The organism is Runella defluvii (genome assembly GCF_014195535.1).
Taxonomy (GTDB): domain Bacteria; phylum Bacteroidota; class Bacteroidia; order Cytophagales; family Spirosomataceae; genus Runella; species Runella defluvii.
This window is the reverse complement of sequence record NZ_JACIBY010000003.1, coordinates 491,782-607,124: the sequence shown is the minus strand read 5'-3', so window position 1 is coordinate 607,124 and position 115,343 is coordinate 491,782. Positions and strand designations below refer to the sequence as shown.

The 115,343-nt window shown below is 43.8% G+C and carries 99 protein-coding genes, 2 tRNA genes and 1 pseudogene (2 of these 102 only partly in view); 51 read left to right on the top strand and 51 right to left on the bottom strand.

From position 1 onward, the window contains the following. The 3 genes and pseudogenes from FHS57_RS32150 to FHS57_RS10030 form a co-directional block, all read left to right on the top strand. A pseudogene (locus FHS57_RS32150) lies at nt 1–250 on the top strand (antitoxin Xre/MbcA/ParS toxin-binding domain-containing protein) (its annotated part extends 2 nt beyond the left edge of the window); the annotation flags it as partial. Between the two features lie 78 nt (nt 251–328). Beyond that, entirely contained in the window at nt 329–1,540 is a 1,212-nt protein-coding gene (locus FHS57_RS10035; protein ID WP_229601301.1) for a M20/M25/M40 family metallo-hydrolase, read from the top strand. A 156-nt stretch (nt 1,541–1,696) separates the two neighbouring features. Beyond that, a complete protein-coding gene (locus FHS57_RS10030; protein ID WP_183973055.1) occupies nt 1,697–4,027 on the top strand; it encodes an efflux RND transporter permease subunit in 2,331 nt (776 codons plus the stop codon). A 46-nt stretch (nt 4,028–4,073) separates the two neighbouring features. On the opposite strand, the gene FHS57_RS10025 is transcribed toward FHS57_RS10030, so the two are convergent. Then, nucleotides 4,074–5,432, bottom strand: coding sequence for a M24 family metallopeptidase (locus FHS57_RS10025; RefSeq protein ID WP_183973053.1), 1,359 nt, complete (start codon nt 5,430–5,432; stop codon nt 4,074–4,076). A 111-nt stretch (nt 5,433–5,543) separates the two neighbouring features. Here FHS57_RS10025 and FHS57_RS10020 point away from each other — a divergent pair, with 111 nt between their 5' ends. Beyond that, the gene (locus tag FHS57_RS10020; protein WP_183973051.1) at nt 5,544–6,098 is read left to right on the top strand and encodes a GNAT family N-acetyltransferase; all 555 of its coding nucleotides are present in this window, start codon (nt 5,544–5,546) and stop codon (nt 6,096–6,098) included. Here the strand turns inward: FHS57_RS10020 and FHS57_RS10015 are convergent. After that, the gene (locus FHS57_RS10015) at nt 6,095–7,012 is read right to left on the bottom strand and encodes a sugar phosphate isomerase/epimerase family protein (protein ID WP_183973049.1); all 918 of its coding nucleotides are present in this window, start codon (nt 7,010–7,012) and stop codon (nt 6,095–6,097) included. The genes FHS57_RS10020 and FHS57_RS10015 overlap by 4 nt on opposite strands. A gap of 191 nt (nt 7,013–7,203) precedes the next feature. On the opposite strand from FHS57_RS10015, the gene FHS57_RS10010 reads away from it, so the two are divergent. Both FHS57_RS10010 and FHS57_RS10005 read left to right on the top strand, forming a co-directional pair. After that, the gene (locus tag FHS57_RS10010; RefSeq protein ID WP_183973047.1) at nt 7,204–10,035 is read left to right on the top strand and encodes a TonB-dependent receptor; all 2,832 of its coding nucleotides are present in this window, start codon (nt 7,204–7,206) and stop codon (nt 10,033–10,035) included. 85 nt (nt 10,036–10,120) lie between these two features. Next, entirely contained in the window at nt 10,121–11,017 is an 897-nt protein-coding gene (locus tag FHS57_RS10005; RefSeq protein ID WP_183973045.1) for an SDR family oxidoreductase, read from the top strand. Between the two features lie 284 nt (nt 11,018–11,301). Here the strand turns inward: FHS57_RS10005 and FHS57_RS10000 are convergent, their stop codons facing one another. The 5 genes from FHS57_RS10000 to FHS57_RS09980 all read right to left on the bottom strand — a co-directional run bounded on the left by FHS57_RS10000 (nt 11,302) and on the right by FHS57_RS09980 (nt 17,877). Further along, the gene (locus FHS57_RS10000; RefSeq protein ID WP_183973043.1) at nt 11,302–12,753 is read right to left on the bottom strand and encodes an MBOAT family O-acyltransferase; all 1,452 of its coding nucleotides are present in this window, start codon (nt 12,751–12,753) and stop codon (nt 11,302–11,304) included. 69 nt (nt 12,754–12,822) lie between these two features. Continuing rightward, nucleotides 12,823–13,815, bottom strand: a complete 993-nt coding sequence (locus tag FHS57_RS09995; RefSeq protein WP_229601300.1) for a glycosyltransferase family 2 protein — start codon at nt 13,813–13,815, stop codon at nt 12,823–12,825. Next, nucleotides 13,797–15,440, bottom strand: coding sequence for a hypothetical protein (locus FHS57_RS09990; RefSeq protein WP_183973041.1), 1,644 nt, complete (start codon nt 15,438–15,440; stop codon nt 13,797–13,799). Before FHS57_RS09990 ends, FHS57_RS09995 begins: the two co-directional genes overlap by 19 nt. Then, nucleotides 15,440–16,861, bottom strand: coding sequence for a DUF6056 family protein (locus tag FHS57_RS09985; protein WP_183973039.1), 1,422 nt, complete (start codon nt 16,859–16,861; stop codon nt 15,440–15,442). Before FHS57_RS09985 ends, FHS57_RS09990 begins: the two co-directional genes overlap by 1 nt. Nucleotides 16,862–16,896: 35 nt before the next feature. Further along, a complete protein-coding gene (locus tag FHS57_RS09980) occupies nt 16,897–17,877 on the bottom strand; it encodes a glycosyltransferase family 2 protein (RefSeq protein WP_229601299.1) in 981 nt (326 codons plus the stop codon). A 349-nt stretch (nt 17,878–18,226) separates the two neighbouring features. Here FHS57_RS09980 and FHS57_RS09975 point away from each other — a divergent pair, with 349 nt between their 5' ends. Then, complete coding sequence (locus tag FHS57_RS09975; RefSeq protein ID WP_122930388.1) at nt 18,227–19,171, top strand: 3-oxoacyl-ACP synthase III family protein; 945 nt, start codon at nt 18,227–18,229, stop codon at nt 19,169–19,171. A 94-nt stretch (nt 19,172–19,265) separates the two neighbouring features. On the opposite strand, the gene FHS57_RS09970 is transcribed toward FHS57_RS09975, so the two are convergent. The 4 genes from FHS57_RS09970 to FHS57_RS09955 form a co-directional block, all read right to left on the bottom strand. Then, entirely contained in the window at nt 19,266–20,126 is an 861-nt protein-coding gene (locus tag FHS57_RS09970; protein WP_183973037.1) for a 3-keto-disaccharide hydrolase, read from the bottom strand. 24 nt (nt 20,127–20,150) lie between these two features. After that, the gene (locus FHS57_RS09965) at nt 20,151–22,796 is read right to left on the bottom strand and encodes a DUF7133 domain-containing protein (RefSeq protein ID WP_183973035.1); all 2,646 of its coding nucleotides are present in this window, start codon (nt 22,794–22,796) and stop codon (nt 20,151–20,153) included. A 255-nt stretch (nt 22,797–23,051) separates the two neighbouring features. Next, nucleotides 23,052–25,577 (bottom strand): DUF5686 and carboxypeptidase-like regulatory domain-containing protein, encoded by a 2,526-nt coding sequence (locus FHS57_RS09960; protein ID WP_310586987.1) that lies wholly within the window; start codon nt 25,575–25,577, stop codon nt 23,052–23,054. Nucleotides 25,578–25,792: 215 nt separating this feature from the next. After that, the gene (locus FHS57_RS09955) at nt 25,793–26,230 is read right to left on the bottom strand and encodes a DUF2452 domain-containing protein (RefSeq protein ID WP_183973033.1); all 438 of its coding nucleotides are present in this window, start codon (nt 26,228–26,230) and stop codon (nt 25,793–25,795) included. A 332-nt stretch (nt 26,231–26,562) separates the two neighbouring features. Between FHS57_RS09955 and porW the strand changes: the two genes are divergently transcribed. The 7 genes from porW (at nt 26,563) to FHS57_RS09920 (ending at nt 36,166) form a co-directional block, all read left to right on the top strand. Further along, a complete protein-coding gene (gene porW, locus FHS57_RS09950) occupies nt 26,563–28,791 on the top strand; it encodes a type IX secretion system periplasmic lipoprotein PorW/SprE (protein ID WP_183973031.1) in 2,229 nt (742 codons plus the stop codon). An 81-nt stretch (nt 28,792–28,872) separates the two neighbouring features. After that, nucleotides 28,873–29,142, top strand: a complete 270-nt coding sequence (gene rpsO / locus FHS57_RS09945) for a 30S ribosomal protein S15 (RefSeq protein ID WP_122934319.1) — start codon at nt 28,873–28,875, stop codon at nt 29,140–29,142. Between the two features lie 160 nt (nt 29,143–29,302). Continuing rightward, nucleotides 29,303–31,525 carry a polyribonucleotide nucleotidyltransferase gene (gene pnp / locus FHS57_RS09940; protein WP_183973029.1) on the top strand — a complete coding sequence of 741 codons (2,223 nt, stop codon included), beginning with the start codon at nt 29,303–29,305 and terminating at the stop codon, nt 31,523–31,525. 102 nt (nt 31,526–31,627) lie between these two features. Next, nucleotides 31,628–32,491 carry a sigma-70 family RNA polymerase sigma factor gene (locus FHS57_RS09935; protein WP_013930257.1) on the top strand — a complete coding sequence of 288 codons (864 nt, stop codon included), beginning with the start codon at nt 31,628–31,630 and terminating at the stop codon, nt 32,489–32,491. A 105-nt stretch (nt 32,492–32,596) separates the two neighbouring features. Continuing rightward, a complete protein-coding gene (locus tag FHS57_RS09930) occupies nt 32,597–33,148 on the top strand; it encodes an META domain-containing protein (RefSeq protein WP_183973027.1) in 552 nt (183 codons plus the stop codon). Between the two features lie 155 nt (nt 33,149–33,303). Further along, nucleotides 33,304–35,043 (top strand): S8/S53 family peptidase, encoded by a 1,740-nt coding sequence (locus FHS57_RS09925; RefSeq protein WP_183973025.1) that lies wholly within the window; start codon nt 33,304–33,306, stop codon nt 35,041–35,043. Nucleotides 35,044–35,122: 79 nt separating this feature from the next. Then, nucleotides 35,123–36,166 carry a glycoside hydrolase family 113 gene (locus FHS57_RS09920; protein WP_229601298.1) on the top strand — a complete coding sequence of 348 codons (1,044 nt, stop codon included), beginning with the start codon at nt 35,123–35,125 and terminating at the stop codon, nt 36,164–36,166. Nucleotide 36,167: 1 nt separating this feature from the next. On the opposite strand, the gene FHS57_RS09915 is transcribed toward FHS57_RS09920, so the two are convergent. After that, nucleotides 36,168–36,527 carry a hypothetical protein gene (locus FHS57_RS09915; RefSeq protein WP_183973023.1) on the bottom strand — a complete coding sequence of 120 codons (360 nt, stop codon included), beginning with the start codon at nt 36,525–36,527 and terminating at the stop codon, nt 36,168–36,170. 189 nt (nt 36,528–36,716) lie between these two features. On the opposite strand from FHS57_RS09915, the gene FHS57_RS09910 reads away from it, so the two are divergent. Next, nucleotides 36,717–37,031: a single-stranded DNA-binding protein gene (locus FHS57_RS09910; RefSeq protein ID WP_183973021.1), complete on the top strand. Its 315-nt coding sequence runs from the start codon at nt 36,717–36,719 to the stop codon at nt 37,029–37,031. 88 nt (nt 37,032–37,119) lie between these two features. Here the strand turns inward: FHS57_RS09910 and gnd are convergent, their stop codons facing one another. From gnd to FHS57_RS09895, 3 genes are all read right to left on the bottom strand, one after another. Then, the gene (gene gnd, locus FHS57_RS09905) at nt 37,120–38,019 is read right to left on the bottom strand and encodes a phosphogluconate dehydrogenase (NAD(+)-dependent, decarboxylating) (protein ID WP_183973019.1); all 900 of its coding nucleotides are present in this window, start codon (nt 38,017–38,019) and stop codon (nt 37,120–37,122) included. Between the two features lie 89 nt (nt 38,020–38,108). After that, a complete protein-coding gene (locus tag FHS57_RS09900; protein WP_183973017.1) occupies nt 38,109–39,647 on the bottom strand; it encodes a SusD/RagB family nutrient-binding outer membrane lipoprotein in 1,539 nt (512 codons plus the stop codon). A gap of 64 nt (nt 39,648–39,711) precedes the next feature. Further along, nucleotides 39,712–42,873: a SusC/RagA family TonB-linked outer membrane protein gene (locus FHS57_RS09895; protein ID WP_183973014.1), complete on the bottom strand. Its 3,162-nt coding sequence runs from the start codon at nt 42,871–42,873 to the stop codon at nt 39,712–39,714. Between the two features lie 176 nt (nt 42,874–43,049). Between FHS57_RS09895 and FHS57_RS09890 the strand changes: the two genes are divergently transcribed. From FHS57_RS09890 to FHS57_RS09880, 3 genes are all read left to right on the top strand, one after another. Next, nucleotides 43,050–43,931: a helix-turn-helix domain-containing protein gene (locus tag FHS57_RS09890; protein WP_183973005.1), complete on the top strand. Its 882-nt coding sequence runs from the start codon at nt 43,050–43,052 to the stop codon at nt 43,929–43,931. Nucleotides 43,932–43,958: 27 nt separating this feature from the next. Further along, on the top strand, nt 43,959–45,473 hold the full coding sequence (locus FHS57_RS09885) for a gluconokinase (RefSeq protein ID WP_183973003.1): 1,515 nt from the start codon (nt 43,959–43,961) through the stop codon (nt 45,471–45,473). A 71-nt stretch (nt 45,474–45,544) separates the two neighbouring features. Then, the gene (locus FHS57_RS09880) at nt 45,545–46,105 is read left to right on the top strand and encodes a beta propeller repeat protein (protein ID WP_183973001.1); all 561 of its coding nucleotides are present in this window, start codon (nt 45,545–45,547) and stop codon (nt 46,103–46,105) included. Between the two features lie 4 nt (nt 46,106–46,109). Here FHS57_RS09880 and FHS57_RS09875 read toward each other — a convergent pair whose 3' ends face one another. After that, a complete protein-coding gene (locus FHS57_RS09875) occupies nt 46,110–47,246 on the bottom strand; it encodes an ABC transporter substrate-binding protein (protein ID WP_229601297.1) in 1,137 nt (378 codons plus the stop codon). 135 nt (nt 47,247–47,381) lie between these two features. On the opposite strand from FHS57_RS09875, the gene FHS57_RS09870 reads away from it, so the two are divergent. The 7 genes from FHS57_RS09870 to kdsA all read left to right on the top strand — a co-directional run bounded on the left by FHS57_RS09870 (nt 47,382) and on the right by kdsA (nt 53,084). Continuing rightward, the gene (locus FHS57_RS09870) at nt 47,382–48,620 is read left to right on the top strand and encodes a M16 family metallopeptidase (RefSeq protein WP_183972999.1); all 1,239 of its coding nucleotides are present in this window, start codon (nt 47,382–47,384) and stop codon (nt 48,618–48,620) included. An 8-nt stretch (nt 48,621–48,628) separates the two neighbouring features. Beyond that, nucleotides 48,629–49,105, top strand: a complete 477-nt coding sequence (gene ispF, locus FHS57_RS09865) for a 2-C-methyl-D-erythritol 2,4-cyclodiphosphate synthase (protein WP_122930471.1) — start codon at nt 48,629–48,631, stop codon at nt 49,103–49,105. Nucleotides 49,106–49,345: 240 nt separating this feature from the next. Further along, complete coding sequence (locus FHS57_RS09860) at nt 49,346–50,476, top strand: amidohydrolase family protein (RefSeq protein ID WP_183973178.1); 1,131 nt, start codon at nt 49,346–49,348, stop codon at nt 50,474–50,476. Between the two features lie 152 nt (nt 50,477–50,628). After that, nucleotides 50,629–51,546, top strand: a complete 918-nt coding sequence (locus FHS57_RS09855) for an AAA family ATPase (RefSeq protein ID WP_183972996.1) — start codon at nt 50,629–50,631, stop codon at nt 51,544–51,546. A gap of 55 nt (nt 51,547–51,601) precedes the next feature. Next, entirely contained in the window at nt 51,602–51,895 is a 294-nt protein-coding gene (locus FHS57_RS09850) for a nucleotidyltransferase family protein (protein WP_183972994.1), read from the top strand. Next, complete coding sequence (locus FHS57_RS09845; protein ID WP_183972991.1) at nt 51,885–52,229, top strand: HepT-like ribonuclease domain-containing protein; 345 nt, start codon at nt 51,885–51,887, stop codon at nt 52,227–52,229. Before FHS57_RS09850 ends, FHS57_RS09845 begins: the two co-directional genes overlap by 11 nt. 3 nt (nt 52,230–52,232) lie before the next feature. Continuing rightward, complete coding sequence (gene kdsA, locus FHS57_RS09840) at nt 52,233–53,084, top strand: 3-deoxy-8-phosphooctulonate synthase (RefSeq protein WP_028522881.1); 852 nt, start codon at nt 52,233–52,235, stop codon at nt 53,082–53,084. A 67-nt stretch (nt 53,085–53,151) separates the two neighbouring features. Here kdsA and FHS57_RS09835 read toward each other — a convergent pair whose 3' ends face one another. Then, entirely contained in the window at nt 53,152–54,054 is a 903-nt protein-coding gene (locus tag FHS57_RS09835; RefSeq protein ID WP_183972989.1) for a helix-turn-helix domain-containing protein, read from the bottom strand. A 104-nt stretch (nt 54,055–54,158) separates the two neighbouring features. On the opposite strand from FHS57_RS09835, the gene FHS57_RS09830 reads away from it, so the two are divergent. Further along, the gene (locus tag FHS57_RS09830) at nt 54,159–54,515 is read left to right on the top strand and encodes a DUF983 domain-containing protein (protein ID WP_183972987.1); all 357 of its coding nucleotides are present in this window, start codon (nt 54,159–54,161) and stop codon (nt 54,513–54,515) included. Between the two features lie 5 nt (nt 54,516–54,520). Here FHS57_RS09830 and FHS57_RS09825 read toward each other — a convergent pair whose 3' ends face one another. Then, nucleotides 54,521–55,552 carry an RluA family pseudouridine synthase gene (locus FHS57_RS09825; protein ID WP_183972985.1) on the bottom strand — a complete coding sequence of 344 codons (1,032 nt, stop codon included), beginning with the start codon at nt 55,550–55,552 and terminating at the stop codon, nt 54,521–54,523. An 83-nt stretch (nt 55,553–55,635) separates the two neighbouring features. Here FHS57_RS09825 and FHS57_RS09820 point away from each other — a divergent pair, with 83 nt between their 5' ends. The 3 genes from FHS57_RS09820 to FHS57_RS09810 all read left to right on the top strand — a co-directional run bounded on the left by FHS57_RS09820 (nt 55,636) and on the right by FHS57_RS09810 (nt 59,904). Continuing rightward, on the top strand, nt 55,636–56,598 hold the full coding sequence (locus tag FHS57_RS09820) for a DUF8428 domain-containing protein (RefSeq protein WP_183972984.1): 963 nt from the start codon (nt 55,636–55,638) through the stop codon (nt 56,596–56,598). A gap of 129 nt (nt 56,599–56,727) precedes the next feature. Next, nucleotides 56,728–57,282, top strand: a complete 555-nt coding sequence (gene infC / locus FHS57_RS09815) for a translation initiation factor IF-3 (protein ID WP_051397838.1) — start codon at nt 56,728–56,730, stop codon at nt 57,280–57,282. Nucleotides 57,283–57,354: 72 nt separating this feature from the next. Continuing rightward, the gene (locus FHS57_RS09810; RefSeq protein WP_183972981.1) at nt 57,355–59,904 is read left to right on the top strand and encodes a serine hydrolase; all 2,550 of its coding nucleotides are present in this window, start codon (nt 57,355–57,357) and stop codon (nt 59,902–59,904) included. A gap of 48 nt (nt 59,905–59,952) precedes the next feature. Here FHS57_RS09810 and rpe read toward each other — a convergent pair whose 3' ends face one another. The 4 genes from rpe to FHS57_RS09790 all read right to left on the bottom strand — a co-directional run bounded on the left by rpe (nt 59,953) and on the right by FHS57_RS09790 (nt 62,585). Further along, complete coding sequence (rpe, locus tag FHS57_RS09805) at nt 59,953–60,609, bottom strand: ribulose-phosphate 3-epimerase (RefSeq protein ID WP_183972979.1); 657 nt, start codon at nt 60,607–60,609, stop codon at nt 59,953–59,955. A 43-nt stretch (nt 60,610–60,652) separates the two neighbouring features. Further along, complete coding sequence (locus FHS57_RS09800; RefSeq protein ID WP_183972977.1) at nt 60,653–61,504, bottom strand: bifunctional transcriptional activator/DNA repair enzyme AdaA; 852 nt, start codon at nt 61,502–61,504, stop codon at nt 60,653–60,655. Between the two features lie 75 nt (nt 61,505–61,579). Further along, nucleotides 61,580–61,969, bottom strand: a complete 390-nt coding sequence (locus FHS57_RS09795) for a hypothetical protein (protein ID WP_183972975.1) — start codon at nt 61,967–61,969, stop codon at nt 61,580–61,582. Between the two features lie 64 nt (nt 61,970–62,033). Further along, nucleotides 62,034–62,585, bottom strand: a complete 552-nt coding sequence (locus tag FHS57_RS09790) for an NUDIX hydrolase (RefSeq protein ID WP_183972973.1) — start codon at nt 62,583–62,585, stop codon at nt 62,034–62,036. 114 nt (nt 62,586–62,699) lie between these two features. Between FHS57_RS09790 and FHS57_RS09785 the strand changes: the two genes are divergently transcribed. Beyond that, complete coding sequence (locus FHS57_RS09785; RefSeq protein WP_183972971.1) at nt 62,700–63,572, top strand: DUF2911 domain-containing protein; 873 nt, start codon at nt 62,700–62,702, stop codon at nt 63,570–63,572. Nucleotides 63,573–63,723: 151 nt separating this feature from the next. On the opposite strand, the gene FHS57_RS09780 is transcribed toward FHS57_RS09785, so the two are convergent. The 3 genes from FHS57_RS09780 to FHS57_RS09770 all read right to left on the bottom strand — a co-directional run bounded on the left by FHS57_RS09780 (nt 63,724) and on the right by FHS57_RS09770 (nt 66,339). Continuing rightward, nucleotides 63,724–64,314, bottom strand: coding sequence for a bifunctional nuclease family protein (locus FHS57_RS09780; RefSeq protein ID WP_183972969.1), 591 nt, complete (start codon nt 64,312–64,314; stop codon nt 63,724–63,726). A gap of 284 nt (nt 64,315–64,598) precedes the next feature. After that, nucleotides 64,599–65,564: an electron transfer flavoprotein subunit alpha/FixB family protein gene (locus FHS57_RS09775; RefSeq protein WP_183972967.1), complete on the bottom strand. Its 966-nt coding sequence runs from the start codon at nt 65,562–65,564 to the stop codon at nt 64,599–64,601. Nucleotides 65,565–65,601: 37 nt separating this feature from the next. Further along, the gene (locus FHS57_RS09770; protein WP_183972965.1) at nt 65,602–66,339 is read right to left on the bottom strand and encodes an electron transfer flavoprotein subunit beta/FixA family protein; all 738 of its coding nucleotides are present in this window, start codon (nt 66,337–66,339) and stop codon (nt 65,602–65,604) included. A gap of 108 nt (nt 66,340–66,447) precedes the next feature. On the opposite strand from FHS57_RS09770, the gene FHS57_RS09765 reads away from it, so the two are divergent. From FHS57_RS09765 to secG, 6 genes are all read left to right on the top strand, one after another. Beyond that, on the top strand, nt 66,448–66,777 hold the full coding sequence (locus tag FHS57_RS09765; RefSeq protein ID WP_183972963.1) for a tetratricopeptide repeat protein: 330 nt from the start codon (nt 66,448–66,450) through the stop codon (nt 66,775–66,777). Nucleotides 66,778–66,894: 117 nt separating this feature from the next. After that, nucleotides 66,895–68,343: a tRNA (N6-isopentenyl adenosine(37)-C2)-methylthiotransferase MiaB gene (miaB, locus tag FHS57_RS09760; protein WP_183972961.1), complete on the top strand. Its 1,449-nt coding sequence runs from the start codon at nt 66,895–66,897 to the stop codon at nt 68,341–68,343. 6 nt (nt 68,344–68,349) lie between these two features. Then, on the top strand, nt 68,350–69,696 hold the full coding sequence (locus tag FHS57_RS09755; protein ID WP_183972959.1) for a sigma-54 interaction domain-containing protein: 1,347 nt from the start codon (nt 68,350–68,352) through the stop codon (nt 69,694–69,696). Continuing rightward, the gene (lptE, locus tag FHS57_RS09750) at nt 69,683–70,327 is read left to right on the top strand and encodes an LPS assembly lipoprotein LptE (RefSeq protein WP_229601296.1); all 645 of its coding nucleotides are present in this window, start codon (nt 69,683–69,685) and stop codon (nt 70,325–70,327) included. Before FHS57_RS09755 ends, lptE begins: the two co-directional genes overlap by 14 nt. Before the next feature lie 24 nt (nt 70,328–70,351). Beyond that, nucleotides 70,352–71,170, top strand: coding sequence for a DUF8458 domain-containing protein (locus FHS57_RS09745; RefSeq protein ID WP_183972957.1), 819 nt, complete (start codon nt 70,352–70,354; stop codon nt 71,168–71,170). Between the two features lie 51 nt (nt 71,171–71,221). Further along, nucleotides 71,222–71,584, top strand: coding sequence for a preprotein translocase subunit SecG (secG, locus tag FHS57_RS09740; protein ID WP_183972954.1), 363 nt, complete (start codon nt 71,222–71,224; stop codon nt 71,582–71,584). Between the two features lie 129 nt (nt 71,585–71,713). Here secG and FHS57_RS09735 read toward each other — a convergent pair whose 3' ends face one another. From FHS57_RS09735 to FHS57_RS09715, 5 genes are read right to left on the bottom strand one after another with little or no spacing between them, the layout of a single operon-like run. After that, on the bottom strand, nt 71,714–72,346 hold the full coding sequence (locus tag FHS57_RS09735; protein WP_183972952.1) for a hypothetical protein: 633 nt from the start codon (nt 72,344–72,346) through the stop codon (nt 71,714–71,716). Further along, nucleotides 72,343–73,290: a PQQ-like beta-propeller repeat protein gene (locus FHS57_RS09730; protein WP_183972950.1), complete on the bottom strand. Its 948-nt coding sequence runs from the start codon at nt 73,288–73,290 to the stop codon at nt 72,343–72,345. The genes FHS57_RS09735 and FHS57_RS09730 overlap by 4 nt, the downstream gene beginning before the upstream one ends. A 13-nt stretch (nt 73,291–73,303) precedes the next feature. After that, nucleotides 73,304–74,134 carry a hypothetical protein gene (locus FHS57_RS09725; RefSeq protein ID WP_183972948.1) on the bottom strand — a complete coding sequence of 277 codons (831 nt, stop codon included), beginning with the start codon at nt 74,132–74,134 and terminating at the stop codon, nt 73,304–73,306. 5 nt (nt 74,135–74,139) lie between these two features. Then, on the bottom strand, nt 74,140–74,556 hold the full coding sequence (locus FHS57_RS09720) for a hypothetical protein (protein WP_183972946.1): 417 nt from the start codon (nt 74,554–74,556) through the stop codon (nt 74,140–74,142). Nucleotides 74,557–74,566: 10 nt separating this feature from the next. Beyond that, the gene (locus FHS57_RS09715) at nt 74,567–74,980 is read right to left on the bottom strand and encodes a LytTR family DNA-binding domain-containing protein (RefSeq protein WP_183972944.1); all 414 of its coding nucleotides are present in this window, start codon (nt 74,978–74,980) and stop codon (nt 74,567–74,569) included. A gap of 166 nt (nt 74,981–75,146) precedes the next feature. Between FHS57_RS09715 and FHS57_RS09710 the strand changes: the two genes are divergently transcribed. The 3 genes from FHS57_RS09710 to FHS57_RS09700 all read left to right on the top strand — a co-directional run bounded on the left by FHS57_RS09710 (nt 75,147) and on the right by FHS57_RS09700 (nt 80,230). Next, nucleotides 75,147–78,200, top strand: a complete 3,054-nt coding sequence (locus FHS57_RS09710) for a ligand-binding sensor domain-containing protein (protein ID WP_183972943.1) — start codon at nt 75,147–75,149, stop codon at nt 78,198–78,200. Continuing rightward, the gene (locus FHS57_RS09705) at nt 78,194–78,955 is read left to right on the top strand and encodes a LytR/AlgR family response regulator transcription factor (protein ID WP_183972941.1); all 762 of its coding nucleotides are present in this window, start codon (nt 78,194–78,196) and stop codon (nt 78,953–78,955) included. The genes FHS57_RS09710 and FHS57_RS09705 overlap by 7 nt, the downstream gene beginning before the upstream one ends. Before the next feature lie 66 nt (nt 78,956–79,021). After that, entirely contained in the window at nt 79,022–80,230 is a 1,209-nt protein-coding gene (locus tag FHS57_RS09700) for a mechanosensitive ion channel family protein (RefSeq protein WP_183972939.1), read from the top strand. Here the strand turns inward: FHS57_RS09700 and FHS57_RS09695 are convergent. Genes FHS57_RS09695 through FHS57_RS09685 form a run of 3 tightly spaced genes read right to left on the bottom strand, consistent with a single transcriptional unit; the run spans nt 80,160 to nt 82,613 of the window. Beyond that, nucleotides 80,160–81,098 carry a CPBP family intramembrane glutamic endopeptidase gene (locus tag FHS57_RS09695; protein ID WP_183972937.1) on the bottom strand — a complete coding sequence of 313 codons (939 nt, stop codon included), beginning with the start codon at nt 81,096–81,098 and terminating at the stop codon, nt 80,160–80,162. The genes FHS57_RS09700 and FHS57_RS09695 overlap by 71 nt on opposite strands. Further along, nucleotides 81,095–81,910, bottom strand: a complete 816-nt coding sequence (gene murQ / locus FHS57_RS09690) for an N-acetylmuramic acid 6-phosphate etherase (RefSeq protein ID WP_183972934.1) — start codon at nt 81,908–81,910, stop codon at nt 81,095–81,097. Before murQ ends, FHS57_RS09695 begins: the two co-directional genes overlap by 4 nt. A gap of 43 nt (nt 81,911–81,953) precedes the next feature. Next, nucleotides 81,954–82,613 carry a phosphatidylserine decarboxylase family protein gene (locus FHS57_RS09685; protein ID WP_028525475.1) on the bottom strand — a complete coding sequence of 220 codons (660 nt, stop codon included), beginning with the start codon at nt 82,611–82,613 and terminating at the stop codon, nt 81,954–81,956. A gap of 88 nt (nt 82,614–82,701) precedes the next feature. Here FHS57_RS09685 and FHS57_RS09680 point away from each other — a divergent pair, with 88 nt between their 5' ends. Continuing rightward, nucleotides 82,702–83,319 (top strand): Uma2 family endonuclease, encoded by a 618-nt coding sequence (locus FHS57_RS09680; RefSeq protein WP_183972932.1) that lies wholly within the window; start codon nt 82,702–82,704, stop codon nt 83,317–83,319. Between the two features lie 47 nt (nt 83,320–83,366). On the opposite strand, the gene FHS57_RS09675 is transcribed toward FHS57_RS09680, so the two are convergent. Further along, nucleotides 83,367–84,641 carry a Glu/Leu/Phe/Val family dehydrogenase gene (locus tag FHS57_RS09675; RefSeq protein WP_183972931.1) on the bottom strand — a complete coding sequence of 425 codons (1,275 nt, stop codon included), beginning with the start codon at nt 84,639–84,641 and terminating at the stop codon, nt 83,367–83,369. 375 nt (nt 84,642–85,016) lie between these two features. Between FHS57_RS09675 and FHS57_RS09670 the strand changes: the two genes are divergently transcribed. Continuing rightward, a complete protein-coding gene (locus tag FHS57_RS09670; RefSeq protein ID WP_028525477.1) occupies nt 85,017–85,400 on the top strand; it encodes a TraR/DksA family transcriptional regulator in 384 nt (127 codons plus the stop codon). An 87-nt stretch (nt 85,401–85,487) separates the two neighbouring features. Here the strand turns inward: FHS57_RS09670 and FHS57_RS09665 are convergent, their stop codons facing one another. Beyond that, a complete protein-coding gene (locus FHS57_RS09665; RefSeq protein ID WP_183972928.1) occupies nt 85,488–86,297 on the bottom strand; it encodes a crotonase/enoyl-CoA hydratase family protein in 810 nt (269 codons plus the stop codon). A gap of 132 nt (nt 86,298–86,429) precedes the next feature. On the opposite strand from FHS57_RS09665, the gene FHS57_RS09660 reads away from it, so the two are divergent. Together FHS57_RS09660 and FHS57_RS09655 are read left to right on the top strand one after the other, a co-directional pair. Next, on the top strand, nt 86,430–87,548 hold the full coding sequence (locus FHS57_RS09660; protein ID WP_183972926.1) for a trans-sulfuration enzyme family protein: 1,119 nt from the start codon (nt 86,430–86,432) through the stop codon (nt 87,546–87,548). A 142-nt stretch (nt 87,549–87,690) separates the two neighbouring features. Continuing rightward, a tRNA-Ser gene (locus tag FHS57_RS09655) sits at nt 87,691–87,775 on the top strand. A 171-nt stretch (nt 87,776–87,946) separates the two neighbouring features. Here the strand turns inward: FHS57_RS09655 and FHS57_RS09650 are convergent. The 3 genes from FHS57_RS09650 to FHS57_RS09640 all read right to left on the bottom strand — a co-directional run bounded on the left by FHS57_RS09650 (nt 87,947) and on the right by FHS57_RS09640 (nt 89,066). Next, nucleotides 87,947–88,111, bottom strand: a complete 165-nt coding sequence (locus FHS57_RS09650; RefSeq protein ID WP_183972924.1) for a hypothetical protein — start codon at nt 88,109–88,111, stop codon at nt 87,947–87,949. Beyond that, nucleotides 88,095–88,610: a hypothetical protein gene (locus FHS57_RS09645; protein ID WP_183972922.1), complete on the bottom strand. Its 516-nt coding sequence runs from the start codon at nt 88,608–88,610 to the stop codon at nt 88,095–88,097. Before FHS57_RS09645 ends, FHS57_RS09650 begins: the two co-directional genes overlap by 17 nt. 222 nt (nt 88,611–88,832) lie before the next feature. Continuing rightward, nucleotides 88,833–89,066: a hypothetical protein gene (locus FHS57_RS09640; RefSeq protein ID WP_183972920.1), complete on the bottom strand. Its 234-nt coding sequence runs from the start codon at nt 89,064–89,066 to the stop codon at nt 88,833–88,835. Nucleotides 89,067–89,411: 345 nt separating this feature from the next. On the opposite strand from FHS57_RS09640, the gene FHS57_RS09635 reads away from it, so the two are divergent. Beyond that, nucleotides 89,412–89,496: transfer RNA gene (locus FHS57_RS09635), tRNA-Ser, on the top strand. A 67-nt stretch (nt 89,497–89,563) separates the two neighbouring features. Here FHS57_RS09635 and FHS57_RS09630 read toward each other — a convergent pair. Then, a complete protein-coding gene (locus tag FHS57_RS09630) occupies nt 89,564–91,273 on the bottom strand; it encodes a right-handed parallel beta-helix repeat-containing protein (protein ID WP_183972918.1) in 1,710 nt (569 codons plus the stop codon). Nucleotides 91,274–91,476: 203 nt separating this feature from the next. Here FHS57_RS09630 and FHS57_RS09625 point away from each other — a divergent pair, with 203 nt between their 5' ends. Together FHS57_RS09625 and FHS57_RS09620 are read left to right on the top strand one after the other, a co-directional pair. Then, nucleotides 91,477–92,406, top strand: coding sequence for a bile acid:sodium symporter family protein (locus FHS57_RS09625; RefSeq protein ID WP_183972916.1), 930 nt, complete (start codon nt 91,477–91,479; stop codon nt 92,404–92,406). 12 nt (nt 92,407–92,418) lie between these two features. Further along, a complete protein-coding gene (locus FHS57_RS09620; protein WP_183972914.1) occupies nt 92,419–93,396 on the top strand; it encodes a 3-hydroxyacyl-CoA dehydrogenase family protein in 978 nt (325 codons plus the stop codon). A 43-nt stretch (nt 93,397–93,439) separates the two neighbouring features. Here FHS57_RS09620 and FHS57_RS09615 read toward each other — a convergent pair whose 3' ends face one another. The 6 genes from FHS57_RS09615 to dnaK form a co-directional block, all read right to left on the bottom strand. Next, nucleotides 93,440–95,152, bottom strand: a complete 1,713-nt coding sequence (locus FHS57_RS09615; RefSeq protein ID WP_183972912.1) for a GMC oxidoreductase — start codon at nt 95,150–95,152, stop codon at nt 93,440–93,442. A gap of 62 nt (nt 95,153–95,214) precedes the next feature. Then, complete coding sequence (locus FHS57_RS09610) at nt 95,215–95,745, bottom strand: gluconate 2-dehydrogenase subunit 3 family protein (protein WP_183972910.1); 531 nt, start codon at nt 95,743–95,745, stop codon at nt 95,215–95,217. Nucleotides 95,746–95,828: 83 nt separating this feature from the next. After that, nucleotides 95,829–96,728 carry a class A beta-lactamase, subclass A2 gene (gene bla / locus FHS57_RS09605; protein WP_183972908.1) on the bottom strand — a complete coding sequence of 300 codons (900 nt, stop codon included), beginning with the start codon at nt 96,726–96,728 and terminating at the stop codon, nt 95,829–95,831. A gap of 94 nt (nt 96,729–96,822) precedes the next feature. Further along, nucleotides 96,823–97,077 carry a hypothetical protein gene (locus tag FHS57_RS09600; protein ID WP_183972906.1) on the bottom strand — a complete coding sequence of 85 codons (255 nt, stop codon included), beginning with the start codon at nt 97,075–97,077 and terminating at the stop codon, nt 96,823–96,825. 261 nt (nt 97,078–97,338) lie between these two features. Further along, the gene (locus FHS57_RS09595) at nt 97,339–99,621 is read right to left on the bottom strand and encodes a hypothetical protein (RefSeq protein ID WP_183972904.1); all 2,283 of its coding nucleotides are present in this window, start codon (nt 99,619–99,621) and stop codon (nt 97,339–97,341) included. 311 nt (nt 99,622–99,932) lie between these two features. Beyond that, on the bottom strand, nt 99,933–101,843 hold the full coding sequence (gene dnaK, locus FHS57_RS09590; protein ID WP_028525504.1) for a molecular chaperone DnaK: 1,911 nt from the start codon (nt 101,841–101,843) through the stop codon (nt 99,933–99,935). Nucleotides 101,844–102,156: 313 nt separating this feature from the next. On the opposite strand from dnaK, the gene FHS57_RS09585 reads away from it, so the two are divergent. From FHS57_RS09585 to FHS57_RS09575, 3 genes are all read left to right on the top strand, one after another. Beyond that, on the top strand, nt 102,157–103,404 hold the full coding sequence (locus tag FHS57_RS09585) for a tetratricopeptide repeat protein (protein ID WP_221225584.1): 1,248 nt from the start codon (nt 102,157–102,159) through the stop codon (nt 103,402–103,404). A 131-nt stretch (nt 103,405–103,535) separates the two neighbouring features. Next, nucleotides 103,536–105,491, top strand: coding sequence for a threonine--tRNA ligase (gene thrS / locus FHS57_RS09580; RefSeq protein WP_183972900.1), 1,956 nt, complete (start codon nt 103,536–103,538; stop codon nt 105,489–105,491). Nucleotides 105,492–105,701: 210 nt separating this feature from the next. Then, nucleotides 105,702–106,307: a hypothetical protein gene (locus tag FHS57_RS09575; RefSeq protein WP_183972898.1), complete on the top strand. Its 606-nt coding sequence runs from the start codon at nt 105,702–105,704 to the stop codon at nt 106,305–106,307. On the opposite strand, the gene FHS57_RS09570 is transcribed toward FHS57_RS09575, so the two are convergent. Genes FHS57_RS09570 through FHS57_RS09555 form a run of 4 tightly spaced genes read right to left on the bottom strand, consistent with a single transcriptional unit; the run spans nt 106,255 to nt 109,424 of the window. Next, on the bottom strand, nt 106,255–107,208 hold the full coding sequence (locus FHS57_RS09570) for a ribonuclease Z (protein WP_183972896.1): 954 nt from the start codon (nt 107,206–107,208) through the stop codon (nt 106,255–106,257). The two genes, FHS57_RS09575 and FHS57_RS09570, sit on opposite strands and share 53 nt — an antisense overlap. Next, complete coding sequence (locus FHS57_RS09565; protein ID WP_183972894.1) at nt 107,208–107,636, bottom strand: STAS domain-containing protein; 429 nt, start codon at nt 107,634–107,636, stop codon at nt 107,208–107,210. Before FHS57_RS09565 ends, FHS57_RS09570 begins: the two co-directional genes overlap by 1 nt. 51 nt (nt 107,637–107,687) lie before the next feature. Then, nucleotides 107,688–108,629 (bottom strand): phosphoribosylaminoimidazolesuccinocarboxamide synthase, encoded by a 942-nt coding sequence (locus FHS57_RS09560; protein WP_183972892.1) that lies wholly within the window; start codon nt 108,627–108,629, stop codon nt 107,688–107,690. A 48-nt stretch (nt 108,630–108,677) separates the two neighbouring features. Beyond that, entirely contained in the window at nt 108,678–109,424 is a 747-nt protein-coding gene (locus FHS57_RS09555; RefSeq protein ID WP_183972890.1) for a tetratricopeptide repeat protein, read from the bottom strand. Between the two features lie 60 nt (nt 109,425–109,484). On the opposite strand from FHS57_RS09555, the gene FHS57_RS09550 reads away from it, so the two are divergent. Next, nucleotides 109,485–111,608 carry a tetratricopeptide repeat protein gene (locus FHS57_RS09550; RefSeq protein ID WP_183972888.1) on the top strand — a complete coding sequence of 708 codons (2,124 nt, stop codon included), beginning with the start codon at nt 109,485–109,487 and terminating at the stop codon, nt 111,606–111,608. A gap of 177 nt (nt 111,609–111,785) precedes the next feature. Then, nucleotides 111,786–114,185 carry an outer membrane beta-barrel protein gene (locus FHS57_RS09545; protein ID WP_183972886.1) on the top strand — a complete coding sequence of 800 codons (2,400 nt, stop codon included), beginning with the start codon at nt 111,786–111,788 and terminating at the stop codon, nt 114,183–114,185. 130 nt (nt 114,186–114,315) lie between these two features. On the opposite strand, the gene FHS57_RS09540 is transcribed toward FHS57_RS09545, so the two are convergent. Together FHS57_RS09540 and FHS57_RS09535 are read right to left on the bottom strand one after the other, a co-directional pair. After that, nucleotides 114,316–115,131, bottom strand: coding sequence for a purine-nucleoside phosphorylase (locus FHS57_RS09540; protein WP_183972884.1), 816 nt, complete (start codon nt 115,129–115,131; stop codon nt 114,316–114,318). Nucleotides 115,132–115,238: 107 nt separating this feature from the next. Further along, a protein-coding gene (locus FHS57_RS09535) for a lactonase family protein (protein WP_183972882.1) crosses the window boundary here: on the bottom strand, nt 115,239–115,343 show its 3' portion. The gene runs 1,158 nt beyond the window's last position; 105 of the gene's 1,263 nt are visible here — the last part of the coding sequence; its start codon lies off the right edge, out of view — the gene reads right to left on this strand; the stop codon is at nt 115,239–115,241.

The following is a 115,343-nucleotide window of genomic DNA, read 5'->3' as shown; positions in this document are numbered from 1 at the left end:
GCCATGTACGATGTTTGAGGTAAATAATTGGGGCGAACTTGAAATCATTTCTGTGCCAATAGGAAAAGATGTCGAGGAATATTCTCTTCAACTTGCGGTGTTATGTAAATGTGGGGAGGATGTTTTTGGAGAATTGCCGCAGTTTATTGGGTGGATGAATCACCCAAACCATATTTTAAGTGGTAAAAAAAACATAGAATTGCTTGAAACGCCTTATGGTTTTGAGTGGATTCATGACGAACTAACCCGTATTGCACACGGTATATTGGCCTTGACTAAACTTGTTGAAGATGCAAACTCTAAACTATTCACTCATCACATTCCTCTAATGAAAAAAATACTATTAGTAGCTTGCTTGGCAGCGGGTTCATTGTACGCCCAGAAATCAGACATTTCTGCCAAAAACGTCCAAAAACATATTTCTTACTTGGCATCCGACGAACTGAAAGGCCGTGGGACGGGGACGAAGGAAGAAAAAATGTCGGCGGATTATATTGCGAAGTATTTCAAAGAAATTGGGCTTCAACCCAAAGGCACCAATGGCTACGAACAGCCTTTTAAGGCGAATCTTGATACCGTACACGTGTTGGACGCCCGCAATGTGGTTGGTTTTTTGGATAACGGGGCCGACCGTACCATTGTCATCGGAGCGCACTATGACCACCTCGGCGAAGGGTATCAGCGTGGCTCGTTGATTCCTGACAGTAAAGGTAAAATTCATAATGGTGCCGACGACAACGCGTCGGGTGTGGCAGGTGTGTTGGAATTAGCGCGGCATTTTGCCAAAAACAAAGTCAAAGAAAAACATAACTTCCTCTTCATTTGCTTTTCGGCTGAGGAACTTGGATTGTTAGGCTCAAAATACTACGCCAACAACCCTACGATCGACTTATCAACGGTGAATTTAATGCTCAATTTTGACATGATTGGCCGTTTTGACCCTAATAAAGCAATTACTGTAGGTGGGTGGGGAACAAGTCCTAGCTGGGGGCAAGTGATTCCTCCCGTGTTGGAACGCGATAAAATGGCATTTAAAATTGACTCCGCAGGCGCAGGCGCTTCCGACCACACGTCGTTTTATGTAAAGAAAATCCCTGTTTTGTTCTTCTTTACGGGGGTTCACGGCGATTACCACAAGCCAAGCGACGACATTGAACTAATTAACTTTGAAGGAGAAGCTAAAATTCTCAATTCAGTGGTTGGGATTGTGAACGCCGTTGATAAACTTCCTAATCGTTTAGAATACCGCGAAACTGCCATGCCAATGGCCCGCAATATGAGTTTCAAAGTGACGATGGGGCTTTTGCTCGATTATTCTTTCAATGGGCCAGGTATCAAGGTGGATGGGGTCTCTAAAAATCGTCCTGGCGAAGCGGCGGGTATCAAAGGTGGTGATTTGATTTTACGTTTGGATAAATATACCCTCAATACCATTTACGATTATATGGGTGCGTTGGGAAAATTTGAAAAAGGCCAAACCGTAGAAGCAGAAGTGCAGCGAGGGGCTGATAAATTGACGTTGCCTGTTACTTTTAAATAATAAACGAGCTTGTAAATGCGAAATGCCTCGATGAAAATCGGGGCATTTTTATTTTCTATTGACCTTCATGATGGACAATAAACTTTACTTTTTTAGGCTGAATCACGGGAAGGCTGAGTATCTTTGCGACTTTCGTAAAACAAAGCACCATTGCGTATGTGGAATAATATTGCTCAAAATATCATCAAATATCGGTTTATTTGGCTGGCAGTCATACTGGTTTCAACGGTTTTTATGGGGTACGAAGGAAGTAAAATTGAGCTTTCGTACAAGTTTGCACGTATCCTGCCGTCTGACGACCCTACCGAAAAAGAATACCAATATTTTCGACAACTTTTTGGGGAAGATGGCGCGATAATGGTCATTGGTTGGCAGGATGAAAACTTATTTGAAGTCAATAAATTTCGCGATTGGGAGGCCCTTGCTCAAAAAATCAAATCGACTGAGGGGATAAAAAATGTGCTTTCGCTGGGAAGTGTTTATAAGGTGGTACGAAACGACAGTGCCAGCCGCTTCGATATTCTTCCCGCCATGAAACAGCTTCCAACGACCCAAGCGGAGGCGGATACTCTGAAAAAACAAATTCAAAATTTGCCGTTTTATGATGGGTTGGTGTGGAATTCAAAAACCAATTCGACCCTTATCTTAGTAACCTTCAACGAAGCTTCGCTAAACTCAAAGCGCCGATTGTCGATTGTAGAGGATGTTGCGAAGTTTTCAAACGAATTTGCCGTTAAGCACAATACTGAGCTTCATTTTTCGGGTATGCCCTTCATCCGAACAACGATGATGAAGAAGATTTCGAGCGAAATGACGTTGTTTATGATTTTGGCAGTGGTCGTGACGGCCTTTATTTTGTGGGTTTTCTTTCGCTCTTTCCGCCTTACCCTTCTTTCTATCGTCGTCGTGCTCATTGGGGTTGTGTTTTCGATTGGTACTTTGCAGCTCTTTGAGTATAAAATTACGGCCCTCACGGGGTTGATTCCGCCGTTGTTGATTGTGATTGGTGTGCCGAACTGTATTTTCTTAATCAATAAATACCAACAAGAACTCAAAACGCACGGCAATAAAGACGAGGCCATTGCCGAAATGGTGAAACAAATCGGGCTGTCGATTTTGCTGGCCAATGTCACCACGGCCATTGGTTTTGGGGTGTTTTATTTTACCAATAGTGCTTTGTTGGTGGAGTTTGGCGTGGTTGCGGCTATCTGTGTGATGGTCACGTATGTGCTTTGTTTGGTGTTGTTGCCCATCACGTTACACTACATGGATATTCCAAAAGCGCGTCATTTACGTCATTTGGACGGAAAATGGGCGGTGGGAATCCTGACAAAAGTAGATTATTTGGTACACAACAAACGCCGCGCTATTTACCTGGTGATGGTGGCTATGATTTTGATTTCTGCGTATGGAATAACCAAAATCAAGGCCATTGGGTATGTGGTGGATGACTTGCCCAAAAATGATAAAATCTACGTGGATTTGCGCTTTTTTGAGAAAAACTTCAATGGAGTTCTACCGTTTGAAGTAATGATTGATACCAAACAACCCAACGGTGTATTTGGAAATCAAGCTCGAACATTGTACAAAATTAAAGCACTCCAAAATGCACTTGCCGATTACCCAGAGTTTTCAAAACCTGTTTCGGCGGTGGAAGCATCGCGCTTTTTATACCAAGCCTATCGCGGGGGCGATGCCAAGTATTACGTACTTCCTGGGGCAATGGAGTTGTCGAAATTGTCAGATTTTGTGCAAGGGCAAGGCCAAAATGGAGCAGGAGCGAAGCAGTTGAATACGTTTTTGAACAAAGACCGCAGCATTACGCGGGTGAGTTTTCAAATGGCCGATGTGGGTTCAGAACGCATTAAAGAGTTGTTGAAAGAAATTCGTCCGAAAGTTGATTCTATTTTTAGTCCCAAAGACTACAATGTAAGCCTAACGGGACATAGTTTGGTGTTTCTGAAAAGCAACGATTACTTGTTGGGCAACTTATACGAAAGCTTGCTTATTGCCATTGTCCTGATTGCTTTGGTCGGGATGATTCTCTTCCGTTCGGTGCCCATTATTTTGTTGTCAAAACTTCCCTGTTTGATTCCTCTGGCGCTGACGGCGGGTATAATGGGCTTTTTTGATATTTACTTTAAGCCTACCACGATTCTGATTTTTAGCATCACGTTTGGGATTGCTTCCGACGGTACGGTGTATTTCTTGACGCGTTATCGTCAGGAAATTTACAAAAATGGCCATCCCCCAACGGTCGCGATTAGCAAAGCGATTTTTGGAACGGGCTTGAGCATGATTTACACGGCGGCGATTTTGTTCTGTGGATTTGCCATTTTTGCCGCGTCAAGTTTTGGCGGAACGGCGGCGATGGGGGTCATGGTTTCTATCACGCTTTTGGTAGCGATGTGTACCAACTTGATTCTGTTGCCTGCTTTGTTGTTGTCGATTACTAATCGGATGAAGAAAGGGGAAAAACCCTCCTAATTGCCAAAAATCAAAGAGGCTGCCATTGTTGGCAGCCTCTTTGATTTTATTTGACATTGGCCACTTTTCGTGGAATGGTAAACATTTCCTTTTGCCGACCGTCCAAATAACGGAAGCCGTTGGCGTCGTAGTAGCCGTCTTCTTCCAACATAATCCGAATCGTTTTCTTCCATTCAGGAATTTCAACGGCCGCATTTAGCTCAATGGAATAGGCGGTGTTTTGGAACAATGGATAATCGCCCGTGCCAGGTACTCCCTGTTGCTGATCCCACATCCCAATCGTAGGCCCCGCAGCGTGGCCGTGTACGCCAATTGGGTGAGAATAAATACTTCCCGTAATACCCTCTTTCTTGGCTTGTTCGAGCGATTCCAATAACATCTTGTTGCCCGTAGTTCCCACTTTAAAGCGGCTTGTAAGAATATCTTGCAAGCGATTTCCCTGCATAAATGCCTTTTTCAAGTACTCAGGAATGTCGGTTTCGCCTGACCGAAGGACATAAGCGTGTTGTTGCTGGTCGGTATTTAGGCGTAAATACGTAATCCCAAAATCGCAGTGTAGCAGGTCGCCTGGCATGATGACTTGCTTGGAGGGGCGCTTTGAAAACGTACGTAAATGGTCAAAACTTTCGGGGTCGAGGCGTTGAATGTCCACCGTCGGATGAAACCACGTTTCTAATCCCAAATCCGTCACTTTTTGGCGCATCCACCAAACTACATCGTCGGTGGTGGTGATGCCTGGATGAATAACTTTTTCCGAAAAAGCTTCTTCAATAATCTGGTGAGAAATACGGCAAATAATTGGATAAATGGCCGCTTCTTTTTCGCTACGCGTTTCGAGCCAAGCCACGGCAAGGCGGTCGGCTGAGACAATTTTTGCTTTTTGTTTTTCCGACAAAGCCGTCATAAACTCTTTGTGTTCGGTAAAAGTCAGTCCATCAGAATGGCCATACTCTTTGGAGAAATTTAAGGCAATTTTCTTCGGATTTCGGTCGTCAATCACCTTCGACAGGGCCAGCCATTGGTTTGGTTGTACATTGATGTCCCACTCGCCTTTGAGCAAATTCCCGACGTCGTAGCGGGCAATGGCTAATTTTTCGAGGGGCTTGTCACCACCCGCATCATAAAAAACCATGATGGTACGACGCCGCGCCGAAAGCCACGTACTGGGTAACATCGTTTTCATGACGGGGTCTTCGTTGTACTCGCGCGAAATAATAATCCACATGTCAATTCCCTCTCGCCGCATCAACTGTGGCAATAGGTTGTTGAAGCGGTCTTCTAAAATTTCATCCACAACGCGGGCTCGTTCGCGCTCGGGCAGAATGGGGGTTTGGGAAAAAGATAAAAAAGTAACTAAGCAGAAAGCAATGGACAAAAAGTGCCGAAGTAAAGGTTGTTTTAGCATACGTGTTTAGGTTGGATGAATGTGTTTGTGACAAAGATACGGCGAATGTTTGGGTTGCTGAAAGCCTGTTGTTACTTTTACAGCCATTCTACTTTTTAACCCGTTAGCGACATGTCGGTGATTTTTACTTCTGCCCAAAACGACGAAGATTTACGTAAGGTGTTGGAGCTTCAACGCCAAAATTTATACAAAAATACCCCGTCGGAGTACCAACAAGACCAAGGTTTTACGACGGTCGAACATTCGTTTGAGTCCATCAAAAAAATGAACGATGCCCTGCCCCAAATCATCGCCAAAGACGGCGACTTGTTGGTGGGCTATGCCTTGGTGATGCCACGTACTTTCGGGCAACTCATTCCCGAATTAGTGCCCATGTTCGACATTATTTCAGGCTTGGAGTATGAGGACAAACCGTTGAGCGAGCAGCGTTATTACGTCATGGGGCAAATCTGCGTGGCGCAGTCGCACCGTGGACAAGGGATTTTTGATGGGCTATATGCCGAACATAAACGCCAGTTGTCGGGCGAATTTGACTTGTGTGTGACCGAAATCGCCGTACGAAATACGCGCTCCATGCGGGCGCACGAGCGCGTAGGTTTTCGGACGATACACACCCACGAAGACCACATCGACTTGTGGAACATTGTGGCGTGGGATTGGCGCTAACCTTTCATGGCCTCGCGCAACATCGCAATGCTCTTGCGTACCCCCGATTCGGCGGGTTCTTTGCCTTCAAACTCAAGGGCTACGTAGCCTTTGTAGTTGGCTTGGCGGAGGATATTAAAAATACGTTTATAATCTAAGTCGAGCGAGTACCACTCGCCGCCTCCGTAGTAGGTTTTGGCTTGTACAAAATTGGCTACGGGGGCTACTTTCTCTAGTTTGGTATAAGGGTCTTCCAAAAAATTACCTGTGTCCATCAACACTCCCAACCAAGGCGAGTCAATCGCTTTCCGAATGCGCAACAATCCCTCTGGCGTAGAGGTAAGTCCCCAGTGGTTTTCGAGTGCCAACATCACCCCACATTCGGCGGCTTTGGCGAGACATTTTTCGATGCTATCAATGCACCATTTGAATCCGTCGTCTTCGGTGTAGCCTGGCAAGATGGGTTCTACGCCCCGCTTGGCCATGAGTTCATCAAACGATTTGATGGTATTCCAACGCCCCGAATTAAGACGAATCGACGGAATGCCCATTTTGTACGCAAGCTCAATGCAATGCAAAGTATGGTCGATGTTTTTTTGGCGCTCGGCGGCGTCGGGCGAAACAAAACTTTGGTGAATCGACAAACAAATCAGGTCCACGCCGTTGACGAAAGCATGGCGTTTGAGTTTTTGGAGGTAAGCGTTGTCCTCGCTGTCCATTTGGCGATGCAAAATATCCACTCCTTCGATTTCGAGGCGAGCGGCTTCGTCAATCACCGTTTCGATGGGTACTTTGGGCGTTTTGAAGTGCCAGTAAGAATAAGAGGCAAGCCCTAGTTTGTAAGGGGCAACGGCCGCTGGGGCTGGCGTAGGTGTGGGGAGCGACAAGGCAGCGCCGCCCAAGGCTGTTTGTTGGAAAAAGTCGCGACGATTCATGAGGGGAAAAGGTTGTTTTAAGATTTAGGTTACAAGTAAAGCCAATATTTCTTAAAGCCCAAAAACGTCAAAATCTTTATCGGTAAATCCCCCCCTTATCGTCGGTGTTCTTGGGCGTTTCATCGCTTTTACCGCTTCTGCGACTAAACTTTCTGCTATTTCAACTATCCAATTGTGAAATAACATACACCATGACAAAAATACGTTACATTTTTGCCCTTCTTTTTCTATGTTCAGCTGGTTTGGCGGTAGCCCAAACGATTGAAGTAAAAGGCCGCCTGATTGATGCCAACGACAAATCTGCGCTGATTGGCGCCAATGTACTCTTGATCAATACGGCCGATTCAACCTCACGGTTTGGAGTCGTTGCCGATACGTCTGGGCGGTTCTTATTCAAAAACATTCCCTCGGCAAGCTATCGGATGGTGGCTTCATATATTGGTTATATCTCGTACGACCAACGCCTTAATTTTCGTCGGACTAGTCCCGATTTGGGCGAAATTGCCCTTAAACCTGATGCGCAGTTGTTGAAAGACGTCATTGTAAAAGGGGTAGCGGAGCGTGTTGAGCAAAAAGGCGATACCACTGTTTATAATGCCAGTGCTTTTAAAGTCAACAAAGACGCTAATGCGCAAGATTTGTTGGAAAAAATGCCCAACATCACCATTGAAAACGGTCAGGTAAAAGCCCAAGGAGAAAACGTACAAAAGGTAACTGTCGATGGCCGTGAGTTTTTCGGAGATGATGCAACATTGGCCTTAAAAAACCTTCCAGCCGAAGTAATTGACAAAATTCAAGTGTTTGACCGCCTCAGTGACCAAGCACAGTTTACGGGGTTTGACGATGGCCAAACCACCAAAACCATCAATATTGTTACGCGTTCAGACCGCAATAATGGTCAGTTTGGGAAAGCTTATGCAGGCTATGGCACCGACAACCGCTACATGATAGGGGGAAGTACCAATTATTTTAAGAAAGATACCCGCATTTCGCTCATCGGGATGTCTAATAATATCAACCAACAAAACTTTGGCACCGAAGACTTGCTTGGGGTATTAGGTGGCTCAGGAGGGGGAGGCCAAGGCGGCGGCGGAAACCGTGGCGGTGGCGGCGGTGGTGGAAATCGCGGCGGCGGCGGTGGTGGAAATTTTGGCGGTGGAAATGCCTCTGATAATTTTTTGGCAGGACAGCAAAGTGGTATTACAACGACCAACGCAATTGGGTTGAACTACTCTGACAACTGGGGGAAAAAGTGGAAAGTGACGGGTAGTTACTTTTTTAATAATGCTAAAAATACCAACACAACGGATTTGGCACGTACGTTTTTTACAACCCAAGGTGCTGGGCAACTGTATGATGAAAATTATTATTCGTCAAACAATAACTTTAACCACCGCGTAAATGCCCGTTTGGAATATACCATCAATACCAAAAACTCGGTCATCATTACGCCTAGATTTAGCCTGCAAGATAATACCTCGTTCAGTAGTTTATTAGGAGCGAATAGTTTGAGTGGAAGAGCGCTAAACCAAACGCAGACCAATCGCCAAAATCAAAATGATGGGAATAACTGGGGAAATACGATTCTGTGGCGTCACCGTTTTGGAAAAATTGGCCGCACAATTTCAGTAGGATTGACCACTTCATCGAATGCCCGTGTGGGAGAGTCTTCCTTGAAATCAACCAACCAATATTTTGGACGTATGACGGCCGACTCTTTGCAAATTACCGATCAACAGACCGAAAGCAGAGGAAATGGCTACACGGTTTCGAGTACTATTTCTTTGACCGAAAATGTAGGTCGGGGTGGACAATTACAACTCAATTACGTGCCATCGTACACCAAAAATTACTCGGAAAGAAATACCTACAACTATAACCAAGCAACGAGCGAATACAGCTCGCCTGATTTGCGCCTTTCCAATGAGTTTGATAATACCTACATGACCAACCGCTTCGGTGGAAGTTATCGTTTGCGCATCAAAAAAACGATGGTGACGGCCGAATTGAACTACCAAAATGCCCAACTCGTTGGAAAACAGACGTATCCAACAGAATTTGAAGTAAACCGTTCGTTCAATAACTTCTTGCCATCGGCGATGTTGATGTACCGTGGAAGCGATGGCCAAAGTTTGCGAATCAATTACCGCACTTCCACCAATGCACCTTCTATTAGCCAATTGCAAAATGTGGTGGACAACTCTAACCCATTGTTGCTCAGAACGGGTAATCCTGATTTGAAGCAAGAGTATAACCATAATATGTCGCTTCGGTACGGAATCACAAAGGCAAAAACCGCTCGTAGTTTCTTTATCAATTTTAATGGGTCGTTTACCCAAAACAATATTAGCAATACTACCTTTATTGCTACCAGAGATACCGTGGTTGCAGGCTTTACTTTGCGGACTGGCTCCCAATTTACCCAGCCCGTCAACGTCAACGGAAACTGGAATGTTCGCTCATTTATTACATACGGAATGCCGCTTACGTCGCTGAAAAGTAATTTGAATTTCAACATTGGAACAGGTTATACCCGTACCATAGGCTTGATTAACTTGGTAGAAAATATTGCAAATACCCAATCGATCACGGGTGGGTTGGTCTTGAGTAGTAATATCAGCGAGCAGCTTGATTTTACATTTTCGGTGAACGGTAACTATAATACCGTGAAAAACTCGCTCCAGCCTGCGCTTGACGGAACGTATTATTATCAAAATAGTAATTTCAAAATCAACTGGGCGACTAAAAGCGGTTTCTTCGTCAATACGAATATCAACAATACTTTTTATACGGGACTTGGGCAGGATTTTAACCTGAACTTCACTCTTTGGAACGCCGCAGTGGGTTACAAATTCTTGAAGAACAAGGCAGGAGAGTTGAAAGTAAGTTCGTTTGACGTTTTACGCCAAAACAATAGTGTGAGCCGTAACATTACCTCTACTTATATTGAGGATGTTAGGACGCGGGTTTTGCAGCGTTATTACATGATGACATTCACCTACACCTTGAGAAATTTCAGGTAATTAACCTTTGTTTTTTAACCTTATTTTAATGCCAAACCACAAACTTAATGTTTGTGGTTTGGCATGAGGTACTATCTTTGCGCGTATGAAAACAATTCTTGTGACAGGTTCTAACGGTTTGTTGGGACAAAAATTAGTAGAACTTCTTACTCAACAGTCTGATAAAAAGGTTATTGCTACAGCACGCGGCGAAAACCGTCTTCCTTTTAAAGAAGGGTATGACTATTTTTCAATGGACATTACGAAGCCTGAAGAAGTCGCATCTGTCATCCAAAAAACGATGCCGGATGTAATTATCCACGGAGCGGCGATGACCAACGTGGATCAGTGTGAATTTGAAAAAGAAACGTGTTGGGCGCAAAACGTAAAAGCCGTTGAATACATGGTGGAAGCGTGCCGTAAGCACGATATATTTCTTTGCCATGTATCGACAGACTTCATTTTTGACGGTGCCGCAGGTCCATATACCGAAGAAGGAGACGCCAATCCGTTGAGTTTTTACGGATGGAGCAAATACGCTGCTGAAAAGGTAGTTCAACATTCGGGCATTCGGTGGGCAATAGCTCGGACGGTATTGGTCTATGGTATTGCGTTTGATATGTCTCGTTCCAATATCATTCTTTGGGTCAAAAAATCGTTGGAAGAAGGTAAAAACATCAAAGTAGTAACCGACCAATGGCGTACGCCTACCTTGGCCGAAGATTTGGCGATGGGTTGTTTTTTAATTGCCGATAAAGAAGCCGAAGGTGTGTTTAATATTTCAGGGAAGGATTTGCTAACTCCCTACGAAATGGCGATGATGACGGCCGATTATTTTGGGTTAGACAAAGGCTTGATTGCCGAAGCCGATTCTTCTAATTTTACCCAACCAGCGAAGCGACCAGCGCGTACGGGCTTTGTTTTGGATAAATCAAATGAAATTTTGGGATATAATCCACATACTTTTAAAGAGGGTATTGCAATTTTAGCATCTCAGTTGTAAATTGCCTTCGCTAACGTAGTTTCTTTGTTTCTTGGAGTTTATATATCCAGCCTGTGGGTTTCGACCCACAGGTTTTTTTGTGCCAACTGTGCCAGCGGTGTGCCTTCGGTTTCTCAAAACCGAAGTTTTGTGAGTCAGGTTTCTCAAAACCTGAGGATAGCGAGCAAGTTAGGTTGTAACTGTGCCTTCGGTTTCTCAAAACCGAAGTTTTGTAGTTCAGGTTGTTCATAGCCTGATTTACATGCTATGGTCAGGTTGTGAGCAACCTGACTCACGGTAGTTTCCTAAAACTGAAAATAGATAAACTGATTGGAGTCGAAAACGCCAAAGAAGTAGGTTAAGACGGATACCGTAACAAAGACCGTCCAGAAAACAACATTTTTGCGGGTCGGAATGTGTAAAATGTAGTGCTCTTTAATGAGCAAAAGAAGAATAAGCCCTACCGAAAACCACATTTCAACGTTGTTGAGCGCTGCTTGAAGGGGTTCATGGAAGGAAAGCTGCGTCATTTTTTTCAGAATAATAAAAGAATGGCGAACTTCTTCTCCAACGGTAAGTTTGGGATTATCGCCGACGGCAAAAAATACCCACGTCAGCATCACAAGTAAAAAAGTAATAGCGGTTTGGAGGTAAAGATACCAAGTAGCTTTGGGCAGTGTGATGTTCCACCGTTTTAAGTATTTGTCGCGAATAGAGGCGGCTACCAAATAGCTTCCGTGTAATCCTCCCCAAATGATAAAATTCCAACTAGCTCCGTGCCAGAGTCCACTTGCAAGAAAAACAATGAATCGGTTGAGGTAAGCCCTTCCTTCTCCTACGCGATTTCCGCCGAGTGGTATGTATAAATAGTCTCGAAACCAAGTCGATAGCGAAATATGCCAGCGTCCCCAAAATTCAGCGATGGACTTTGAGAAATAAGGAGTGCGGAAGTTTTCCATGAGGTTGAATCCCATGACTTGAGCCGCTCCCAAAGCAATGTCAGAGTAACCCGAAAAATCGCAATAGATTCGGAAAGTGTAAAAGAAGGTCGCAACCAACAACGTAAGTCCATTGTGATGCTGAGGGTCTAGGTAAGCTGGGCCAGCCATCAGGGCCAGGCGGTCGGCAATAACGGCCTTTTTGAACAAACCAAAAGCCATTCGCGTCAGGCCTGCTTTGATGTTTTCCCAATCGTACGCATGATTTTCGTGAAATTGATGCAGCACGTTTTGCGGGCGCTCGATGGGACCCGCAACCAGTTGCGGGTAAAACATCACATACAGCGCATAAATCCCAAAATGCCGTTCTGCTTGCTGATTTCCACGATATACTTCGATGGTATAGCTCATGGCCTGAAACGTATGAAACGACAAGCCAATGGGTAAAACGAGGTCGGGATTTAGGTGTTTTAGGATAGGCAAACTCCATTCTAAGCCCACTTTCCACGAGACGGCGTTGAAACTTTCGGCAAAAAAATCGAAGTACTTAAAAACGGCTAAAATTCCGACGTTGGTAAAAATACTAATGACCAAAAGCCATTTTCGTTTAGTCCCTTCGGCAGACGCAATCCAAATTCCTGCAAAGTAGTCGATAACAATGGTAGCAAACAGAATTAAGATGTAAATCGGTTTGAAAACCAAATAAAAATAACAACTTGCAAGTAGCAACAACAACCAACGCAGGTTGCCGCGCAGGCTGTAATAGGCAAGCGTAACAACAATAAAAAAAAGCAGAAATTGGACCGAATTGAAAAGCATGGCTTGATTAAAACCGAAAATGTTGGACCGAAATAGTTAAAATGCTAAACTGATAAGTGGGGTATAACATTACCTTGCCTCATCAGTTGATTTGTTGTTCGGTTCGTTTAATTTTCCATCAACAATCGTTTCTTTCACAATAAACAGCGGGCGGCCTTTGGATTGGAAAAAAATACGCAGTACGTATTCGCCAATGATTCCCAAAGCCATAAGCTGAACGCCACTGAACAAAATGATGACGAATAAAAGAGCAGTGAAACCTTCAATGACATCAGCAAAGAAGAGTTTTTTAGCAAGCACAACGATAAAATAGACCAATGCTATACCAATAGAAACACCCCCTGCCCGTGTCATAAACGAAATAGGGAATTCGCTAAAGTTGAAAATACCATTATACGCCAAACGGAAAAGTTGTTTGAAGGTATATTTCGATTCGCCTGCTACTCGTTCGCTTCGCTCGTATTCGTATCCAGTTTGTTTAAAACCAATCCAAGACCGCATTCCGCGTAAGAAACGACTTTCTTCTGGCATTTGGTTTAACACATCTGCTACGCGCCGACTTATCATGGCAAAATCGCCACTATCGAGGGGAATATCGACGTACGAGATTGATTTCAACAAACGGTAAAACAGAAAATAACCTGTTCGCTTAATGATATTTTCTTTACGCTTACGACGAACAGCATAGACCACATCGTACCCTTCTTGCATTTTTTGGTAAAAATCGGGTAAAAGCTCAGGCGGGTCTTGCAAGTCACCATCAATAATAAATAGCGCTTCTGTCCCCCTTGCTGCTGCCAAACCCGCTGTAAGGGCAAGCTGGTGGCCGTGGTTGCGAGATAAAAATACACAATGAAAACGACCGTCGGTTAACGCTAGTTGGCGCATTTGAAGGGCCGTATTGTCGCGACTGCCATCATCGACCAACACCACCTCAATCCGAAGCGTGAGGCTGTCCATGAGTTTGGTGAGGCGCTCTACCAAGTGAGGAAATGATTCCGACTCGTTGTAGAGCGGAGCTACGATGGATATTTGGGGTGTATTCATGCCTTTTTTTTCCATTCAAGGGGTTGATTGTGAGTTGATTGTGGCTTGCCGTTTCTGACAAGGACAAACTGCATTTGGTACGTTCCAGGTTCAACAGTCGCATAAGGAATGAGCAGTGTAGTGCCTGTTGCGTAGCGTTTGAGCCAATTACGCCCTGTATAAAGTGTAGGTTCAAGTTTAAATAAATACTGCCGACGGTTAGATTGCAACGAAACGTACAACGCTCCATTCATTTCGGTAGTAAAGGAGTGGGTTTCTTCTCGAATCAACAAGCCATCTGCTTGATATTCAAGCTGTGGTTGAATCGGCAAACTCGTCGGTGTTTGGAGTGATTGGATAACAGGGGCAAGGGTAGTAGGGTAGTGGTAAATTCCCTGTTGAACGTTGAATTTCATCAATGAATCAATGTACTGAGCAGCAGGTGTATTAGGCGTGAATCCTAAGCCAAAACCGTTGTGTTCTTGGTTAAATGCCCCAGCTAGTAGCGTTTTACGGCGTTCGTTGATGGTAGGCCAGTAATGCAGCAAACTCAACCCCCAAATGCCAATTCCTACCGCTAAAGCCACCTTAAAGTGGGTTTTCTTGGTTTGTTGACGGTTCAACACGAGGTAAAATCCGTAAATAACCATTAAAAACAACGCAGGATAGATTTTGTAATTGCTGACAATCATGACAAAATACCCAAATCGAGGCCGAAGAAAAGCAATAATACTGGCATTGGCCAACAAATAGGTACTGACACCCAATAAAAACAGCAACGCCTCTTGATGGGCTAAAGTACGTTCTCGGAACAATTTCCACACTTTTACTAAGGCAACTACGAGTACTGCTATCATGCCCATCCCGCCTATCGTTGGCAAGATAGACCGTTGGAGTGTACTGCGGTCGGGGAAGAAATCGAATAAACCCCCGATAAACGTAAAAAAGCCAAAAAATGTCTGGTGAGGGTGCTGTAGAAAATAGCCGAAACTTGACTCGTTGTTCAAGGTTTGCATTCCTCTAAAATACAAAAAAACAGCAGCCACGCCCGCTACTAACCACGTTAGGAGCAGTTTATAGCGACCCTGAACAAACAAAATAACCATACCCGCTGGCCACACAAAAATGCCGTTGCTCATGGCAAAATTGGCACAAAACCCAGTCAAGACTGCCCATCCAAACTGTTGTTTACTCAAAAGATAACAGGTAAGACTCACAAAGAAAATGACGGGCAAATGTTGGAGTGCCGTGATAGCCCACAGGCTAGTCATGTGGTATTGCAACTGAAACAAAAAGAAAAGTAACGGAATAAGGTATTCCCACTCAATTTTTTGTTGCCGAAAAACGACAATAAAAATAGCCAATGTTCCTAGCGTGAAACCAAACCCTAGCCAGTGCAGAAAGGTAAAGTTTAGTTCACCGAAAAGCCAATAATAAACCAAAGCTCCCAGCTTACCAAAAATCATTCGGTGCTCATTGTTGGGTTGAAAAATGAGCTGTAGTTGAGTCGATAGGCCGTTGCTATTTACCCATTTACGCAAAAAGTCAGGAAATGGGTCGAAGTCGTCGAACCAAGGCACATTGACGGAAAACTGGGCCAGTGTAACCACAAATAATCCAACTGGTAAAGCAGCAAGAAGACCAAAAAGAACTTTACGCATCAGGGAGTGGCTTTAAGTACAACTGCTTTTTTACCGAAATATCCCCCCATGCACTTGCTCCACCAGTGTTTGGGGTCGGGGTTTGCGTCGTCCAAATAAATTGATTGGGGTTTTGATTGCAGCGGGGAAACATAAACAGTATCACCTGGCGTGCTTTCAATATAAGCGTAGCGTGCTTTTAATTCTTGGTCGTAAGCAGCAGCCCGTCCCCGTAGCCAGTCGCCATATACCATTCGTAAGTTGCTGCTAAAGAGGGTGCTTACTAAAATAAGTAGTGCCAAAACGGCTTTGATGGAAGGCGGCAAATACCAATGTTGCGCGCCTAAAATTTGGTTGTTGTAGAGCCAATACAAGACGACGGAGAGCGTGTAAAACCAGCCCAACAAAAAGTAAAAATAAACAGAGTTGATGACGCGTGGGGCAGGTTCAATTCCAATACCGTAATAAGAAGGAAAAATTTGCACAAACAAAATGCCGAAATAAGTGAGTATGACAATCCAAATAGGCACCCTGAAATAGGGAATAGCGGTGGTATATTTGTCAAAAAGGCGAGGTAAAACGGCAATCCAAAGAATCGAAAATACCAAAAGCGGAGTTCTGAAAATCCAGTCGATGCTAAGTTGAGCCAGTTTTTTGAGTGACTGTAGCGTCGAAAGGGTAAAATTTCGTCCTTCAGGATTGCCATTCATGCGGAGGACGTTGCCAGGGGAGGTAAAGAAAATGTAGCATGAAAACACGGCGACGATGACCATAAAAAACGCCAAATTGTCCCACGTACGACGAATAACAAGCTGGTAACCAAACCAACCTGCCACTAGCAGCACCATAATCGTAAGGTTGGTTTCGCTACAACCAATGACTGCGAACACCAAGAATCCAGCAAAAAGGGCAGTGAGTTTTTGGCGCATTCCGTTGGGCTGTTGGTACATACGTATCATCACCGTAAGCCAATACAAAGTAAGGATGTTAGGAACGGTATAAGTGACAAAAGCCGCCATCCAGTAAAAAGCCTCCACAATGCTCATGATTTTGAGGATAAAGAGTAGCATAATCCCACCCGTAACACCCAAAATAGCCCAACGGCTCCATTTCGTGAACAACTCTTTACATAGCGCGTATAAACTACCCGTAAGTCCCAAAACGAGCAAAAAAGAAAGTAACTTAAAACCTCCCGCCCATTTGACCACCAACGGGTTAGAGTGATTGAGAAGGATGCCAAAGTATCTGCCCGTCCAACCTGTGTAATAAAAGTTCATGGCTTCAAAATAACCATACTTAAAGACCGTATCTATGTAGCAATAATCATCGACAGGAGAGGGGTGATTATAAAAAGACAACGCCAATAAAGGGACGATTGCCACCGCAAGTAGCCCAACATTGAAGAGGTCTTGAAAAAGAGGTTGTTGTAGTTTTTTTAGCATTGAATGCTGCTGTTTTATGACGATATCGAACGATTTTACTGAGCCGCGTCAGTTGTTACTTTCTCAATGATGTATCTAGGTCTGCCTTTTACTTCTTCGTAAATTTTTCCAACGTATTCCCCAATTAAGCCGAGGGCAATCATATTAGCCCCGCTAAAAAAGGTCATGGGAAGCACAATCGATGTCCAACCCGCTACCGTACTTCCAAAAAGGTACGAGACGCCAATATACACCCCAATGCCCATGGCAATTAAGAAATTGAATACGCCAAAATAGAGTACCAATCGCATTGGGAAAGTGCTGAAAGAGGTGACACCATTCCACGCAAAAAGGAGCATTTTTTTGAGCGGGTACTTGGTTTCACCTGCTTCTCGCTCAAAACGTTTGTAAAAAACCTTCTCGGAACGGAAGCCGATGAGTGGAATAATACCCCTCAAAAACAAATTAACTTCCTTAAAATGGGAAAATTCTTCTAAAATACGGCGATCCATGAGGCGAAAATCGGCGTGGTTGAATACCACAGGCACGCCCATCCAACGCATCACTTTATAGAACCCCTCGGCGGTGGTACGCTTAAACCATGTATCAGAACTGCGGTCGTCGCGCACGCCATAAACCACCATAGCCCCGTCGTGGTGTTGGTCGAGCATTTGACCAATGGCCTCTACGTCGTCTTGCAGGTCAGCATCAATCGTGACAAAGCAATCGAAATCCTGAATATGGTGCATTAGACCAGCTAAAATAGCACTTTGATGGCCAAAATTTCGCGAAAGTTTAATCCCAATGGCGTGGGTATCCGTGTTGCAAATGTCGTCGATAAGTTGCCAAGTACGGTCACGACTTCCATCGTTGACGTAACAAATCTTACTTTCAGGGGCAATTTTACCTTCTTGAACCAACCGAGTACGGTACTGCTGAAGCGTACGATGTGTTTTAGTAAGAATTTCTTCTTCGTTATAGCAGGGTACTACGAGTAATAATTTGGTTTGAGGCATTTGCGATAAATCAACAGTCATTGGAATTTGGCAAAAATACGGCACTTTCCATAACCGAGCGTCATTTAGGGCAGAGATTTTATTTTTCGGGGGAAAAAAGTTGATGGAAGGTGGGTTGAATGGCTGGTTATAGGAAGACGTTGAACCCCAGTTTTGCGGAATTATTACGTAGCCATCGAACTTTTCTGTGGTTTTTGGGTTGAATGTATTGGTCTAAGTTTATTTAAAAGTAAGTAAGTATTGAATCTCCAAAAGAAAATTGTTAGGATTTATTGACGACTTTCTTGTAAGATTTTAATATTTTGTACCACGTTTTCTACGAAATGTTTAACTTTCGGCCATAAATAGTTAGGTATAAACCAACCCTTGTATGTTTCTTCACCAAGTGGCTCACTACTTGCCAGAACAAGTAGTTGATAACGAACATTTTACTAAACTCAATGGGCTGTCTGATGAGTGGATAGTGCAGCGTACGGGCATTCAGCTCCGACGCAAGGCAGCCTCGGCCGAAAACTCCCACAGCATGGGGGTCGAAGCCGTAAAGTCATTATTGGATAAAATTCAAATTGATATATCAGAAATTGATTTAATCGTAGGGGCTACATATACTGCTTATGATACCATTGTTACGCTTGGTCATGCGGTGCAACATTTTATCGAAGTAGCGGATATTCCTGTGGTGACGATTTCCTCGGCTTGTTCTTCATTGTTGAATGCCGTAGAAGTAGTGGAGGGATATTTTGCGATGAACAAGGCGTCAAAAGCGTTGGTGATTACCTCAGAGCATAACACTGGCTACTACAACGAAACCGATACCGTATCAGGGCATTTGTGGGGCGACGGGGCAGCGGCTTTACTCTTTACAAAAGAGCGTGTAAGTGATGGGGATATGGAAATGAGATCCTTGGTGACAGGTGGTGCTGCTACCAGCGGGAAAGCTACGGAAGCCGTGGTATTGCGCCCTAACGAGCGTGGAGTGATTATGCCCTTTGGACGAGATGTGTTTATTAATGCTTGTACCTACATGCCCAAGGCTAGTTTAACGGTACTTGAAAAATGTGGCCTAACGGTGGAAGATGTGTCTTATGTTTTGCCACACCAAGCTAATTTGCGCATTAGTATGAATGTAATGAATACGCTTGGCTTGCCCGAAGAAAAACTAATCTCAAACATTCAATACCTCGGAAATACGGGCTGTGCGGGTTGCGCCATTGGGTTGTCTGAACATTGGAGCCGTTTTCAACCAGGAGACCATATTGTTATTACTGTTTTTGGAGGTGGTTATTCGTACGGAGCTATGTTGCTGCGGAAATAAACCCACCCGTGCAGAGGGTTTCTGACTCGTGCTGAGGGTTTCTCAAAACCCGAGTTTTTGTGGTAGGGGTTGTGAGAAACCCCTACCACGAAGGTTATTTTTTCTTCTTCCCATATTGGCAAGTCGAATTGTCTTCTTTGACGTAGTACGACTTGAAATTAAGGGCTTTAGGGTCCATGCAACCTTTTAAGTTCAACAATTCTACTTTTCTAAATTCAACGGGGTGGCTTTCACTTTGAAGCGAGATAGAGCCGTGGTCGAGAAGTTTTCCGTTAACAAACAGATTGGGGTCATGTCCGCTCACGTTGCCGCCTCCCCACTGAGGTTTGTTGTATTCCAACACTTTTTCACCGTTGGCAAAATGCTGAATGAGCGAGTCGCCCAAAACTAACACTTCTGCCCGCACCCATTGGTCGCCGTTGTAGGTTTGTGACGTAGAATTGATGCAGTGTTGGGTGATTAATTTGCCATCCATCACAACGTTTGTTCCAGGAGTACACAAGTTACAAGTAGTGCGTTTTTTTCCGTCACCGCCAAGCAATTGAACTTCGATAGACGCAGGAAAATCTTGGTCTTTACCCATCGAAGCGGCCGTTTGGCCGTGTACCATGATGCCGCTATTGCGCCACGCCCAGCCTTCGCCTTTGGGAGCTTGCTCACCTACAAAACGATACTCAACCGCAATGCGGTAGTAAGAAAAGTCGCCTTTGTAGAAAATATGGCCGTATTTGCGTTTAAAATCATCGTATTGGTCATAGCGAACGACCATTTTCCCATCTTCAACCCGAAACGTTTGGCCAAAGTTGTCGTTGAGGTCGTTCCCACGGATTTTAATATCCCAACCATCAAGGTTTTTACCGTTGAAAAGTTGCTGCCATTCTTGTTTGTCGGCCTTTTTTTGTCCAAAAACAGACGTAACACAAAGGCTTAAAAAGACAATTACTGCGTATTTCATATCAAAAATAGTTTGAAAGGTAGGTTACTTTTGTTGCGACAAAAAGGTTAACAATGAGGCAAATTCCTCGTAAGAGAGGGCATTGACCAAACCCGAAGGCATCATTGATGTTTCCATTTCTTTGCGACTAACGATGTCGGCAGTTTTAATGGTATAAACTTGTCCAGCAATGTCTCTCAAAACAACGCGAGCCGACGATTCTTCGGTGATAAAACCTGAGTAAATTTTGTTGCGTTTAGCTGTGATAGTCACCGATGCAAAACCCTGTGAAATCGACGCATTTGGCTTCAAGATTGACTCTGCAATTTGCTCACGGTTCATAATCGAACCAATTTGTCCCATAAATGGCCCTTTCATGGGTTCGCTTTTTGATAAACTGTGGCAAGCGATACAACCTTGCTGCGTAAATAGCGTTTTACCTAAAGCTGCATCACCTTGGATTTTGGCCATGGCAAGCATTACATCTTCAATCGAAGCTTCACCTACTTGTCCTTTTTTATTACGGATTTTGTCCAAATCAATCTTTACCTCTTCCTTCACTGCGGCGACTTCTTCTACCCCAAACTCAGGTATTTCCATGCGATGACGGCTGTTGAGATCCACAAAGAAGGGTTTGTCGTTTAATTTTTTCGATTCTTCAATCAAGAAATCTTTGATATTCGTCGAAGCTTCCCACGTAATGCCTTTATAATAAGGGCCGTGCGTGTCGGGGCGAGTACTCCACCACCACGAACCGTCGTAATCGGCTTCTTTTTTGTACAAACGGGAAAGCGTAACAATGATTTGCTTTTTAAGGGTAGCGTCGTTTGATTTTTGGTAGGCATTGATCAATCCCGCAACTGCTTTCGGGTCGTGCATGTAGCGAAGTGCCCAAAGCGCAAGGGTGGAGTTTTCAGTGCCAATGGCCTTCACACAAGCATCGACGGCGTTGATAGCAATCAATGAACGCACTGCCACGTGAGGTAGAATAATCGCCGAATTAGGGGTTGCATGTGGCCCTTCGGTTCCCATTGCTGGTGGAGCAAAACTCGCTGGTACAGGTGTTTTAAGAAGTGCTTGTGCCGCATCAGCGTTTCCAAGACGACCAAGTCCGACAGTAGCTGCCAGACGCACGCGAGGAGAACCATCACTTAATGCTTGGATAAATGTACCACTTGAAACGTTAGAATTGTAAATTTTACGGTCGGCCAAAGCCCGAAGCGCATACTCACGCATGGCTGCATCTGTAGTCAATTTGGCTAAATTGTCATTGGCATTCACACCAGCGGTTTGAGCATACGTGTACATTGCTGCGATTCGTACGACCAATGGAAGTTTAGCATTGGTTACCAACGCCCAAACAGGTTTTACAGTTTTGTCGGAGGGGCGGGTGAGAAGCTCTTGCTGGGCAGCTAGACGAGCCACGCCGCTTCCTGATTTTAGGAGGTCAACCAATTTTGAAATAGAAAGTTCCTGAGGGTTTTTGAACGATTTATACGTCCATTGTTTAGGAGTAGCTCTTACGACAAATCCTTTTTTGGGATTTCCTGAATAACCTGCCCCGTCCCAAGCTGAAAGGTAAGCACGGCCCGAAGCGTCCACGTCAACGTCGGTGATTTGGGCTAATTTTACAAAACTTTCTTCTTTTTGGGTAAAACTTGGGCCATCGGCTGTCACGCGGTGAATGTACAATTGATTGCGTCCCCAATCGGCCATCATAGGTACTTGGTTGTATTGAGCAGGCCAAGTGTCGTCGTCCATAAACAAAGCACCCGTTCCAGAGCCTCCGCCAACATCGATAAGTGCAGGGATGATTTCGTCGGTAAAGTGTTTGAATAACACAGGGTAGCCATATTCGCCAGATTGGATTTGGTTGCTGAACCGAACGTTCCATCCGCCGCCATCGTTGGTATTTCCACGGGCAAAAATATTCATGTAAGGGTCAATCGCCACGTCGTAAATGTTACGAAGTCCGTGGGTATAAACTTCCATTTCGGTGCCGTCAGGACGAACGCGCACAACGCCACCACCAAGCATGGTCATTTTTTTGCCACTTCGGTCGGTGGCGTTGTGGAAACCAAAATCGCCCACGGCAATGTATATCCATCCATCAATCCCCATCCGAATCCCGTTGGTGGCGTGGTCAGTACCGCGACTTTGTAAAAATTTAGGCGAGCTAATGTGTTGAATTAACGGACTGGAAGGGCCATCAGCCACGCCATCGTGGTTTTTATCTTCAAAAACCACCAAGTCCATGCCCGAGGCGATACCTGTTTCTTTGGAAAAAACGGTATGTAAAACATAAACTTTATCGCCCATCGAAATAATACCACGGGGGTTGTCAACAACGGCATAAACCGTGTGGGAATCCACTTTGCCGTCGTTGTTGGAGTCAACCAATCGAACGATGCGGCCGTTGCCTGGTTTTTTTCCTAATGAACCAATCATATCGACACCAACATAGACTTCGCCCGTAGGTGCCACTGCCAAACAAGCTGGGCTAGGGGTGAGGTCGGCTCCTGCAAAGTGACTAATGGCCAGTTCGGCAGGCCAACTACTGGCATTGGGAAGCGAATCGGCCTTGGTGACGGTAACGTTTGTTAAGCTGTTGGAGTTTGTGTTCCAAAAAGAGGTGATGTTGAAAAGAAAAAGTAGAAAGACGGATAACGTCGCGAAGTAAATCTTGGACATTGTGGGTGTAAATTGAGTGTATTGGAAATGGATAAAATACAAAAAGGCGCAATTTACGCCTTTTTTACTTTAACTGTGCGGGAGGTTTCTCAAAACCACCCCGTCGTGAAATATTGGGTGTTGAATTTGTTTTCTGAGGTTTTGAGAAACCTCGCAGCTCCGTGTTCTTTGTAGTACTTCACGATTTCTCATGAAAAATAAATCGAAAACAGGAACTTTAAACAGCCTCATCCGTAAAACTTTTAAAACACAACCCTAAATATTAAACCAAAACGAAAATTTGACCGCAAATGGCGTGACATTAGGGTTTTGGCGATAGGTGAGGCGATGAATCGCGTCAACTCTGAGTACCTTAAAAATGTTGTCAATGGCGTATCCAACCTCTACATAAGGTGTGTTTCCTAAGCTGTTAAATCCAAGGACTGTTTGACCCTGTGCGTTGGTGGGGGCAAGCAGATTCATGTTGGAAGGGTGAATACTTCCATACAAAACTTTTGCATTGGCTAAGAATCGCCATTTAAGCCTTTTGATGGCGGGTAAGCGGTTAAAAAGCAGCCCTTCAAAATTGTGCTCGTACCGTAACTGAAGGTAACGGTCGCTCACAAATTCAAAGTAATTCATCAGGTTAAAGGCATTGTCAACGTAGAAAACTGACTCGTTTCCAAGTGGGGTATAGAGTAAGGGATAGGGGAGGGTGGATGGAATATATCCCATCGTTATGTTGTAATTGGAACGTCCCCAAATACCCACCCTAAAGCTTTGTTTAACGTTGAGCGACAAGCGATGATAGCTAAAATCACTGTTGAGAAACCTGCGCATGCCAAGTTGATAACGAAGAACTACCAAAGGCCACTTTTGTGTACCCAAAGTTAACCGTTCATTTTCGTTGTAAATGAAAATTTCATCTTTTCCCCAACGTGTTTCAAAAAATAATTCAGCCGTTTCGTAATTACTCTGAATAGGTGACCGATCGCCAAGGGATGGGGCTGTTTTGAACGCAAAAGGGTAAATGGGCTGAAAAGTTCGGTGACGTAGTCCAACCGTTTGGGTCAATCCTCTTATGAGTTCTCGCTTGAGGTAAGCAGAGGTGATTCCCTCAAAATACCCCCGCCGCACATTTCCCCACTTGGTTAGCGCCCCAAACAAAACGTTATTGCCAATCGCTTCGGAGGACAAACCTACGCGTTCGAGGTCATAACTATGGCTGATCCCCCCAATGGTCCAAGGTTTGCGACTGAAAATATAATCAACACTAAAATTATATTTCCACTCTTTGTCGAGGGTACCATAGGCCGCCGAACCGCTCAATACCCATTTTCGACTGAAATCGGGGTTGGTTTTAGCACCAATGCGAAAACGGTGTCCTTCAACAACATTGTTTGAGTATAGATACAGAAACGGTCCAACGTCTATGTTTACCTTCGGAATACGTTTATAGCCATTGACAAACATGTTAAATACTTCGATGTACGTACGCATAATTGGCACTTGCTTCACGGAGTCAATGAGCCTATACGCTGTTTGTTCGCCAGCTGTTAGGGGTTCGTGGCGTACCTTGTCCCAGTAATCAGCGGGGTATTCTTTGTAGCTTTCTGATAATTCTATGGGATAATCATAAAACTTGGGAGGGTGTGGTTTATTGGGAATAATGTTCCGATTTGAAGTATAAAATTTAACCAACATGCCTGCGGTGGAGTCGGTTAGTTCGGCTACATCAATAAGTACCCGCGATTTCACGGGCATCCACGTACTATCACCAATTTGCTCGTATTCTTGTTGTAGTTTTATTTTTTCTACAAAATTAATGTTCGCGCTTTTTCCCACCGACGCATCTATTTGCACCAACGCGTGGCTTAGGGTATCCACCCAAAATGAGCCACTAAAAGCCAAGTCTTGGGGTCTTTTTGGTTCATAATCAATGTGATAACACCAATATCCCGCCACAAAGGTGGTATCGATTAAGTAATAGTCGTAGGTGTTTTTCCAGCCGTCGGCAATGGGAGAATGGAAATCTTTATCAAGAACACTGAGCCAATTTTGGTAAAAATTATACTGTTGAAAAGACGAACCAATCATCTGCGAAATCAAGCTGCCGTCTGTCACAGCAATGCCAGATATCTTGGTTTTGAGAATATGTTCTTTCTTTTTTCGAGGGTCTTCGCGGAAATAATAGTTGGAAATGGATTCTGACAAATAGATAGGAATAACAGGCCGCCCATCTTCACCCGCGATTTTATCAAATTGCTCAACAGCTCCTGTGATTTGCTTCATCGCTCTCCGTTTCTTAAAACGTTCTGAGAGATTGTCAACATCCACTTCTATTTTACTGTAACTTTCGTATTCGTACGCTTGGAGTCGATTGGGGTTGTGCAATGGTTTTTGCTTTACGACTCTCCTTAGAATATTATAGGCAGGGTTTTCGCCTGCGTAAACTTTTACTTCTTGCAGTTTAAATTCCGAGCCTTCAAGTTGGAAATCAATGGTTTGCGTGAGTTGATTAGGTACAATAGCTTTCATCCGTTTTCGATACGACATCGACGAAACTACCAATGAATCACCAATTTGGGTTGTTTTGAGGGTATAAAAACCCTCAAAATTGGTCGTCACTCCTACGGTTTTTCCTTTGATAGCAACCGCAGCAAAAGGCACTGCTTCGCCCGTTTGGGCGTCGGTGATTCTGCCCGAAATGGTGTAGGTGGTTTGACCAAAAGCTTCATTCCAACATAACAAAATGGAGATGAGTAAGGGAATAGCTTTGTTGATGAATAGATGTTTGATCACTGGTGGGTATGGTTGTTCACGGTCTGGTTTTCTTACAAGGACTCGTTAAAAATAAAAAAGTTTTAACGAATTGGCAATTTTTTGATAGCTCTACCTCTTTTTACGACAAATTGAGGGGGAAGCGTTGCAATTTTCAAAGTTGAATAACGAAAAATCCCTTCGCCGTATTGAGAAGCGAAGGGATTTTCATAGTCTAAGTAACGTTAGATGAAAGCTTAATCTTGGCTTTCGTTGTATTCTACGTGCCATGTATGGTCGGCGAGCATGGTTACTTTGGCAATAAAACGGCTAAATTTGTAGGCACGTCCCCATTCATGTGGTGCAACCATCGACAAAACATCTTTTCCATCTTCCTTTTCATACACATAGTACGTTTCGTTCAAGACGGGTTCAAAATTCATTTGGGCACCGTAGATTCTTTCTGATACATCAACACGTTGACGAAGTTCTTTGGCTTGTTGTGCCAATGTCGCCATTTGTTGATAAATTTGGTTAAGCTGACGCTCGGTTTGTTGACGCATGGCCAACACGGCTTTCCCTTTTGCTTTGCCCATGTCAACAGGCTTAATGACTGCTCCACCAACAGAGTGAGCATAGGCCATGAGCCCGGGGTTTTCGGCTACTTTATCAGGATTTATTGGATTTTGCTCCATTGGAAAAGAAATTATATTGACTTGTTCTTTAACGTAACAAAATTACATATTGTTTAAAATTGCTAGAGAATTAATGGCCTTTGGTTCGAAAAATAAATAATAAAAGTCTTATAAATAAACCTATATAAGATATTTTATGTATATATTCTTTTTCATAAAGATAAAATGTGTTATTTGTGAATACATAAATGATGAGTACATTGTTTGACTAATTTCTGTTATTTAAAACCATATTGGCATCACGATTGCATACTTTTAGTCCGTAGAAAACGTTACATTTACGGTTGAAAATCTAACAGTTTAAGAGCAAGCTCTTGAAAGTGAGTTATTTGATGAAAATTAGAAATCGCCTCTTTCCTTCTCAGTATTACCTTCCCCTTGTTATTTTTGGGGTTTCTGCACTATTTTTTGGCTGTTCTCAGTACAGCACAAGCGGTTTGAGTGTAGGGTATCACAACCTTACGGCCAAATACAATGCCTATGTCATCGCCCGTGATAAGATGAAAGAGGCGGACATTGCCCTGAAAAAAAATAGAAAAGAAAATTATAACCAGCTCCTTCCTATTTTGTACCCGTTGGACTCGATGGAGGCAAAAAGTGTGGATGCTCTTTTGCAAGATGTCATTAAAAAGGGGTCGTTGATTCCCGACCGTCACCAAAATAGCCGTTGGGTGGACAATGCCCTTGTTTTGATTGGCCGCGCGCGGTTATACAAAGGGCAATTTACCGATGGGATTGAGACCTTGCGTTATGTCAATGCCAAAGGGAAAGATGATGATGATAAACATGAAGGCTTGATTTGGCTCATGCGTGCGTACGTCGAAACCAAAGACTACAACAGCGCCCTAAGCGTAGCCGAACACCTCAGAAGTTTGCCATTGAACGAAAGTAATACCCGTGATTTTTATTTAGTAAAAGCTTATTTGCACCAACAAAAGCAGGAGATTCCGTTGGCACTTGGGATTTTGGAGGAAACGTTTCCGTTGCTTTCTAAAAACGAAGAAACGGCCCGTATTCATTATGCAGCGGCCCAAATGTACGACCTTATTGAGAAGCCTTTGGCTGCCAATATTCATTACAAAGCTGTTTCCAAAAACAGACCTTCGTACGATTTGGAGTTTTTTGCCAAAATGAACTCTCTCCAGAACGAAGCCCTGACCAACTCCTCGATTTCTACCGAAGATGGCTTCAAGAAACTCCTGAACGACCGCAAAAACAACGACTTGATTGACCGCCTGTATTACTCGATGGGGGTGATTGAGACCCGCAAAAAAAATTATAAAAAAGGACTTGAATTCTTTGGAAAGTCGGTTCGTGAAACCACTACCAATACCACGCAAGTTCCTTTTACCTATTTGGAAATGGCAAAAGTGTATTACGATAAGCTTCAAAACTATGAGTTAGCGAAAGCGTATTTTGATAGTGCGCTTGTCTTGTTGCCAGTTGCGTCGCCGCAGCGCCAAAAAGTAGCCGAACGTAAGGAAGTTTTGGACGAGTTTGTAAAGCAAATTACCACGATTCGGACCGAAGATAGCCTACAACGGCTCTCACAAATGAACCCAGCAACGTTGGATAAATACTTAGATAAGGTAATTGAGGACGAGATTGCGGAATACAAACGAAAAGTGAAAGAGGCCGAAATGCTGGTTTCGCAAGCGCAGAGTTTGAGTGCCAATGCGTCCAATTTTGATGGAAATCCTGCCGAACGTTTTCCGTTGTATGATTTGACGTTGGTCAATACGGGAAAAGTGGAGTTTAGGCAGCGTTGGGGAAATCGAACGTTGGAAGATGATTGGCGCCGAAGTGCCAAAATAGCTACCCTAATGACTCCTGCCGATAACAACATTACGGCAATACCAACAACCCCAGGCCAAGGAGCTACTATTCAGATTGCGGGAGATGATTTGGTGAAATTGACCAAAGACTCGCCCGAATGGAAAGCTAAAAAAGATGCGCTCTACCGTAATATTCCCTTGAAAAAGCAGGAGTTAGATGCCTCCAATCAGCGATTAGAAGATGCGCATTATAAATTAGGGAAGATTTATAAGTTTAACCTAGAAGAACCAGACAATGCAGTTAAAACATTTGAGACTACTTTGTCCCGTTTTCCAAACACAAATTATAAACCCGAAATTTATTACCTGCTTTTCCTCACATCGGCCAAAAATAGCCAATCATGGAAAGATAAGTTGCTAGCAGAATTTCCAAATTCTTCCTTTACTCGCCTGCTGACCAAAAATGGCGGCGCTGTCGCAGCTTCAGGAAATATTGAGTTGGAAGCAATGAAGGACTACGAAAAAATCTTAACCCTGTATCAGTCTAATAATTTCTCAGAAGCCTATGCCCAGCTCGAAATGGCAATGGTCACCTATTCGGGTAGTAAAATTGAGGACAAGTACGCGTTGCTTCGGATTTATTTACTAGGAAAATTACAAGGAAAAGAGGCGTATTTGAAGGCTCTTAACAGTTTTGTGAAAGATTATCCTTCAAGCGCGCTCCTACCACGCGTTCGGGAAGTGCTTGAGTCGCAGCAATCAACATCAAGTAAGAAAAATGGTTGATTTTTAAAACAAAATCGTCTATCTTTGCAGGCGTTTTTGTTTTTTATATTTTTCACGTTTAAACAATCTGAGGTTACAATCATGTATTTAACATCGGAAGTAAAAAAAGACTTGTTCAAAAAATTTGGCAAGTCTGAAAGCGACACTGGTTCATCAGAATCACAAATCGCACTTTTCACTCACCGTATCAATTATTTAACGGAGCACTTGAAGCAGCACAAGCATGACAATGCTACTCGCCTTGGCCTTTTAAAGTTGGTAGGTAAGCGCAGACGCTTGTTGAACTATCTTCTCAAGAATGACATCAGCCGTTATCGTGCTATCATCGCTGAACTGAATATCAGAAAGTAATGCGATACTTCAAACAGGGAATGTCAGGCAACTGGCTTCCCTGTTTGTTATTTATCTTCACCTAAGTAAGTAAATAATAACTTTTTGCGGTTTTATAAATAATAACCTATCATGTTCGCTGAAGGATAGGTTTTCAAGCGGTTTTTTTAATTCTTCTTTCATGTTTAACATCATCACAAAGACTATCAACCTGCCCGATGGTCGTATCATTACAATTGAGACAGGGAAGCTTGCTCGTCAGGCCCACGGTTCAGTCGTGGTTCGTATGGGGAATGCCATGCTCCTAGCTACAGTTGTATCTAATCCCGAGGTAAGACCTGGTACAGACTTTTTACCACTATCGGTTGATTACCAAGAAAAATTTGCTTCGGCTGGTCGTATTCCTGGAAGTTTCCAGAAGCGCGAAGGCCGTTTGTCAGATCACGAAGTTTTAGTGAGTCGTTTGGTGGATCGCGCTTTGCGTCCTATGTTTCCAGATGACTTTTATGCAGATACGCAAGTCAACGTTTTCTTAATTTCAGCAGATTCAGAGGTATTGCCTGATGCCCTTGCTGCGTTGGCTGCTTCTTCAGCATTGATGATTACAGACGTACCTTTTAATGGACCAATTTCTGAGGTACGTGTAGCCAAAATCAATGGTGAATACATCATTAACCCGCCTACGTCACAACTGAAAAATGCTACTTTAGACCTAATCGTAGCGGCTTCGGAGAAAGACATCTGTATGGTGGAAGGTGAAATGAACGAAGCCTCAGAAGAGGAAGTGGTGGAAGCCTTGAAAGCGGCTCACGCAGTGATTAAAATCCAATGCGCAGTTCAAAAAGAATTTGAAGCAGAGGCAGGGAAAACAGAAAAACGCTCTTTTGAGTACGTAGTACACGACGAAGAGCTCCGTGCCAAAGTACGTGAGGCTTGCTACGATAAAATTTATGCGGTAGCCCGCCAAGGCAGCGCCAATAAGCAGGTGCGTAAAGATGGTTTCAAAGCCGTTATTACTGAGTTTTTGGCCAACTTCAAAGAAGAGAATCCAGAAACGTACGACGAAAAAGTAGGTCTTATCAAACGGTATTACCACGATTTGGAGTGGGAAGCGTCACGCCGTTTGGTGTTGGATGAGCGTACTCGTCTCGACGGCCGTGCCTTGGATCAAATCCGCCCAATTATGAGCGAAGTTGATTTCTTGCCTACGCCGCATGGTTCAGCCTTGTTCACCCGTGGCGAAACACAATCGTTGACTACGGTGACATTGGGTACAAAACTTGATGAACAAATCATTGACACGGCGATGTTTTATGGATATGGCCGTTTCTTGTTGCACTATAACTTCCCAGGCTTCTCAACGGGTGAGGTAAAACCAAACCGTGGCCCTGGTCGCCGCGAGGTTGGCCACGGAAACTTGGCACACCGTTCGTTGAAAAAAGTATTGCCTCCAGATGAAGAAAATCCATATACGATTCGTATCGTTTCGGATATCTTAGAATCAAACGGCTCGTCGTCAATGGCTACTGTGTGCGCAGGTACGCTTGCCTTGATGGACGCTGGGATAAAAATCAAAGCACCAGTTGCAGGTATTGCCATGGGCTTGATTACTGACGAACAAGGAAAATACGCCGTACTCTCGGACATTTTGGGCGATGAAGATCACCTTGGTGACATGGACTTCAAAGTGACGGGTACTGAAAAGGGTATTACTGCTTGTCAGATGGACTTGAAAGTAAACGGACTTTCGTACGAAGTGTTGGTAGAGGCACTTGACCAAGCTCGTCGTGGACGTTTGCACATCTTGGGCGAAATGAAGAAAGCGATTACTGAAGTTCGTCCAGAACTCAAACCACAAACACCTCGCGCGGTTGTTATCCAAATTGCACAAGACCAAATCGGTGGCGTCATTGGGCCAGGTGGTAAAGTGGTTCAAGAAATTCAACGTGTCTCTGGTGCAACTGTTACCATCGAAGAGCGTGACAGCATGGGTTACGTAAGCATTTTTGCGAACAATGCCGATAGCATGGACATTGCCGTAAAACGCATCAAAGGCATTGTAGCAATTCCAGAAGTAGGGGAAGTTTATACAGGAACAGTGAAGACGCTTCAACCTTTCGGGGCCTTTGTTGAATTTATGCCAGGTAAGGATGGATTATTGCACATTTCCGAGATTACGTGGGAGCGCCTAGAAACCATGGATGGCGTTCTTCAGGTAGGAGATGAGGTACAAGTGAAACTTGTGGAGCACGATAAGAAAACGGGTAAATTCCGCTTATCACGCAAGGTTTTACTACCAAAACCCGAAGGATTCGTTGAAAGACCACCCCGCGAAGACCGTGGTGATCGCAACGATAGAGGCGGAGATCGTCGTCGTGATGACAACCGTCGTCGCGATAAGTAGATTTTTGTTTTTTTAACTTAAATTAGAAAGTAAAAAATCAACTTTTGATTCGCTTTTTACGTTACACTCTTGTAATAGTACAAAGCACCAAAGTAAAGATAGATGAGACAGCTTAAAATTAGTAAGCAGATAACCAACCGCGAAAGCCAGTCGCTTGATAAGTATTTACAAGAGATTGGTAAGGTGGATTTGCTAACTCCTGATGAGGAGGTGACTTTGGCGCAGCGAATTCGAGAGGGAGACCAACAAGCTTTGGAACGACTTACCAAAGCTAACCTTCGATTTGTGGTATCTGTCGCAAAACAATACCAAAATCAAGGTCTTTCGCTTGGTGACCTTATCAATGAAGGAAACCTAGGTTTGATTAAAGCCGCTCAACGCTTTGACGAAACCCGTGGTTTTAAATTCATCTCGTATGCTGTATGGTGGATTCGTCAGTCCATTTTGCAAGCGTTGGCCGAACAATCTCGTATCGTTCGCCTTCCACTCAACCGTGTTGGGTCATTAAATAAAATATCGAAGACATTCTCAGATCTTGAACAAAAATTTGAGCGTGAACCATCACCCGAAGAATTGGCCGAAGTATTGGATATTTCAGCTAATGAGGTTGTGGACACACTCAAAATTTCTGGCCGCCACGTTTCGATGGATGCGCCGTTTGTGCAAGGGGAAGAAAATAGCCTCCTCGACGTTCTTGAAAACGACATGGAAGAGAAGCCTGACCAAGGGCTTATCAATGATTCTCTCCGTAAAGAAGTTGCTCGCGCACTATCAACGCTCACCCAACGTGAGTCTGATGTGATTGCGCTTTACTTCGGATTGAACGGAGAACATCCTATGACGTTGGAAGAAATCGGTGAGAAATTTAATTTGACCCGCGAACGTGTTCGCCAAATCAAAGAAAAAGCAATTCGCCGCCTACGCCATACTTCACGCAGCAAAGCGTTGAAGACGTACCTCGGTTAAAAGACGTACATACATTTCAAAAAAAGCCACTGTACAGTGGCTTTTTTTTTATACCTTGTTCCAACCTTTTACGGTAGAAAAAAGTCATACTAAAAAAATATGGCTATGAAAAAGACAATGATTGCATTAATGGTTGGCTGTTTGGTCGCAGTGCTGGGAGCTTGCGAAAGCCAAAACGTAGATCAACAAGCCCAAAAGTTAGAAAACAATGAACTTGCGGGGACTTGGGTATTGAAAAGTATCCTACTAGGTGATATGATTGATTTGCCGTGCGGCATCCCCAATGAAGGAAAGTTTGAACCAATCACGCTGGAATTGACCACTACCAGAGACGAAACGGGTGCGGTTTTGTTGTTGAATGGTCGCTCGTCCGTGAACCAGTATTCGGGTAGTTATGCGTTAGAATCGTACGACGAAACGACCAAAACTGGCAAACTTAAAATGTCTCCAATTGGAAGTACAAAAATGGGTGGTTCGCCAGAATTGATGCAATGCGAATCGCGCTATTTTTTGTTGTTAGGTCAAGCCGTTGATTATCAGTTGAGTACCATCAATGGAAAACAACAACTTGAGTTGGGGGTTTTGAGTACGCAGAAATCAGTGGCACCCATCGGAGGAAAAGGAAATTTTTTGATTTTTGAAAAACAATCCAAATAGGTGAACCAGGAAGCCTGACTTTGTTTTTTGCTAGGTCAGGCTTCTTTATGAACTTAAACATACCATTCGAGTACTTTGGAGTGCAGTTCGTGGGTTACCCATTTTGAAATATAGGGGAGAAAGTAGTTTTGTAAGGTAATTAATTTAAACGCCTTATGAAACGAATTACAACTCTCTTAGTTGCTTCTTTGCTGACCCTGTTCGTTGCTTCTTGCGAACAAAAGACCATTCTTGAGCCTGTTTCTAGTACCGCTGACCAAGCGCACGCAAGTACGCGCACTGATATTCTTACCAAAAAACAGTTGGAAGAACGAATGGCGGCCATCGCCTTCAAAAACAATGACGAATTTGATTGGCGTTTGGCAGATGATGCCATGATTTATTCTGGACTTAAACACGCCAAAGATGGAAATATCTTGATGATTGGCTACAAATTACCCACAATTAAAGGCGATTATGGCTGGGATTTGAACCAAAGTGCGACCAAAGATTGGTTGATGGTTCGAGAAAAATTACTCAACATTGCTTTTGAAGAAGAACAAAAATTCAATCCTAAGTTGAAGAGCCCCAGTGAAATTCTAGTGGCTGCCAGTAAAGAAATGCCGAATTTTGATTTGCGCATAACGGAGTTAAGCACCATTCAAAAATTACGCGAAACGGGGCTTATCCGCTATATGGAACCTACTTTTGTTCCTGATAATTATATCGGTTCAGAAAAAGGACAGGCCAAGAGTGGAGGCGGATTTGGTTGTGGAGAGAATACGGGAGTTCATGGGCTTCAGAAAGATGAAGATTATTTTCTATCTGTCCAAGGGACACCACGCAAGGTCTCGTGGCAACTACGCGATCATAATACCGAGTTTGCTTGGTTTTTGGGAGCAAATGGGCATTCTCCAACGGCCAATAAGCGCTTTACCATTGCTTACGTGGACACGGGACTTTCTTCGATTCAACCCATTATGAATCAGAACTTTGATGATGGGGATTCACAAGGTCGATTTGTGGTAAGTTTCAGTACAGTACCCAATGAACGCGGAGGGGTAATTTCCCCTGAAGATGTATGCGGGCATGGTACTGCTTCGGCTTCGATTGGTACTTCGCCTTCGTATGACAATAAAGTAATTGGCGTTGCGCACAAAGCAAACTTGGTTTCGGTAAAGGCCGCTCACGACGTGCTATTGTCTGAATGGTCAGAATACCGAGGGGTAGCGGATGCTTTTTCGGGATTGGCGCGCACTACCGTAGATGTGATTAGTATGTCGATGGGAACAGTGTTAATTGGATATTCGTTGGCCAATAACCAAGTTTATCGTATGGCGATTAATTCCATTCGAGATGGGGTAATGCTGGCGAAGTATAACAATAAGTTGATGTTTTGTGCCGCAGGGACGATTCCTCCCGCTGTGGGATTGGCGATGGAGCAATTACCTAGTTATTTGCAAAATCTTGACATTCGTCACCGAATTATTTTCCCTGCTTCCATGAACAACGAAGTATATGCCGTGACTGGAGTGCAGCGGCAAGTGAATAACAATAATGCTGCTTTTGGCCTCAAACAATATACCAACATTACGACTTGTACTTCGTGCTGTTATCACAATGATGTTGATTTTGGCGTAGTTATGCAAAAAAGAACGGGAGCTTCCAAAGTGATTTTATCCCTTCAAAATGACCCAAGCGATATTCCTTCCAACTTTGGTGGCTCTTCGTCCGCTACGGCTACGATGTCGGCGATGGTGACGGCAGTTTGGTCGAAGTACCCAACCTTAAATAGTACCGAAATTATGAACCATGTCAAGTTCCACAGTAGCCGATATGGCGCGTTACACCCAAAAATCGGCTATGGTATGCTGGATATGTTCGAAGCCACTCGTTACGCGCAGCCTGCGCGCTAAGTGAGCGATCTAAAAGATTTTCTGAAACTTCTATCTGTAGAAAGGTAGAAGTTTTTACTTTTAAGGAAAATCAACACAAATGGCTTGGATTATCGCTACTCGTCTGAATACGAATGTCTTACAAATATTGATTTGGGCAACAGTTTGGATGCAATATGGATGTACGCGGCCCTCGCCTCCTGTGTATGCAGGTGTTAAAATGAAAGGTGTTAATCTGGTTGCGCCGCCAGAACCGATTGATTCGGCGGCTTTTGTGCCTCTAAGTACACTAAAAGCGGAATGGGTGGCGGTGGTTCCCTACGGTTTCTGTCGCGAGAATGAGCCACATTTTTATTTTAATTCCAACAAAATGTGGTGGGGAGAATCCGTCGAAGGAATTGTAAAAACGATTGAGTTAGCCCATAAAAATCGCCTAAAAGTAATGCTCAAACCCCACGCTTGGGTGGGTAGGGGTATGTACACGGGCGATTTTGATTTAAAAACAGAGGCTGATTGGCAAATCTTTGAAAAAGACTTTGGTAATTACATTTTGACCAACGCGCGAATTGCGGATTCTTTAAAAGTGGAACTCTTCTGCATCGGTACCGAAATGGATAATTTTACCCAAAAACGGCCTGCTTTTTGGAAAAATCTAATCAAGGAGGTTCGCATCATGTACCGTGGCCAACTCACGTACGCCGACAATTGGAACCATTACCCCAAAAACCCGTTTTGGAATGAGCTGGATTTTATCGGAATAGACGCTTATTTTCCTTTATCTGCTGAAAAACACCCGAGCATCGCAACTTTGCAAAAAGGTTGGAAGTCACATTTGAATGAACTAGAAAGCTTTGCAGGAAAACACCAGAAACCTATTTTATTTACCGAAATAGGCTACCGAAGTGTTGATTTCGCCACCGAGAAACCCTGGGAATCGCACGACGAAAAACCCGAAAACTTGGCATTGCAAGCCGATGCTTACCAAGCCTTTTTTAATGAAGTGTGGCCCAGAAAATGGCTCGCGGGAGCTTTTGCTTGGAAGTGGTTTTTACAACAACCCAAGCGGCAGTTTCACCGTGATACGTTTTCTCCCCAATTTAAACCTGCCGAAACGGTACTCCAAAACGCCTTTGGAAAGCAGTAATTTAGGAAGGTACTTTTCGGTCTTTTACCACTAAATATTGCTCATTTTCGAGGGGTAAATAGCCATATTCATACACAAAAACGTATGTAGCGCCTTTTTGGGTGGTGCGGGTATTGGTAAAATACGTAAAGTCAAAACCTTCTCTCAGCAGCGCACTTTTAGAGATTTTTCCCTTGTCATCTTCTTTGCAGGCTTCCTCCAAGATTCGGCGATTTTTACGAAGTGCGTTATTTATGTTCCGAACAAAATTGTTGGAGTCCGAATTGAGTTTGTTGTTATAGGCATTTCGGCACGCATCCGAACAAAACTTTTTGTCGGAACGCCCCATTATTTTTTCTCCACATTCTAGGCAGGCTTTCATTGCTTTTGTCGTTGTTTCTTTTGCAATATACACATACTTATCCGTTTGTAAACGGTTACAAACGTTTTTATCCAACTAGAAACGCGTACGAACCGAATCGAGTAGTGGCGAGGCTGCACCTTTGTATCGTCGATTGAGAGACAGTTGACAAAACAAAATCAAATCACTCAAATACAAACTTTTAGGAACATGAACAAGGTAACATTAACAGGCAACGTAGGTAAAGATTTGAACGTACGTACATTTGAAAACGGAAAGTTGGCGTCTTTTACGATGGTGACCAAGGAAACCTACAAGAATCGTAAAAACGAAGAAGTGGAAAGCAAAACGTGGCACAACCTCGTGGCGTTTGGTAAAGTGGCGGAGGTATGCGAACGCTTGATTACGAAAGGGAAAAAAGTGTCAGTAGAAGGTAAACTGAATTACCGTTCGTACAAAAACAAAGAAGATAAAACCGTCTATGTGACCGAAATTCAGGTCTATAAAGTGCAGGAAATAGAATAAATGGGAATGACAAAGTGTCGAGTGCAGAATGCAGAGTGTCGAATTGTTACTTTTTATTCGACATTCTGCACTCTACACTCGACATTCGTTAATGGGCTTTTTCCACGGCGTGGCCGCCGAATTCGTTGCGAAGGGCCGCAACGACCTTGCCCGTAAAGGTGTCGTCTTGTTGTGAGCGATAACGCATCAACAATGAAAGTGCAATTACGGGCGTCGGAATACCCATGTCGAGGGCCGTTTCCAGCGTCCATTTTCCTTCGCCTGAAGAGTGCATGACCCCTTTGATGGCGTCCAATTTCGGGTCTTTAGAAAAAGCTTTTTCGGTAAGTTCCATCAACCAACTGCGAACAACGGAGCCGTGGTTGAAAACGCGCGCAACTTGCTCTAAGTCAAGGTTATACTTTGATTGCTCCATCACCTCAAAACCTTCTGCAATGGCTTGCATCATGCCATACTCGATGCCATTGTGAACCATTTTGACAAAGTGGCCACTTCCTGGGCCACCTGCATGAAGCCAACCGTTGGGAAGTGAAATATCGTTAAAAACAGAAGCGCAATAGCTAAAAACTTCATCTTCACCGCCAATCATGGTACAAGCACCATTCAAAGCACCGTCCACACCGCCGCTAGTGCCGCAGTCCAAATAATCAATTCCTTTGGCTTTAAGGTACTTATATCGACGTATTGAGTCGTTGAAGTTGGAATTGCCGCCGTCAATAATGATATCACTGGCAGATAAAAATGGAATCAACGTCTCAATGCAATCATCGACGGGCTTTCCCGCAGGAACCATCAGCCATATTACCTTTCTGCCATTGAGCTGTTGACAAAGTTCCTCCAGACTAAAGGCGGGAGCTATGCCTTCAAGAAGAATATTTTTGACGTTTTCGGTTGCTACATCGTACGCAACTACTTCATAACCGTGACGATGCAGGTTAAGGGCCAAGTTGTAGCCCATTTTGCCAAGACCAACAAATCCAATTTGCATTAAAGATGACGTTTTATAAGTGGATAGATGAGTGGGAAAGGCAAAAATAGGAGTATAGTTACTCAATCCCCACTCATCGGTAGTTAAAATTATTTATCCCACCAAACTTTTGTGTCCAAATCGTCAGCTCCTTGGCGAGCAATGGCCTCTTTTACGTGAACGGTATTGGCCGAAATCTCCGAGTTAGGATAGGTCAAGCGTTTGATAAATTCTCCCTTAATGCTTTTTCCTGGAAATGGGTTAGGGGCAAGTTTAGGAAAACCGCTCCGACGGAAGTTAGCAAATGCTTCTGGGCCGTTCAAGAACGAAGCTACCCAATATTGAGTATTGATTTGTTCTAAAGCAGTGGCTGCCACATACGGAGTTGCTTTCAAATAGGTGTCAATATCTGCCGCTGCTACCGCTGAGTTTGCGTCATAGAGTGCCATTTGTTCCATGTGTAGGCGCACACCACGGTTGTAGTACGTTTCAGCGCTGGTACCCGTTACCCAGTTTCTTTGCGCTGCTTCGGCCAACAAAAGCTGTGTTTGTGCTGCTGTTACCAAAAACGATGGTGCGGTCATTTTGACCATACGGGTACGGTCAACTTGCGTAAAATCGTAGAAACTAGCCAATTTGTTTTTCGTTACTTCGGCCGAAATAGTGTTGTTGTCAAATCCTAATGGCATTCCAATTTGGACGGCTGGGTCGGTTGAAGCGCGCGAAGCTACTTGTTCTGGCCCAGATTTAGCCCCCACATAGCGTACAGCAATGGACTTGAGGCGTGGGTCGTTGGTTTTTTTGAGGTAATCCACAAACGGTGCCGCAAGGTAAATGTTGGCTGCTTCTGTGGCATTCAACATGTTGCCAATCCCATTTACGTAGTTAGCGTCATGCTTAATGATCGCATTATCAGCGTTTGATTCCATCACCCCGCCTTGCAATGCTTTGGCAACCACTTGCTGGGCTTGGGCTGCGTCCACTTTACTTAAACGCATACCTGCACGAAGTAGGAGGGAATTGCCATACTTTTTCCAAAGGGCAATATTTCCCGCATAAAGTACATCCGCAGCTTCAATGGCCTTAGTAGCATCTAGGGCAGCGGTAGCTTCTGTCAATTCCTTGATAATACCTGCATAAACAGCTTGCTGAGTGTCATATTTTGGTAAAAATATTTGATTTGTATAACCCTTCTCTGCATCGGTGTAAGGAATATCACCGTATGAATCGGTTAAAATCATGTACGCATTGGCTTGGATGATGCGAGCCATGTTGTACAAATTACTGCGTGACGCCACCGCTTGCGTTTGATTGATAACATCTTGTGAGTTACGAATCACGTTGCGGTAGTATTTCTGCCAATTTTGAACAGTATTGTCGCGGCTATCTTGGTTGAAGTTAGCCCCCGTTAATACCCCTGAGTTGGGTGAAATCATTTGCTGGACAATGCCCGTTTCATAGATAACTGAACCCGTCGTAAAGGCTGAGTTGACGGTCGCATTGTTCAAAATAAACACTGGGTTGACTGAAAGCGCGGCGGTTTTGTTGATATTCAGTTCATCAAAACCTTGGTCGCAACTTACCATTCCGACAACAGTTGCTGCCCAAAGTGGGAGTAAAAGGGCCGATTTTTTTAATATACGTTTCATTGTTTGTTTCTTTTTTGAGTGTCCCCGAAAGCTTGGTGATAAGCCCCCTTCGGGGGTTTGGGGGTTAAAACTTCGCATTAAGGTTAAAACCAATACTACGCGTTGTTGGCAAACCAGTTGATTCCATTCCGACGAGGTTGTCTGACGAATAACCAAATGAGTCTGGATCAATGTTGTCAACCCACTTTTTAATCAGGAATACGTTGTTGGCAACTGCACTAAGCTTTAGGTTTTTAACTGGGAAGTTTCTCGGCAAAAAGCGGGTAAAGTCGTAACCAGCAGTGATTTGGCGAACTTTCCAGAAGCCACCATCGTAGATAACTGGTTCGATAAGTGCCAGCGAGCGTACGACTGACCAATAATCTTGAACAGGGGCTTTTACTGTATTTGTCTCCCCTTTGGCGTTTACACCCACTCCCAATACACCACCTTCGCGGCCTACAAGGGTCATTTTGTGCAATCCGTGGCGTACTGCGTTGAAGTTGGTACCTGAAAGCATCATGTTCCCAAGTTTGAAATCAACCAAGAATGATAGGTTAATGCCCTTGTAATTGAAGGAGTTGTTGATACCCCCATTCCATTTTGGTAAAGCAGAGCCGTACGAAATAAGGTCGTCGGTGCGAAGCGGGATACCGTTGCCACCAAACATCATTTGTCCGCTGGCATCGCGCTTAAACCCGAAACCATAAATCTGACCCATTTCTTGACCAACCACTTGACGAAGCTCGCCGTTGAACACGTGGGTACCTACGGTGATACGTTCGCCTGGCGTGTCGGTCAAAAGGCTTAATACTTTGGTTTTGTTATACGAACCATTTAGGGTCAAATCCCATTGGAAATTAGGCGTTTTGACAGGAACAAGATTCAACAACATTTCAAAACCACGGTTTTGACTTTTTCCGCTGTTGATAAGGGTCGTAATAAAGCCCGAGGCATCCGAAATTTGTGCCGACACAATTTGATCATTGGTGATTTTGTTATAGATCGCCGCATCTAACGTAACGCGGCTATCAAACAATTTGAGCTCTAACCCAAGTTCGGTTTCTGCCGTACGCATAGGACGGAGGTTGGCGTTGGGAAGGGTCGTTGTTCCTGAAGAACCGCCCACAGGCTGCCCGCCGAAGAGGTTGGCATTGATACCGTAAAACAAGTTGTTTGAGTAAGGGGATACGTCGGTATCGCTTCCCACTTCAGCATAGGCAGCGCGGAGTTTTCCAAAGGTGAGCCAAGTAGGAACACTGTTGAATGCTTGTGAAAATACAAAACTTCCTGAAACTGACGGGTATAAAATGCTGCGGTTGGCGGGAGAAAGGGTTGAAAACCAGTCGTTACGCGCAGTAGCGTTGACAAACAAAACATTTTTGTATGAAAATTCTGCTGAACCATACACCGAGTTAACTGCCCGCTCCGAAAGCCCATAAATAGGGTCTTTTACCCGTCCGTTCATCACGGTATATAAACCTCTTACAACAAAGTCCTGAACAAGTACGCTGTTTAAATCCGAACGGCGGTACATCTTGTTTCCACCCACGTTGAAATCAAACCCAAAATCACCAAACTTTTGGGTACCAGAAATCAAGATGTCGGTATTAATTTCTCTAAACCGTCTTGACTCTTGGGTATATGTACCATTCACAAAACCAGCTGGTGCGGCAGCAATAGAAGCTTGGCCTGTTGGGAAGTTGTTGTAATCCTGATCGCGTGACCAATAATCTTGTCCTACACGACCTTGGACAAACAACCATGGAAGCAGGTTGTATTTTACCGAAATGTTGCCAAAAATACGGTCGCGGACAATGTTCTGAAATTGTTCAGAAAGGGTAAAGTAAGGGTTGGTACGGTTTTGGAAACGTGAATAAATGTATTCATTTCCTGCTGCGTTGAATTTCTTCGCTTCCAACAAATCCAAAGGCATGGAGTTGGCTAAGTTGTAGATGGCAGTTGGGATAGAGTTATCTTGGTTCGCAATGTTCGGTGGGTTTTTGTTGTACTCGTGCGAATAGTTGATGTTTCCTGAAAAACTCAATTTTTTCGATAACTCGTAAGAATACCCGAGGTTGATAGTTTTGCGGTTGAAACTATTATTGGGTACAATTCCTTTGCTGTCCATGTTGGCAAACGAAAGGTTAAAACCACCTTTGTCACTGGCCGATGAAAGGCTGACGGTGTTGGTGAAGTTTGAACCGTTGCGGAAAAACTTACGAATGCGGTTATAAACAGGCTCGTACGGAACGGTTACGTTGTCAAACAATACCTGTGTCATACCAGGTTGAAATTTTTCCCCAAACGACCACTGACCCGAGGTTGGGTTGGGAGTCGTTGGGCGAACGCCGTTTTCACCTTGGCCGTATTCGTACTGATAATCTGTAAAATCAAGCGGCGTTTCGTTGGTATAGTTACTGTTAAAACTCACGCCGATACCTTTGCCATTTCCTTTTGTTTTGGTTGTAATCATAAGTACCCCGTCTTTTGCCCGTGAACCGTACAAAGCAGCCGCAGTAGCACCTTTGAGGACAGTCATACTTTCGATGTCATCGGGGTTAATGGATGATAAACCATCGCCACCATCTGAGGTATTTCCCCCGCCTCTTACGCCAATCGAGTTGTCGGCGGCAGCATTTCCTGGGTTTGTACCAAAGTTGGTGTTATCGATTGGGATACCATTGACGACAATGAGCGGGTTGTTTTGCCCAGAAATAGAAGATTGACCACGGATACGAATCTTTGAAGTTCCCGCGGGGCCTGTACCTAGTCCCGAAATATTTACCCCCGCAATTTTCCCTTGCAAAGAATTTATAAAATTGGGCGTACGGTTTTCAGTGAGCGCGTCAGCGTTGATAGTTGCTGTTGCATAACCAAGTTTTTTTGCTTCTTTTTTGATACCCAAGGCCGTCACTACGACTTCGTTGAGGGCCTCGGCACTTTCTGATAGCGAAATGTCAATGCGAGTTTGGTTTCCTACCGAAATTTCCTTTGAGCCATAACCAATAAAGCTAAATACAAGGGTTACATTATTGGGAACAGAAAGGTTGTAATTTCCGCTGCCGTCGGTAGATGTTCCTGTGGTACTTCCTTTTACTACAACTGAAACTCCTGCGAGGGGAGATTTGTCAGCGGAATTAGTCACCGTTCCGCTAATTCGATTTTGGGCCCAAAGTGTGGTTGTGAGTGCCAGAAAAGTCATCATTACTAAAATGACTTTGGGCAAGAGTAGAAATTTTCTCATCTTCATGTTAAATTGTTGGTAAGTTAAAAGGGTATGTTGAACAGTACTGATAGGATAAAGAACTGAGTGCAAAAAAATAGCAGAGTAGTACAAAAAACTTCTACGAATGGACGATGTAGGATTTTGTAATATTTTGATGATTTATTTAAAAAATTTAATAAATAGGTTTTCTGTCAATGAATAAAACCACACTGACCCACCTTCCTTCTTCCGAGTTTTCCCACATCAGGGAATTGGTTCGTGTTAAAAATCAGACAGTTAAGCTGAATGATTGGCCCGTGCAAGTAAGAGGTGGAATCTATATTTTGTGTGTCTTAGAAGGAAAATATGAGTGGATAATTGAACACCAGCGTTACGTTTTATACCCCAATGACGTGGTCGTTTTATGCCCTTGGCAGCAGCTTGGGAGTCCCACAAATACCTTAGAAATTGGAAGTTTTGTTTGGCTAAAACTAGAGCCAACCATTTTTGAGCCTACAAAAGAGCTACAATTAGGCAGTTGGTCGGCGATTCACGAGAACGAACAAAGGCTAATGGGGCGGCTCATGGGTACGCACGCCCCGATGGTGCTGAACCAGCTAAAACAGGTCAATGAGCTGATTACAAAAATTGAGCAGGAGCTAAAACAGCTAGAGTTTGCCTACCAAACCCGCGTCAATCAACTGCTGGATGAGCTATTAGTAACGATTGTACGGCAGCAAAGCCAACAACAAAACCAACGGCGCGATTTTTCGCAGGCATTTGAACAGCTCGAAAAAATGCTTCGACAAAGCTTGGATCACCCTTGGACGGTGGAAGAAATGGCGACAGTGGTTGGGCTGGGAAGCACGGCTTTTACCGAAAAAGTAAAGGCGTATTCGGGCTTTTCTCCGCTCAACTATTTGATAAATATTCGTATTGCAGAGGCAATGCGCCAACTCCGCCAAACCGATAAAAGCCTGACCGATATTGCCCTTGATACTGGCTTTTATTCATCCCAACACTTTTCTACGACTTTTAAGAAACTAACAGGCTATACCCCTGGGCATTATCGAAAGCGCCAAACGGGGGACAACTAATTTTATTTATTTATATCATAAATCTATATGGAGTGTGTCATAACCATTGATATTGGTACTACAAAAGTCAAAGCATCGGCATTTGATTTTTCAAATAATTTGATTGGGGCGCGGCAAGGGTCGTACCCAACGTTTCATCCGCAGCCTGATTATAGCGAGCAAGATCCCGAACAAATATTTTTGACTGTTTTGTACGCGTTAAAAGGACTAATTAACGACGAACTTTCTAAAAAATATCGTCCAGTTGCCTTGGTTTTTAGTGCTTCGATGCACAGTGTGTTACCCATCGACAAACACGGCGTACCACTTCGTAATGCAGTTATTTGGGCTGATAACCGCGGTCGTGATGAAGCAACCACCCTAAAAAATTCTGAGCTAGGGGCGAAATTATACGAACAAACAGGCACACCGATTCACCCCATGTCGCCTTTGGTCAAAATTCGATGGTTTGGGACAAACTCCCCAACGGCTTGGTTTGAAAAAGTCTTTAAGTTTATTTCTATCAAAGAGTACATTGTTTATCAACTGACGGGGCAACTGGTTGTTGATCATAGCTTGGCGTCTTCCACAGGCTTATTTAATATTCATCATTTGTCTTGGGAAACATCGGCGCTTGATTATTTAGGAATAAAAACTCAGCAGCTGTCAGAACCGGTAGCCATTGATTTTGATGAACTTAAACTTAAAAAAGAATACCTGCGGCTATTCCGCTTACCCAATACCCTCAAAGTAATTGCGGGAGCGAGCGATGGCTGTTTGGCAACGCTGGGGGCAGGTGTAGTAACGGAAGGAGACGCTACCATAACCATTGGGTCGAGTGGTGCTGTGCGGGTAGCGGCTAAACAGGTGTTGGTAGACGAAAAACAGCGTTTTTTTAACTATATCCTCACCGAAGGAACCTACATTTCGGGCGGGCCGACTAACAACGGCGGCGTGGTTTTTGAATGGTTTGTTCAGCAATTTGGGGCATCTGGACTCCATTTTGACATGGACTATGCTGTGCAGCAATTGTTGATGGAAGCCGAACGCGTTCCAGCAGGAGCGGGGGGGCTTTTATTTTTGCCCTATTTGTTAGGCGAACGTGCTCCGTTGTGGAATGCCAATGCCCGAGGCGCTTACATGGGAGTGAATATTACGCACGAACGTCGGCATTTTATTCGGGCAACCGTCGAAGGTATTGTGTATGAGGTATATAGCATTGGTAAGTTGCTGCAACAATACCGCTCGATTGAAAATCTGTACATCAACGGGGCTTATGCTACGCTGCCGTTGTTTGCCCAAATTCTGTCGGATGTATTTGGGAAAACGGTCTATATCAACGACAAACACGATAGCGCAAGTGCAGGTGCAGCGCTGCTGGCTTTGACAAAACTTGGGAAATATGAAAACTTAGTGGCTGCTGCTCAAACCATCAAATCGGTAGAGACGTATTCGGCAAATGATAAAAACCACCATCGTTATGGGCAATTTTCTGAAATTTTTGACCGATTGAGCCATAAATTAGCCGATGATTTTGACGCATTGGTGGCTTTGCAAGGGTAAGTGTGAGTTGGCATGATTTATGATAGATACTGTTGAGTGTTTATAACTAATCATGTCAACCTCAACGACCCATGAAAAAATTAATCATCTCTTTTTTGATTGTAATCGCGACCATTATTGCCGTTTGGGGGCAAGATTCGGCCTCGGTTTTGCCAAAAGCAGAGTGGCGCGTGTCAACCAATGGTAAAATTGAACGCCTGGTCAATGAAAACTGGGAAGCGGCTTCGGTTCCTACTTCGCAAACATTTTCCTCTTTGTACCTGCTTTCGGTGGATTTTGGCTGGGCTGTGGGCAAAAACTCCACGATATTGCGCTGGGATGGCGAACAGTGGAGCGAAGTATTGGTTTTTGCCAACGAAGATTTGAACTCGGTATTTTTGTTGAGTCGTGAAGAAGGCTGGGCTGTCGGCAACAAAGGCACCATACTTCGCTGGAACGGTATAAGTTGGGAAGAAGAAGTGTCGCCAATTACCGAAAATTTAGTCCGAGTAGAGGCAATTCCGACGGGAGGAGTCCAGATTTTTGCCGAAAATGGAGTAGTCCTCCATCGTTTTGGGAAAAATTGGCAAGTACAACCCGCCGCCCCTCTGAGTTCAGTGAAATTGTCGGCTTCAGCCAAGCACGATGAATAAGGCGTTATTTTAAGAAATTCTTAGCTTCTTTGAGCGTGCCTTTGTATTCTGCCAAATCACTTACGATTTTGTAGTACTCGGTAGCTTTTCTTTTATCTCCTGCCCGAATGGCAATTCGTGCCAAACCTGCATAGGCAAAGGCTTGGTACTCTTTGGTATATTCTTCGTCGCGTGGCTGACGAATAGCCGTCAAGTACAAGCGTTGAGCAGCTTGGTCGTTGCGTGATTGTTTTTCGAGGTACATTCCCTCTAATGTGTGAGAAACGAGTGAAAAGAAAGGCTCGTTTCGTTTTTTTAGTTTTTCAATAAAAGGTTCAGCCTCTTCGTATTTTCCCAAAAGCAACAGCGCTTCGGTGTGTTTCATTAAAAAAATAGGGTTATTGGGGTATTTTTCTACGAGATTCCCCAAGTAGCTACTGGCTTTGTCGTAACGTTGCTCATGTTTAAGGTAAATACGGGCCAAATAGAAGGAAGATTCGGTGCGTGTAAACATCCCTTTTTTGGACGCAATGTCCATTTGTCGGAGTCCTTCCTCGCGGTTTCCGTCTTTGAAAAACAACACAACGGGTTTTACGATTGGATGGTCTTCGGGGTAGCGGATAATATAGTAATTATAAAGGCCAGAGGAAAAGTAAAACTCAGGATTGTGATTCATGTATTTGAATCCTGCCATGACATAATCGTAGGCTTTTTTTGCTTCACTGGCAGCCTTCATTTTCTCGTCATTGTAGTTGTGAATCAACGCAACGTAGCCATGGCCAGCCATTGAGAAAAACGCAGCTTCAGGACGTGTTTTTTCATTTTTTTCTAACACTTTTGCTTTGGCAATACACTCCTCAAGGAGTTTTGCGTACTGCCCACTCATGGCTTTGTTGTCTTTTACGGGTAAGTATTGCCACTGCATTTGCATGGCTTTGAGCATGGCATTCACGGGGTGGTTAGGGTATTTGGCCCGTATTTGACGAGCAACGGGTTCTACCGCCGCAAATTCATAATTGTAAATATGGTCGATGGCTTCCAGTACCAATTCTTGCGTAGGCGTATCGTATAAAATTTGTGCGCGGGCAGGAAGTGGAGGAAAAGATAATGCGATGAATAAAAAAACAATCAATTGAGTCACTACTAAGAACATTCGTTTCATGGAGCTGTACCTGCGAAATAGATAGAAAATGCTATTTTTGGGCGTTGGGTTAGAAACCTTTCGCTTTGGTTCTAACGTTAGACAACCAACAAAGAGTTTATTAACTTCTGTTTTTTTGATAGATAATTATTTTCAATGATTCACTACGACCATTTTACCCTTGACAACGGGCTCAAAGTATTTGTCCACGAAGACCACACAACTGCTTTGGCTGCTGTAAATATTCTCTACAATGTGGGTTCTCGCGATGAAGAGGAAAAACGTACTGGTTTTGCCCACTTGTTTGAACATTTAATGTTTGGGGGGTCGAAAAATATTCCATCCTACGACGAACCTCTTCAAACGGTAGGCGGCGAAAACAACGCGTTTACCTCTGCCGATATTACCAATTACTACATCACCCTGCCCGCTGTCAATCTCGAAACCGCTTTCTGGTTGGAATCTGACCGAATGATGAGTTTATCTTTTGACCCAAAAGTACTCGAAATTCAACAAAAAGTGGTGGTAGAAGAATTTAAACAGCGCTACTTGAACCAACCTTACGGGGATGTATGGCTAAAGCTTCGGCCGTTGGCGTATCAAGTGCATCCGTATCGTTGGGCCACGATTGGCAAAGAAATTAGCCACATCGAAGAGGCGACGATGGACGATGTCAAAGCGTTTTTTTACAAATATTATTTGCCAAACAATGCCATCATGGTCGTAGCAGGGGATGTCACGGTTCCACAAGTGAAAGCATTGACCGAAAAATGGTTTGGGTCTATTCCTGCGGGTGAGCAATACGTACGCAATTTGCCTTTGGAACCTGTTCAAACGGCTCCTAGATTTTTGGAAACTGAAGCAAAAGTGCCCCTAAATGCGCTGTATAAAACGTACCACATTCCTGGGCGTTTCGAGGACGACTTTTACACGGCAGATTTATTAAGTGATATTTTAGGAAGAGGAAAATCGGCGCGTTTGTACCAAAAACTCCTGAAAGAAAGACAGTTATTTTCAAATATCAACGCCTACAATACTTCTTCCATTGACCCAGGTTTATTAGTAATTCAAGGAAATCTCAATGCGGGAGTAACCTTGGACGAGGCCAATGCCGCCGTGGAGGAAGTTTTGCAGGAGTTGGTGGAGGTTGCGTTGGATGAAAAAGAATTGGCAAAAGTGAAAAACCAAGCGGAGTCAACGTTGGCGTTTTCGGAAGTTGAATTACTCAACCGTGCCATGAATTTGGCCTATGCTGCCAACGCTGGGAATCCTGATTTGGTCAATCAAGAAGCGGCTAAAATTCAGGCAGTAACGGCCAAAGACATTCAAGAAATGGCTCAGAAAGTGCTGTCTAAAAACAATTGTTCAACGATGTATTACCGCGCAGTAAACTAAAAAAACGTATGAAATATAGAATTGGACAAGGCTACGACGTGCATCAATTGGAAGAAGGACGTGATTTTTGGTTGGGTGGTATTAAAATTCCCCACACCCACGGAGCCAAAGGGCACTCCGATGCCGACGTCGTTTGTCATGTGCTTTGCGATGCCCTGCTTGGAGCTGCCAATATGCGCAACATTGGGTACCATTTCTCGGATAAAGATCCCCAATGGAAAGGCGTTGATAGCAAGTTGTTGTTGGCGAAAGTCATGGAAATGATTCGTGAAAAAGGCTACGAAGTTGGCAATGTTGACGTGACTGTTGTACTTCAAGAACCCAAACTTAATCCGCACATTCCGACGATGAAAGAATGCCTTTCGAAGGTCATGGCCATTGATATTGAGGATATTTCCATCAAAGCCACTACTTCTGAGCATTTGGGTTTTGTTGGGAAAAAAGAAGGCATCGCCGCCCATTGTGTTGCGTTGATTTATAGTTAGAAATTTTTGATAAATATGAAAATGTAAACACATAGTCCACTTAGAATTTTCACATAGCACACAAAAGACTGTCTATGTGTACTATATGTTTATCCTACTATTTTCTATGTGTTTTAAAAAGAACGTTACCATATCGTGCATTTAACCATACACCCGTGTAGCACATGCTATGTTTGAAGAAGCAAAAGTTTTTGTAACGCAAATTGAAAGTTATCTAAATTCCTTGACACAAAAATAATGATGAAAAAACACTTCACCTTTCTGTATTTATTGGGCTCACTTACTGCTGTGGCTCAGACCAACGGAGGACAAATTGAGCAGCCTCTGGGCTTTGAAGAATACGACCCCGTCTCGACGCTGAAAGTATCGGAACATAAGCTTACCCGTTCTAAATACCCTTTTATCGATATTCACAACCACCAATACAGCATGTCAAACCAAGATTTGTCAAAATTGGTGGCTGAGATGGATGCGTTGAATATGGGTGTGATGGTGAATTTGAGCGGGCGTGGATGGTCGCAGCAGTGGGAAGAAGGGACAACGACCATCAAGGGGATGCTTGATAACGTAAAAAAGAACTATCCCAAGCGTTTTATGGTGTTCACCAACCCCGAGCTGAAAGGTGTAGGCTCGCCTGGCTACGGTGAGAGGGCCGCTAAACAAGTGGAGGAAGATGTGAAAGCGGGAGCGGTAGGGATGAAAGTATATAAAAGTTTGGGTTTCAGTGGAATAAAAGATACCGATGGAAAACGCGTTGCCGTAAGTGACCCACGTTTAGACCCTATTTGGGCAAAGTGCGGTGAACTTGGTATCCCCGTCATTATTCACACGGCCGATCCCAAATCGTTTTGGGATCCCCTCGACCGTTACAACGAACGTTGGTTAGAGCTTAAAACACACGCAGGACGCAAGCGTGGTAATAACGACCCCGTTCCGTTTGATTCATTGATGAAGGAACAACACGCGGTTTTTGCGCGTCACCCCAAAACAAAGTTCATCAACGCTCACATGGGTTGGTATCCTAATGATTTGCGAAAATTAGATAGTTTGATGACCCGTTTTCCCAATATGTACGTAGAGATTGGCGCTGTTATCGCCGAATTGGGACGTCAACCCCGCGCGGCCAAGCAGTTTTTTGTGAAATGGCAAGATAAAATCCTTTTTGGAAAAGACAGCTGGGTGCCATCTGAGTACGCTACGTATTTCCGAGTGTTAGAAACGGAAGATGAATATTTTCCCTACCACAAAAAATACCATGCCTTCTGGCGCATGTACGGGATGGGTTTGCCTGACGAAGTGCTGAAAAAGGTGTATTACAAAAATGCTATCAAACTCATTCCTGCCATTGACAAATCGCAGTTCCCTGAGTAGAAAAAAAAGGTCAGACCAACGGTCAGACCTTGTGTAAAGAATAACAAGAAATCAGGCCTGACCGATGGTCTGGCCTGATGAACGTATCGGGTTGTGAGCAACCCTCTGCACTTCAATTCGACACTCTGCACTCAAAAATTCGACACTCAAACATGTCTCAAACCCTTGCCTCCGTCCAGACGTTACTCCAAACTCGGGGATATATTGCGGATGAATACGTCGCAATGTCGGTCTATTTGGCCATGAAACTCCGTAAACCGTTACTCATTGAAGGGCCAGCGGGGGTCGGCAAAACGGAGATTGCCAAAGTGATGGCGCAGGCACTGGAAACGGAACTGATTCGTTTGCAGTGCTATGAAGGATTAGATGCAAATCATGCCATTTATGAGTGGAATTACCAACATCAATTGTTGTATTTGAAAGTAGCGCCCTTGCCTCCAACGGAGGAATATACCAACGAAAACCCTTTTGGAGAGATAGAAAATACGTTGTTCAGTGAAAAATTTCTGCTGAAACGGCCTTTATTGAAAGCGCTGACGCAACCGAAAGCTCCTGTGCTTTTGATTGATGAAGTAGATCGGGCAGACGAAGAATTTGAAAGTTTTTTGCTTGAAATGTTGTCGGATTGGCAAATTACCATTCCAGAAATTGGTACAATCAAGGCGACGCATATTCCCCACGTGATTTTGACAGGAAACCGTACCCGTGAACTTTCGGAGGCACTTCGGCGTCGGTGTTTGTATCTGTGGATTGATTATCCGCCGTTTGAAAAAGAACTGGCCATTGTCAAATCGAAAGTGGAGCAAATTGACGCAACGCTCGCACGTCAGATTACGGCATTTATGCAAGAGCTTCGACAGCAGCGACTTAACAAAGTGCCAGGCATTGCCGAAACCCTTGATTGGGCCGAAGCATTGGCAGGGATGCACATCCAACACCTCGAAAAATCGTTGGTGGAGTCCACCCTAGGCGTCGTGTTAAAAGATTGGCAAGATATTCGTCAGACGCAGTTAAGCTTATCGGAGCTTTTCGAGAAAGTAGGAATCAAGTCGAAGTGGGAGGACGCTTAGGTGTTGTTTAACCCGATAAAATCGCCCATTTTTGTGCGTAAAATTTGCAAGCATTATGCAACTTTCAGCCCAAAATATCCAGCAAATTCAGCAGTACTTTAAAACACAGCCTGTGTTGAAAGCGTACTTGTTTGGCTCTTACGTGAGGGGAGAGGCCAATGAAGAAAGCGATGTCGATTTATTGGTTGAACTAGACTATTCCCAACGGATTGGACTTCATTTTGTCCAAATGATTTTTGATTTGGAAGACTTGCTGAAGAAGAAAGTGGATTTGATACCAGCTGACAGTGTTTCAAAATACATTAAACCTTACATTGAAGCAGAAAAGGAAATGATATATGAAAGATAAACTGGGCGACCAAGCACGTGTTCAACATATCTATGATGCCATTTTGGAAATAGAATTATATACTCGGGATATCGAAGTAGATGAATTCTTAAACAATTCAATGATGCGTTTTGCCTGCATCAAGCAAATTGAAATCATAGGAGAAGCAAGTAATCACATTTCGGAAGAACTGCAAGAACGTTTTGGGGATATTGAGTGGCGAAAAATTGTTGGACTTCGTAATATTTTGGTAAATGAATATTTTGGGGTAATTAGTCGTGTTGTTTGGGGAATTATTAAGAGCGACATTCCCGACTTGAAAACTAAAATTGAAAACATACTGAATCAATTATAAAAAATGCAAAAGAAAATCGTTCGCGTAGGCGATATTGAGTGCGGAACCGACGAGTTGTTCTTGATTTCGGGGCCATGTGTCATTGAAGACGAGAAAATTATGATGACCGTGGCCGAACGTTTGAAAGAAATTTCGGAACGTTTGGGAATCAAAATCATTTACAAGTCTTCGTTTATGAAAGACAACCGCAGTAGCCTAGACTACTACATGGGACCAGGATTGGAAGAAGGAATGCGTATTTTGGCAAAAGTGAAGGAGCAATTTGGTTTCACGCTTTTGACCGACGTACACTACCCCGAACAATGTGCTCCCGTGGCCGAAGTGGTTGATGTACTTCAAATCCCCGCGTATTTGTGTATGCAAACTACCCTCGTGGTGGCCGCTGCCAAAACGGGTAAAGTGGTGAATTTGAAGCATGGTCAGTTCTTGGCGCCTGAGAACATGAAGCACCCAGTGAAAAAAATTGAAGACAGTGGCAATGACCAAATTATCTTGACGGAACGTGGCTATACGTTTGGTTACAACGATTTGATTGTGGACCCACGTAGTTTTTACCACATGAACAAAACGGGTTATCCTGTAGTGTTTGACGTGACCCACGCCATTCGTAAATATGGTATTCCGTCGAAAGACAGCAAAGGAGGAGCGCGAGAGTATTTGCCCGTATTGGCACGTGCTGGCGTGGCCGCAGGGGTAGATGGTCTTTTTGTAGAAGCGCATACTTGCCCGTCGGAGGCCCTTTGCGATGCAGCTAGTCAGCTGGATATTAACTACTTAGAGGAATTTTTGAAGCCGTTGATTGAATTGCACAACGTAGAAGTAAAATACCGTGCTTCGGCCCAAGAATTAGGCTAATAAAACCAAACCCCACAGGTTTAAAAATCTGTGGGGTTTCGCTTTTATCGTAAAGCAAGTTGCCTTTTTAGAAAAGACTCACTCGTTCTGAGGCTCTTTCGGAGGCCAAACGAAGCTGAAATTGCTTGGGTGTTTCGCCCACTTCTTTCTTAAACAACCGAACGAAATAAGAGTAATCTTCATAGCCTAGATAATCGGCAACGGCATTCACTGAAGTGTCGCTGTGGACCAGCATTCGTTTGGCTTCGATGATGATACGGGTCAAAATCAACTTCCCCGTACTTTGATTGAGGCTTTGCTGACAAATCCTAGTTAGGTGGCGGGTGGTCATGTTCATGGCGTCCGCGTATTCCTTGGGAAGTTTTAAAGTTCTGAAATTTTCTTCAATCAATTTTTCCAATTTTTTGATTTGAACGTAATTGTGAGAGTAATAATCGCTTACAGGGTGATTGTCTGTATAAACCCGCGCCAATTCGATATAAAGCACGTCTATCAGTGAAATAAGTTTTTGGGATTTGAACGGACGTTCGTGCTGCGATTCTTCATAAATCCATTCAAAAATAGGAGTGAGGAGGGGCTGTTCTACCGATGAAAGATAGACAACAGGATAGTTGGTTTGCAGGTAAAAAAAAGGAAAATCGCTTATTTTTCGGGTTAAAAAAGCATTGTTATAAAACTCTTCGGTATGAAAAACGACAAACCCGTCGGCATCATTTGACAAATTCCAACAATGCACTTGACCAGGAGTTAGTAAAAACAAACTGCCAGGTTGTACGGGATAGGTTTGGAAATCAATTTCGTGCGTGCCTTCGCCAGAAGTAAAAAAAACAGTTATGTACGTGCTATGTTTATGAGGATGGTTGACAAATTGGTGGGTAGCTAGGTGTTTTTTTAGGTTATTGACATACAACACCTTTGAGAGGTCTGCTTCGGTAAACTCTGTGATGCCATAAATAGGAATATCTTTCATGTTTATTTCAATGATGTCTGTATTGTCCTATTTTTTGCTACAAAAGTAAACCAAATCTTTCTGCCATTGACCGTATTTTTGTATTTCAAAAAACAAATACAACCATGTCACTCATTCACGTCGTTCAAAATAAGTGCCCAAAATGCCACCAAGGTCAGGTTTTTTCAACCAATAACTTACTTACATTTCGCCCTGCAACGATGAAAGAAAGTTGTGCACATTGCGGGCATAACTTCAGCAAAGAACCTGGGTTTTATTGGGGTGCTATGTACGTTAGTTATGCCCTTGCTACTTTCGAAATGGCCATCGTTTATGCCATTTGCATCCTGATATTTAAGTTTGACGCCTTGGCCATTTCCAACCTAATCGCGAGTATCGTTGTCGTTTTGGGATTGTTTCCGTTCAATTTCAGAATGGCGCGGTTACTCTGGCTTTATTTGTTTTCGGGTGTTGTGGAATAAAAGGGCTATTGATTGGCGTATTTATCCCATTTTTCCAGCACTGTCGTAAAATCCTCTGGCAGTTCGGACTCAAACTGTAACCATTGTTTAGTACGAGGATGCACAAAGCCCAGCGATTTGGCGTGAAGTGCCTGCCGAGGCATAATTTGCAGACAATTGTCCACAAAAGCTCGGTAGCTTCCGCTCGTTGTTCCGCGCAAGATTTTATCGCCACCATAGACAGGATCACCGAAAAGCGGATGGCCCAAAAATTGAAAATGTGCCCTAATTTGGTGCGTTCGCCCCGTTTCTAGTTTACATTTGATGAGTGTTACATATTTATAGGTAGCAAGTACTTCGTAGTGGGTAACGGCGTGCTTGCCCTGGCTTCCATCGGTATAAACGGCCATTACTTTTCGGTCGCGGGCACTTCGGCCAATGTGCCCTACAATTGTCCCTTTTTCTTCTTTAGGAATCCCCCAAATGATGGCATAATACGTACGCTCAGTAGTGTGTTCAAAAAACTGTCGGGCCACGTGGGCCATCGCATATTCAGTTTTGGCAATGACCAACAGCCCCGACGTGTCTTTGTCGATTCGGTGAATCAGGCCAGGACGCGCCTCTCCGTTTCGCCCCGTAGGCAAATTTTCAAAATGATATAGAAGTGCATTGACCACGGTGCCGTTCCAATTGCCATACGCAGGGTGTACAACCATCCCTGCGGGTTTGTTGAGCACCAGTACTTCGGAATCTTCGTAGGTGATTGAGAGCGGAATATTCTCAGCCAAAATCTCCGTAACCCTCGGCGGATGTGGCATCGCAACCGTTATAATATCAAACGGTTTTACTTTATAGCTTGACTTTACAGGTTTATCATTAACTTTGACCGATTCAGTCTCAATCGCATTTTGAAGCTTAGTCCGTGTGACTCCCGAAAGATGATGTTTGAGGTAGTGGTCGATTCGCATCAAGGTCTGACCTTTGTCGGCCAGAATGCGGTGATGTTCGTAATATTCTTCTTCCTCGTCTTCGTTGGGGGGGAGCTGATTTTCTGACATTGAATTTTTTGTTATTTTTCGCAATAAATTCCCAAGGCTCACGTTTCTTGGGCGGTAACTACTCTAACTAATTAACAAACATTATGGACTACAATCAAGGACAAAAGAATGACCGCAAAAGCCTGCTCCTTGCTGCACTAGCGATTTTAGCGCTACTCAACGTGGTGTTAATTTATTTTTTCTACAAAGAACGGGAAAAGAATAAAGAACAAGAAACGGTGATTGCGGCAAAAACGGAAGAAGTCGTGGCTACCAAAATGAAACTTGACTCAATTTCGGCTCAACTAGACCTGAAAATCGCTGAAATACAGCAGTTAGGCGGACAAGTGGATTCATTGATTACGTTGAAACAACAACTTGACCGCGATCGGGCTGCGTTGAAAAATTCAGCAACAGCGGCCTCGGTGGATGTGTCAAAATACAAACAAAAAATTGCCAACTACGAAGCAATTTTGGCCCAAAAAGACCAAGATATTGCAAAGTTGAAAGAAGAATTGGGTATTGTAACCGCTCAGAATCAAGAACTTTCAAGCAAAGTTTCGGGACTTGAGGGAGAAAAAGCAAACTTACAGCGTACGTTTGAAGATTCGGTGGGTAATTTGAGTACCAAAAACAAAGAACTTTCTGACAAAGTAACGATTGCGTCTGCGTTGAAAGCCGAAAAAATTGAAGTAAATGCAGTTTCTTCAAAAGGCAAAGAGCGCGACGGTGGAAGCTACCGTGCCAAACGCATCGACAAATTGAAAGTGGATTTTGATTTGGCGGGTAATCCAATTGCGAAAAACGGAAACCGTGACGTTTATTTAAGAATCCTTGATCCTGAAGGAGCAGTAATGGCAGACATGGCGACGGGTTCGGGTACGTTTTTGTACAGTGGCCGCGAGACTGTATATACCGCAAAACAATCCCTTAACTACAGCAATGACGGTTCACAAGGGTCGATCATTTACTCAAGAGCAGGTGTTCCGTTGAAAAAAGGCGAACACACGATTGAGTTGTATTGTGAAGGTTTTCGCATCGGTACTACGACTTTCAAAGTCAAATAAGCTGGAAGTTTCGCAAGAAATTTTAACTTTGCACTAAATTTTAAACTTTTTTCACCAAATTTTTGTAGAAAATTCAACTATTCGTTAGTTTTCGCATCAAACACAAGATTACCATAATTTAATTATTGAATGGCTCAACAACAACGCAGACCTTTTCGCCCAGTAAGACAAGAAGAACCGTACCGTATTAATGAACGTATCCGTGTACCACAAGTGCGGATGGTTGGAGAAAATGTTCCACAAGGAATTTTTGACATCCAACAAGCACTTAAAATGGCGGAGGAACAGAACTTAGACTTGGTGGAAATTTCGCCTAATGCTGTTCCACCTGTTTGTAAGGTCATTGATTACTCAAAGTTCAAGTACGAGCAAAAGAAAAAGCAAAAGGAAATCAAAGCCAATGCTCAGAAAGTAGTGATTAAAGAAATTCGCTTTAGTCCAACGACTGATGATCATGATTACGATTTTAAATTGAAACATGCCCTTAACTTCCTCAAAGAAGGAGCAAAAGTAAAAGCGTATGTGCAATTCTCTGGTCGTGAGATTGTATTCAAAGACCAAGGATATAAACTCCTTGAGCGCTTTGCCAAGGCATTGGAAGAGGTGGGGAAAGTAGAACTTGAACCAAAATTGGAAGGTAAACGCATGAGTATGATTTTGACGCCCAAGGCGTTGAAAAAGTAGTTGTGTATCATCTATAACTTTAAAAAGCGTGAGCCCATTTCGGTCTCACGCTTTTTTTATAACGAATAAAAAATGGCTTCGTACAGCACACTTCATCAATGGGCTCGTAAGGCTTACTGGTTATGTCTTGCCTTGACTGCTCTGGGTACCGCAATGGCCCAACCCAATGCTCAAAAACTCGCTACCCTAGACTCCTCTTTAACCTTACTCTATCAACGTGGCATGTTGAATGGGACATTTTTGGTGGCTAAAGAAGGGAAAACGGTGTATAAAAAAGCGTTTGGAACGGTAGCAGCCAATGCTACTCAATCCTTAACAACTGCCTCCGCTTTCAATCTAGCTTCGGTGTCAAAGCAGTTTACGAGCATGATGATTATGATGCTCAAAGAAGAAGGAAAGCTCCAATACGATGATAAGCTCAAACAACACCTGCCCGATTTTCCTTACGATACCATCACGATTCGGCATTTGTTGAATCACACCCACGGGTTGCCCGAGTACTTCGATTTGGCAACGCAGTACAACACTACCCTTGATACCTTAACAAATGAAGGGGTTTTAAAATTGCTCAAAAACCACCGCCCACCGTTGCAGTTTCAACCCAATTCTCAATTTTCGTACTGCAATACAGGATATATTTTGTTGGCCTGTTTAATTGAAAAATTGACAGCTGAGCCTATTCAGCGCTATTTTGAACGGAAAATTGTGCAGCCGTTGGGATTAAAAAATACCTACATCTACACCCTTACCATGCCCAAATCGCCCGCAAATAGGGTCTATGGCTCCAAACGAGTAAATGGGAAATATGTGCCCAATGATTTGATACGTTTAGACGGAGTTTGGGGCGATGGAAATGTGTATTCTTCTGTCGAAGATTTGTTGATTTGGGAACAGGCATTGTTGACCGAAAAACTGATTAAAAAAGCGACGCTGCAAGATGCTTTTAAGCCTGCCAAACTCAACGATGGCTCGTTTTCGTGGTATGGCTTTGGGTGGGGATTAGATAAAGATGGGTTGAAAGTTTCGCATACGGGAGGTTGGGTTGGCTTTCAAACGATTATTGAACGGCACCTAGCGCAGAAATGGACGTTTATTGCCCTCACGAGCTCAGAAGACGGAACGGCGATTCGGGTAGCGCAACAGATTTTAGAGGGAAAAATAGCCAAACTCCCTACGACTGAACTCATTACCAACGCTAAAATAGTGGACGGAACGGGTATTGCCTCTTATGCGGGCGCCGTTCGTATCAAAAATAACCGTATTTGGGAAGTTGGTGATTTGCAGCCCTATGGGGGAGAGAAAGAGACCAATGCCAACGGATGGGTGTTAGCCCCTGGGTTTATTGATGCCCACAGCCATCATTTTGGCGGACTAGAAAACCGCCCTGATGCCGAAGCCCTAGTAAGTCAGGGAATTACGACCATAGTGATTGGGCAAGATGGAAGTAGCTATCCAATAGACACCCTCCAAAAGCGAATGAAGCAACAGCCCGTGGCAGTCAATGTGGCGACCTACACAGGGCACTCGACCCTACGTGCCAAAGCGATGGGGGCAAAAAGCTTGTTCCGAACCGCTAAAACGGACGAAATTGAGAAAATGAAGCGCGAACTCAACGCCGAGATGGAAAAAGGTTCGTTGGGGTTGGCAACGGGTTTGGAATATGAATCTGCCTTTTTTTCCAACCGTGATGAGGTGCTGCAATTGGCCAAAGTAGCAGCCAAAGCGGGCGGAAGATACATGAGCCATATTCGCAGCGAAGACATTGGGTTTGACGAAGCCTTGGACGAAATCATTGAGATTGGGCGGCAAACCAACATGCCTGTGCAGATTTCTCACATCAAAATCGCCAAACGCGATCAGTGGGGGCGTTCGCGAGAAGTGTTGGGGACCTTGCAAAAAGCGCGAGCGCAAGGAATCAACATTACTGCCGATTGTTATCCCTACGATTTTTGGAATTCAACTTTGCGGGTGTTGTTTCCAAAACGGGATTATACCAACGCTGAAAGTGCCGAATTTGCCGTTAACCAATTATTTGACCCCTCGGGTTCGGTATTGGTGAGGTATGCCCCCAACGCTGCGTACGTGGGGAAAACCATCTCAGAAATTGCTGCTATCCGAAAAGAAACAACGTCCAAAACGCTCATGGGGCTGATTGCCGAAGCGGCCGATTTTGACGAAAAAAATCCTGATTTTAAGGGAAGTACCGAAACCATCATGGGAAAATCCATGAGTGAAGAAGACGTCGCCAATTTTTTGGCGTGGCCTTTTACGACTATTTGTTCGGATGGAGGTTGGGGCGGCCATCCGCGCGGGTACGGGGCGTTTACTCGGGTGTTGGGAAATTATGTACGCGAAAAACAACTCATGCCCCTAGAAACGGCGATTCAGAAAATGACTTCCTTGACGGCAGAAAACCTAGGCATTCGGCAAAGAGGACTCATTCAGCCCGCTTTTTATGCCGACTTGGTATTGTTTGACCCCAATGTGGTCAACGGCAATGCGTCCATTCAAAACCCAACGGCCTTGTCTTCGGGCATCGAACGGGTTTGGGTCAATGGCGAAGAAGTATATCACGCCCAAAAATCGACAGGGAAGCGGTCGGGGGTGTTTATTGGGAGGTGAAAATAGAATTAGCCCTAGTTGCTAACCAAGTAGGGCTAATGGAATTATCTACCAAACCTTCTTAAGCTGAGCAATCGTCTCAACGGGGTCTTGGGCGTTGAACACGAAGCTGCCAGCTACCAAGGCCCGAGCACCTGCGTGGTAGAGGAGTGGGGCATTGACTTGGTTCACTCCACCGTCGATTTCAATAACTGCCTGACTTCCTTGCTTCTCAATCAGGGCAGCAGCTTGGCGAACGCGTTCGTACGTGCGCTCGATGAACTTTTGCCCACCAAAACCTGGATTGACGGACATAATTAGTACCAAATCCAAATCGGCAATGATGTCTTCGAGAACGCTTACGGGCGTATGAGGGTTAAGGGCAACCCCTGCTTTGGCTCCTAAGTCCTTGATTTGTTGAATAGTACGGTGGAGGTGCGGGCAAGCTTCGTAATGAACCGTCAACACCTCGGCGCCTGCGTCACGAAAGGCGGCAAGGTAGCGCTCAGGTTGCACAATCATTAAATGAACATCCAGCGGTTTTTGAGCGTGTTTATTAATGGCAGCAGTGACGGGAAGCCCAAATGAAATGTTTGGTACAAACACACCGTCCATGATGTCAACGTGAATCCAATCGGCTTCACTTGCATTAAGCATTTCAACATCGCGTTGGAGATTAGCAAAGTCGGCGGCCAAAACCGAAGGAGCAATAAGGGGAGAAGTCATGAAAAAAGAAATCTTGATTTTGGCCGCAAAGTTCGCCTTTTTTTTACGAAATCTGGCTCATTTCCCAGCCCAAAATTGCCTTTTTTCGGGTAATACCCCAGCGATAGCCCCCAATCCCACCGACTTTTTGTAAAACCCGATGGCAAGGAATCAGATAAGCAATGCGGTTACTTCCAATGGCAGTTCCTACGGCTCTGTGGGCAGAAGGTTGGCCGATTCGTTGGGCAATTTGCTCATAACTAGCTAGTTGTCCTTTCGGAATAGATAACAAGGCTTCCCAAACTTTGATTTGAAAATTGGTGCCGCGCAATAAAACCGTAATGGGCTGTGCCGCGTCATGGGAAACATCAAAAATCTGATTGACCGTAGATTGCGTGATTTCGGGCGCGTGAATCCAGGTAGCATTTATCCAATCCTGCTGGAGCGAATGGGTGAGCGGTTCGGCTTCATCTTCCTCCAAAAATCGCAATTCCATCACCCCCCGAGCCGTAACTGCAATAAAACAAGCCCCGAAAGGCGTTTCATGGATGCCGAAGTGGATGGTAAGTCCTTGCCCTTGGTGCTTAAACTCAGCGGGAGTCATGGCTTCGTAGGTCACAAACAAATCGTGCAAGCGACTGGTGCTCGATAAGCCTGCTTCAAGGGTGGTATCAAGTAAGTTGGCCGACTGGGCGAGGCGTTCTTTGGCAAATTCTTTGGTTAAAAAACGCAAAAATCGCTGTGGACTCGTTCCTGCCCAACGGCTAAAAAGTCGGTTGAAGTGAAACTCCGACAACGCAACGTGCTCGGCAATTTCTGCCAACGACGGCTGTTGTTGAAAATTAGCTTCAATAAAACGAATCGCTTTTTCAATTCGTTGGTAATCAATGTGTTGTTGTTCGCTGATTGTGTCCATTTCTGGGGAGATTTCTTTCAGCAAAAATAGGCAGAAATCAGCAGTACATTCAATCCGAATCTTGCTCAATTGGCCTCATTGGTCGGTCGAGTCACTCAGTTCGTAGCGCACGTAAGGCGCGGAGGTATCGGCAACCATTTGGCTTTTTTTCTGAAACTTGTTTTTACTTCGGAGGGTAGGTTGTTTGTAATTAGTGGGCTGACTTTTAACGGATTTGACCGCAAAAGTAATCCCGCCTACCTGTTTTTTACTCATTTGAATCTGTTTCTGCTCTTTGTACGACAAGTGCGGCGAAAAAACAAAAGGTGCTTTGTCCACCCTAATGGTGGTTTTAGGGTTGTTTTGGGGCGAAGGATAATTATTGCGGTCTTCTTTGTTGTGTTGTGCGTTACTGAGATGGGAATTTAGAACCCACAACAAACACATAACCGCCATGCTTCGACATGGAGTTAAGGTACGCTTCATGATGGTACTTGTTCTGATTGGAATACATTACTTAAAGTACCAAAGATAAGCGGAATTACCTGTTTTACTCAAAAAAAATACTTAATTTTTGTTTGCGTGCCATGCGCATAATAGATTCAGAATTGTTGTAGTGCGCTACCTCTTCCAGCGGAACCCAGACCAAATTTTTGGATTCATTGTTGATTTTCAAGGGTATAGATTTATTGGCACGCAGTATGAAACGTATGTCGTAGTGAAAATGGGCAGGCTCTTTGGCATTCGCAGGGATTAGGTGAACATCCACATCATAGATTGAATGAGACACGACTTCAACCGACCCTAAGCCCGTTTCTTCTTGTGCTTCCTTAATTGCTACTTGTAAAATATCCCATTCGCCGTCGGCATGGCCACCAGGTTGAAACCAGCGGTCGAGTTTTCGATGGTGCATCAGCAGGACAAACTGTCCTGTTTCGTCCACCACCCAAGCAGAACCAGTGATGTGACCAATCTGGAGTGAGCGCTCAAAACACGCAGGATTTTGTTTCACAAATTCAATGGTTTCGAGCCACATGCGTTGTTCTTCGGTGTCGGCGGGTTGGTACGCTTGGAGGAGTTGAAGAAGTGGAGTACGGTTCATACGTTTGTTAAAATTGCACAATATTCAGGGACGAAGGTATGGAATCTATCACATTCTTTTCCGTATCTTCGCCTCGAAAATTTCCCAAATTTATTTAATAAAATACCTAAAAAGATGAAAAAATCGTTGGTAATCACTGCTTTAACTTTTGTTAGCGGTATGGCTATGTCCCAAATCCGTACCCCACAACCTAGTCCAGCAGCGACAGTGATGCAAACTGTAGGAGTCACTGACATTACGGTAAAATATTCTCGCCCAGCCGTAAAAGGCCGTGAGGTGTTTGGTAAACTTGTTCCTTATGGACAGTTTTGGCGCACGGGTGCCAACCAAGCAACTGCCATTGAGTTTTCGACGGATATTATGTTGGATGGTAAAACGGTTCCAGCGGGTAAGTACTTCCTTTACAGCATTCCAAATGCGGATGCGTGGACGGTAATTATCAATAAATCAGCAGCTACTGCGCCCGAACAATACAAACAAGCAGACGACGTGGCCCGTATATCGGTGAAGCCTGAGCAAGCTGCCATGACGGAATCGTTTGAAATAGGTTTCTCAAACATTACGGATTCTACGGCTAATCTGGACATCAAATGGGACAAAGTGAAAGTAAGCCCATTGTTGGCAATACCTACGACTAAAATTGTGGAAACAGCCATTGATAAAGCAGCGGAAGCAAGTGCTAACAACATGAATGCGGGTGCAACGTATTTGTTGGGCAAAGGAAGTAACCTCCAAAAAGCCCTTTCGATGGTCAACCAAGCGGTAGCTTACAAAGAGACTTTCCGTAACGTTTGGACGAAAGCCCAGATTTTGGCTAAGTTAGGTAACTTTGCTGAAGCAGCACCGTTGGCGAAAAAAGCGTTGGATTTGGGTCAGTCGAGCAACGATACTTCTTTCCCATTCTTTAAAGATGCCATCGAAAAAGGCGCCGCTGAGTTTGCCTCAAAAATTCCAGTGCCTGTGTTGCCTACTAAGAAGAAAAAGTAAAAATTTTCTCTGTTCCTCGCGTCTGACTATCGTCTGACGCGAGGAACACGTCAGACGATAGTCAGACGGGAAGCCTAATTTGCCATTCACCAAAAAAGCCCCGTGAAGACGGGGCTTTTTTGGTGAGCTATAATTTTTAAAACAGGCGAGTTTAATTCCGACGGGCTATTTCGTCACGAATTTTAGCGGCTTTTTCGTATTCTTCGTTGTTGAGAGATTGTTCTAACACTTTGTGGAGCTCTTCCAAACTCATGTTTTTGATTTGGTCAGTCCACGAACGTGGCTTTGACGACTGAACAATTTCTTCTATGGGTTCGTCGGCATCAGTTTGTGAGCCAGAGGTAATACCTGCTTCCGACAAAATGGTTTCGTACGTATAAATTGGTACATTGAAACGAAGTGCAATGGCTATGGCATCAGAAGGGCGCGCATCAATAACCGTATCACGGATGCCATCAGTGCATTGCAAACGTGCGAAGAAGATACCTTCTTTTAAATCCGAAATGATTATCTCACTGACTGAATAATTAAATGCCTTTGCAAACGACTTGAACAAGTCGTGGGTCATGGGACGATTGGGCTGGATTTTTTCTATTTCTATCGCAATGGCTTGCGCTTCAAACATCCCTATAATAATCGGTAAACGACGGTTCCCGTATTCTTCTCCCAACACCAAAGCAAACGAACCAGTTTGGGATTGGCTTGGGGAAAGCCCCAAAATTTCAAGTTTTATTTTTTCCACTATGATAAATGCTAAAGCACGGCTTTTTTTAGGACACAAAAATAATAAACCTGCGGGGATTTGAAAAGGCTTTCTTTTCTCCCGCAGGTTTGTAACAGTGGAACTTTCAACGAAGTTTCAAATTAGTAAAAGACAAGAGGCAAATTAGCAAAGAGCAAGGGGCAAACTTGAAAGGGCAAGAAGCAAACTTGCAAAGGGCAAGAAGCAAATTAGCAAAAGGCAAAAAGGCAAATTAGCAAAGGGCAAGCTTGCTTTTTGCCTCTTGCCTACTTGCCCTTTGCCTCTTATTTACTCTCTTTCACCGCTTTGGTCAAGCGAGGTAAAATGTCAAATACATCACCTACGATACCATAGTCGGCGGCTTTGAAAAATGGCGCTTCGGGGTCTTTGTTGATAGCCACAATCACTTTGGACGAGTTGACGCCCGCAAGGTGTTGAATGGCTCCCGAAATCCCGCAAGCAATGTACAAATTAGGTGCTACTTTGATACCCGTTTGGCCAATGTGCTCGTGGTGAGGACGCCAGTCAAGGTCAGAAACTGGTTTTGAACAACCCGTAGCTGCACCAAGTGACTGTGCCAAGTCGAGAAGCGGTTGCCAATGCTCAGGGCCTTTCATTCCACGTCCACCCGACACCACAATGTCGGCTTCGGTCAACGACAACTCGCCGCTGGCTTTTTCTTGGCTTATTACTTTTGCCACAAAATCGCCACCACCAAGGGCAGGAGAGAAGCCAACAACCTCGGCACTTCCGCTGCCAGCAATGGCCTCAATGGCGTTTTTCTTAATACCCAAAATTTTGATTGCTCCTTTTACCGCGACTGTCGCAAAGGCTTTTCCTGTATAAATACTGCGTTTTACTTTAAAACCGTCGGTCAAATCGGGCAGCTCAGTGACACCTGATACAATGCTTGCGCCTAATTTAGCGGCGGCACGTGCCCCCATCGAATCACACAAACCTGATTTTGGTAAAATAACAACCTCAGCTCCTTCTTGCTGCACTGCGGCGGCCAATACCGAGGCGTAAGCCATGGCATTTTCAGTGGCTAATTCTGACGCGTTGGCGTGCAAAACTTTGCTGGCTCCGTACGCACCTGCGGAGGCTAATTCCGACGCTTCGGCATTGCCAATGGCCAATACAGTGGCGGTTGTTCCTTTTACTTTGGCAATTTCTGCCCCGTAAGCAACGGCTTCCAAAGATGTTTTTTTGATACTACCGTTGTCGAGTTCTACAAATATTAAAATTGACATGATTTCTAAGTTTTTTGCGTTTGAAAATTGACAGTTTTTACAACACCTTCGCTTCTGTTTTGAGCAATGAAATGAGGGTTTCCGCTTGGTCGGCAGGAATCATCTTACAAGCACCTTTAGGGGCTGGCAAGGTATATTTGTCCAAGGTCGCAAGCTCGTCAACGGCCACTGGTTCAACCACTTTTAAGGGCTTCGTACGAGCAGTCATAATTCCACGCATGTTAGGGATTTTCCATTCAGCGATAGGTTCTTGGCAACCGAGTACCAACGGAAGTGGCGCTTCCAAGTTTTCCTTACCTCCTTCAATTTCGCGGGCAAACTTGGCGGTAGAACCTTCAATATCAAGTTTCATTACAGGAGAAAACGACGGAATTCCAAGCATTTCGCCCACCAAACTGTGAACAACTCCACTGTTAAAATCAATGGATTCGCGTCCCATCAAAATCAAGTCATAGCTTCCATCTTTGGCAATGGCTGCAATTTGGGCAGCGGTAAAGTACGAGTCTTGCGGGTCGCAATTGACACGAATGGCATCGTCGGCACCAATGGCCAATGCTTTACGGATTTGAGGGTCACTTTCGGCTTCGCCTACGTTCAAAACAGTGATGGTTCCTCCAAGCTTTTCTTTCAATTCAACGGCTCTGGCAAGGGCGTAGTCATCGTATGGGCCGATGATGTACTGCACGCCTGCTTTGTTAAATTTAGTGTCATTGTCGGTAAAACTGATTTTGGCCGTTGTATCAGGTACGTTGGTAATGCAAACTAAAATTTTCATGTGCTTCGTCGGGATTATTTGAAATATAACTTTAAGGAGATTTATTTTGTTGGTGCAAATATATAAAGCACAAGGTTTAAAAATAGTATGCTTGCATAATAATTTTTTATGGACAATAACCGACTCGAATTACTGCTTCAATTTTACGAAGAAGATTCTCAAGACCCTTTTAATGCATATGCGTTGGCAATGGAGTATCTAAACAAAGACACGGCGAAGGCCAAAGTCTATTTTGATACTTTGTTGGAAGAGCATCCTTCGTATTTACCAACGTATTACCATGCTGCGGCGTTGTATGCGGCCCTCGAAAACCTCGAACGGGCCGAGGCATTGTACCAAAAAGGGATGCAATTGGCTCTCCAACAACAAAATACCAAAACACTCCAAGAGCTACAACGCGCACACCGCCAATTTTTGGATGAACAGGAAGATTGGTAAAGCCCAGCAACCTGGGGAGTGAACCCCTTAAAGTTTGTTAAACTCTGCCACTTTGTCAGTTTTGTCGTCTATAATTTGTACCTTTGTGGTTCAATTTTTTTTTAACGAATTATTGGAATGATTACCTCAACATTAAAAATATTGTCGGAAAGCGATAAAGAGGCGTGCGAAGTCGTGAAAGTGAGTGAAGAAGAATTGGCGGCAGGAAAAAAACGGCTGTTTATCGAAAGCTATGGCTGTCAGATGAATTTTTCGGACAGCGAAATCGTCGCCGCAGTTATGCGTAATGCCGATTTTGCCACTACTTCTTCGGAAGACATGGCCGATGTCGTTTTCTTAAATACTTGTTCAATCCGTGATAACGCCGAGCAGAAAGTTAGAAACCGATTGAAACACCTCAACACGTTGAAGAAAAAACGCCCAGGTATGATTGTGGGTGTGTTGGGATGTATGGCAGAACGCCTAAAAACCAAGCTCTTAGAAGAAGAGAAAATTGTTGACATCGTGGCAGGCCCCGATTCTTACCGCGATTTACCACGGTTGGTAGAAGAGGCAGAAACGGGCCAAAAAGCAGTAAACGTATTTCTTTCCCGCGAAGAAACGTATGCCGATATATCACCTATTCGCCTCAATTCCAACGGAATCACGGCTTATATCAGTATCATGCGTGGCTGCGATAACATGTGTAGCTTCTGCGTAGTACCTTATACCCGTGGACGTGAGCGTAGCCGCGATCCCTTTAGCGTAGTTCGTGAAGCACAACAACTCTTTGATGAAGGCTACCGTGAAGTAACGCTTTTGGGTCAAAATGTGGATTCATATAAGTGGAAAGGGACAGAAGCAACTGCCGAAAACAATGATTTACCTACGATGGTGAATTTTGCACAGTTGTTGGAAATGGTTGCGACCATTAGCCCAGATTTGCGCGTACGTTTTAGTACTTCACACCCTAAAGACATTACCGATGACGTACTTTGGACGATGAAAAAGTACGAAAACATCTGTAAATATATCCACTTGCCTGCCCAAAGCGGAAACAGCCGCGTGTTGAAAATCATGAACCGTACGTACGACCGTGACTGGTACATCCAAAAAATTGACCGTATTCGTGAGATTTTAGGGGTGGATTGTGGTATTTCGACGGACATGATTACGGGCTTTTGTTCGGAAACGGAAGAAGAACACCAAGATACGTTGACGCTGATGGAGTACGTAAAATACGATTATGCGTACATGTTTGCTTACTCAGAACGCCCAGGAACACCAGCTGCCAAAAAACTCAAAGATGACATTGCGGAGGACGTAAAAAAACGCCGTTTGCAAGAAGTGATTGCGGTACAATTGCAGCACTCAAGCGAGCGCAATCAATTGGCCGTAGGTAAGATCCACAAAGTGTTGGTAGAAGGGCCATCAAAGCGCTCGGATGATTTCTTGTGTGGCCGCAACGACCAAAATAAAGTGGTAGTATTCCCGAAAGAAAATTTCAAAAAAGGAGACTACGTACAAGTGCTAGTAACAGAATGCTCGTCGGCTACTTTGATTGGCCATGTGGTAGAAACAGTTTAGGAACCAATGACAAACCCTGAAATTCAATCCATTAAAAACCGTTTTGGCATTATCGGGAATGCACCTGCCCTCAACTACGCCCTTAACGTAGCGATGCAGGTAGCCGCCACCGATTTGACAGTGCTCATAACGGGAGAAAGTGGAAGTGGGAAAGAGTCGTTTTCTAAGATAATTCACAATCTTAGTTCACGTAAACATGGCCCATTTATTGCCATCAACTGCGGCGCAATTCCCGAGGGAACCATTGACTCTGAGTTGTTTGGCCACGTGAAAGGTTCGTTTACGGGAGCTATCGAAGACCGTAAAGGATATTTTGAGATTACCAACGGTGGTACAATTTTCTTGGATGAAATTGCCGAAATGCCCGTAGGGACCCAAGCACGTTTATTGCGGGTATTGGAAAACAAGGAATTTATCCGTGTGGGGTCATCGGCAGTACAAAAAACCGATGTTCGTGTGGTTGCGGCAACAAACGTAAATTTGATTGACGCAGTGCAACGTGGTAAGTTTCGGGAAGATTTGTATTATCGACTCAATACAGTACCTATTGCCGTGCCACCCCTTCGTGAACGGGGAAGCGACATAGATTTATTGTTTCGAAAATTTACTTCAGATTTTGCAGAAAGGTACCGAATCGCACCTGTGACGCTTACGAATGAAGGGAAAGAAATGCTGATTAGCTATAATTTCCCAGGGAATATTCGTCAGTTAAAAAACATTGCCGAGCAAATCCAAATCTTAGAGGCGGAAAATAAAGTACCAATTACACCGCAAGTTTTGGTAAAATACTTACCTAATTACGCATCAACGACGCGCTCGATGACGTTTTTAGGAGCAGGAGGTAACAATGCCGCAGGGGGAGAGTCATTTAATGAGCGAGAATTGTTGTACAAAATTTTGTTTGACATGCGGCGCGATATGAATGACCTCAAGAAGCTGGTATTGAAGTTGTTGAGCGGCGATGCCCACCACGGAGAGATTTTGCGCGAACATGGTAGTCTATTTAGTAGTATAGAAGCCGACACGCAGCCTTTATCAGAAACTACGAAACTGTTGCCAAGCGGAACAGCCCTCAACGCATCCGCAACGCAGCATTCATCTGGGGCAATGTCGAATAATACCCCCAGTATTATTCAGATTTCCCCTTACGATAGCATTGAGAATGAGGTAGTGGATATTTCTCACGAAACAGCAGAGGATGAGTCGCTCTCCTTGGAACACAAAGAGAAAGAGATGATTGTGAAGGCTTTACAACGCAGCGCTGGCAAACGAAAATACGCAGCTCAAGCCCTCGGGATTTCAGAACGAACATTGTATCGTAAGATAAAACAGTATGATATTGAAGAAGATTAGTTTTCGGTTTCCTGTTTCGGGTTTCTTGTTTCGGGTTTTGAGTTTGGGGTTTCCTGTTTTTGGATTTCGGGCTTTAACTCTAAACCCTAAACCTCAAACTGTAAACCAGCAACCCCCAACTTCAAACCGTAAATTACAAACCGTAAACCTGATATTCCTAACGACTCTTTGTATATCGTTGTCAGGCTGTTATTCTTTTAGAGGAACGACGCTTTCGCCCGATTTTAAAAGTGTGACGATTACAAACTTTACGATGGGTACTGCGGGGGGGCCAGCCAACATGGCGTTGCAGTTCAATGAAAAAATGAAGGAGTATTATCAGCGTAATACCAGTTTGGCGCTATTGCCGCTAAACGGCGATTTGCAGTTGGAGGGTTCTATTACTGCCTATGAAGTTACTCCTGCGGCACCCACTGCCAATGACCAAGCGGCTCTAAACCGACTTTCTATTACGATTCAGGTAAAGTTTACCAATAACAAAGATGAAGAAAAGAACTTCGATCAAAGTTTTTCATTCTTCAAAGATTTTCCTCAAAGTCAGACACTAAGCCAAGTAGAAAGCCGACTTGTACCCCAAATTTTGGATCAAATTGTCCAAGATATTTTTAATAAGTCGGCAGGAGATTGGTAGGTTTTGTATAAAACGACCCCATATATGAGTAATCGTTACGTAAAAGAATCATTTTCGTACTGGACGTCGCATCCAGACGATATTACGGAGGCTGACATTCCTCACCTCAAGGAGGCGTCCGATTTGTACCCTTATTGTCAAACTTTACGGGTATTGATTGCCAAAGCAACTGCACTTCATCAGCCAGAAGTGGCGGAAGTTCCCATTCAGAAAGCCGCAGCGTATTCAATAAGTCGAAATACGTTGCGAAAATTAATCCAAAACGAATTTCAATGGTCGCCCAATCTCAAGAGTAAAAAATTTGAAAATGTATTGTGGCCAGCTGATTATCAGAAAAAGGAAGTGGAATCATTGGCAAAACCCCGATGGAATTTGCCTGAATTACCAAAAATTAGCCTTTTTGACGAACCATTAGATTCATTACAGCAGAAAACATTGATGCCAGAATTGCCACCTATTGACGACACGACATTGCGCGAGAACGTATTGCAGAATGATTTAGAACAGATTGAGAGTTCAACAGCCGAAGAAAATGTAAAGTTACATCGAGAACTTGAACGCCAAATTCAGATGGACATCATTGATAGCTTCATCGAAAATGAAGCTCGAATTGGTCCCATCCGCGCTAATCTGAACGACGTAGTTAATGTTGAACCTGAAGACCTTGCCAAAAAGCGAAACTCTACCGTCAGAAGAGAGGTAGTAAGCGAAGGGATGGCGCGAATCATGGTTCGGCAAGGAAAAATTGAACGGGCCATTGAAATATACGAGCAACTGATGTTGAAAAAACCAGAAAAAAAGGCGTACTTTGCCGAAAAGATAAAAGACTTAACCACGGAGTAGCAAGTGAAAGGTCAATCTTGAACTAGAAAACTCATAACTGAAAACAAAAAAATGTTTACCGTATTTATCGTTGTAATTGCTATTATCGCTGTATTGTTGGTTTTAATCGTATTGGTTCAAAACTCAAAAGGAGGCGGTTTAGCAGGAGAATTTGGAGGAAGTGGTGCGAGCCAAATGTTTGGTGTAAAACGTACGACTGACCTTTTGGAACAAATCACTTGGGGATTGGCAGGTGCGATGGCGATTTTAGCGTTGGTTTCGCATTTGTTCATCGGTGAGCCTCAAGCGGCAGGTGGAATCAACAGCGTAAACGTAGAGAAAGCGAACCAACGTTCGTTGCCTTCGGCTCCCGCGCCTACAACGCCTGCTCCAGCAACTACACCAGCTCCTGCACAACAACCAGCGCAGAAATAAGTCAGTGCTGTTGCTTCCAACGGAAGCCCAAAAGCCACGAAGAAATCAATTCTTCGTGGCTTTTTTGTGTGTTATAATGGAGTGTGTTGGAATTTTTAGGTTGGGAAGCAGTCCATGATTGTCAGTAAATTAGCGGGTTAGGTTTTCAGTTCCCAATTGGCTTCCGCCACCCATTGCCCAGCGACCCTTGGCTTTATTTCCGATAATCAGGTATTCGACGGTCCCAAAAGCTTGACCAAATCCGTAGCCAATTACGAGCATATCGCCACTCATAAATCCGACCCCGTTGTACGTTTGGCCCGCTATCGTCCACTGGGCTTGAAAAGTATCGCCCGTTTTTTGCATCATCAGTTTGCCTCGATAGGGACTGCCGTCGGCATTTTTTCCCTCTACATCGTATTGCCCGTTTTTTCCAACGATGATTTCTGTGCCCGTTTTTCCGTTGAGTTTTGAGGTAGTCCATACTCCTTGGAGCCGTTGTTGGGCTGGGCTTGTTTGGTAAACGACAATTCCGTAGGCGGAATTTATCCCATACCCAACAAACAATTTTCCGTTGACAAGTAAGCCAATTCCGCTGTAATTTCCTGCGGAAGTTTTCCAGTCAACGTCGTATGTGTTTCCTATTTTTGAAATGGACAACGCCCCTTCGTAGGGCTTACCGTTGGGTAGTTGAGCTTTTTCGATTTTCCAAGCCCCTTCTTGGGCTGAAGCTGTGTAAGAAGTCGTCATGAGCAGGAGGAGAGAAAGTAGTAGATTTTTCATGAAAAGGGTGTCCGCCAGAGGGGTTTGTTGGTTTTAGTATCAAATGAGATGGTGTAATATGCGTAGCTTGTGCCTAGTTCGAGGTGCATGCCTTTTTGAGCGCCCATTTCCACGTAGGCAGTGCCGTCTTTGTAAATCAAGGCACTAATGACGTGTTTGTCTAACTTCTCAAAGCGTTTGTTAAATAATACTTTTCCCGTATCTAGTTCAAGGACAATGGTTTGCCACGTTTGTGAATCAATCCGCTTTAGGAAAGAAACGGTTCCGTTGGCAATGGTCGAAAGAGTGACAGTTGTTGGGAAACTCCATAAACAGGCTCCTGTTTGGGGCGAATATCGACTTAGCGTTTGGTGGCGCGTGTCTTGGATAAACCAGTAGTCACCCACAATGATAAAATCATACGCATTGCGAGCGTCGGGCATTTTCTCTTTCCGAATGATTTTTCCAGTACTTGCCTCCATAATGATGTACTCCCATCGGTCTTTGGGGTTTTTGTCTAAGTCCGTTGTGCCTCTGTGTTGGGGTGGAACTACGTGCAAATACGCGCAAAAAAGACGGTCGTTTTCTAAAATAAGTGTACTTGAAGTAACGTAGGAGTGTTGAGCAGAATCGTAGGCTGACACTGTTTTTTCAACGGGGAAATCGGTATGCCAAACAACTTTTTGGGTAGCCTGGTCAATCAAGGCGATTCCTTGCTTTGACAAAAGTTGGCGATGTTTGTGTTCGTCGCGGGGTAGGTATAACCGATTTTTCAATAGAATGCTGTCGTGCCAAGAGCGGGTGGTGAGGTAGTTTTTCCAAACTGCTTTTGTACTATCAACTGGAAGTTCAAAACCATAACGCTCATTTTCTTTGGGGGAACTTAGCCCACAGGCTGATATAAGCCAAGATAAAATCCCCATGAGTAGAAGCGAATTTGAATAAAAGTAAAAAGTACGATTCATGTCTATAAGGAGGTTATTGCCATGTCCATATTTTAAGGTTTTTGATGATTCCCACTACATTATCGTTCCAATCAGTACTATTGGAAACAGTAGCGATAATTCCAATTTTTCCCATGGGAGAACGGTAATTAGCAGTAGGTTTGTTAATGATTATTCGTTCATTGACACTGATGGTCAGGTGATTACCTTTTTTGCGAATTTTCAACCTTTGTTTCTGAATAGATTTAAACGTCAATTCTTCTTTGATGGACACGAGTTTTTCATAGTCTGATTTACCGTTGAGATAAGTACGGAGTATTTGCCCGCTAGTCGTAATTTGGTCACCTGACCATGATTCAAGCTCCCCAATCATGGTTTTTTTGGTTTGGGATTGGTAATTGAAGACGATTCCGAGGTCAATTTTGCTTCCCCCCAACTCGATGTCCATTTCCGCCACAAAGTTGTCAAATACTTGTTTTGTTAATCCCAAAACATAGCTACTCGATGACTTTTTGTAGGCAATAGTGCTAAAAACAAGTTGATTTTTTTCAATCTTCGTAGTGGAAGCTTTGGAGTCAATAAGGTTGTTAAATTGATGGTTTTCAAATGTTTCATTGATGGATAAATGTAAATCATTGTCAGTTTTTTGTTGATTAAAAGCATCTTTACGAATAGTTTGTTGGAGTTCTTGTTGATTTTCCTTTTTGTTTTTGATGGCTTGAAGACTGTCCAAATGGGCTTTCCTTTGAGCCTCAATCCGAGCTTTTAAAAGGGCTTCAACGTTTTTAGGTTGGTTGGCCCACTGAATAAAAAAGTAGCCAGCAATAATCAAAACCAAAAGGATGGAGAGTAAAATTTTGAGCATGGGATTTACGAATAAGCACTGGTGTAGCTTTGGAGTGTTCCGAGGTATTTTTGGGGGAGGCAAATCTGGATACCGTCGATGGTACAACAAATAAAGGTTTGTAGAAAAAAACGCTTACTTTCCCAATGACGAATTTTTGTCCAAGGAAAAAGAAGTGGCGGATGCCCGAGCTGGAAAAATGGCATAATGTGCAGGTACATACCTTCTTGGGTAAAGGCGAGTCGAAGCAAGCCGTTATAATTGGAGAGACCAACCCGCCCCGTCACGTTGGCATAAAAACCCTCTTTTAAGGGTTGGGTAGCGAATTTTTTAGCTAGGTTTTGCCAACCACTGACGTGAGAAAAACCATAAACAACTGCCGACCACAGGATAGAAAATACGACCACAAAAGCAAGGGCGATGCCTGCAATAAATAATGCCATTTCCATGAGTTTAGCTGGCTATTCGGTGGGCGCGTTGAAAAAAAAGATATACTTGTTGAAACACTTTGCGTTTACGGCGCGCAATAGGTAAGCACAACCCATTTTGAAGATGTACTTCGTATTCAGGAAAATCACAGGAAGTAATCGAATCAAGATTGACCAAAAACGATTTATGAATGCGGGCGAAAGGGTAGGTTTTTAGTTCTTGGTTGTATTCTTTTAACGTTTTTGCCACCAGAAAACGCTGCCCGTCTTTTAGGTAGATGTTACTGTAGTTGACATCACTTTGGATATAAAGTATCTGATTGATTGGGATACTGACAAAGCGATTCATGTAGGGTAACGTGAGTTTGGGAATGGAAACTTTCCGCTGAGGAGGGGTTTTTACAAGCAGAGGCAAAGGCGGATGAGTGAGCGCGTTCATAACTTCAAGGGGTTTTGTTATTTTGATGATTCAAAAATAAATTGGACAAAATCCCCGAAAAACTACCGATGAATAACTGGCGGTATCTGTAAAAAGGTGGCGGGCTTGGATGTATTTTTGGTAATTTGCTACTTTGGGGATTGTTCAAAAGATTGATTGAAAAAACATGCGGTTTAAAGGCGGGCTTTTGTTGTACTTGCTAGGGTGGAGTATCCCGTCGCTGTTTGCGCAGGTGTTTCAAAATGCTTGGGTGGAAAATTTTGATAATCGAAACGGCCTTTCTCAAAATACAGTTTGGAGCATCAACCAAGATAGTCGGGGTTTTCTTTGGGTAGGTACTGACGATGGGTTGCTACGGTACGACGGGTATCAGTTCAAACCCTATCGGGCGCAGATTGGCAAATCTGCGGGGGGGCTTCCTAGTAATAGTATTCGGCAGTTATTCCACAATGGCGACGAGCACCTTTGGGTAGGAACTCGGAATGGCATTGCCCAACTCAATATATTGACGGATTCTATACGTACGTTTTTGCCAAACATTAGAATACGAAAAATCCTGCCAGGTGCCCAAGGGAAGCTTTGGGTGTGTAGCAACAAAGGACTCTATTTCCTAGATACTAAAAGCAAACGTACCTACTGCAAAATCCCCAAGCTTAATATACTAAATGCCGCACAGCTTGATACCAACAGGCTATTGATTTCTACCAGTGAAAACTATTGGTTGTTGGACGTCAAAAAAAACAAGTACAAGGTTGTGTCTTTTGGGCTGGCTCCCGACAATGACATTCGTCCGATGCAAGTATATAACAACTTGATTTGGATAGGGGTCGAAAATGAAGGCGTTTGGACGTTTGATAGTCATTCCCTGAAATTGGTAAAAAAGTATTCTTTACGAGCCCTTTTTCCTGAGCTTATTACATTTCCAATTCGATCGATGACAATTGGCAAAAACGGGCGATGTTGGTTGAGCCTACAGTCGGGGTTGGTTTGTTTGGATACCAAAACCGAAAAAATGGATTTTTTGCCGTCTGATTTGACGTACCAGCGCCTCAACAGCCTCAAAGGATCGCCGCTCAATGACATTTTTGAAGATAATTCGGGCTTAGTGTGGGTGGGGAGTAATAATAGTGGGCTGAACAAAATAAATCTTCGATTGGGTAAATTTCGGACCATAAATCAAGATTATGGGCTGAATTATAACTTCATTTTGTCTTTTGCTGAATCGGGCGACCATCTGTTGGTGGGAACAGATGGAGAAGGAATCAACGTTTGGAATAAGAAGACAGGAAAAGTGCGGGTGAGTAAACCAGAAACTGAAGGGCGAAGCCAGGTCTTTGCAATGATTGAGGTCGAACCAAGCCTTTTTTGGGGGGCAACGAGCAATGGCTTGGTGCAGTTTGATGCTAAAAAAGGAACGTTTACCGAACCTTCGCTTGCGTGCAAGGCAGCCTTCGATACGCTCCAATCAACCGCAATTCGGACGATTTACATGGATAGCCGAAAGCGGGTTTGGATGGGGACGGCCAAAGGGTTATTTACGTTTGATTATCCGACAAAAGCGTATCGTTTTTGGGCCAATGCAAGCGGGTACGACGATTTGATAAACTCATTTAAAGAAGATTCAAAAGGGACAATTTGGATTGGGAGAGGAGCAGGGTTGCAAAAGTATTCGCCTATCAATGAGACGATTGAGCCTGTGCCACTGGTGATACCGTCCACCCATATTGAGGTGGGGGATGTAAGCAGTGTCAACCTAAGCAGTGATTCCGTTCTTTGGATTAGTAGTTATCGGGTAGGTTTTGGGAAATACAATCCGCTGTCTAAGCGATTTAAGCTATATACCACCGACGACGGCCTGCCCAACAGCATCGTGTATGGTTCGTTGGTGGATGACAATGGGCAAGTATGGATGAGTACCAATATGGGCTTAGCACGGTTTAATCCTAAAAATGAGACTTTTACGGCTTTTGATGTACACGACGGTATTCAAAATAATGAGTTTAATGGAGGGGCTTACCTTAAGTTAGCTTCTGGTGAGATGGCGTTTGGGGGTGTCAATGGCTTTACTATTTTTCAACCTACAGGGCTACAACGCCGCGGTAGCCCTTCGCCTGTGGCCATTACAGAGGTAAAAGTGATGAACCATTCGGTGAATGTTTTTGGAAAAGGGATGATTGAAACGAGCTATACAGAAAACTTTTTGTCGTTTGAATTTGCTGCGCTAGATTTTACTTCACCCCAAAAGAATCAGTACGCGTATCAATTGGAGGGGGTTGATAAAAATTGGATATACAGCGGAAGCCGTCATTTTGTGAGCTATTCGCAAATTCCTCCAGGAGACTATGTTTTTAAAATAAAAGCGAGTAATTCGGACGGTGTTTGGAACGAAACTCCACTGACGTTGAAAGTAAGAGTGACCGCTCCTTTTTGGACAAAAGATTGGTTTCGTTTTTTGGCGATGATGGCGGGTGTTGGGGCGTTGGTAGTGTTTTTTACGGGAAGAATACGCCGTATTCAGGAGAGAGAAAAAGAAAAAGCGATGCTCAATCGCCAGATTGCAGCGTTGGAAATGAAGGCATTACGTGCCCAAATGAACCCGCATTTTATTTTTAATTGCCTCAATTCCATCAATAATTTTATTTTACACGACCAAAACCACCAAGCATCGAAGTACCTCACCAAGTTTTCTAAATTGATTCGGCAAATTTTGGACAATACCGATACGCCACTTCAGACCATCGAACGTATTGTAACCTTTATGAACCTTTATGTTGAGTTAGAACAAATGCGTTTTGGGAAAAATAAGTTTGATTTTGAAATTAAAGTAGATTCCCGCTTGGAGGCTCACGAAACCGTTTTTCCTACCATGATGATACAACCGCACGTCGAAAATGCCATTTGGCACGGACTGATGCACCGTACGGAACAAGGCAAAATTATACTCTCGTTTCAAAGAGAAACGTCAACGCTGGTGTCGTGTACCATTGAAGACAACGGAGTCGGGCGGGTAAAGTCAAAAGAGATAAGTAAACAATTGTCGCCCAGCCGAAAATCGAAAGGGACTCAAAACGTCCTCGAAAGCATCGAAACCTTTAACCGTCAGTACAATACCGAAGGGGCCAAAATCATCATCGACGATTTGTACGACCAAACGGGTGAGCCTTCAGGAACAAAAGTAAAAATAGTTTTGCCAGACATTGCCCAATTCAAATTATGTTAAAAGCGCTCATCGTTGACGACGAACTCATGGGGTGCCAAGCCCTTAAAAAACTCCTCGAACTGTATGCCCAAGACATTTACATTATGCAGTTTTGCCATTCGGCCGACGAAGGTGCCCGCGCGATTCAGGTGCTGAACCCTGATTTGGTTTTTTTGGACATTCAGATGCCTGGCAAAAGCGGATTTGACATGCTCGATGGCCTCGAACGGATTGATTTTGAGGTGATTTTTACCACAGGATTCGACCACTATGCCGTAAAAGCCTTTAAAATTGGGGCGGTCGATTATTTATTAAAACCGATTGATGGCGACGAACTTGAGGCCGCTATTCAACGCGCTTCTGAGCGTATAAAAACCAAAAAATCATCGGCTCAAAATGTAGAAGTACTGTTGCAAAACCTTCGAGGAGGACAGTCGGAGAGTATGCAAATGGCGCTTCCGACGCAAGAAGGGATTTTTTATGTACCGATTCGAGAAATTGTTCGCTGTGAATCAGATGCGAATTATACCATTTTTCATTTCATAGGTCGAAAAAAAATAATGGTGTCCAAAAACTTAAAAGAATACGAAGAATTGTTAAGCCCTTATGGCTTTGTACGGGTTCATAATCAGTACCTTATCAATTTACGTCAAGTGAAAAAATACATCAAAGGCGAGGGGGGAACGGTGGTAATGAACGACGATGCTCAGATTGAAGTAGCCCGTCGTCGAAAAGAGGTATTTTTGGCCGAGTTGTCGAAATTGACCATTCGATAACCCGCTTTTTGTTGTGAAAACGCCAAATACGTCGTTGTTTTGTAGCCGAATCAACTAGCTAAAGACATGGACCAAGTTTCGTATTGGCTTCATTACACCATTTTAGAAAACAAACTCAGCGATTTACTTTGGTTTGTGGGCATATTGGGCTTAGGAATCATCCTTCGGCGCGGACTTTCGTTTACTGTGAGTCGTACGATTTACCGTTTTATCAAAAGTGAGGCTGGCAATATTCCCGTGGCCGAATTTGTGCGCCTTACTCGCCGTCCTTTTGAGGCTCTTATCACTCTTGTTATTTTATTTTTGGCCTTTCATCACCTCAAAGTTCCTTCCGAATGGAATTGGGCTTCGCCTGAAAAATTTGGCTGGTTGATGCTGTTGGAGCGGGTCTTTCAAACGATGTTGTCGGTGGCTGTTGGCTGGTTAGGAATTCGACTAATAAAATTTATTTCCTTGATATTCAAGCAGCAAGCTGCCGAAACGCCCTCTGCCTTAGATGATCAACTCGTCCCTTTCTTCAAAGACATTGCCATCGTTTTTTGGACCCTGACGTGTTTTTTTGTCATGCTTCACAAAGTGTATGAGGTAAACGTTTGGGCACTAATTACCAGTTTGGGAATTGGGGGAGTGGTGATTGCGTTGGCGGCCCGCGAAACGCTCGAAAACCTCATCGCCTCAATAACCATCATGCTCGAACGCCCTTTTTTGGTGGGGCAGTCGGTGGTACTGGATAAGATTTCGGGAGAGGTAGAACAAATTGGGTTTAGAAGCACGCGCGTTCGTTCGGACGATGGCAGTTTGATAACCGTGCCCAACCGTTTGATGGTGACGCAAGCCCTCGAAAATGTCTCACAACGAACCCACCGCCGCGCCAAGTATTACGTTCGATTGGCGTACGATACACCTTCGGAAACCATTGAAAAAATCATCGAAGAAATTCGTGAGTACTTACTTTCGCAGTACATTACGGGGTCGAAAGAGCCCACAGTGCGGTTAGAGCTTTTGAGTGAAAGTTCGTTGGACGTAGTAGTAATTTACCACGTGGGCACGTCCGTTTGGAAGGAATTTATGCGCGTGCGGGAAGAAGTAAATTTCAAAATACTAGAAATCGTCCGAACCCAAGGTGCCACTTTTGCCTTGCCAAGTAGAGCGCTTTTTGTGCGTGGGGTGGAGAGTTTAACGCAAGCGAGTGAGGAGGAAGGTGTTAGTAAATCTCCGCTTTCTGAAGCCAAGCCGCTAAGTCCATCAGCCAAGCTACTCCCACATGAACAATAATGCCGCCCCAGATACTTCTCGTTTGTAGGGCCAACACACCAAGAATATAGCCTCCGAAAATTGAGCCGATGGTTTCTCCCAATGGTTTTCCAAAATGAAGAGAGGCATAACAGACGACCATTGGAATGATGACACCTCGACCTAAAAATCGAGCCATTCCAATGGTTAAAAATCCTCGAAAAAGCCACTCCGTAATGCAGAAATCAAAACCATAACACACCTCATAAAACAGGGTTGTTACCCAAGGAGCTACCCCAAAAAACTCGTCGGCATTAGAGCCTTTGTAGGAAGGGTATGAGCGCAAAAAATCAGGTTGAAACGATGCCCAACTGATAAGGGGCACCATCAAAACAACCAAAAGCAAGTAGGGCTTTACAACAAACCATTGGGGACGCAGTCCGTAAAAGTAAGAAGGCTGCTGTTCAATGAGATTATAAAAGAGCAAAAAGGGAAGAACGACGGTTAAAACCGAAAAAAGGTTAGACAAACAATGGAACGCAAAGATGTAAATTTGTCCATCAAAAAGCGTCTTACTCCATTGGTTGTACGCATAAAAGCCGCCGTCTAATCCCAACACTCCCAAGATAAATAGACTATACAGCCAGAAAGTAGGCGTACGCAGTGCGGAGGTTTCTTTTTTACAAAGGGTATAAATAAAAACGCCTCCGTAATAAGCGAAGGCGTATAGTAAAAAATACCAGAAAATGCGAATCGAGTTGCCACGATAACTATCAATGATTCCCCGTTCTAAATTTATACGGTAATTGATGGCAATGATTACCACCAAAAAAACAGCTGTAAAGCCATACGTTTTAGCATCAAAATCTGCTTTTACGTGCTCTTTAAGGCTGTTCCAGATTTTTTTCATGACAAGTTGCGGCCAGCTTCAACAGCATTGCGAACGCTTCCGTGGGCATCCAAGAGCGCTTGCGCTTCTTCGGGGGTTATGTGCGGCAATTCCTCTCGTACCATTCGGATGGCGCGTTGAACGAGTTTAAAATTGGTCATTTGCATATCCACCATTTTGTTGCCCTGGACGCGTCCAAGTTGAATCATGACCGAAGTGGAAATCATATTGAGGGCTAATTTTTGGGCCGTTCCTGATTTCATGCGCGTACTACCAGTGACAAACTCGGGACCTACGACGATTTCGACGGGATATTCGGCCGCAGCGGCTACTTTTGACCCTACGTTGCATACAATACACCCCGTCAGAATGCCTGCACTGCGGGCTTGATTGAGTCCACCAATCACATACGGTGTACGACCCGACGCCGCAATTCCAATCAATGAATCTAGTTCGTCAATGTCATAGGCTTGGAGGTCAATCCAGGCCTGATTGGGGTCATCTTCGGCATTTTCGACGGCTTTACGGATGGCACTGTCGCCGCCCGCCATGATACCAATGACCAAATCAAAAGGTACGCCGTACGTTGGGGGGCATTCTGAGGCATCTACCACACCTAAGCGACCACTTGTTCCTGCACCAATGTAAAAAAGGCGACCACCTTGTTTCATTCTAACGACGATTTGCTCAACCAATGCCTCTATTTGAGGAATGGCTTTTTCGACGGCGTAAGGAACTGTTTTGTCTTCGTTGTTGATGTTAGTGAGCAACTCCCGAACACTCATTTGGTCGAGGTTGTCATAATGTGAAGTAGATTCTGTCGTAGATAGCATGATTTTTAATGTCGAATGTCAAGTGCAAAGCGTCGAATAACACTTATTTTAAATGTGCTAACACTGTGATTCCACCTGTTGTTTTTTCTTCAAGATTTACTTTAATATCAGCATCCAGTGGTAAGTAAATATCGACGCGTGAGCCAAACTTTATAAATCCCATTTCGGATCCTTGGCTTACCTGTTGACCTTCTTTTACGTACCAAACAATGCGTTTAGCTAAGGCACCCGCAATCTGACGAAAAAGCACTTCAACTCCGTTGGGTGCTTTTATGACCGTAGTTGTGCGTTCGTTTTCTGTACTAGATTTGGGATGCCACGCCACCAAGTATTTGCCTGGGTGGTATTTGAAATAGTTAACCACACCAGCAATGGGGTTCCAGTTGATATGGACATTGATGGGGGACATGAAAATAGAAACTTGCCGACGTGGGCCTTTAAAGTATTCTGTTTCAACCACTTCTTCAATGACGACCACTTTGCCATCGCAAGGGGCAATTACGTGATTGGGGTGAATGGGCGTAATCCGCGTTGGTTTACGGAAAAATTGAACAATAATAAAAAAGAAGACGAGTGATACCACAAGCCAAGTGGTTGTTAGCCATTCGATTTCGCCTATAAAGTAGCGCAAGAGCCAATTGGTAATTAATACAAATGCGCCTGCTAAACCAATACTAGCGAAACCTTCTTTATGAATTGTCATACGTACGGGGTTTTTAGATAAACGTTGCAAAAGTAGGTAAACCGCTTCAATTTTTCTATCTTTACTTTATCATCAAAGCGACAATTGTATGACTGCCTCGGTTGATATGCCTCAAAAACGGAAGCGAAAAGTGCCCGATTATTTGATTTACGAAACCCTCAACGGAAAACCTCTTTATTACAAAGGTTACAAGGATGTGATTCGTAAAAAGAAAAAACCAGAAGAAATTATGGGAAGTAGTTCGTTGCAAGCAGCTATTGTTTCACTAATTCATGTGTATCTGTCGGTTCATCTTTCGGACGACTACTTGGTCGTTACCAACGAGGCTGGTTTGCATATTGATGTAGGAGATAACCTTGCAAACGACATTGCTGTCTATTGGCAAGATGATATAGGTACGCTGAATGACAATTATTTTTCAACTTCCCCTCATGTGGTTATTGAAGTAGATATCAAAGCTGACATGGCCGACTATGCCACTGATGAGGAGTATATTATTGAAAAAACGCAAAAAATGTTGGATTTTGGAACTCAAAAAATTGTTTGGGTATTGACCAAAAATCAAAAAATTGTGGTGGCCGAAAAGTTAAATCCAACTTGGTTAATAACAAATTGGCAGCAAGACATCGTCATTGATGAAAACTGTATCCTGAACTTGAACGAATTGGTTAAGAAAAAGCGATTGACTGCATTTTTGAGCAAATAGATAATGAAAAGGGCAAGTTACAGTTAGCAACTTGCCCTTTTCATTATCTAATAACCACCACGGTACTTATAGGTACTTGCTACTTTGTCGATAGCAACAATATAAGCCGCAAGTCGCATGTTTACTTGGTATTTTTGCGAAGTAGCATACACGTTTTCAAAGGCATCTTTCATGATGCGATCCGAACGGCGGTTGATGCGTTCGAGGTTCCATTTGTAACCAATACGGTTTTGAACCCACTCAAAGTAAGAAACCGTCACACCGCCTGCATTGGCCAAGATGTCGGGAACGACCATGATCCCCTTTTCATTGATGATGTCATCGGCACTCGCAGAAGTAGGCCCATTGGCACCCTCCACAATCATTTTAGCTTGGATATACGCGGCATTGTCGTGGGTAATAACATCTTCTTTGGCCGCTGGTACCAACACATCTACTTGAAGTGAAAGGAGTTCTTCGTTCGTTATTTTGTCGGCCTCCTTATAACCCTCCATAATGCCACCATTGGCAGCGCGGTACTTCATGGCATCCTCAATGTCGATACCTCGGGCATTGAAATACCCACCCGAAATATCACTGATGGCTTGGACTGTGACGCCGCGTTCGTGCATGAGCGAGGCGGCAAACATCCCTACGTTTCCAAACCCTTGAACGGCGGCCGTTGCCCGGTACGGATTGATGCGCATTTTTTCCATAGCAGCAAGCGCCGAAACCGTTACGCCACGGCCTGTTGCTTCGGTACGGCCAAGTGAACCACCCAATACGAGCGGTTTGCCCGTTACCACGCCGTGAACGGTCATACCCATGGCTTTGGAGTATTCATCCATTAACCACGCCATTTCGCGGGGACCTGTCCCCATGTCGGGGGCGGGAATGTCTTTGTCGGGGCCAAAAACATCGAGCATCGACAAGGTGTAAGCGCGCATGAGGCGTTCGATTTCACCTGCTGACATCGTACGAGGGTTGCAAGCAATCCCTCCTTTTGCTCCGCCGTACGGAATATCTACTACGGCACATTTCCAGGTCATCCATGCGGCAAGGGCACGCACTTCGTCAATGTTGACGGCCATATCAAATCGAATCCCTCCTTTGGCGGGGCCAAGGATGGTAGAGTGAATGACGCGATAACCTTCAAAGACTTTGATTTGCCCATTGTCCATCGTAACGGGAAGACCGACTACGACCTGTTTGCGGGGGACTTTGAGGATGTGGTACATTTCATCGCTAATACCAAGGAGTTCGGCCGCTTTGTCAAAACGCGACATCATCGACTCCAATGGATTCTCCTTATCTTTGATAGGAGCAGGCTCAATGTAAGTCATAACTTTAAAGAAATCTGATTATTTGGAATGTTCGTTTGATGATAAAATCTCTGGACACAAAAAGCGTCTGAGCTTCTTGGCGCAAACTTACTATTATTATAACCAAAAATACAAAAGGATAGTTTTTTCTTGATATAATACAATAAATGACTTTAAAAGGAAATGCAAGTCTTTGCCAAAAGGTTGAAATAGTCTATAGGTTCTTGGGGTTTTATCCAAATATTACTTGGTATTTGTTGGAAAACATAAAATCGACAAATAATAAGTTTTTATTAAACGGTCGTAAAAATGGTTTGACAGAACCGAATAAAACGTATTTTTGCGGTTTAATTGACTTCCGCCATTAAGTTGTACCCCAAACCAAGGAGTTTTATTATGTCAGCACAGGAAGAAAAAAAACGTTACTCTGAAGAGGAGTTGAAGGAGTTCGAAGAAATCATCAACACAAAACTTGAAGTTGCGCGTAAAGAATTGGCGTACATTAAGGACACATTAAGTCGCAAAAATGACAGTGGTACCGACAATACTGGTGCAGCGACCAAATTGATGGAAGATGTGGACACAAGCGAGCGGGAGCAAATGAGCCAATCGGCTGGGCGTTTGCAAAAATTTATTACGCAGCTTGAAAACGCGCTTATTCGCATCAAAAACGGTACGTACGGCATTTGTATTGATACTGGAAAGTTGATTCCAAAGGAGCGACTACGCGCAGTGCCACATACGCAACAAACGATTGAAGCAAAACTTCGTCGCGTATAATCGACGCACGAAACGTGGGAATACGCTGAGGCGACAAAGCCATTTTTCTTGCCAAAAAGCAAGAACGTGGTTTTGTCGCCCCTTTTTTTACTTATACACTGCGGGGCGCTTCTGCATTTTCGCCTGAAACGCCTCCATTAAATCATCAGAAAGTAACATAGCAGCATTCCAGGTTGCCATGTAATCGAGTCCGTCGGCTACTGAATGGTCGCGGCTGTGGTTGAGGATGGCTTTGGTCCCTCTGATTGATAAGGGTGACTTGCTCGCGATTTGTTGAGCTACTTTCATTACCTCCGTGTACATTTCTTCAGCACTTGCAAAAGTACGATTGACTAACCCGATGCGCTCTGCTTCCAAACCCGTTACATTTCGACCCGTGTAAGCCATTTCACGGGCAATACCAGGGGGAATAATTTTAGGGAGCCGTTGGAGTGTTCCCAAATCTGCCACCATTCCCATGTCAATTTCTTTGATGGTAAAGTAGGCGTCGTCGGTGCAGTAGCGCATATCGCAAGCACTTATAATATCCACTCCACCACCAATGCAGCCTCCTTTGATGGCCGCAATGACGGGCTTACTGCACTGCTCAATGGCGTTGATGGGAGCTTGTAGGGCCAGAATTTTTTTGCGAAGTTGTTCTCTTTTTCTCCCTTCGCAAGGTTGCGAAAATTGGGCTACGTTCATCAATAGCTCCAGGTCGATTCCTGCGCAAAAATGCTTGCCGTGCCCACTTAATATAATTACCCGAACGTCGTTGTTATCATCCAATTCTTCAAAAAGAACCTTCATCTCATCCCACGCCTTTTGATTTAGGGCGTTGGCACGTTCTGGGCGATTAAAATACACCCAGGCAATTGAATCCTCAATACGAAGGTCGAATGTTTCTAAGGTTGTCATGAGTCCGAAAGGGTTTATTAAAATAAAATCAATGGTATGCTTGCATACTATATTGCAAACCTACGCAACTAATTTTTGATTCAAAAAGATTTAGAGTAAAATTGTGGAGTTAAAACCCACTTACTACTTCTGATGAATTTTGAAACCTTAGTCATTAATAGTACGCAGTACCACGACGCCAATGCCAGTGCGGTGGTTCCGCCTATTTATTTGTCAACGACCTTTGAGCGTGAGCCCGATAGCAGTATTCCTCACGGACATATCTATACCCGAGCCAGCAACCCCAACCGAAATTCACTGGAAAAAGCCTACGCGGTATTGGAAGGTGGGGAAGTCGGGATGGCTTTTGCGTCGGGTCAGGCGGCTACGGCTACCATTTTTCAGTGTCTTTCTCCCAACGACCACGTCATTGTTCCTGACGATGCTTACTACGGAACCCCCGCTTTGTTGCAAGAAATAATGTCCGTTTGGGGTTTAAAATACACAAAGGTGGATATGAGCGATTTAGCAGCGATTGAGGCGGCTTTTTTGCCAAATACCAAATTAGTATGGATAGAAAGCCCGTCGAACCCCCAACTCAAAATTACTGACATTGCGGAGGTGGCTACTTTGGCTCGCCAAAAAGGCGCCTATACAGTTTGTGACAATACGTGGGCAACCCCTGTTTTACAACGCCCACTTGATTTGGGGTGTGATGTGTCGATGCACTCTGCCACCAAGTACTTTGGGGGGCACAGCGATTTATTGAGCGGGGCGTTAATATTTAAAGAAAATGGTCCGTTGGCTGAAAAAGCACGAATGATACAAGCATTGGGAGGGGCTGTGCCTTCGCCATTTGATTGTTGGTTGGTTTTGCGGGGGCTTAAAACGTTGCCTTTGCGGGTTCGTCAACAAACTTCGAATGCCGCACAGTTGGCAGAATTTCTGAGTACGCATCCTGCATTAGAAGCCGTTCATTATCCTTTTTTACCGAGCCATAGTGGGGTAGAGGTAGCCAAAAAACAAATGAGTGCGGGGGGGGCGATGATGTCGATTCAAGTGAAAGGGGGAGAGGCGGCGGCTTTGGCCTTGAAAAGCAAAGTAAAAGTGTTTATTAGAGCCACGAGTTTGGGAGGAGTAGAAAGTTTGATTGAACACCGCGCGACGGCGGAGGGAGTTCATTCGGTGAGTCCTAAAAACCTGCTTAGAATTTCGGTAGGGCTAGAGCATATTGATGATTTAATTGCGGATTTAAAGCAGGCATTAGAATGATTTTAACAAATTGATAATCAGCAAAAAGGGCGTTTTTAAGCGCTGTTGCGCTTTTTTTTTAGATTTTTTCTTAGAAAAAGCTTGACAAAGCTGTGTAATAGTTCTACTTTTGCAATCCCAAACGACGAGTGAGGGAAAACAAAGAGAGATGGCAGAGTGGTCGAATGCGGCGGTCTTGAAAACCGTTGACTGTAACAGGTCCGGGGGTTCGAATCCCTCTCTCTCTGCTGAAAGGTTGCAAATCAATGATTTGCAACCTTTTTTGTTTTTATTAAAAACAGTGAAAAATATCAAATGTCTAAGGAAGTAATCTTCCAATGTTGAAAGCATTAAAATCATTGGTGGGGGCTTACAGGCTCCCAAATCGCTAGGTATACTGCTGTTTATTATTGAATGTTCTATTCAATGCAGGCAGAATGTTTTTTGCTTTTTTTTTGCGCACTGCTATTCTTTTTTCGCTCCTTTAAAAACGCACTGAAAGCGGTATCGTCAGCTTTAGCTACTGCGCTATTAATCATTACGTCAGATTGATTGAGTTTTTGAAAATTAGGACTGCTTTTCATTGGGAAAATATCGTTTAAAGAGTTGATATGATTGAGGAGTATCAATGAACATTTGGCTGCCTCGACCAAACTGTTTCGCTCCTAAAGTTTCTTGGTAGTGTTCAATCAATTGGGTTTTAGAAACAAAAGATACAATACCGTCATAGTTGTATTCAAATGCTACTTTACAAGCATAGGCGACCAAATTTCCCGCTACTCCTTCATAGACTTTATTTTTTCCTTTGTTGAACTTTGCACTTTCTAGCAAGTGCATAAAGATATGGTCGTTTTTGTCTTCTATGCTCAACAGCCCATGAATAACTTTCGGGTTTTCGTGAGTTACCAACTTGAAAACGCTTCGGCTATTGTATTTAGTTTCTGCTTTCCAGTTAAAAACCCAATCAGATGCCTTAATCTCTGATGAAAACACAGGCAACACGTCAGTCAAAAAGCGTTCTCCCGTAATCGCATTTTCGATAGAGCTCGTTAGCTTATCAATCTGTTCACTAATTTTTGTCATGTGAGGGATGATATTCTTTGGCGAGCGGTGGAGTCCATGGCCAGCTCATTGTATTTTTATGAACAAATAAGTAAGCGTGAACGCCACTTATTCCCCCGTGTTTTAAAAAATGGGCTATTAATCTATGATTACCGTCGATAGCAACTAAGGGACTTGTTTCAAGATTAGGGCTTATAAATACAGGAGCATATTGGGCGTTAGCACTAAGGTCTATATTCTCATCTAATAAATTATTAATAGTTGTTTGACAGAGAGTTTGATCGTTTTTTGGGAAATTTTGCCTGGTAACTGATTTAAATATATCTCTTTATGAAGAATAATTTGGTAACAGAGCGCTTCATTTTCAGGGCAATGGGTGATTAATTCATCGTTGTTGATTCCAATCTTACCCCTGACTCCCTCGATTGTCGTTTCAAATTTCCTAATTACTTGATAATCAATATCAATAACTTTCATTTTTATATTTATTTAAATTTGATTTTGTCAAATTTAAATAAATCAGGTGAGGACTGCAATGATTTTATTATATCTTAAGTAATGTTTTTTAACCTTGATTGGAGTAAAATAGCGGCTATTGTTTCTGTTAAATATGCGAGAAGAAGAGTGTTTTTTGATTTTAAAGAATAAACAATTTGGTAGTCAAAGTTGATGTATTTTTGATGCGTAAGCTTCTATGTTGCCGATTTACAGGCTTATTTGTTTAAGAAACTCTATTCTCTTAAAAATTCTTAAACAAAAGCTTGACAAAGCTGAATAATAGTTTTACTTTTGCAATCCCAAACGACGAGTAAGGGAAAACAAAGAGAGATGGCAGAGTGGTCGAATGCGGCGGTCTTGAAAACCGTTGACTGTAACAGGTCCGGGGGTTCGAATCCCTCTCTCTCTGCTGAAAGGCTGCAAATCAGTGATTTGCAGCCTTTTTTGCTTCTATGCTCCTAAATTTACTCCACATTTCAATTACTGCAACCCGTATTTTTAGTCTCTATTTTGGTCGTAGAGGGCAAAATAGCCCCATTTTGGAAAAGGACAGACTTCTTGGCGTTGAAAACCACTTTTACCGCTGGGTCCACGGATTTGTTGACGATTATTCTACCGTTTGTTTCAAAAAGATATGTTTTGTAAGTCAGTGGAATATCGATGACAATGTCATTGGTAGGGCATTGGTATTCATAGGCACCTGCGTCGGGACGAAAATTTTTAACCCGTGTTTTTCCCGCCAAATCTTTGCTGCCTGCGGAGTCAGTGGCAACGGAAGAATGGTCGCTGAAGTCGTACGCTGGGGATGATTCTGAACTAAGTCGGAAGTTAGCACTAGCCACGTCCTGAAAAAGGGGATTGGACGAACGAGAGTTTTGGTCTTTGGATTCGTTGGTTTTAAAATTTTGGAGTCCATAACTATCGCGTTTTTCAATCATAAAGTGGGGATTATTGGTAAAAGTAGAGTGCCAAATGTTGTAGTCAGCGCTCAGCCCAATGACAAATTGAGCGGCGGGTTGCCAGCTATTCAAGAGTTTAGAACGGCCGCTGATGGAGGAGTAAAAAATATTGTTTCGGATGGTGCAGTTTTCTGAGTAGTCCAAATTAAGTTCGCCGTAATCTTGGGGCGATGTTTCAGAAGGCTCTAGTACTGAACTGTTATAATTGTTGACGCAGGTATTATTGATGATCCAACAATCTTTGATGCGTCCATTTTTACACCACGAAGTTTCTTTACAACCGCCTAAGCCAATTCCTCCTCGGGAGTTGTTGTAAGCCAGGTTGTTGCGAATGATTACCTTTTCGGCGGCAGCGTTGACGACACTAAATTGATTTTCGCAATTGATTTGAAATCCCCGTTGACTGTTTCGGCAGGTATTTTGTTCAACCACAATGTTCTTTCCGCCATCGACATAAATGCCTGCGGCCAAGGCGATTGGGCTTTTGCAGTTTTCTACCAGATTGCCCCGAATGATTCCGTTGCGCGCTTGGGAGTTGGAGGCGGAATTGTTACACCAGTTGTAATACCCTGCGGCTACAATTCCAATATTTCCAGTGTTATTGATATGGTTATTACTGGCAAGAAAACCATCGACATTACCGACAAAAGTTAATGCTTCGCTTACTCCCGTACGGCAATCGAAAATCGAACAACTATCGACGACAATGGCATTGATTGAGGTGGTTGAGTGGCTTCCACAAACTACGAAGGGGTTGAAGCCTGCGTTGGGGGAGGCGTAGAATTGGCTGAATTTACACTTCTTTAGTTCAAGGTGGTGGGACGTTCCTTCTATTTTGATTCCCCAGGCACTCCCCGTTAGATTTTTAAAATGAAATCCCTTGATTCTGACGTAGTTTTTGCTACTAATAAGCACAAAATAAGCTGCCGCGGCATTGCCATCAAAAATCGGTTCTTCGTTGGCATAGTTAAGAAATTCGATGTACTGATTAGCGTTGCCTGAATTAGGGAAGTTGATGTAGGTTTCGTTATAAGTACCTCCTCTAAAATAAACTTTGTCGCCAGCAGTGGCAGTACTACACGCTTTTGCAAATGTTCGCCAAGGTGTATTGATATTGGAGGGGTTAGCGGAGGCATCGTTCCCGCTTGGGGAAACGTAAAAAATACGCTGCGCTTGAAGGCGGCTTACCGATATAAGTGCTACAAAAATGAAAAGGAAGCGTTTCATTGGCTATTCGATTTAATGCGAAAAGACGAAGAGTAGATTTTAGTTGTAAATTGAAAATTATAGTAGTTGAAGTCAACATTGGAGGAATGTTTTTGCTTAACAATTTATCAAGCGTCAATTTTTGGTGAAGAGGTATCTGGTTTTAGGTTGAATCCTGTATCTTGCTTTTTTTTCAAACCAACCTATTACTTTACCTCCTTTTCATGAAAGAATCACTGGCGGCGCTGGATTACATTCGCCTCAATTTTTCTGCCGAAAGTTCGGCGGTGGTTAATATTGCCCTTGGCCTCATGATGTTTGGGGTGGCGCTTGACATCAAGCCGCATCATTTCCAAACACTGCTTCAGCATCCACGTCAGTTACTGGCTGGAGTTCTTAGTCAGGCCGTGGTGATGCCTGCCGCAACATTTTTGTTGGTCATGGCGTTGGGCGATAACATTACGGTAGGAGTTGCTTTGGGGATGATATTGGTGGCGGCTTGCCCAGGGGGAAATATTTCTAATTTTATTACTTCGCTTGCCAAGGGAAATGTAGCGTTGGCAGTGAGCCTGACGGCCATAAGTACGATGTTGGCGGTCGTTATGACGCCATTCAATTTTACTTTTTGGGGAAACTTGTACGCTCAAAGTAGCTCGTTGGTACGGCCGTTGTCGCTCGATTGGCGAGAGTTGCTCAAGTCGGTATCTATGATTCTTGGCTTACCAATGATTTTAGGAATGCTATGTTCTTATTATTTACCCAAAGTTGCTTTGTTTTTGCTCAAACCATTTCAGGTGTTGTCTTTGTTATTTTTTGTGGCGTTAGTAGTCATTGCCTTTACCCAAAACCTAGCTATTTTCTTAAACCACATTGGTTTCGTGTTTGTGGTGGTTTTGCTACAAAATACGCTCGCCATGGCTACGGGCTACGGAATGGGCGCCGTCTTTGGACTTTCAAAACAAAACCGCAGAACGCTCAGCATCGAAACGGGTATTCATAATTCGGGGCTTGGACTGGCCTTATTGTTCAATCCCGCCGTATTTCCTGTGGATTTACCTTTGGGCGGAATGGCCATTATCGCAGGTTGGTGGAGTATTTGGCATATCTTGGCAGGAACGTCGATTGCATTTTATTGGAGTAAAAACAACGCATAATAAAACCTAACCATGACCACATCAGCTATTTCAGTAGGGGTAGTTGGACTAGGGCTTATGGGGTGCAGCATTACTACTTGTTTGCTAATGGCAGGACATAAAGTAGTAGCAGTAGCTCCCTTGCCTTTGGATGTCCCAACTGCCCAACCGCGTATTCATGAACACCTTCAAAAATCGCAAGCGGAAGGATTGACTACTTTTGCACCCGAGCACTTTTTTGCTCAATTAACGATTACGGAAGACTACCACTTGCTGGCCGATTGTGCGTTGGTCATTGAATGTACGCTCGAAAGTTTGCCCATAAAAAAATCGGTCTATGAGAAAATTGAGGCTGTTGTCTCAAAAGAAGCGATTATTACTAGTAATACGTCGGCGATTCCCATCAGTATTTTGCAAAAAGAAGTGGCTCATCCTGAGCGCTTTTTGGGACTTCACTGGGCGGAACCTTCGCACACAACCCGTTTTTTGGAAGTAATTTGTGGGGAATTGAGTGATGTGTCAAAAGGAGAGTGGTTGTACGAAGTTTCCCAAAATTGGGGAAAAGAGCCTACCTTGGTTCGAAAGGATATTCGTGGGTTTATTACCAACCGCTTGATGTATGCGCTTTACCGTGAAGCGTTTCATTTGGTGGAAAATGGCTACGCGACCGTAGAAGATGTGGACCGTGCCTGTCGAAATAATGCAGGGTATTGGATGACGTTGGTAGGGCCGTTTCGGTGGATGGATTTGACGGGCGTTCCCGCCTACCATACCGTGATGAAAGATTTATTTCCAACCCTCAGTACAACCGCCGAGGTACCGAAGTTAATCGATGATATTGTGAAAGATGGAGGGAAAGGGGTGGCCAATGCACACGGTTTTTATCCTTATTCCGAAGAGGAAGCGCTTTTGTGGAAAAAAACCTTTGAGGAGTTTAGCTACGAAATTCGAGCGTTAGCTTTGCGTTATCCAGCCGACGTTGTCAAAAAGAAAATGGAACAAAATGGATAAAAAAATACCCCGATTCATACTTGAGTCGGGGTATTTTTATTTTTTAGATATTTCCTTTTTTGCGTTCCTTCACGGCGAAGTCAACGGCGCGGGCCGTCAGTGCCATATAAGTAAGTGATGGGTTGACGCACGAAGCTGACACCATACAAGCACCGTCGGTTACAAATACGTTTTTGCAAGCGTGTACTTGGTTGTTGCCATTCAAGACCGATGTTTTAGGGTCGCGGCCCATACGAGCAGTACCCATTTCGTGAATCGCCATTCCTAACCACGAACCACGGTCGTACGACTTCACGTTTTTCACACCCGCTTTTTCAAGCATTTCGGCAGCGTCATTGGCCATATCGACGCGCATCTTTTTCTCGTTTTCTTTGAGTTCGGCGTCAAATACCACCAATGGCATTCCCCACTTGTCTTTTTCTTTGGGGTCGAGGTACATGCGGTTTTCGTGGTAAGGCAAGGTTTCTCCGAAACCACCTAAGCCCATGCTCCAAGGTCCTGGTTTCGTCAATTCCTCTTTGAAGTCAGCGCCAAAACTCAATTCGGCTACGTTGCGTTGCCAACTCGCACGGCTTCCGCCTCCTTGGTAGCCAAATCCGCGTAGGTAATCACGTTTGTCGTTGCCAATGTTACGGTAACGTGGCACGTAGATACCGTTGGCGCGGCGACCGAAATAATATTTATCGGCATCACCTTCCCACGTTCCACTCGCTCCCGTACGGAAGTGGTGATCCATCAAGTTGTGTCCTAGTTCGCCGCTGTCGTTTCCAAAACCTGTAGGGAAACGATTTGACGTTGAATTTAGCAATACGGCCGTTGTGCCAAGTGCCGAACCACAAACAAAAATCAAGTTGGCGTTGAAGATACGTTCCTCAAGCGTTACGGCGTCAACCACGCGTACGCCCGTCGCTTTTTTCTTGTTTTCGTCGTAAATCAAGTTGGTGACAACTGAGTCGGGGCGAAGGGTTAATTTACCCGTTTTCGCGGCCAAAGGCAACGTACACGATTGGGTACTGAAATACGCGCCAAACGGACAACCCAAGGCGCATTTGTTACGGTATTGACAAGCAGCACGTCCGTTGTCAACCATAAACTGAGAAGGTTTGGTTAAGTTCGCAACGCGACCGATGGTCATCGTACGGCCAGGGAAATCTTTTTCAATGCGTTTACGAACTTCTTTTTCAACGCAATACATTTCCATTGGGGGTAAAAACTCGCTGTCAGGAAGCTGAGGCAGACCTAGTTTTTCTCCCGAAATCCCCGCGATTTTTTCTACGTAACTATACCAAGGCGCAACGTCTTTGTAGCGAATCGGCCAGTCAACGGCAATGCCATCTTTGAGGTTGGCTTCAAAGTCGATGTCACTCAAACGGTACGATTGACGCCCCCACATGATGGATTTTCCCCCTACAATGTTAGGACGGTACCAGTCAAAGCGCTTCACTTCTTTGTACAATGAATCAGAGTCGTTCATCCAATACTTTTCCGACATCTCGTTGTACGGATAATCGCGGCTCAATTTTGGGTGCGTTTCTTTTTGCTCTACCGTGAGGCGACCGTTGTATTTGGTTTGCCAAGGGTCTTTCATGGCATTTTCGTAGCCCGTTACGTGGTCTAATTTATGCCCTTTTTCGAGCATCAAAACGCGTAATCCTTTTTCGGTGAGTTCTTTGGCAGCCCAGCCACCGCTCACTCCCGAGCCCACAACGATTGCGTCGTAGGTCATTTCTTTTTGTGCATCTATGTTTAAATACATTGGAATCTAAATTTGAAACTACTGGATAGATAAATGAACGTATCAGTTCGGCATTGCTCGAATTAAAGTGCCCAGGCTTTTTGTCCTGGTTTCAGCGGAACACATCCTTCAAAACGTCCAGGAATTGGTAAATACTCAAGTGCTTTTGTAGCCCCAATCTCTGATGTGAAATACCCTGTCACAGTCAACTCTTTCATGCGCAAGAAAAACGCTTTGTCGCTGGTGGTGAGTGATTTAATAGCCTGAATTTTTTGAGCACCGTCGAGTTCAACAAAACTTTTTCCAAATGAAGAACGGCTGTCGGTGTTCAATTTGGTAAGCCCTGCATAGAACTTCTCTTGGTCTTCTTTGGGGAAACAATCGCGCATGACACGCACGATAAATTTCTCTACACCAGCGGCTTTGGCACCTGGGGTAGAAGTAGTTGGGATAATGACATCGGCTAATTCAGAAAGAAAAGCTTCTTGCTCTGCACTTACAGGAACGCTTTCGCCGAAATTCGTTTTTTCTCCGAGCACTCCAGCCATTGCGGGTGCGGAGATCATGCCCCCTAAAAGGAGAGCAACCTGCTGTATAGCATCTCTACGGTTCATGTTTGTATCGGGTGGTTTTGTATTTATAAAGTATAAGGTAGGAATATCTTACTATTGGTCTGTGCGAAAACAATCAGCAAGGGTTATTTTTTTGTGAAATAATCCCACGTAGCCTTTCCAATATCGGCAATGATTTTTTCATTGGTAGCTTCGCTTTCGGTGGAATTGGTGACAAATACACTGATGAAGACAGGACTGCCCGAGGGAAGGAAAAGTACCCCAATGTCATTGACAGCGGCGGTTAGTCCTTCGGCGTTGGTGCCCGACGAACCTGTTTTGTGAGCGAGCACCGTTTCGGCGGGAAGCTGACTTCTTAGCCGATTTTTGCCCGTTTTTGTTCCTTTCATCACCGCCCACAAAAATTCGTGGCTTTTGGATGAAAGTAATTTTCGTGAATTAAAATAATAGGCTGCCAATAGGTCATTGGCTGCTTTGGGGGTTGTCCAGTTTTGGTATTGTAACTCCCAGTTTTTTTGCATCACTTGTTCGTTGATTTTGATGGATACGTTCTTAAAACCACGACCCATCAGGTATTGTTCGACGGCCTGTGGACCACCGAGTAATTTGAGGAGCAATTCACAGCCGACATTGTCGCTTTCAGCTACGGTGTATTCAATGATTTTGGAAAGCTCGATGTCGCCGCCGTTGGGATACGCATCGCGGAGGGGACTGTACAAATCAGGGATAAGGTCAGCTTTTTCGACCTTGATGGGTTGGTTTAACTTAAACTTACCCTTGTCCACTTCCGACAACATCGCCAGTCCAATGTGTAATTTAAAAACGCTTTGCATCGGAAAACGGCCATTTCCGTAAAAGGACAACGTATCAGTGGGAGTAGGCCCCAAGATGGCGACGCCGACTTTTACTTTTTTGCCCGCGACGATTTGGCTGATTTTTTTCTTCAAATCGGGAAGCTGGGCCGAGGTAGTGAGTGAAAAAGTGGCAAAAAGGAGAAATAAGAGGCGTAAAAGGGAGGTCTGCATAGTTTGTGAGTGGGTCAATTTAAACAACGCCACGAAACTAGGCAGGAAAAATGAGATTCAAAATTAAAGGAAATTTAGTAATATGACGAGCGAGCTACCTATCGCTACTAAGTTTTTGTTTGATATTTTTTACGAATTCGACTGAGACACCTGTGATGTCAGCAATTTGTTCAACAGTAAGGCTCAATTTTTCAAGCAAGTTTGTAACAAACTTTGTTTGTTCCTGTTCTCGTGCTTTATCTTGCCCAATCAAATAGGCAACATCTCTTTTTTCATCTATATATTTCGCAATCCTATCCATGACAATATCTTTTAATTTTGATTCCAGTTTACGAAGTTGTGCTAACACTCGCAATTGATTGAAGGCTGTTTACTGGCCTGCATAACACTCGTAAAAATGGTGGAAGGGAGTAATAAATACCCTTTTTGGGCAGCTCGTAGAGCTTCAAAGGTCTCAAAACAACTTAAACAGGATATAGGTTTTAGTAAGGAGTGGCTTTTTTGTGTGATTAATTTATGTAGAAATAGTACAATACTGCATAAAATAAGCTAATTGAGTGTGTAAAATCCTCTTTTTAATCAATGTCTTACTATTCATGCAACAAAATTTTTATGCGCTGACACTGTTTATTATTGAGTCAAACTCAACAAAAACAGTATTATCTAATGTCTTATTCTTTTTATAAATGTTATCAATTGCTCTTTTTATTACTTCCATTACTCTATCAATTAATGCAGGGTCAGAAAAAACAGATTTGAATTTTTCTAAACTACTTTCATTTTCTTGGTAATGAGTTGTTAATTTATAAAATACATCATCAATAACAGCTTCTCCCTCCATATTTTCTGGTGGTATTATCTCTTTCTCTTGAATTCTATGAATTTCATTGTCTCTGATTTCAGCAAGTCGGTTCGCATACTCTAAACTAACTTCATTATTGGTAAAAATGAATGCAATTGAGTCAATTAAAGCATGCGTTCCTTGGACAATATCATCAGTAAGAAATGCTATCATTTCAGAGGATATTGTATCAGAATCAATTTTAAATTGAAGCAATGAATACTGGTCAATAAATCTACTTGGGGTCATTAAAAACCACCTTTGATATGTTGGGTTTTTTGTGAAAAATATTTTTTGAACATTGAAGAAAGTCTTATCCCATGAAAGTAGAATTGGTTGTAGTTTATGTATTTCAATATCATCGTCAGATAAATACTCCATGACAATAGCATCATTATTTAAACTAAATTTGGTTTTAAATTTATGGTTTAACATTAAATCATATTGAATAATTCTTGATGTATCTTCTATTTCATAAAGTTTTGTAGGGCTTGTAATCTGGAATCCCATTTTTTTTAGGTGACTTTCTATTATTAAATTATGTTTTTTATAGTTATCGCTGCTTTTAAATCCAAACTGGTCTAAAAAAAAATCGAAGCTTATATGTTCTTTTTCGGTTATGTAATTTAAATAGTAGTTATAAAATACGTTTCGTGATTTGCCCAATTTTGTGAAATTTGGTAATTGTGTAAAAGGTAAAAGATTGAATGCTTCTTCTAAGTGGGTTTGAACTTCCCATAAATATCGGTCAGGTAGATTGAGTTTTATTCTATTTTCAATACAAAAGTTAATTAAAAGTCTTGTAGTATTGAAATAATAGTTGTTGTAAACAGATTTAGGGTTGTGATAAAAGCATAGTCCATATATTGCTAATTGTGTATCAACAAAAATCTTTTTTTGAGTGTTAACATATTTTTCAATTCTTGAGAGATTTGAGGTCTCACTAAATACTTTGCCAGCACAAAATTTCTGTAAAAAGAAGTCTTCTTGACAAAAGGAAAATAACTCTTTAGCTAGAGATTTTATTTGCTCACTGGAACCTTTATAATGTACTTTTATGAAGTTAATAAAATCCTTGAATGTCCCAGCTAAATTATTTGTATGTAAATTGTCAATTAGTTCAATAATGTTTGTGTTAAAGTTGTTTATATAAATATTTTTCAATTCCATAATATATTCTTCCAAATGCTCTTCTTGACTATATGAATTTAAAGTGGATCGAATTCCTCGTATGAAATTACGTTCATTTGCATCATAAATATCTTTTAATTTAATTAATCTTTCTTTTTCTTCATTGGTAAGCTCATATTGACTAGAATTGTTCTTTTTGATTTTTTTGTTTGATTGAAGTTTATTTACGAGTTTATTGTAAAAAATATTATTTTCATTTTTGCCGAACTTATTTGAACATGACTTAAGAATTTCATTGAGATTTAAAGAGTCGTTTACAAGAATTTCTTGTAAAATGAAGGATTCTATAATTTGAAGTTTAAAATCTGAAGATTTTCCAAAACCAATCAAATCGAATACCAAATTTTTATCAGATTCAGGAAAAATAGAGTCGTTGAAAACAACTTTTTCAATTTCATTAGTATCTATAATGGCTTTTTGCAATTGTAAGTATTCTTCAGCTTCTTCTACGATTCGATTAGCTTCAATCAAAGTTAAGTTGATACTAAACTCAGATAAGGCTCTTTTTTGATACTCTCTAATTGATTTGTTAGTTAAAGGGCGAGAGTAAAAAAAGAATAATGAATTGCTGTAACCATATTTGGCATTATTCAGCCTAGCTTTTGCTACATCTTCAAATAATTTTATTTCAAATTTTGTTTTTTCTCTCTGAGTTTCTGATTTTTGAACTGTTAGTTGAAATTGGACTTTTTCAATTCCGCTATCGAATACCTTCATGTCAATACCTGTGTCATCTTTTCCATCAGTAAGAATAATTTTTTGATAATTATATACTTCTTTCAAATATATTTTTATAATTTTATCAAATTCGTATTTTTCACAGGCGACTAATGAATTTAATAGAAGTTTTTTTTGAGACATAGCAATATAGTTTTGAAAACTTTTAACTTGTTACTAATCGAAATCGTACTTCACTTTAAATATATAATTATTTGAGGTATATAGTGAAGTTAAGCGTGTTCGTATTTTTTTATCAACAACTACAATAATACTTGATGACAAAGATTTTTCCAAAAAAAGTTATCAAACGGTAAAACCCCTCGCACAACCTAACAAAAAAACAGCCCCACCTCGCGGCAGGGCTGTTGTGCATTTATAATCTTTGATAGTTGTGGACGGTCTGACTATCGTCTGACCGTGGACCATTGTCCGTGGACTATCGACTAAAAAAATTACTTCACTTCTTCAAAGTTGACAAACTCACCTTCTTGGCCGTTGCCAGCGTTGGCTTGTTGGCCAGCGCCTGCCGATGGGTCTTGTGGCGCACCTGCGTCAGCACCTGCGGCGTAGATTTCTTGCGAAGCGGCGTTCCAAGCTTCGGTGATTTTGGTCATGGCGGCGTCGATAGCGGCAGCATTGCGGCTGCTGTGTGCGGTACGGAGTTCTTCCAAAGCCCCTTCGATGGCCGATTTGTTTCCTGCCGAAAGTTTGTCACCGTATTCTTTCAACTGCTTCTCCGTGCTGAAAATCATTGAGTCAGCTTGGTTCACTTTCTCGATTTCTTCGCGGGCAGCTTTATCAGCGGCTTCGTTGGCTTTGGCTTCTTCGCGCATCCGTTGGATTTCAGCATCTGAAAGACCGCTTGATGCCTCGATGCGGATTTTTTGCTCTTTACCCGTTCCTTTATCTTTTGCCGTTACGTTCAAGATACCGTTGGCATCCACGTCAAACGTTACTTCGACTTGTGGCACACCGCGTGGGGCTGGTGGAATACCGTCGAGGTGGAAACGGCCGAGGGTACGGTTTTGAGAGGCCATTGGGCGCTCACCCTGCAACACGTGCAACTCTACCGAAGGCTGGTTGTCAGAAGCCGTCGAGAACGTTTCTGATTTTTTGCTTGGAATGGTTGTGTTCGCTTCAATCAATTTGGTGAAAACACCACCCAAGGTTTCGATACCCAATGACAACGGAATTACGTCAAGCAAGAGTACGTCTTTTACCTCACCTGTCAAAACACCTCCTTGTACGGCAGCACCGATGGCTACTGCTTCGTCAGGGTTTACGTTTTTAGAAGGTTTTTTTCCAAAGAACTTCTCTACTTCTTCCTGAACGCGTGGAATACGAGTTGAACCACCCACAAGAATCACTTCGTCGATGTCCGAAATACGAAGACCCGAGTTATTCATGGCGCGCTTGCAAGGTTCCATCATGCGTTGGAACAAGCTGTCGGCCAACTGCTCAAACTTCGCTTTTGTCAACGAACGTACCAAGTGTTTTGGAATGCCGTTTACTGGGAATATATAAGGTAGGTTGATTTCTGACTGCGTTGAGCTTGACAACTCAATTTTTGCTTTTTCAGCCGCTTCTTTCAAACGTTGAAGCGCCATCGCATCTTGACGGAGGTCGATGCCCTCGTCTTTCTTAAATTCGTCGGCCAACCAGTCGATAATCACTTGGTCAAAGTCATCACCTCCAAGGTGTGTATCACCGTCGGTTGATTTTACCTCAAATACGCCATCGCCTAATTCAAGGATAGATACGTCGAACGTACCACCACCTAAGTCAAAAACGGCGATTTTGATGTCTTTTCCTTGTTTGTCCAATCCGTAGGCCAAAGCTGCTGCGGTAGGCTCGTTGATGATACGTTTTACGTCCAAGCCAGCGATGATACCCGCCTCTTTGGTTGCTTGGCGTTCGGCATCGTTGAAGTAAGCAGGCACCGTAATCACGGCTTCGGTTACTGTTTGTCCGAGGTAATCTTCGGCGGTTTGCTTCATTTTTGTCAAAATGTGCGCCGAAATTTGTTGAGGTGTAAACAGATGCTCACCGATACGCACGCGAGGTGTGTTGTTAGCTCCTTGTTCGACAGTATATGCAACGGTCTTGAGTTCGCTTCCTACTTCTGTGAAGCGCTTACCCATGAAACGCTTGATAGAAGAGATGGTATTGTGAGGATTGGTAATGGCTTGACGTTTTGCAGGAGCACCTACTTTGCGTTCGCCGTTTCCGTTGTCCATAAACGCTACCACCGAAGGGGTGGTGCGAGCACCTTCGCTGTTGGCAATTACGACGGGTTCGTTCCCTTCCATTACGGCCACACACGAGTTAGTAGTGCCTAAGTCAATTCCAATTATTTTTCCCATTAGTAGTAAATTTTAAGTGAGCTTTTTAAGCTCGTTTAACAGATTTAAAGAGGGAGGGCTTTTGGCTGTTGCACCCCTCTTACGGGGCTAATATGTACAACGAGTGTGCCAGTGAAAATTTTAAAAGCTAAAAATGACAATTTGGCAGAAAATGCGCCGCTTTGCGTCAAATCGCGGAAAAAGGCATAACGTAAGGATTAGGCTACCCGTCACATCGTCTTGTTTTGTCAAGCGGCGTTGGGAAAAATAGGCAGTTTTGACAGCCGTTATTCGGGCAAGGATGGTGGATTTACCCAAAACTTTCTCGAAATTTGTGGCACAATTATCCGAACCGAAGATTTTGAAAGGGATTCTGTCATTTTTTTGCTTGTGTGTAGCTTTTTTGAGCGTAGTTGGGTGTTCTAGTGATACCCGTCAAAGTACCCGTATCCCACCACTGCCGACCGATGATGCCACGCACCGCATTAAAGTCGGAATTGAGTACTTAACCACCGTCATCCGAAGAAGCCCCCGTTCGGCCGCTAATTATCACAAACGCGCCGAGCTTTACGTGGCGCTGCGTGAGTATGACCGTGCACTCGAAGACATTGAAGAAGCCCTTGACATCAGCCCCAGCAATGGACTATTTCTGTTGACCCGAGCTAGGGTATTGCGCCAATTAAAAAAATATGACGAGGCTTTGGCCTCTGCCCGACGGGCGGAAGTATTGCAACAAGATACGCCTGAATTGTACGTATTGTTGGGGGATTTGACCCAACAAAAACGCCAGTTTCGACAAGCAAAATTGTATTTAGCAAAGGCACTCCAAATGGCTCCCTACGACGGAGAGGCGTATTTTTACACGGGACTGCTCGATGCCCGTCAGGGTGACACGCTTTCGGGGGTTGCGTTGATGCAGCGGGCTTTGGACTTAAAGCCGCGCTTTTTGCCCGCTTACGTGGAGCTTACGACCATTCATACCCGCTTGAGAGAATACGATCAGGCGAGGGAAATCAACAGAATTGGCTTAAAGTACTTCCCCAAGGAATCACAGTTGCATTATGCCCGAGGTGAGATGTATTTCACCCAAAAACGGCTGGACAGTGCTTTGATTAGTTATCGAAAAGCCATTGTATTTGATTCTACTAATTACATAGCTGATTTTTACGCGGGTATTATTTATTTAAAATGGAACAGTATTCCGCAAGCCATCAAGAGTTTTCAAAAAGTGCAGCGTTTCAATCCCAAATACCCGCAAATACATTTCTTATTAGGTACCGCCTATGACCGCGTTGGAAATTTGGACGGTTCTATCGAACAATACAGCCTTGCCGCCGAGCAAGACCCAACCGATTGGCGCTCCAAGGGGCGGTTGTACCGCGCCCAACAACGTAAAATGTACTTAGAAACCTACGGGACGTTGCCGCCTGCGGCGCCCGAAGCCGTGGCGGAGGCCGAGGATGAAACAACGGCTCCCGAAAAGGCATTGGATCCGTCGCGGGTGCAAATCGAGGTGCTAACCCCGAACCTTCAATTGAAAACAAAGGCAGATACCAGTCGAAACTTCAAAATCAAACCGTAGAGAGGTTGGCAAAATTCAGAAAAAAGCCCAATTTTGCGCCCAAGCAATCCGTGTAGTACAAGTAGTAGATGGTTGTCGTTTAATCGTTCGCCACTGAGGACGTGGATTGTATCTCCAAACAATTTAACAAAATGTCTGAACAAATTAACATTACCTTGCCTGACGGTAGCATTCGTAAGTATGCCGCAGGTGTGTCCAGCATGGACATCGCGCTGAGTATCAGCGAAGGGCTCGCACGTAATGTGCTGGCTGCCAAAGTCAATGGACAAGTTTGGGACGCAACGCGCCCCATTACGTCGGATGCCAACGTCCAATTGTTGACCTGGAACGATACCGAAGGGAAAGCTACTTTCTGGCACTCGTCGGCGCACTTGTTGGCCGAAGCCATCGAAGCGTTGTATCCAGGAACCAAATTCGGAATTGGTCCAGCCATTGAAACAGGTTTCTACTATGACATCGACTTGGGAGGAAAAACGTTTTCGCAAGATGATTTCAAAAAAGTGGAAGACAAAATGCTGGAGTTGGCGCGTCAAAAAAATGACTACAAGCGCAGCGAAGTCAGCAAGGCCGACGCCATTACGTATTTCACCGAAAAGAACGACGAATATAAGTTGGAATTGATTGACGGATTGGAGGATGGCCAAATCACGTTTTACGAACAAGGTAGCTTTACCGACTTGTGTCGTGGACCGCACATCCCTAATACTGGTTTTATCAAAGCCGCCAAAATCATGAACGTGGCAGGCGCCTACTGGCGCGGCGATGAAAAACGTCCGATGCTGACGCGGGTGTATGCCGTGACGTTCCCGAAACAAAAAGAACTAGACGAATACATCCACTTATTGGAAGAAGCCAAAAAACGCGACCACCGTAAGTTGGGGAAAGAACTAGAACTCTTTACGTTCTCCGAAAAAGTAGGACAAGGGTTGCCGTTGTGGTTGCCGAAGGGGGCGTTGTTGCGCGAGCGTCTGGAAAGCTTCTTGCGTCGGGCGCAAGTACGGGCGGGTTATTCGCCCGTTGTTACGCCGCACATTGGGGGTAAACAATTGTACATTACGTCAGGACACTGGGAAAAATACGGAAAGGATTCGTTCCAGCCGATTCATACGCCCGAAGAAGGCGAGGAGTTCATGCTGAAACCAATGAACTGCCCGCACCACTGCGAAATTTATAAATCTCGTCCGCGCTCGTACCGCGAATTGCCATTGCGTTTGGCGGAATTTGGAACAGTTTATCGTTACGAACAAAGCGGTGAGTTGCACGGACTAACGCGCGTACGGGGCTTTACCCAAGATGACGCCCACATTTTCTGTCGAGCCGACCAAGTGAAGGACGAATTTAAGCGGGTGATTGATTTGGTTCAATACGTTTTTCGTTCGTTAGGTTTTGAAAATTACAGTGCCCAAATTTCGTTGCGTGATCCCGAAAAACCAGAAAAGTATTTTGGTAGCGACGACGATTGGAACAAAGCGGAAAGTGCCATCATCGAAGCCGCAGCCGAGAAAGGGTTGAATACCGTGACTGAATTGGGCGAGGCAGCCTTCTACGGCCCTAAGCTCGACTTCATGGTGAAAGACGCGTTGGGACGCAAATGGCAGTTGGGGACTATCCAAGTCGATTATCAGTTGCCACAACGTTTTGATCTCGAATACATGGGGTCAGACGGAGGCAAGCACCGCCCCGTGATGATTCACCGCGCGCCGTTTGGTTCGTTGGAGCGTTTTATCGCCATTTTGATTGAAAACACGGCGGGCAACTTCCCACTTTGGTTGTCGCCTGATCAAATTGCGGTATTGCCAATTTCGGAGAAATACCAAGATTTTGCCAACGATGTGTTCTTGCAGTTGCAAGAAGCCGACATTCGTGGGTACGTGGATCACCGCGATGAAAAAATTGGTCGCAAAATCCGCGACGCGGAAGTGAACAAATTGCCGTACATGTTGATTGTTGGGGAAAAAGAGCAAGAAGAACGCAAAGTGTCGGTACGTCGCAAAGGCCAAGGCGATTTGGGTCAAATGCCTTTGGAAGAATTTATCGCTCACTTTAAGTCAGAAGTGCAAGGAACAATCGCCACGTTTGGTTCTTAAAATAGTCGTTGGTAAAAGTACCACAAAAAAAGAGCTTCTTGCCCTTCTGGGTTTAGAGGCTCTTTTTTTGTGCTAAGGTTGAGTCTCGCGAAAAACTAATTAAATTCTAATGACATTTGTTTCGTAAGATGAGTACTTTAGTACTGAAATGAAGGATTCTTGCGTTACATTATAAAATGTTCTAAATCGTTCCTCACTACTGAAATAGCCATGCGAAAAACAATCTACCTAATTTTACTTTTTATCGCTAGTATGGGATGTGCCTATGCCCAACCGCAACAAACGCTTGATGCGAATGAGTTGTTTCTCAAACAAAATCCCCAATACCGTTCTACCTTTACCAAAGATGGTGGAAGGTACTTAGTGCTGGATGTGTATCGAATGGGCAAAATTCGTCGGCACCGTTTTTTTGTGGGGGATGAACTGATATTTTCAACCAAAAATAAACGGAAAAGAAGCAAGCAAACCATCGTGGCGGTTTCGGATAGCTCTTTTACGTATTCTACGTACAACGACATCTTGGGAGAGTATGAACATACGGAAGTCCTGATTGCTGATGTTCATAAAATCAGGCTTAGTCGAAACATTCCTTTTGTTACCCAAGGCGCGGTCATGTTGCCTCTGGCAGGGGGCGTTTTGTTATTGACAGATACTTTTATTACAAAGGGCGGGGTCGATTTTTTGGTTCAATTTGACCCCAAAACTGCCTTAATCGCGGGAGGAATCGCTTCGTTGGGAATTTTATGTGCCAGGGCTAGTTTTCCTAAGTATCGGGTAGGAGGGAAGCATCAGTTGAAGGTACTGAAAGTATATTAAAAGTCGTGCCTTCTTCGGCTATGTGTGAATTGAGGAAAACGGCTTGTGCTTCGGTTAAAAACGAATCCACTTCTTTGTAGCGCGACGAAAAATGCCCAATCAGTAATTTGCCCACATTGGCTTTTTTTGCAATGGTCGCGGCTTCACTGGCGGTCGCGTGAAAACGTGCCGAGGCTTGGTGTGCCAAATCATTTTGAAAAGTAGCTTCGTGGTACAAAAGCGAAGCCCCACGAATGATGGGAATAATTGCCTCGTCGTAGCGGGTGTCCGAACAATAGGCATAGCTGCGGGGTGGCGGAGCTGGCAAGGTATATTCGGCTACACTGTAGAGGAGGTTGCCACCTTCGTCGTAAATGTCTTCCCCGTTTTTGAGTTGACGTAAATAATCAAACGGAATCCCGTCCGTAATTTTCTCTTTAATGAGTTTGCGTTTGTGGGGTTTTTCTTGAAACAAAAATCCAGCACAAGGAATGCGGTGACTCAATGGAATGGTAAAGACGGTGAAACACGGATGTTCGTAAAGAAGTGTAGAGGTAGTTGTGTTGGTCTGCGTAAAAATAATCCGAAACTGCAACGGTGTCTGAGAGTACTTAAACTGGAGCGTGAGTACTTCGTCCAGCCCTTGGGGGCCAAACAACAATAAATCGTCGGTACGCCCACCGAGGTTGAGACTCGACAACAAACCAATCAGCCCGAAGTAATGATCTCCGTGCAAATGACTAATAAAAACTCCCTTGAGTCGGCCAGGACGTACTTTGTAGTCGAGCAGGCGAAACTGCGTACCTTCTCCGCAGTCAATCAGAAAGTGGTCACTTTCGTAGGTGAGTAACTGCGAAGAAGGGTGGCGGTTGAGGGTGGGGGTAGCTGAGCCAGCCCCCAAAATAAGAACAGAGAATGGCATTACGGTTTTTCGCTCTGGGTATAACCGTCCTCGTCCATGTCGTCGTCGTTGAAATCATCACTTTCGGCGCTGAACTCATTTTCCAAGTCATTCATAAATACGGCGTCGATGCCTTCTTCTACACTTGGGAGAATGGTGACGTCGCGTATTTTGCCGTCGATGAGCAAATCCACAAAGTCGTCGTTGTCAGAAACCAAAACCATCAACCCAAGTTCACGTGAACAAAGCATGTTGATTTTTTTGAGAATGCTGATTCCCGCTGAGGTAATACTCGTTGCTGTGGCAAAATTGAGAATCAAGTTATGGAACCCTTCACGAAACAGTCCACGAGCGACGGTTTCTAACTCAGTCGCCATGGCATCGTCAAAGGCAGACTCGTGAATATTAACTAGGGCGTATTGTTCGTGTTTTTGAATGGTATGTGTCATAAGTCTATAACGAATAAAAACTAAAAATAGGTAAGCTCGTTGAGTGAACGATTAAGACAAAGTTAGCGAACGCGTAACATTTTCTTCAATCCGACTCAAAATATCTTGCGATTCTGACTTAATAAAGGGTTTTCCCGTTACTTTTTCGTAAAGTTCAATGTACCGCGCCGAAATTTGAAGAATCCATTCGTCTGACATTTCGGGAACTACTTGGCCTTCTTTTCCCTGAAAACCGTTGGCAATCAGCCATTCGCGAACAAACTCTTTGGAAAGTTGCTTTTGTTGAATCCCTTTTTGTTGGTTTTCTGCATAAACATCCGCGTAGAAATAACGAGATGAATCGGGCGTGTGTACCTCGTCGATGAGGTAAATGGTGCCGTTGTTAGACCCAAACTCGTATTTGGTATCCACCAGAATCAACCCTTGCTGGGCGGCCATTTCGGTACCACGAGCAAACAGCGCTAAGGCGTATTTTTCGAGCTGCGTATATTCTGCTTCCGACACAATGCCTTTGGCAAGAATATCTTCGCGCGAAATATCTTCGTCGTGGCCTTCGTGGGCTTTGGTAGTGGGTGTAATGATGGGCGTTGGAAGTTTGTCGTTTTCTTTCAAACCTTCAGGAAGCGTTACTCCGCACAACGTACGTTTGCCCGCTTTGTACTCCCGCGCGGCATGACCCGCCAAATAACCGCGAACGACCATTTCTACGGGATAGGTTTCGCATTTTTTGCCAAGGCTGGCGTTGGGGTCGGGAACCTCAAGAAGCCAATTCGGGACGATGTCGGCCGTTGCCCGCAGAAAATGCTCCGCAATTTGGTTCAACACTTGCCCTTTGAACGGAATAGCGCGGGGTAAAATGACGTCAAAAGCCGAAATTCGGTCGCTGGCAATCATGACCACGCAGTGTTCAAAACTATATACATCACGGACTTTGCCGCGGTAAAATCCCGTTTGGTTGGGAAACTGAAAATTGGTTTGAGTGAGAGTTTGCACGCTATGCGTAGTTTTTGGTGGATTTTTCTACCTTATATATTATATATACTACCACTTTCCTTTGGCGTCGTCGTTGGCGGTCGTTCGGTGGCGTTGTTGTTGTAAGTACTGAATTTCGGATGCTTTCAAAGATTCCAGAATAATCATGGCTTGTTCTTCGCTCATTTTTAAATTTTTGAGCTGGTTCAATAGATTTTTCTTCTCCTCCGTTTGTTTGGCCACTTGCTCCGTTTGGGGCTGGGGCGCATTTTTTTTCGGAGCTAGGTCGGGAGGCGTCTGCGGAGGTGCTTTGGCTTCTTTTTCTTTGCCATGATAGCGTTTTTTCAGTAGTTCATAGTTGTACTGCGCTTTATCATTATCGGGATTAAGCCGTAAACTTTGCCGAAAATAAAACAAGGCCTGCGCCGTATCCTTCTGCATGGTTTCGATAACCCCCAGTTGGTTCAAGGCCCTTGATGCCAAAAATGGATTAGACACCAAGGAGAGCTTGGCGTAGTATTTTTGGGCGTTGCGAAGCTGTTTCAACTGAAAATACGTATGCGCTAAATTGAGCCGAGATTCTGGTTCGGCAAAAAGCGAAGCCGTCGAAACATTCTGATAGGCTTCCAGCGCATGTTGATAGTCTTTCTCATTGTAGGCTTGTTGTCCCTCAATTTTTGCGCGGTTACTCCGTGAAATCGTGTCAAACGAACGATTGTCCCAAATCCAAAGCAGTAATGAAAAAAGCAACGACTCAATCATCGGTGGTTGGTCTAGTAAGGCGGTGCAAAGATAACGTTTTTTAATTTTTGGCACAGTTTTGGAGATATTGGACATATCGCCTTACATTTGATTCGTTTTCCAATTTGAGCGGTTATGTCAAAATCTAAAAAAGGAGTACCTCAACCCATAAAAACACCTCAGAAACAGCAAGTTGAATCAGATTCTTCTTCCGTTTTATCGACAGAAAGCTTCACTGGAGTAGAAGCAAAAACGCCCGTAAATCCCCCAATTAAGGACGAACTTTTTCGTAAAATTTTTTGGGGATTGGCCTTAGTTTTACTCATTGGTATGCCAATTCTTAGTACGCAGTACGGAATAACGGCCGATGAATGGGGAAACAAAGCCTATGGCGAACTGTGTTTGGATTATTTTACCAGTTTTGGTGATAAAAAAGAAGCACTTACTTATGCGCCTCGCGGAGGAGAGGTCATGTATTGTTATGGCCCTACGCTTGATTTAATTTCGGCGGCTATTTACCGTACGACTGGCGCCGATCCGTACCTGATTCGTCACATGTTACTCTCGCTCATGGGTGTCCTTATTTTTGTGGCAACGGGCTTGACGGGGCGGTTACTCGGTGGAAATTGGCGCACGGGTCTATTGGCCTTGATTTTTGCGCTTTTCTCTCCGCGTTTGTTTGGCGATTCGATGAACAACCCGAAGGACATCACTTTTGCGGCTGGCTATATTCTGACCATTTGTGCATTGATTAAGTTTATTCAAGAACTTCCCCAACCTTCGTGGAAAACAACCCTGTTGGCCATTGCAGGTATTGGTATCGGTTTGGGAAGTCGCGCACCAGGGTTGGCATTGGTAGCCTACGTTCCATTTTTTGTTGGGGTCGAAGTCCTTTTTCGTAAGCAAGTGCGTCAAGCTGTGTTTGGAGACAGTGCAGTGTTAAAAAATGTGGCCCTCAAAACGGGTGTAGCGACGTTGGGTGGCTATTTGCTCGGTATTTTGTTCTGGCCGTTTGCTTTGTCCAATCCGTTGAAAAACCCCTTGACGGCTTTAGAAACCTTGACTAATTTTCCTATCAGTATAAAAACCTTATTTGAAGGGACAAAAATATACTCAACGTCGCTTCCTTGGTACTACGTCCCTAAATACATGATGGTATCTACACCTTTGTATTTCTTACTGGGAGTGTTGGTGTTTTTGGTTGCTTTTCCGTTGGCGCGGCGGTATTTCAACCAGCGGTATTTGTTTTTGGTGTTGTTTGTTGCCCTTTTTCCGTGGTTGTATGGGGTATCAAAACATTCGGCCTTTTACAACGGCTGGCGCCATACCACCTTTATTTACCCACCTTTGTTGGCGCTAACGGCGGTAGGTTTTGAATATTTCTTCCGTCGATTGGGAGGTGTAGGTCAAAAAGCGCTCGCGGGCGTATTGGCCGTGTTGGTGGCGTTGCCTTTGTGGTTTATGATTAAAAACCATCCTTACCAATATACTTATTACAACGAATTGACGGGGGGTACCAAAGGAGCTTTTGCCAATTACGAAACGGATTATTTTGGGGTAAGTACCCGAGAAATCGCCGATTGGATGAAGACCAATATTCCAAACATCCAAAAAGATACGGTGGTCATTGCCAGCGATTATTTTGTGCCTTTGAAAGATTATTTTACCGATTATCCCAAGTTGAAAATGGCTTATCGCCGTTATTATCAGCGTTCTGAGTTTGATTGGGATTATGGTGTGTTTTTAACGGGACACCTCAACCCAAGTCACTTCCGAAATGCTGGGGTATTTCCACCTGCGGGAACTATACATAAGATTGAGGTCAACGGTGCTACGATTGGGTTGGTAATAAAACGCATCAGCAAAGACGATTTTATGGGTATTCAGTTGATTAAGCGAGGAAAAATTGCGGAGTCTATTCCGTATTTGGAAAAAGCCCGTCAACTTGACCCCAACAACGAGGTGGTTCGCTTGTACTTGGCCAATGCGTATGTGAACGTGGGTAAGTTTAATGAATCGTTGCAGGAATGTCAAAAAGCCTTGGAAATTTTCCCTGAATATTTGGGTGCGATGACTACCATGGCCATTGCGTATATTAATCTTAATCAAAATGACAATGCGGTATTTATGTTGAACGAGGTACTAAGTCAAGATCCTACCAACCGCGATGCGGCGCAGTACTTGGCCATCGCTTACGAACGACAAGGCAATACCGCCGCCGCCAACCAAATCAGGGCGCAGTTGCAACAACAACAATGATAGAATCACCGTTATTTTAGAAAATAGAAGAATCCCCGCCCTTGAATGAGCGGGGATTTTTAATTAGAAATTAAGTATTGAAAATAGGCTTTGTTGCCTCGAAAGGAGTAACTATGTAGGGTCAATTTTAATCACTATACACCAATAATTAGCAAACAGCCTAATTGTCAGTTATTTATGAATCGTAAACTTTTTTGTTCTTTCTTTTTTTGTATGCCTTTTTGCGGCCTAGTTGCCCAAAACCTCCAAATCCGCTTACAAGATGGTTCAAAGGCCGCGGTCATCGGAGCAACGCTTCGCTTGGCCGATCGTGCCGACTCTACCAAAAAAATGTACGCGGTGGCAGACACGGCGGGTGCAGCTCAATTTAAGGTGACGTTTGGGAAACAGTATTTGTTGGAAGCAACTTCCATTGGTTTTAAGCCCTTTCGGAAACTACTTTCTCCTACGGAGAACCAATCTTCTTTTACATTTTTGATGGAGGCCGACAAAACTACCCTCAATGAAGTGGTGGTCACGGCGCCTAAACCGTTGATTCAACAAGAGGATGATAAAACAATCGTTGATCCCGAGCCTTTGGCCAACAGCAGCACCAGTGCAATGGAAGTCATGGAAAAAATTCCTGGCGTTTTTATGGATCCCGACGGAAACATTTATTTGAGCAGTACGACGCCCGCCACGGTCTATATCAATGGCCGTGAGCAAAAACTAAGTACGGCCGACATTGCCTCCTTGCTGAAAAATCTCCCGCCAAACAGCATTGCCAAAATCGAAATTTTGCGAACTCCCTCGGCAAGGTTTGACGCCAGTGGCAGCGGAGGGGTGGTCAACGTGATTTTGAAAAAAGGGGTAAAAATTGGGGTGACGGGTAGCGTGAACGCAGGTATGAACCAAGGCCGCTTTGGAAATCAGTTACTGGGTGTGACGGTGAATAATAACGACGGTAAAAAAACATCGTACGTCGTGGTGAACTACAACCGCCGTAATTCCTACGACCAAGTTGAGACCGACCGTCCGTTTACCTTAGATTCGCTCTTGCGTCAGCGTTCCTATACCACCACCCCGAGTCAGACCTTTTATACAGGTTTTGGAATGGGCTTTACCCCTTCCAAAAAATGGGAGTTTAACTTTGACGACCGCATCTCGTGGAACCAATACCGTTCGTCGGCCGAAAACCACAATGAAATTACGCGACTAAGTGTCGATAAATTGGTGGTAGAAAACGTCAATCAGTTAGCAAGTAAAACCAAAGCGTTTCTATTTAACCAAGATGTATCGGCCAAGTACAAAATAGATACGCTCGGGTCGGAAGTGACGGCGGAGGCATCGTATAGTTTTTCAACGAATCAAAGTACTCAACTTTTTTCAACTGATTATTTGTTGCCCGCGCGTTTTGGTACGAGTGGTGATGGAGACATTGGCAACAATCGCCACGCTTTTAGTGCCCGCACAGACTTTAAATACCTTTTCCCGCAAAAATTGGTGGTGGAAGCAGGGTTGAAAACAGCTTTTCAGTGGTTTGAGAATGATACCAAGTATTTTAACGTTATTTCGGACATTCGTCGTGCCGATGTGGTTCGTACCCGTCAGTTCGATTATCACGAAAACATCAACGCAGCGTATGTCCAAGGTTCAAAAACGTTTAGTGCTTTTACGTTAAAAGCAGGCGTACGGTTGGAAACCACTTCCATGGACGGACGTCAACGGATTCCTACCGATACTTCTTTTCGATTGAAACGGGCAGATGTGTTTCCTTATGTGTATTTAAGTCGTCGATTGGCCAAAATTGCGGGGTATGAAATGCGTGGTTACCTGGTTTATCGGCGCTCGATTACGCGCCCCGTTTATGAATACCTCAATCCTTCGCAGCGGTATTTGGATCAGTATTTGTTTGAAACGGGCAATCCGACCCTGCGCCCGCAGTTTACCCAAAACATCGAAGCCAACATTAGTGTCGAAGAGCGGCCTATTTTTGCCATTGGGAAAAATTATACGAGCGATATTTTTACCAACGTGGTTTACCAAGACCCCAAAAACCCAAGCGTTGCGTTTCGTACTTACGATAATCTAGGCAAGAACGAAGAAACCTATTTTCGGTTGATGGGGGCCATTCCACCAGGGGGTAAGTACTTTTTTGTCGTAGGAACCCAGTACAATCACAACAAATATGAAGGTTTGTACGAAGGGAAACCCTTGACTTTTCAGCGCGGTTCGTGGTCCATTTTTACCTTTCACCAGCTCAAACTAGACAATCGCTCAACCCTAAGTCTCAACGGCTTTGTTCGACTTAATGGGCAGTTGCAGTTTTATGAGTTGAGCAATTTTGGCGGGTTGAATATGAACATCAACCGACGGTTTTTTAACCGAAAAATGACCGTAACGATGTCGATGAATGATATTTTTTACACCTTACGAAATGAATTTACGTTGAAGCAGGGAAGTGTAACGGCTTCGGGAATGCGTCAGGGAGATACGCGCCGTTTTGGGCTCAACTTGGTGTATAATTTTGGGATTCGTAAAAAAGAAGAGCGAACGAATATGATGAACTTCGAATCTTTGGAAAAAAGCGTGAATTAGTTTTAAATGCGTTAGCCGTTATTGGTTATCTGTTATCTGTTAACCGTTATCCGTTACCTGTTATCGGTTAACCGTTATCTATTAACCAGTAACCAATAACGAGTAACCGTTAACCAATAACAGCTAACACTTACTTCAGCAATTCTTTAATAATCAATGTCATAAGCGGCTCTGCTTGGTAAGCGGCCGCTAAAATTTTGCTCAATTCGGCCTTTTCAAGAGTTTCGGGAATGCACATGTCAGTAATGACCGAAATGCCAAAAACGGGGAGATTCATGTGGCGGGCCACAATCACTTCGGGAACGGTACTCATGCCCACGGCATCGGCACCAAGTTGGCGAAGCAGTCGGTACTCCGAACGGGTTTCGAGTTGTGGGCCTGTCACACTCACGTAAACACCTTTATGCGCACGAATTTGGTGTAATTCGGCAATTTGGGCCGCTTTTTCGAGCATAGAGGCATCATAAACTTCGCTCATGTCGGGAAAACGGTCGCCTAATTCGTGGAGGTTGGTACCACGGAGCGGGTTTTCGGGCAAAAACAAACTGATGTGGTCTTGAATCAGCATCAAATCGCTGGTTTGGTAGGCAGGGTTCAGACCTCCTGCGGCATTGGAAACAATCAGTTGCTCAATTCCCAACAGTTTCATCACCCGAACAGGAAACGACACTTGTTGCATCGAGTATCCTTCGTAATAATGAAAACGACCTTGCATACACACGACTTTTTTGCCCGAAAGGGTTCCAAACAATAGTTTTCCCTTGTGAGACTCAACGGTAGATACGGGGAAGTGAGGGATAGTCTCGTACGAAATACTTGCTTGAATTGTAATGTCATCGACGAGGCTACCAAGGCCAGTTCCTAAAATAATACCCACTTGAGGTTGAAAATCCTGCGTTTGGTTTTTAAGAAAGTCAACAGCCTCTTGAATGTGTGAAAATTCCATGCGTAAAATGAAAAATAAATGATGGGTGAAGGTCGATAAAATTTCTGTGATTACAAAAAAAGCCGATACCTACTCAGGCATCGGCTTTTTTTGTCAAATGATTATTGTTAAGGAATCAATTTCACGGTATGGCAACCTTTAGGGGCGCTAATTTTTGCCATTTGTTTGGTTAACGAGGGCGTACCACCTTTGTTGACTTTAAAAAATTCGAC

Coding starts and splice junctions, on each gene's coding strand:
- FHS57_RS10035 (WP_229601301.1), top strand. CDS start 329: ATGAAAAAAATACTATTAGTAGCTTGCTTGGCAGCGGGTTCATTGTAC.
- FHS57_RS10030 (WP_183973055.1), top strand. CDS start 1,697: ATGTGGAATAATATTGCTCAAAATATCATCAAATATCGGTTTATTTGG.
- FHS57_RS10025 (WP_183973053.1), bottom strand. CDS start 5,432: ATGCTAAAACAACCTTTACTTCGGCACTTTTTGTCCATTGCTTTCTGC.
- FHS57_RS10020 (WP_183973051.1), top strand. CDS start 5,544: ATGTCGGTGATTTTTACTTCTGCCCAAAACGACGAAGATTTACGTAAG.
- FHS57_RS10015 (WP_183973049.1), bottom strand. CDS start 7,012: ATGAATCGTCGCGACTTTTTCCAACAAACAGCCTTGGGCGGCGCTGCC.
- FHS57_RS10010 (WP_183973047.1), top strand. CDS start 7,204: ATGACAAAAATACGTTACATTTTTGCCCTTCTTTTTCTATGTTCAGCT.
- FHS57_RS10005 (WP_183973045.1), top strand. CDS start 10,121: ATGAAAACAATTCTTGTGACAGGTTCTAACGGTTTGTTGGGACAAAAA.
- FHS57_RS10000 (WP_183973043.1), bottom strand. CDS start 12,753: ATGCTTTTCAATTCGGTCCAATTTCTGCTTTTTTTTATTGTTGTTACG.
- FHS57_RS09995 (WP_229601300.1), bottom strand. CDS start 13,815: ATGGAAAAAAAAGGCATGAATACACCCCAAATATCCATCGTAGCTCCG.
- FHS57_RS09990 (WP_183973041.1), bottom strand. CDS start 15,440: ATGCGTAAAGTTCTTTTTGGTCTTCTTGCTGCTTTACCAGTTGGATTA.
- FHS57_RS09985 (WP_183973039.1), bottom strand. CDS start 16,861: ATGCTAAAAAAACTACAACAACCTCTTTTTCAAGACCTCTTCAATGTT.
- FHS57_RS09980 (WP_229601299.1), bottom strand. CDS start 17,877: ATGACTGTTGATTTATCGCAAATGCCTCAAACCAAATTATTACTCGTA.
- FHS57_RS09975 (WP_122930388.1), top strand. CDS start 18,227: ATGTTTCTTCACCAAGTGGCTCACTACTTGCCAGAACAAGTAGTTGAT.
- FHS57_RS09970 (WP_183973037.1), bottom strand. CDS start 20,126: ATGAAATACGCAGTAATTGTCTTTTTAAGCCTTTGTGTTACGTCTGTT.
- FHS57_RS09965 (WP_183973035.1), bottom strand. CDS start 22,796: ATGTCCAAGATTTACTTCGCGACGTTATCCGTCTTTCTACTTTTTCTT.
- FHS57_RS09955 (WP_183973033.1), bottom strand. CDS start 26,230: ATGGAGCAAAATCCAATAAATCCTGATAAAGTAGCCGAAAACCCCGGG.
- porW (WP_183973031.1), top strand. CDS start 26,563: ATGAAAATTAGAAATCGCCTCTTTCCTTCTCAGTATTACCTTCCCCTT.
- rpsO (WP_122934319.1), top strand. CDS start 28,873: ATGTATTTAACATCGGAAGTAAAAAAAGACTTGTTCAAAAAATTTGGC.
- pnp (WP_183973029.1), top strand. CDS start 29,303: ATGTTTAACATCATCACAAAGACTATCAACCTGCCCGATGGTCGTATC.
- FHS57_RS09935 (WP_013930257.1), top strand. CDS start 31,628: ATGAGACAGCTTAAAATTAGTAAGCAGATAACCAACCGCGAAAGCCAG.
- FHS57_RS09930 (WP_183973027.1), top strand. CDS start 32,597: ATGAAAAAGACAATGATTGCATTAATGGTTGGCTGTTTGGTCGCAGTG.
- FHS57_RS09925 (WP_183973025.1), top strand. CDS start 33,304: ATGAAACGAATTACAACTCTCTTAGTTGCTTCTTTGCTGACCCTGTTC.
- FHS57_RS09920 (WP_229601298.1), top strand. CDS start 35,123: ATGGCTTGGATTATCGCTACTCGTCTGAATACGAATGTCTTACAAATA.
- FHS57_RS09915 (WP_183973023.1), bottom strand. CDS start 36,527: ATGAAAGCCTGCCTAGAATGTGGAGAAAAAATAATGGGGCGTTCCGAC.
- FHS57_RS09910 (WP_183973021.1), top strand. CDS start 36,717: ATGAACAAGGTAACATTAACAGGCAACGTAGGTAAAGATTTGAACGTA.
- gnd (WP_183973019.1), bottom strand. CDS start 38,019: ATGCAAATTGGATTTGTTGGTCTTGGCAAAATGGGCTACAACTTGGCC.
- FHS57_RS09900 (WP_183973017.1), bottom strand. CDS start 39,647: ATGAAACGTATATTAAAAAAATCGGCCCTTTTACTCCCACTTTGGGCA.
- FHS57_RS09895 (WP_183973014.1), bottom strand. CDS start 42,873: ATGAGAAAATTTCTACTCTTGCCCAAAGTCATTTTAGTAATGATGACT.
- FHS57_RS09890 (WP_183973005.1), top strand. CDS start 43,050: ATGAATAAAACCACACTGACCCACCTTCCTTCTTCCGAGTTTTCCCAC.
- FHS57_RS09885 (WP_183973003.1), top strand. CDS start 43,959: ATGGAGTGTGTCATAACCATTGATATTGGTACTACAAAAGTCAAAGCA.
- FHS57_RS09880 (WP_183973001.1), top strand. CDS start 45,545: ATGAAAAAATTAATCATCTCTTTTTTGATTGTAATCGCGACCATTATT.
- FHS57_RS09875 (WP_229601297.1), bottom strand. CDS start 47,246: ATGAAACGAATGTTCTTAGTAGTGACTCAATTGATTGTTTTTTTATTC.
- FHS57_RS09870 (WP_183972999.1), top strand. CDS start 47,382: ATGATTCACTACGACCATTTTACCCTTGACAACGGGCTCAAAGTATTT.
- ispF (WP_122930471.1), top strand. CDS start 48,629: ATGAAATATAGAATTGGACAAGGCTACGACGTGCATCAATTGGAAGAA.
- FHS57_RS09860 (WP_183973178.1), top strand. CDS start 49,346: ATGAAAAAACACTTCACCTTTCTGTATTTATTGGGCTCACTTACTGCT.
- FHS57_RS09855 (WP_183972996.1), top strand. CDS start 50,629: ATGTCTCAAACCCTTGCCTCCGTCCAGACGTTACTCCAAACTCGGGGA.
- FHS57_RS09850 (WP_183972994.1), top strand. CDS start 51,602: ATGCAACTTTCAGCCCAAAATATCCAGCAAATTCAGCAGTACTTTAAA.
- FHS57_RS09845 (WP_183972991.1), top strand. CDS start 51,885: ATGAAAGATAAACTGGGCGACCAAGCACGTGTTCAACATATCTATGAT.
- kdsA (WP_028522881.1), top strand. CDS start 52,233: ATGCAAAAGAAAATCGTTCGCGTAGGCGATATTGAGTGCGGAACCGAC.
- FHS57_RS09835 (WP_183972989.1), bottom strand. CDS start 54,054: ATGAAAGATATTCCTATTTATGGCATCACAGAGTTTACCGAAGCAGAC.
- FHS57_RS09830 (WP_183972987.1), top strand. CDS start 54,159: ATGTCACTCATTCACGTCGTTCAAAATAAGTGCCCAAAATGCCACCAA.
- FHS57_RS09825 (WP_183972985.1), bottom strand. CDS start 55,552: ATGTCAGAAAATCAGCTCCCCCCCAACGAAGACGAGGAAGAAGAATAT.
- FHS57_RS09820 (WP_183972984.1), top strand. CDS start 55,636: ATGGACTACAATCAAGGACAAAAGAATGACCGCAAAAGCCTGCTCCTT.
- infC (WP_051397838.1), top strand. CDS start 56,728: ATGGCTCAACAACAACGCAGACCTTTTCGCCCAGTAAGACAAGAAGAA.
- FHS57_RS09810 (WP_183972981.1), top strand. CDS start 57,355: ATGGCTTCGTACAGCACACTTCATCAATGGGCTCGTAAGGCTTACTGG.
- rpe (WP_183972979.1), bottom strand. CDS start 60,609: ATGACTTCTCCCCTTATTGCTCCTTCGGTTTTGGCCGCCGACTTTGCT.
- FHS57_RS09800 (WP_183972977.1), bottom strand. CDS start 61,504: ATGGACACAATCAGCGAACAACAACACATTGATTACCAACGAATTGAA.
- FHS57_RS09795 (WP_183972975.1), bottom strand. CDS start 61,969: ATGAAGCGTACCTTAACTCCATGTCGAAGCATGGCGGTTATGTGTTTG.
- FHS57_RS09790 (WP_183972973.1), bottom strand. CDS start 62,585: ATGAACCGTACTCCACTTCTTCAACTCCTCCAAGCGTACCAACCCGCC.
- FHS57_RS09785 (WP_183972971.1), top strand. CDS start 62,700: ATGAAAAAATCGTTGGTAATCACTGCTTTAACTTTTGTTAGCGGTATG.
- FHS57_RS09775 (WP_183972967.1), bottom strand. CDS start 65,564: ATGTCAATTTTAATATTTGTAGAACTCGACAACGGTAGTATCAAAAAA.
- FHS57_RS09770 (WP_183972965.1), bottom strand. CDS start 66,339: ATGAAAATTTTAGTTTGCATTACCAACGTACCTGATACAACGGCCAAA.
- FHS57_RS09765 (WP_183972963.1), top strand. CDS start 66,448: ATGGACAATAACCGACTCGAATTACTGCTTCAATTTTACGAAGAAGAT.
- miaB (WP_183972961.1), top strand. CDS start 66,895: ATGATTACCTCAACATTAAAAATATTGTCGGAAAGCGATAAAGAGGCG.
- FHS57_RS09755 (WP_183972959.1), top strand. CDS start 68,350: ATGACAAACCCTGAAATTCAATCCATTAAAAACCGTTTTGGCATTATC.
- FHS57_RS09745 (WP_183972957.1), top strand. CDS start 70,352: ATGAGTAATCGTTACGTAAAAGAATCATTTTCGTACTGGACGTCGCAT.
- secG (WP_183972954.1), top strand. CDS start 71,222: ATGTTTACCGTATTTATCGTTGTAATTGCTATTATCGCTGTATTGTTG.
- FHS57_RS09735 (WP_183972952.1), bottom strand. CDS start 72,346: ATGAAAAATCTACTACTTTCTCTCCTCCTGCTCATGACGACTTCTTAC.
- FHS57_RS09730 (WP_183972950.1), bottom strand. CDS start 73,290: ATGAATCGTACTTTTTACTTTTATTCAAATTCGCTTCTACTCATGGGG.
- FHS57_RS09725 (WP_183972948.1), bottom strand. CDS start 74,134: ATGCTCAAAATTTTACTCTCCATCCTTTTGGTTTTGATTATTGCTGGC.
- FHS57_RS09720 (WP_183972946.1), bottom strand. CDS start 74,556: ATGGCATTATTTATTGCAGGCATCGCCCTTGCTTTTGTGGTCGTATTT.
- FHS57_RS09715 (WP_183972944.1), bottom strand. CDS start 74,980: ATGAACGCGCTCACTCATCCGCCTTTGCCTCTGCTTGTAAAAACCCCT.
- FHS57_RS09710 (WP_183972943.1), top strand. CDS start 75,147: ATGCGGTTTAAAGGCGGGCTTTTGTTGTACTTGCTAGGGTGGAGTATC.
- FHS57_RS09705 (WP_183972941.1), top strand. CDS start 78,194: ATGTTAAAAGCGCTCATCGTTGACGACGAACTCATGGGGTGCCAAGCC.
- FHS57_RS09700 (WP_183972939.1), top strand. CDS start 79,022: ATGGACCAAGTTTCGTATTGGCTTCATTACACCATTTTAGAAAACAAA.
- FHS57_RS09695 (WP_183972937.1), bottom strand. CDS start 81,098: ATGAAAAAAATCTGGAACAGCCTTAAAGAGCACGTAAAAGCAGATTTT.
- murQ (WP_183972934.1), bottom strand. CDS start 81,910: ATGCTATCTACGACAGAATCTACTTCACATTATGACAACCTCGACCAA.
- FHS57_RS09685 (WP_028525475.1), bottom strand. CDS start 82,613: ATGACAATTCATAAAGAAGGTTTCGCTAGTATTGGTTTAGCAGGCGCA.
- FHS57_RS09680 (WP_183972932.1), top strand. CDS start 82,702: ATGACTGCCTCGGTTGATATGCCTCAAAAACGGAAGCGAAAAGTGCCC.
- FHS57_RS09675 (WP_183972931.1), bottom strand. CDS start 84,641: ATGACTTACATTGAGCCTGCTCCTATCAAAGATAAGGAGAATCCATTG.
- FHS57_RS09670 (WP_028525477.1), top strand. CDS start 85,017: ATGTCAGCACAGGAAGAAAAAAAACGTTACTCTGAAGAGGAGTTGAAG.
- FHS57_RS09665 (WP_183972928.1), bottom strand. CDS start 86,297: ATGACAACCTTAGAAACATTCGACCTTCGTATTGAGGATTCAATTGCC.
- FHS57_RS09660 (WP_183972926.1), top strand. CDS start 86,430: ATGAATTTTGAAACCTTAGTCATTAATAGTACGCAGTACCACGACGCC.
- FHS57_RS09650 (WP_183972924.1), bottom strand. CDS start 88,111: ATGAAAAGCAGTCCTAATTTTCAAAAACTCAATCAATCTGACGTAATG.
- FHS57_RS09645 (WP_183972922.1), bottom strand. CDS start 88,610: ATGACAAAAATTAGTGAACAGATTGATAAGCTAACGAGCTCTATCGAA.
- FHS57_RS09640 (WP_183972920.1), bottom strand. CDS start 89,066: ATGAAAGTTATTGATATTGATTATCAAGTAATTAGGAAATTTGAAACG.
- FHS57_RS09630 (WP_183972918.1), bottom strand. CDS start 91,273: ATGAAACGCTTCCTTTTCATTTTTGTAGCACTTATATCGGTAAGCCGC.
- FHS57_RS09625 (WP_183972916.1), top strand. CDS start 91,477: ATGAAAGAATCACTGGCGGCGCTGGATTACATTCGCCTCAATTTTTCT.
- FHS57_RS09620 (WP_183972914.1), top strand. CDS start 92,419: ATGACCACATCAGCTATTTCAGTAGGGGTAGTTGGACTAGGGCTTATG.
- FHS57_RS09615 (WP_183972912.1), bottom strand. CDS start 95,152: ATGTATTTAAACATAGATGCACAAAAAGAAATGACCTACGACGCAATC.
- FHS57_RS09610 (WP_183972910.1), bottom strand. CDS start 95,745: ATGAACCGTAGAGATGCTATACAGCAGGTTGCTCTCCTTTTAGGGGGC.
- bla (WP_183972908.1), bottom strand. CDS start 96,728: ATGCAGACCTCCCTTTTACGCCTCTTATTTCTCCTTTTTGCCACTTTT.
- FHS57_RS09595 (WP_183972904.1), bottom strand. CDS start 99,621: ATGTCTCAAAAAAAACTTCTATTAAATTCATTAGTCGCCTGTGAAAAA.
- dnaK (WP_028525504.1), bottom strand. CDS start 101,843: ATGGGAAAAATAATTGGAATTGACTTAGGCACTACTAACTCGTGTGTG.
- thrS (WP_183972900.1), top strand. CDS start 103,536: ATGTCTGAACAAATTAACATTACCTTGCCTGACGGTAGCATTCGTAAG.
- FHS57_RS09575 (WP_183972898.1), top strand. CDS start 105,702: ATGCGAAAAACAATCTACCTAATTTTACTTTTTATCGCTAGTATGGGA.
- FHS57_RS09570 (WP_183972896.1), bottom strand. CDS start 107,208: ATGCCATTCTCTGTTCTTATTTTGGGGGCTGGCTCAGCTACCCCCACC.
- FHS57_RS09565 (WP_183972894.1), bottom strand. CDS start 107,636: ATGACACATACCATTCAAAAACACGAACAATACGCCCTAGTTAATATT.
- FHS57_RS09550 (WP_183972888.1), top strand. CDS start 109,485: ATGTCAAAATCTAAAAAAGGAGTACCTCAACCCATAAAAACACCTCAG.
- FHS57_RS09545 (WP_183972886.1), top strand. CDS start 111,786: ATGAATCGTAAACTTTTTTGTTCTTTCTTTTTTTGTATGCCTTTTTGC.
- FHS57_RS09540 (WP_183972884.1), bottom strand. CDS start 115,131: ATGGAATTTTCACACATTCAAGAGGCTGTTGACTTTCTTAAAAACCAA.